Source organism: Listeria sp. MAN/IMW/UF464 (assembly GCF_058683955.1).
The window spans coordinates 979,373-1,094,715 of the sequence record NZ_JBZWZP010000001.1; the positions used below are offsets into that span (position 1 = coordinate 979,373).

The 115,343-nt window shown below is 36.6% G+C and carries 117 protein-coding genes, 1 tRNA gene and 2 riboswitches (2 of these 120 running past the window's edge); of the genes, 44 read left to right on the forward strand and 74 right to left on the reverse strand.

Going from position 1 to position 115,343, the window contains the following annotated elements; translation table 11 throughout:
* From AC4PG0_RS04985 to AC4PG0_RS05010, 6 genes are all read right to left on the reverse strand, one after another.
* Positions 1 to 92, reverse strand: partial view of an SDR family oxidoreductase gene (locus tag AC4PG0_RS04985; protein ID WP_003760912.1) — the start only. Its footprint begins 793 nt before the window's first position; only the first 92 of its 885 coding nucleotides appear in the window; it begins with the start codon at positions 90 to 92; its stop codon lies off the left edge, out of view.
* 259 nt (positions 93 to 351) lie between these two features.
* On the reverse strand, positions 352 to 1,122 hold the full coding sequence (locus AC4PG0_RS04990) for an ABC transporter permease (protein WP_003760909.1): 771 nt from the start codon (positions 1,120 to 1,122) through the stop codon (positions 352 to 354).
* Entirely contained in the window at positions 1,115 to 2,050 is a 936-nt protein-coding gene (locus tag AC4PG0_RS04995) for an ABC transporter ATP-binding protein (RefSeq protein ID WP_010990548.1), read from the reverse strand. Before AC4PG0_RS04995 ends, AC4PG0_RS04990 begins: the two co-directional genes overlap by 8 nt.
* A 113-nt stretch (positions 2,051 to 2,163) precedes the next feature.
* Entirely contained in the window at positions 2,164 to 2,541 is a 378-nt protein-coding gene (locus tag AC4PG0_RS05000) for a DUF423 domain-containing protein (RefSeq protein ID WP_003760904.1), read from the reverse strand.
* A 9-nt stretch (positions 2,542 to 2,550) separates the two neighbouring features.
* Entirely contained in the window at positions 2,551 to 2,814 is a 264-nt protein-coding gene (locus AC4PG0_RS05005) for a DUF5327 family protein (protein ID WP_185543757.1), read from the reverse strand.
* Positions 2,811 to 3,374, reverse strand: a complete 564-nt coding sequence (locus AC4PG0_RS05010; protein ID WP_003760901.1) for a maltose acetyltransferase domain-containing protein — start codon at positions 3,372 to 3,374, stop codon at positions 2,811 to 2,813. Before AC4PG0_RS05010 ends, AC4PG0_RS05005 begins: the two co-directional genes overlap by 4 nt.
* A 173-nt stretch (positions 3,375 to 3,547) precedes the next feature.
* Here AC4PG0_RS05010 and AC4PG0_RS05015 point away from each other — a divergent pair, with 173 nt between their 5' ends.
* The 3 genes from AC4PG0_RS05015 to AC4PG0_RS05025 all read left to right on the forward strand — a co-directional run bounded on the left by AC4PG0_RS05015 (position 3,548) and on the right by AC4PG0_RS05025 (position 5,626).
* Positions 3,548 to 4,414: a Cof-type HAD-IIB family hydrolase gene (locus AC4PG0_RS05015; RefSeq protein ID WP_003770854.1), complete on the forward strand. Its 867-nt coding sequence runs from the start codon at positions 3,548 to 3,550 to the stop codon at positions 4,412 to 4,414.
* Between the two features lie 25 nt (positions 4,415 to 4,439).
* The gene (gene pdxK, locus AC4PG0_RS05020; protein ID WP_003724405.1) at positions 4,440 to 5,255 is read left to right on the forward strand and encodes a pyridoxine/pyridoxal/pyridoxamine kinase; all 816 of its coding nucleotides are present in this window, start codon (positions 4,440 to 4,442) and stop codon (positions 5,253 to 5,255) included.
* A 62-nt stretch (positions 5,256 to 5,317) separates the two neighbouring features.
* Positions 5,318 to 5,626 (forward strand): carboxymuconolactone decarboxylase family protein, encoded by a 309-nt coding sequence (locus tag AC4PG0_RS05025; RefSeq protein WP_492167382.1) that lies wholly within the window; start codon positions 5,318 to 5,320, stop codon positions 5,624 to 5,626.
* Positions 5,627 to 5,678: 52 nt separating this feature from the next.
* Here the strand turns inward: AC4PG0_RS05025 and AC4PG0_RS05030 are convergent, their stop codons facing one another.
* Together AC4PG0_RS05030 and AC4PG0_RS05035 are read right to left on the reverse strand one after the other, a co-directional pair.
* The gene (locus AC4PG0_RS05030; protein WP_492167381.1) at positions 5,679 to 8,168 is read right to left on the reverse strand and encodes a LapB repeat-containing protein; all 2,490 of its coding nucleotides are present in this window, start codon (positions 8,166 to 8,168) and stop codon (positions 5,679 to 5,681) included.
* A gap of 279 nt (positions 8,169 to 8,447) precedes the next feature.
* Positions 8,448 to 8,729 carry a transposase gene (locus tag AC4PG0_RS05035; RefSeq protein ID WP_003770845.1) on the reverse strand — a complete coding sequence of 94 codons (282 nt, stop codon included), beginning with the start codon at positions 8,727 to 8,729 and terminating at the stop codon, positions 8,448 to 8,450.
* Positions 8,730 to 8,963: 234 nt separating this feature from the next.
* Between AC4PG0_RS05035 and AC4PG0_RS05040 the strand changes: the two genes are divergently transcribed.
* Positions 8,964 to 9,860 (forward strand): Rgg/GadR/MutR family transcriptional regulator, encoded by an 897-nt coding sequence (locus AC4PG0_RS05040; protein ID WP_010990543.1) that lies wholly within the window; start codon positions 8,964 to 8,966, stop codon positions 9,858 to 9,860.
* On the opposite strand, the gene AC4PG0_RS05045 is transcribed toward AC4PG0_RS05040, so the two are convergent.
* From AC4PG0_RS05045 to AC4PG0_RS05055, 3 genes are all read right to left on the reverse strand, one after another.
* Positions 9,857 to 10,486, reverse strand: a complete 630-nt coding sequence (locus AC4PG0_RS05045) for an endonuclease III domain-containing protein (RefSeq protein WP_045554510.1) — start codon at positions 10,484 to 10,486, stop codon at positions 9,857 to 9,859. The genes AC4PG0_RS05040 and AC4PG0_RS05045 overlap by 4 nt on opposite strands.
* Before the next feature lie 145 nt (positions 10,487 to 10,631).
* Complete coding sequence (locus AC4PG0_RS05050; RefSeq protein WP_228469819.1) at positions 10,632 to 12,473, reverse strand: leucine-rich repeat domain-containing protein; 1,842 nt, start codon at positions 12,471 to 12,473, stop codon at positions 10,632 to 10,634.
* A gap of 235 nt (positions 12,474 to 12,708) precedes the next feature.
* On the reverse strand, positions 12,709 to 13,125 hold the full coding sequence (locus AC4PG0_RS05055) for a hypothetical protein (RefSeq protein ID WP_003760876.1): 417 nt from the start codon (positions 13,123 to 13,125) through the stop codon (positions 12,709 to 12,711).
* Between the two features lie 120 nt (positions 13,126 to 13,245).
* On the opposite strand from AC4PG0_RS05055, the gene AC4PG0_RS05060 reads away from it, so the two are divergent.
* The gene (locus AC4PG0_RS05060; protein ID WP_003760875.1) at positions 13,246 to 13,809 is read left to right on the forward strand and encodes a DUF420 domain-containing protein; all 564 of its coding nucleotides are present in this window, start codon (positions 13,246 to 13,248) and stop codon (positions 13,807 to 13,809) included.
* Positions 13,810 to 13,938: 129 nt separating this feature from the next.
* Here the strand turns inward: AC4PG0_RS05060 and AC4PG0_RS05065 are convergent, their stop codons facing one another.
* The 3 genes from AC4PG0_RS05065 to AC4PG0_RS05075 all read right to left on the reverse strand — a co-directional run bounded on the left by AC4PG0_RS05065 (position 13,939) and on the right by AC4PG0_RS05075 (position 17,554).
* Positions 13,939 to 16,077 (reverse strand): AAA family ATPase, encoded by a 2,139-nt coding sequence (locus tag AC4PG0_RS05065; RefSeq protein WP_207578404.1) that lies wholly within the window; start codon positions 16,075 to 16,077, stop codon positions 13,939 to 13,941.
* Between the two features lie 486 nt (positions 16,078 to 16,563).
* Entirely contained in the window at positions 16,564 to 17,271 is a 708-nt protein-coding gene (locus AC4PG0_RS05070) for a metallophosphoesterase family protein (protein ID WP_003760874.1), read from the reverse strand.
* A gap of 73 nt (positions 17,272 to 17,344) precedes the next feature.
* Positions 17,345 to 17,554, reverse strand: coding sequence for an Lmo0654 family protein (locus AC4PG0_RS05075; protein WP_003760873.1), 210 nt, complete (start codon positions 17,552 to 17,554; stop codon positions 17,345 to 17,347).
* 190 nt (positions 17,555 to 17,744) lie between these two features.
* On the opposite strand from AC4PG0_RS05075, the gene AC4PG0_RS05080 reads away from it, so the two are divergent.
* The gene (locus tag AC4PG0_RS05080) at positions 17,745 to 18,782 is read left to right on the forward strand and encodes a DUF975 family protein (protein WP_492167509.1); all 1,038 of its coding nucleotides are present in this window, start codon (positions 17,745 to 17,747) and stop codon (positions 18,780 to 18,782) included.
* Positions 18,769 to 19,305: a GNAT family N-acetyltransferase gene (locus AC4PG0_RS05085; RefSeq protein WP_033533302.1), complete on the forward strand. Its 537-nt coding sequence runs from the start codon at positions 18,769 to 18,771 to the stop codon at positions 19,303 to 19,305. The genes AC4PG0_RS05080 and AC4PG0_RS05085 overlap by 14 nt, the downstream gene beginning before the upstream one ends.
* An 8-nt stretch (positions 19,306 to 19,313) precedes the next feature.
* On the opposite strand, the gene AC4PG0_RS05090 is transcribed toward AC4PG0_RS05085, so the two are convergent.
* From AC4PG0_RS05090 to AC4PG0_RS05105, 4 genes are read right to left on the reverse strand one after another with little or no spacing between them, the layout of a single operon-like run.
* Entirely contained in the window at positions 19,314 to 19,961 is a 648-nt protein-coding gene (locus tag AC4PG0_RS05090; protein WP_492167380.1) for a GntR family transcriptional regulator, read from the reverse strand.
* Positions 19,962 to 20,006: 45 nt separating this feature from the next.
* A complete protein-coding gene (locus tag AC4PG0_RS05095) occupies positions 20,007 to 22,697 on the reverse strand; it encodes a YhgE/Pip domain-containing protein (protein ID WP_010990537.1) in 2,691 nt (896 codons plus the stop codon).
* Between the two features lie 41 nt (positions 22,698 to 22,738).
* Complete coding sequence (locus AC4PG0_RS05100) at positions 22,739 to 23,380, reverse strand: GntR family transcriptional regulator (RefSeq protein WP_003765783.1); 642 nt, start codon at positions 23,378 to 23,380, stop codon at positions 22,739 to 22,741.
* 23 nt (positions 23,381 to 23,403) lie between these two features.
* A complete protein-coding gene (locus AC4PG0_RS05105) occupies positions 23,404 to 24,354 on the reverse strand; it encodes a magnesium transporter CorA family protein (protein ID WP_003760863.1) in 951 nt (316 codons plus the stop codon).
* A gap of 96 nt (positions 24,355 to 24,450) precedes the next feature.
* Here AC4PG0_RS05105 and AC4PG0_RS05110 point away from each other — a divergent pair, with 96 nt between their 5' ends.
* Positions 24,451 to 24,735 carry a hypothetical protein gene (locus AC4PG0_RS05110; RefSeq protein ID WP_003765781.1) on the forward strand — a complete coding sequence of 95 codons (285 nt, stop codon included), beginning with the start codon at positions 24,451 to 24,453 and terminating at the stop codon, positions 24,733 to 24,735.
* An 82-nt stretch (positions 24,736 to 24,817) separates the two neighbouring features.
* Here the strand turns inward: AC4PG0_RS05110 and AC4PG0_RS05115 are convergent, their stop codons facing one another.
* Together AC4PG0_RS05115 and bcaP are read right to left on the reverse strand one after the other, a co-directional pair.
* Entirely contained in the window at positions 24,818 to 25,657 is an 840-nt protein-coding gene (locus AC4PG0_RS05115) for a VOC family protein (RefSeq protein WP_045553534.1), read from the reverse strand.
* An 89-nt stretch (positions 25,658 to 25,746) separates the two neighbouring features.
* Positions 25,747 to 27,138: a branched-chain amino acid transporter BcaP gene (gene bcaP, locus AC4PG0_RS05120; RefSeq protein ID WP_003765779.1), complete on the reverse strand. Its 1,392-nt coding sequence runs from the start codon at positions 27,136 to 27,138 to the stop codon at positions 25,747 to 25,749.
* A 233-nt stretch (positions 27,139 to 27,371) separates the two neighbouring features.
* Between bcaP and AC4PG0_RS05125 the strand changes: the two genes are divergently transcribed.
* Positions 27,372 to 29,192 carry an LTA synthase family protein gene (locus tag AC4PG0_RS05125; protein ID WP_492167979.1) on the forward strand — a complete coding sequence of 607 codons (1,821 nt, stop codon included), beginning with the start codon at positions 27,372 to 27,374 and terminating at the stop codon, positions 29,190 to 29,192.
* A 39-nt stretch (positions 29,193 to 29,231) separates the two neighbouring features.
* Here the strand turns inward: AC4PG0_RS05125 and AC4PG0_RS05130 are convergent, their stop codons facing one another.
* From AC4PG0_RS05130 to AC4PG0_RS05150, 5 genes are all read right to left on the reverse strand, one after another.
* Positions 29,232 to 29,882, reverse strand: a complete 651-nt coding sequence (locus AC4PG0_RS05130) for a transaldolase family protein (protein ID WP_492167379.1) — start codon at positions 29,880 to 29,882, stop codon at positions 29,232 to 29,234.
* A gap of 143 nt (positions 29,883 to 30,025) precedes the next feature.
* Positions 30,026 to 30,754, reverse strand: a complete 729-nt coding sequence (locus tag AC4PG0_RS05135; RefSeq protein ID WP_003770816.1) for a DUF2238 domain-containing protein — start codon at positions 30,752 to 30,754, stop codon at positions 30,026 to 30,028.
* A 98-nt stretch (positions 30,755 to 30,852) separates the two neighbouring features.
* Entirely contained in the window at positions 30,853 to 32,730 is a 1,878-nt protein-coding gene (locus tag AC4PG0_RS05140) for a heavy metal translocating P-type ATPase (protein ID WP_492167378.1), read from the reverse strand.
* Positions 32,731 to 32,995: 265 nt separating this feature from the next.
* A complete protein-coding gene (locus AC4PG0_RS05145) occupies positions 32,996 to 33,913 on the reverse strand; it encodes an aldo/keto reductase (RefSeq protein WP_409353673.1) in 918 nt (305 codons plus the stop codon).
* Between the two features lie 64 nt (positions 33,914 to 33,977).
* Positions 33,978 to 34,511 carry a DUF3267 domain-containing protein gene (locus AC4PG0_RS05150; RefSeq protein ID WP_185561098.1) on the reverse strand — a complete coding sequence of 178 codons (534 nt, stop codon included), beginning with the start codon at positions 34,509 to 34,511 and terminating at the stop codon, positions 33,978 to 33,980.
* Between the two features lie 84 nt (positions 34,512 to 34,595).
* Here AC4PG0_RS05150 and AC4PG0_RS05155 point away from each other — a divergent pair.
* Positions 34,596 to 34,685 (forward strand) — tRNA-Ser (locus AC4PG0_RS05155).
* A 714-nt stretch (positions 34,686 to 35,399) separates the two neighbouring features.
* Here the strand turns inward: AC4PG0_RS05155 and AC4PG0_RS05160 are convergent.
* The 4 genes from AC4PG0_RS05160 to AC4PG0_RS05175 form a co-directional block, all read right to left on the reverse strand.
* Entirely contained in the window at positions 35,400 to 36,005 is a 606-nt protein-coding gene (locus AC4PG0_RS05160) for a class I SAM-dependent methyltransferase (RefSeq protein ID WP_492167377.1), read from the reverse strand.
* A 13-nt stretch (positions 36,006 to 36,018) separates the two neighbouring features.
* Entirely contained in the window at positions 36,019 to 36,435 is a 417-nt protein-coding gene (locus tag AC4PG0_RS05165; protein ID WP_185481790.1) for an Rrf2 family transcriptional regulator, read from the reverse strand.
* A 111-nt stretch (positions 36,436 to 36,546) separates the two neighbouring features.
* Positions 36,547 to 37,251 (reverse strand): HAD family hydrolase, encoded by a 705-nt coding sequence (locus AC4PG0_RS05170; RefSeq protein ID WP_492167376.1) that lies wholly within the window; start codon positions 37,249 to 37,251, stop codon positions 36,547 to 36,549.
* A 183-nt stretch (positions 37,252 to 37,434) separates the two neighbouring features.
* A complete protein-coding gene (locus tag AC4PG0_RS05175; RefSeq protein ID WP_160464148.1) occupies positions 37,435 to 37,710 on the reverse strand; it encodes a hypothetical protein in 276 nt (91 codons plus the stop codon).
* Between the two features lie 246 nt (positions 37,711 to 37,956).
* Here AC4PG0_RS05175 and AC4PG0_RS05180 point away from each other — a divergent pair, with 246 nt between their 5' ends.
* From AC4PG0_RS05180 to AC4PG0_RS05190, 3 genes are all read left to right on the forward strand, one after another.
* A complete protein-coding gene (locus AC4PG0_RS05180; protein WP_033533313.1) occupies positions 37,957 to 39,636 on the forward strand; it encodes a DUF6044 family protein in 1,680 nt (559 codons plus the stop codon).
* Between the two features lie 82 nt (positions 39,637 to 39,718).
* Entirely contained in the window at positions 39,719 to 40,420 is a 702-nt protein-coding gene (locus tag AC4PG0_RS05185; protein ID WP_185505279.1) for an SGNH/GDSL hydrolase family protein, read from the forward strand.
* Positions 40,421 to 40,438: 18 nt separating this feature from the next.
* Positions 40,439 to 40,888, forward strand: a complete 450-nt coding sequence (locus AC4PG0_RS05190; RefSeq protein WP_492167508.1) for a GNAT family N-acetyltransferase — start codon at positions 40,439 to 40,441, stop codon at positions 40,886 to 40,888.
* A 31-nt stretch (positions 40,889 to 40,919) separates the two neighbouring features.
* Here the strand turns inward: AC4PG0_RS05190 and AC4PG0_RS05195 are convergent, their stop codons facing one another.
* From AC4PG0_RS05195 to AC4PG0_RS05215, 5 genes are all read right to left on the reverse strand, one after another.
* On the reverse strand, positions 40,920 to 41,186 hold the full coding sequence (locus AC4PG0_RS05195) for a DUF3116 family protein (protein WP_003760828.1): 267 nt from the start codon (positions 41,184 to 41,186) through the stop codon (positions 40,920 to 40,922).
* Between the two features lie 15 nt (positions 41,187 to 41,201).
* Positions 41,202 to 41,480, reverse strand: coding sequence for a hypothetical protein (locus tag AC4PG0_RS05200; protein ID WP_010990525.1), 279 nt, complete (start codon positions 41,478 to 41,480; stop codon positions 41,202 to 41,204).
* Positions 41,481 to 41,563: 83 nt separating this feature from the next.
* Positions 41,564 to 42,304, reverse strand: a complete 741-nt coding sequence (locus AC4PG0_RS05205; protein WP_003770794.1) for a sulfite exporter TauE/SafE family protein — start codon at positions 42,302 to 42,304, stop codon at positions 41,564 to 41,566.
* Between the two features lie 95 nt (positions 42,305 to 42,399).
* Entirely contained in the window at positions 42,400 to 42,792 is a 393-nt protein-coding gene (locus tag AC4PG0_RS05210; protein ID WP_010990524.1) for a DUF1398 domain-containing protein, read from the reverse strand.
* A gap of 55 nt (positions 42,793 to 42,847) precedes the next feature.
* Positions 42,848 to 43,303: a hypothetical protein gene (locus AC4PG0_RS05215; RefSeq protein WP_003765745.1), complete on the reverse strand. Its 456-nt coding sequence runs from the start codon at positions 43,301 to 43,303 to the stop codon at positions 42,848 to 42,850.
* A gap of 104 nt (positions 43,304 to 43,407) precedes the next feature.
* Between AC4PG0_RS05215 and AC4PG0_RS05220 the strand changes: the two genes are divergently transcribed.
* Positions 43,408 to 44,559 (forward strand): serine/threonine-protein kinase, encoded by a 1,152-nt coding sequence (locus AC4PG0_RS05220; protein ID WP_492167375.1) that lies wholly within the window; start codon positions 43,408 to 43,410, stop codon positions 44,557 to 44,559.
* Between the two features lie 79 nt (positions 44,560 to 44,638).
* Positions 44,639 to 45,145, forward strand: coding sequence for a DUF5067 domain-containing protein (locus AC4PG0_RS05225; RefSeq protein ID WP_033533318.1), 507 nt, complete (start codon positions 44,639 to 44,641; stop codon positions 45,143 to 45,145).
* Between the two features lie 40 nt (positions 45,146 to 45,185).
* On the opposite strand, the gene AC4PG0_RS05230 is transcribed toward AC4PG0_RS05225, so the two are convergent.
* Complete coding sequence (locus tag AC4PG0_RS05230) at positions 45,186 to 46,937, reverse strand: glycerophosphoryl diester phosphodiesterase membrane domain-containing protein (RefSeq protein WP_185500827.1); 1,752 nt, start codon at positions 46,935 to 46,937, stop codon at positions 45,186 to 45,188.
* Between the two features lie 107 nt (positions 46,938 to 47,044).
* Here AC4PG0_RS05230 and AC4PG0_RS05235 point away from each other — a divergent pair, with 107 nt between their 5' ends.
* Positions 47,045 to 47,287 (forward strand): hypothetical protein, encoded by a 243-nt coding sequence (locus tag AC4PG0_RS05235; RefSeq protein ID WP_010990520.1) that lies wholly within the window; start codon positions 47,045 to 47,047, stop codon positions 47,285 to 47,287.
* On the opposite strand, the gene AC4PG0_RS05240 is transcribed toward AC4PG0_RS05235, so the two are convergent.
* From AC4PG0_RS05240 to AC4PG0_RS05250, 3 genes are all read right to left on the reverse strand, one after another.
* Positions 47,284 to 47,817: a GNAT family N-acetyltransferase gene (locus AC4PG0_RS05240; RefSeq protein ID WP_203575804.1), complete on the reverse strand. Its 534-nt coding sequence runs from the start codon at positions 47,815 to 47,817 to the stop codon at positions 47,284 to 47,286. The two genes, AC4PG0_RS05235 and AC4PG0_RS05240, sit on opposite strands and share 4 nt — an antisense overlap.
* 94 nt (positions 47,818 to 47,911) lie before the next feature.
* Positions 47,912 to 48,853, reverse strand: a complete 942-nt coding sequence (locus AC4PG0_RS05245) for an NADP-dependent oxidoreductase (protein ID WP_492167374.1) — start codon at positions 48,851 to 48,853, stop codon at positions 47,912 to 47,914.
* Complete coding sequence (locus AC4PG0_RS05250) at positions 48,850 to 49,305, reverse strand: MarR family winged helix-turn-helix transcriptional regulator (RefSeq protein ID WP_185520675.1); 456 nt, start codon at positions 49,303 to 49,305, stop codon at positions 48,850 to 48,852. Before AC4PG0_RS05250 ends, AC4PG0_RS05245 begins: the two co-directional genes overlap by 4 nt.
* Before the next feature lie 168 nt (positions 49,306 to 49,473).
* On the opposite strand from AC4PG0_RS05250, the gene AC4PG0_RS05255 reads away from it, so the two are divergent.
* Positions 49,474 to 50,100, forward strand: coding sequence for an FMN-dependent NADH-azoreductase (locus tag AC4PG0_RS05255; RefSeq protein WP_003760805.1), 627 nt, complete (start codon positions 49,474 to 49,476; stop codon positions 50,098 to 50,100).
* Positions 50,101 to 50,264: 164 nt separating this feature from the next.
* Positions 50,265 to 52,028 carry a LapB repeat-containing protein gene (locus tag AC4PG0_RS05260; RefSeq protein WP_492167373.1) on the forward strand — a complete coding sequence of 588 codons (1,764 nt, stop codon included), beginning with the start codon at positions 50,265 to 50,267 and terminating at the stop codon, positions 52,026 to 52,028.
* A gap of 40 nt (positions 52,029 to 52,068) precedes the next feature.
* On the opposite strand, the gene AC4PG0_RS05265 is transcribed toward AC4PG0_RS05260, so the two are convergent.
* The 4 genes from AC4PG0_RS05265 to AC4PG0_RS05280 all read right to left on the reverse strand — a co-directional run bounded on the left by AC4PG0_RS05265 (position 52,069) and on the right by AC4PG0_RS05280 (position 56,489).
* Positions 52,069 to 52,368 carry a rhodanese-like domain-containing protein gene (locus tag AC4PG0_RS05265; RefSeq protein ID WP_033533322.1) on the reverse strand — a complete coding sequence of 100 codons (300 nt, stop codon included), beginning with the start codon at positions 52,366 to 52,368 and terminating at the stop codon, positions 52,069 to 52,071.
* 113 nt (positions 52,369 to 52,481) lie between these two features.
* Positions 52,482 to 54,299 (reverse strand): ABC transporter ATP-binding protein, encoded by a 1,818-nt coding sequence (locus AC4PG0_RS05270; protein WP_003770773.1) that lies wholly within the window; start codon positions 54,297 to 54,299, stop codon positions 52,482 to 52,484.
* Positions 54,296 to 56,020 carry an ABC transporter ATP-binding protein gene (locus AC4PG0_RS05275; protein ID WP_033533323.1) on the reverse strand — a complete coding sequence of 575 codons (1,725 nt, stop codon included), beginning with the start codon at positions 56,018 to 56,020 and terminating at the stop codon, positions 54,296 to 54,298. The genes AC4PG0_RS05270 and AC4PG0_RS05275 overlap by 4 nt, the downstream gene beginning before the upstream one ends.
* Positions 56,021 to 56,027: 7 nt before the next feature.
* The gene (locus AC4PG0_RS05280; RefSeq protein WP_010990512.1) at positions 56,028 to 56,489 is read right to left on the reverse strand and encodes a MarR family winged helix-turn-helix transcriptional regulator; all 462 of its coding nucleotides are present in this window, start codon (positions 56,487 to 56,489) and stop codon (positions 56,028 to 56,030) included.
* A gap of 166 nt (positions 56,490 to 56,655) precedes the next feature.
* Between AC4PG0_RS05280 and AC4PG0_RS05285 the strand changes: the two genes are divergently transcribed.
* The 3 genes from AC4PG0_RS05285 (at position 56,656) to AC4PG0_RS05295 (ending at position 58,930) form a co-directional block, all read left to right on the forward strand.
* A complete protein-coding gene (locus tag AC4PG0_RS05285; RefSeq protein ID WP_492167372.1) occupies positions 56,656 to 57,996 on the forward strand; it encodes an MATE family efflux transporter in 1,341 nt (446 codons plus the stop codon).
* Positions 57,997 to 58,146: 150 nt separating this feature from the next.
* Positions 58,147 to 58,491, forward strand: a complete 345-nt coding sequence (locus tag AC4PG0_RS05290; protein ID WP_003770768.1) for a magnetosome magnetite crystal formation protein family — start codon at positions 58,147 to 58,149, stop codon at positions 58,489 to 58,491.
* A 52-nt stretch (positions 58,492 to 58,543) separates the two neighbouring features.
* Complete coding sequence (locus tag AC4PG0_RS05295; protein ID WP_003770767.1) at positions 58,544 to 58,930, forward strand: hypothetical protein; 387 nt, start codon at positions 58,544 to 58,546, stop codon at positions 58,928 to 58,930.
* Between the two features lie 46 nt (positions 58,931 to 58,976).
* Here the strand turns inward: AC4PG0_RS05295 and AC4PG0_RS05300 are convergent, their stop codons facing one another.
* From AC4PG0_RS05300 to AC4PG0_RS05315, 4 genes are all read right to left on the reverse strand, one after another.
* The gene (locus AC4PG0_RS05300; protein ID WP_280377355.1) at positions 58,977 to 59,477 is read right to left on the reverse strand and encodes a GNAT family N-acetyltransferase; all 501 of its coding nucleotides are present in this window, start codon (positions 59,475 to 59,477) and stop codon (positions 58,977 to 58,979) included.
* A 105-nt stretch (positions 59,478 to 59,582) separates the two neighbouring features.
* Positions 59,583 to 60,683, reverse strand: a complete 1,101-nt coding sequence (locus tag AC4PG0_RS05305) for a DUF4097 family beta strand repeat-containing protein (RefSeq protein WP_033533325.1) — start codon at positions 60,681 to 60,683, stop codon at positions 59,583 to 59,585.
* A complete protein-coding gene (locus AC4PG0_RS05310; protein WP_003760781.1) occupies positions 60,676 to 61,266 on the reverse strand; it encodes a DUF1700 domain-containing protein in 591 nt (196 codons plus the stop codon). The genes AC4PG0_RS05305 and AC4PG0_RS05310 overlap by 8 nt, the downstream gene beginning before the upstream one ends.
* Entirely contained in the window at positions 61,259 to 61,591 is a 333-nt protein-coding gene (locus tag AC4PG0_RS05315) for a PadR family transcriptional regulator (RefSeq protein ID WP_003732635.1), read from the reverse strand. The genes AC4PG0_RS05310 and AC4PG0_RS05315 overlap by 8 nt, the downstream gene beginning before the upstream one ends.
* Before the next feature lie 193 nt (positions 61,592 to 61,784).
* Between AC4PG0_RS05315 and AC4PG0_RS05320 the strand changes: the two genes are divergently transcribed.
* The 3 genes from AC4PG0_RS05320 to AC4PG0_RS05330 all read left to right on the forward strand — a co-directional run bounded on the left by AC4PG0_RS05320 (position 61,785) and on the right by AC4PG0_RS05330 (position 64,606).
* On the forward strand, positions 61,785 to 62,333 hold the full coding sequence (locus AC4PG0_RS05320; protein ID WP_003727258.1) for a biotin transporter BioY: 549 nt from the start codon (positions 61,785 to 61,787) through the stop codon (positions 62,331 to 62,333).
* A 75-nt stretch (positions 62,334 to 62,408) separates the two neighbouring features.
* The gene (locus AC4PG0_RS05325) at positions 62,409 to 63,101 is read left to right on the forward strand and encodes a Crp/Fnr family transcriptional regulator (RefSeq protein WP_003770761.1); all 693 of its coding nucleotides are present in this window, start codon (positions 62,409 to 62,411) and stop codon (positions 63,099 to 63,101) included.
* 212 nt (positions 63,102 to 63,313) lie between these two features.
* Positions 63,314 to 64,606, forward strand: a complete 1,293-nt coding sequence (locus AC4PG0_RS05330; protein WP_492167371.1) for an LPXTG cell wall anchor domain-containing protein — start codon at positions 63,314 to 63,316, stop codon at positions 64,604 to 64,606.
* A 46-nt stretch (positions 64,607 to 64,652) separates the two neighbouring features.
* Here the strand turns inward: AC4PG0_RS05330 and AC4PG0_RS05335 are convergent, their stop codons facing one another.
* Positions 64,653 to 65,180 carry an HdeD family acid-resistance protein gene (locus AC4PG0_RS05335; protein WP_003770758.1) on the reverse strand — a complete coding sequence of 176 codons (528 nt, stop codon included), beginning with the start codon at positions 65,178 to 65,180 and terminating at the stop codon, positions 64,653 to 64,655.
* A 238-nt stretch (positions 65,181 to 65,418) separates the two neighbouring features.
* Positions 65,419 to 65,519, forward strand: a riboswitch (SAM riboswitch).
* A 108-nt stretch (positions 65,520 to 65,627) separates the two neighbouring features.
* Here AC4PG0_RS05335 and AC4PG0_RS05340 point away from each other — a divergent pair.
* Positions 65,628 to 66,905, forward strand: coding sequence for an O-acetylhomoserine aminocarboxypropyltransferase/cysteine synthase family protein (locus AC4PG0_RS05340; protein ID WP_010990507.1), 1,278 nt, complete (start codon positions 65,628 to 65,630; stop codon positions 66,903 to 66,905).
* Between the two features lie 16 nt (positions 66,906 to 66,921).
* Positions 66,922 to 68,028: a homoserine O-acetyltransferase MetX gene (gene metX / locus AC4PG0_RS05345; protein ID WP_003760766.1), complete on the forward strand. Its 1,107-nt coding sequence runs from the start codon at positions 66,922 to 66,924 to the stop codon at positions 68,026 to 68,028.
* A gap of 39 nt (positions 68,029 to 68,067) precedes the next feature.
* Here the strand turns inward: metX and AC4PG0_RS05350 are convergent, their stop codons facing one another.
* The 11 genes from AC4PG0_RS05350 to secA2 form a co-directional block, all read right to left on the reverse strand.
* Positions 68,068 to 68,868, reverse strand: a complete 801-nt coding sequence (locus tag AC4PG0_RS05350; RefSeq protein ID WP_003760764.1) for a formate/nitrite transporter family protein — start codon at positions 68,866 to 68,868, stop codon at positions 68,068 to 68,070.
* 223 nt (positions 68,869 to 69,091) lie between these two features.
* Positions 69,092 to 69,634, reverse strand: a complete 543-nt coding sequence (locus tag AC4PG0_RS05355; protein WP_003760760.1) for a DUF1269 domain-containing protein — start codon at positions 69,632 to 69,634, stop codon at positions 69,092 to 69,094.
* 125 nt (positions 69,635 to 69,759) lie between these two features.
* The gene (locus AC4PG0_RS05360; RefSeq protein ID WP_492167507.1) at positions 69,760 to 70,530 is read right to left on the reverse strand and encodes a DUF1295 domain-containing protein; all 771 of its coding nucleotides are present in this window, start codon (positions 70,528 to 70,530) and stop codon (positions 69,760 to 69,762) included.
* Positions 70,530 to 72,263 carry a DAK2 domain-containing protein gene (locus AC4PG0_RS05365; RefSeq protein ID WP_492167506.1) on the reverse strand — a complete coding sequence of 578 codons (1,734 nt, stop codon included), beginning with the start codon at positions 72,261 to 72,263 and terminating at the stop codon, positions 70,530 to 70,532. Before AC4PG0_RS05365 ends, AC4PG0_RS05360 begins: the two co-directional genes overlap by 1 nt.
* A gap of 32 nt (positions 72,264 to 72,295) precedes the next feature.
* Entirely contained in the window at positions 72,296 to 72,712 is a 417-nt protein-coding gene (locus AC4PG0_RS05370) for a DUF2177 family protein (protein WP_003760747.1), read from the reverse strand.
* A gap of 137 nt (positions 72,713 to 72,849) precedes the next feature.
* The gene (locus AC4PG0_RS05375) at positions 72,850 to 74,253 is read right to left on the reverse strand and encodes a cryptochrome/photolyase family protein (RefSeq protein ID WP_492167370.1); all 1,404 of its coding nucleotides are present in this window, start codon (positions 74,251 to 74,253) and stop codon (positions 72,850 to 72,852) included.
* A gap of 112 nt (positions 74,254 to 74,365) precedes the next feature.
* Positions 74,366 to 76,831 (reverse strand): hypothetical protein, encoded by a 2,466-nt coding sequence (locus AC4PG0_RS05380; protein ID WP_492167369.1) that lies wholly within the window; start codon positions 76,829 to 76,831, stop codon positions 74,366 to 74,368.
* A gap of 17 nt (positions 76,832 to 76,848) precedes the next feature.
* Positions 76,849 to 77,874, reverse strand: a complete 1,026-nt coding sequence (locus tag AC4PG0_RS05385; protein ID WP_185590207.1) for a WxLIP family cell surface protein — start codon at positions 77,872 to 77,874, stop codon at positions 76,849 to 76,851.
* Positions 77,875 to 77,943: 69 nt separating this feature from the next.
* The gene (locus AC4PG0_RS05390; protein WP_070753547.1) at positions 77,944 to 78,657 is read right to left on the reverse strand and encodes a WxL domain-containing protein; all 714 of its coding nucleotides are present in this window, start codon (positions 78,655 to 78,657) and stop codon (positions 77,944 to 77,946) included.
* Between the two features lie 260 nt (positions 78,658 to 78,917).
* The gene (locus tag AC4PG0_RS05395; RefSeq protein WP_003760732.1) at positions 78,918 to 80,087 is read right to left on the reverse strand and encodes an AI-2E family transporter; all 1,170 of its coding nucleotides are present in this window, start codon (positions 80,085 to 80,087) and stop codon (positions 78,918 to 78,920) included.
* Between the two features lie 115 nt (positions 80,088 to 80,202).
* Positions 80,203 to 82,533, reverse strand: coding sequence for an accessory Sec system translocase SecA2 (gene secA2 / locus AC4PG0_RS05400; RefSeq protein WP_003770737.1), 2,331 nt, complete (start codon positions 82,531 to 82,533; stop codon positions 80,203 to 80,205).
* Between the two features lie 424 nt (positions 82,534 to 82,957).
* On the opposite strand from secA2, the gene AC4PG0_RS05405 reads away from it, so the two are divergent.
* Positions 82,958 to 84,358: an invasion associated endopeptidase gene (locus AC4PG0_RS05405; protein ID WP_492167368.1), complete on the forward strand. Its 1,401-nt coding sequence runs from the start codon at positions 82,958 to 82,960 to the stop codon at positions 84,356 to 84,358.
* A gap of 91 nt (positions 84,359 to 84,449) precedes the next feature.
* Positions 84,450 to 85,634: a class I SAM-dependent rRNA methyltransferase gene (locus AC4PG0_RS05410; RefSeq protein WP_033837921.1), complete on the forward strand. Its 1,185-nt coding sequence runs from the start codon at positions 84,450 to 84,452 to the stop codon at positions 85,632 to 85,634.
* A gap of 36 nt (positions 85,635 to 85,670) precedes the next feature.
* On the opposite strand, the gene AC4PG0_RS05415 is transcribed toward AC4PG0_RS05410, so the two are convergent.
* Both AC4PG0_RS05415 and AC4PG0_RS05420 read right to left on the reverse strand, forming a co-directional pair.
* Complete coding sequence (locus AC4PG0_RS05415; protein WP_010990500.1) at positions 85,671 to 86,330, reverse strand: alpha/beta hydrolase; 660 nt, start codon at positions 86,328 to 86,330, stop codon at positions 85,671 to 85,673.
* Positions 86,331 to 86,351: 21 nt separating this feature from the next.
* Positions 86,352 to 86,561, reverse strand: a complete 210-nt coding sequence (locus AC4PG0_RS05420) for a YdbC family protein (RefSeq protein ID WP_003760724.1) — start codon at positions 86,559 to 86,561, stop codon at positions 86,352 to 86,354.
* Positions 86,562 to 86,725: 164 nt separating this feature from the next.
* Here AC4PG0_RS05420 and AC4PG0_RS05425 point away from each other — a divergent pair, with 164 nt between their 5' ends.
* Together AC4PG0_RS05425 and AC4PG0_RS05430 are read left to right on the forward strand one after the other, a co-directional pair.
* Positions 86,726 to 87,478: a threonine/serine exporter family protein gene (locus AC4PG0_RS05425; protein ID WP_003729317.1), complete on the forward strand. Its 753-nt coding sequence runs from the start codon at positions 86,726 to 86,728 to the stop codon at positions 87,476 to 87,478.
* A gap of 13 nt (positions 87,479 to 87,491) precedes the next feature.
* Complete coding sequence (locus tag AC4PG0_RS05430; protein ID WP_185500818.1) at positions 87,492 to 87,950, forward strand: threonine/serine exporter family protein; 459 nt, start codon at positions 87,492 to 87,494, stop codon at positions 87,948 to 87,950.
* Positions 87,951 to 88,003: 53 nt separating this feature from the next.
* Here the strand turns inward: AC4PG0_RS05430 and AC4PG0_RS05435 are convergent, their stop codons facing one another.
* The 3 genes from AC4PG0_RS05435 to AC4PG0_RS05445 form a co-directional block, all read right to left on the reverse strand.
* The gene (locus AC4PG0_RS05435) at positions 88,004 to 89,467 is read right to left on the reverse strand and encodes a MucBP domain-containing protein (RefSeq protein WP_045554412.1); all 1,464 of its coding nucleotides are present in this window, start codon (positions 89,465 to 89,467) and stop codon (positions 88,004 to 88,006) included.
* A 424-nt stretch (positions 89,468 to 89,891) separates the two neighbouring features.
* Positions 89,892 to 90,620 carry a GntR family transcriptional regulator gene (locus AC4PG0_RS05440; protein ID WP_033533339.1) on the reverse strand — a complete coding sequence of 243 codons (729 nt, stop codon included), beginning with the start codon at positions 90,618 to 90,620 and terminating at the stop codon, positions 89,892 to 89,894.
* 43 nt (positions 90,621 to 90,663) lie between these two features.
* Complete coding sequence (locus AC4PG0_RS05445; protein WP_003770725.1) at positions 90,664 to 92,058, reverse strand: glycoside hydrolase family 1 protein; 1,395 nt, start codon at positions 92,056 to 92,058, stop codon at positions 90,664 to 90,666.
* A 120-nt stretch (positions 92,059 to 92,178) separates the two neighbouring features.
* Positions 92,179 to 92,280, forward strand: a riboswitch (purine riboswitch).
* Between the two features lie 93 nt (positions 92,281 to 92,373).
* Here AC4PG0_RS05445 and AC4PG0_RS05450 point away from each other — a divergent pair.
* Positions 92,374 to 93,669 (forward strand): NCS2 family permease, encoded by a 1,296-nt coding sequence (locus tag AC4PG0_RS05450; protein ID WP_112120102.1) that lies wholly within the window; start codon positions 92,374 to 92,376, stop codon positions 93,667 to 93,669.
* 41 nt (positions 93,670 to 93,710) lie between these two features.
* Here AC4PG0_RS05450 and AC4PG0_RS05455 read toward each other — a convergent pair whose 3' ends face one another.
* Positions 93,711 to 94,742, reverse strand: coding sequence for a nucleoid-associated protein (locus AC4PG0_RS05455; protein ID WP_003760718.1), 1,032 nt, complete (start codon positions 94,740 to 94,742; stop codon positions 93,711 to 93,713).
* A 76-nt stretch (positions 94,743 to 94,818) separates the two neighbouring features.
* Between AC4PG0_RS05455 and AC4PG0_RS05460 the strand changes: the two genes are divergently transcribed.
* On the forward strand, positions 94,819 to 95,115 hold the full coding sequence (locus AC4PG0_RS05460; protein ID WP_003760717.1) for an MGMT family protein: 297 nt from the start codon (positions 94,819 to 94,821) through the stop codon (positions 95,113 to 95,115).
* Here the strand turns inward: AC4PG0_RS05460 and hisJ are convergent.
* Positions 95,100 to 95,927 (reverse strand): histidinol-phosphatase HisJ, encoded by an 828-nt coding sequence (hisJ, locus tag AC4PG0_RS05465; RefSeq protein ID WP_194321379.1) that lies wholly within the window; start codon positions 95,925 to 95,927, stop codon positions 95,100 to 95,102. The genes AC4PG0_RS05460 and hisJ overlap by 16 nt on opposite strands.
* A 151-nt stretch (positions 95,928 to 96,078) precedes the next feature.
* On the opposite strand from hisJ, the gene AC4PG0_RS05470 reads away from it, so the two are divergent.
* The 10 genes from AC4PG0_RS05470 to gdhA all read left to right on the forward strand — a co-directional run bounded on the left by AC4PG0_RS05470 (position 96,079) and on the right by gdhA (position 104,373).
* Positions 96,079 to 97,257, forward strand: coding sequence for an ATP phosphoribosyltransferase regulatory subunit (locus AC4PG0_RS05470; protein WP_492167366.1), 1,179 nt, complete (start codon positions 96,079 to 96,081; stop codon positions 97,255 to 97,257).
* Positions 97,257 to 97,898, forward strand: a complete 642-nt coding sequence (gene hisG, locus AC4PG0_RS05475; protein WP_492167365.1) for an ATP phosphoribosyltransferase — start codon at positions 97,257 to 97,259, stop codon at positions 97,896 to 97,898. Before AC4PG0_RS05470 ends, hisG begins: the two co-directional genes overlap by 1 nt.
* Positions 97,895 to 99,178 carry a histidinol dehydrogenase gene (hisD, locus tag AC4PG0_RS05480; protein ID WP_492167364.1) on the forward strand — a complete coding sequence of 428 codons (1,284 nt, stop codon included), beginning with the start codon at positions 97,895 to 97,897 and terminating at the stop codon, positions 99,176 to 99,178. Before hisG ends, hisD begins: the two co-directional genes overlap by 4 nt.
* Positions 99,179 to 99,763 carry an imidazoleglycerol-phosphate dehydratase HisB gene (hisB, locus tag AC4PG0_RS05485; protein WP_492167363.1) on the forward strand — a complete coding sequence of 195 codons (585 nt, stop codon included), beginning with the start codon at positions 99,179 to 99,181 and terminating at the stop codon, positions 99,761 to 99,763. It abuts the gene before it with no gap.
* On the forward strand, positions 99,764 to 100,390 hold the full coding sequence (hisH, locus tag AC4PG0_RS05490; protein WP_409353687.1) for an imidazole glycerol phosphate synthase subunit HisH: 627 nt from the start codon (positions 99,764 to 99,766) through the stop codon (positions 100,388 to 100,390).
* Complete coding sequence (gene hisA / locus AC4PG0_RS05495) at positions 100,369 to 101,091, forward strand: 1-(5-phosphoribosyl)-5-[(5-phosphoribosylamino)methylideneamino]imidazole-4-carboxamide isomerase (protein ID WP_409353688.1); 723 nt, start codon at positions 100,369 to 100,371, stop codon at positions 101,089 to 101,091. The genes hisH and hisA overlap by 22 nt, the downstream gene beginning before the upstream one ends.
* Positions 101,081 to 101,836: an imidazole glycerol phosphate synthase subunit HisF gene (gene hisF / locus AC4PG0_RS05500; protein ID WP_185484789.1), complete on the forward strand. Its 756-nt coding sequence runs from the start codon at positions 101,081 to 101,083 to the stop codon at positions 101,834 to 101,836. Before hisA ends, hisF begins: the two co-directional genes overlap by 11 nt.
* Positions 101,833 to 102,150 (forward strand): phosphoribosyl-AMP cyclohydrolase, encoded by a 318-nt coding sequence (gene hisI / locus AC4PG0_RS05505; RefSeq protein WP_003760704.1) that lies wholly within the window; start codon positions 101,833 to 101,835, stop codon positions 102,148 to 102,150. Before hisF ends, hisI begins: the two co-directional genes overlap by 4 nt.
* Entirely contained in the window at positions 102,151 to 102,462 is a 312-nt protein-coding gene (hisE, locus tag AC4PG0_RS05510; RefSeq protein ID WP_010990491.1) for a phosphoribosyl-ATP diphosphatase, read from the forward strand.
* Between the two features lie 534 nt (positions 102,463 to 102,996).
* Complete coding sequence (gdhA, locus tag AC4PG0_RS05515; RefSeq protein ID WP_492167362.1) at positions 102,997 to 104,373, forward strand: NADP-specific glutamate dehydrogenase; 1,377 nt, start codon at positions 102,997 to 102,999, stop codon at positions 104,371 to 104,373.
* A gap of 43 nt (positions 104,374 to 104,416) precedes the next feature.
* Here the strand turns inward: gdhA and AC4PG0_RS05520 are convergent, their stop codons facing one another.
* Entirely contained in the window at positions 104,417 to 105,322 is a 906-nt protein-coding gene (locus AC4PG0_RS05520; protein WP_185324965.1) for a magnesium transporter CorA family protein, read from the reverse strand.
* A 395-nt stretch (positions 105,323 to 105,717) separates the two neighbouring features.
* Here AC4PG0_RS05520 and AC4PG0_RS05525 point away from each other — a divergent pair, with 395 nt between their 5' ends.
* Positions 105,718 to 106,758, forward strand: coding sequence for a lactonase family protein (locus AC4PG0_RS05525; RefSeq protein WP_045553569.1), 1,041 nt, complete (start codon positions 105,718 to 105,720; stop codon positions 106,756 to 106,758).
* A gap of 42 nt (positions 106,759 to 106,800) precedes the next feature.
* Here the strand turns inward: AC4PG0_RS05525 and AC4PG0_RS05530 are convergent, their stop codons facing one another.
* From AC4PG0_RS05530 to AC4PG0_RS05545, 4 genes are all read right to left on the reverse strand, one after another.
* The gene (locus tag AC4PG0_RS05530; protein ID WP_045554403.1) at positions 106,801 to 107,496 is read right to left on the reverse strand and encodes a histidine phosphatase family protein; all 696 of its coding nucleotides are present in this window, start codon (positions 107,494 to 107,496) and stop codon (positions 106,801 to 106,803) included.
* Positions 107,497 to 108,204 (reverse strand): histidine phosphatase family protein, encoded by a 708-nt coding sequence (locus tag AC4PG0_RS05535; protein WP_207578381.1) that lies wholly within the window; start codon positions 108,202 to 108,204, stop codon positions 107,497 to 107,499.
* A 129-nt stretch (positions 108,205 to 108,333) separates the two neighbouring features.
* Entirely contained in the window at positions 108,334 to 109,812 is a 1,479-nt protein-coding gene (locus AC4PG0_RS05540; RefSeq protein ID WP_112120108.1) for a peptide MFS transporter, read from the reverse strand.
* Positions 109,813 to 109,847: 35 nt separating this feature from the next.
* Positions 109,848 to 111,029, reverse strand: coding sequence for an iron-containing alcohol dehydrogenase (locus AC4PG0_RS05545; RefSeq protein WP_033837907.1), 1,182 nt, complete (start codon positions 111,027 to 111,029; stop codon positions 109,848 to 109,850).
* A 208-nt stretch (positions 111,030 to 111,237) separates the two neighbouring features.
* On the opposite strand from AC4PG0_RS05545, the gene cbpA reads away from it, so the two are divergent.
* Positions 111,238 to 111,873 (forward strand): cyclic di-AMP binding protein CbpA, encoded by a 636-nt coding sequence (gene cbpA / locus AC4PG0_RS05550; RefSeq protein WP_003760686.1) that lies wholly within the window; start codon positions 111,238 to 111,240, stop codon positions 111,871 to 111,873.
* Positions 111,874 to 111,930: 57 nt separating this feature from the next.
* On the opposite strand, the gene AC4PG0_RS05555 is transcribed toward cbpA, so the two are convergent.
* The 4 genes from AC4PG0_RS05555 to AC4PG0_RS05570 all read right to left on the reverse strand — a co-directional run.
* The gene (locus AC4PG0_RS05555) at positions 111,931 to 112,962 is read right to left on the reverse strand and encodes a WxLIP family cell surface protein (RefSeq protein ID WP_045553572.1); all 1,032 of its coding nucleotides are present in this window, start codon (positions 112,960 to 112,962) and stop codon (positions 111,931 to 111,933) included.
* A 78-nt stretch (positions 112,963 to 113,040) separates the two neighbouring features.
* The gene (locus AC4PG0_RS05560; RefSeq protein ID WP_003770689.1) at positions 113,041 to 113,883 is read right to left on the reverse strand and encodes a WxL domain-containing protein; all 843 of its coding nucleotides are present in this window, start codon (positions 113,881 to 113,883) and stop codon (positions 113,041 to 113,043) included.
* 51 nt (positions 113,884 to 113,934) lie between these two features.
* Entirely contained in the window at positions 113,935 to 114,225 is a 291-nt protein-coding gene (locus tag AC4PG0_RS05565) for an LPXTG cell wall anchor domain-containing protein (protein ID WP_033533352.1), read from the reverse strand.
* A gap of 28 nt (positions 114,226 to 114,253) precedes the next feature.
* A protein-coding gene (locus AC4PG0_RS05570; protein ID WP_492167360.1) for a LapB repeat-containing protein crosses the window boundary here: on the reverse strand, positions 114,254 to 115,343 show its 3' portion. 905 nt of this gene lie beyond the right edge of the window; the window shows 1,090 of its 1,995 coding nt (coding positions 906–1,995); the start codon falls outside the window, past its right edge; its stop codon occupies positions 114,254 to 114,256.

Genomic DNA, 115,343 nt, shown 5'->3' on the forward strand with positions numbered 1-115,343 from the left:
GTCATTTTACTTTGAAGACCTGGATAATCTTGCCGTTGTTTTTCAAATTTTCCCGTATGGTATTTGTTTAATGGATTTTCTTTATTCATCATAAAACCTCCTATATTTTTGCAACGTAACCCATTACTAGATAGGCTACGAAAATTATTAAAATGGCCAATATTAGTATCCACCATATATTAGCGCTAAGTTTTCGCTTCACTTTTTTATTTCCCATTTTCATTCCCCCCATTACTTTATGTTTTCCCTCCTGTTTTACGCTAAAACGTTTAACATCAAATTGAAAAAGAATTGTAGTAAACATGAAAAAAAAAGAGAACGGAAACCTGCTCTCTCTTTAAAAAATTTCTATTAACTTCTGAGTCCTCGTCCTTTATTGATTAAATACCAACAAATCGAGTACAGAACGACACTAAATACAACAAGAATGGATAAAGAAATTACTACTGGTACATCTGTAACGCCTAGGAAACCATAGCGGAATCCGGAAATCATATAGACAATCGGGTTCACTTTAGAAATCGCTTGCCAGATTGGCGGTAACATCGAAATCGCGTAAAATACGCCACCTAGATACGTTAACGGTTGTAATACAAAAGTTGGAACAATGGATACATCGTCAAATGATCTAGCGAAAATCCCATTAATAAGTCCCGCAAGTGAAAATAAAATTGCTGTCATTAAAAAGGTAATAATACCAATCGTCCAAGAATGAATGTGAATCGGCACAAACACCATCGAAATAAGCGTAACAAGTGCTCCAACTAAAACACTTCTACCAATCCCACCAATCAAAAAGCCCCAAATAATAATATGTGTTGGCACTGGCGCAACAAGAATTTCTTCAATATTTTTCTGAAACTTCTGCGAGAAAAAGGAAGACGATACGTTGGCGTAAGAACTCGTAATAACAGACATCATAATCAGCCCAGGAACGATATACTCCATATAGGAGAAACCGTTCATATCACCAATCCGACTACCAATCATTTTCCCAAAAATAATAAAGTAAAGCGAAGTTGTAATGACTGGCGGCACAAGTGTCTGCACCCAAATCCGCATATAGCGGTTGGTTTCTTTCGCCGCTAAACTTTTTAACGCTGTAAAATATAGATTAAACATGTTTCTCCCCCACTTGATGTTTTTCTTCTGTAATTTTCAAAAATAGTTCTTCCAGGCGATTCGATTTATTACGCATCGAAAGCACTTTAATGCCGTGTTCGCTTAATTGTTCAAAGATATGATTGACCCCTTGATTTCGTTCGACCTCAACAGATAACGTTTGTTTATCTTCAAAAACATGATTATAGCCCGTAATTTCGAAAGTTCCCTCATACGGTTCTAAATCAAAAATAAACGTTTCAAACTGTAATTTAGAAAGTAGTGATTTCATGCTGGTATTTTCAATCAACTCCCCAGATTGAATAATACCGATATTACGACAAAGCATCTCCGCTTCTTCTAAATAATGCGTCGTCAAAATAATCGTCGTACCACTTTCATTCAACTCTCTTAAAAACGTCCACATCTCACGTCTAAGCTCAATATCCACTCCAGCAGTTGGTTCATCTAAAATGAGCAACTTCGGTTCATGCATGAGAGCACGTGCAATCATCAAGCGACGTTTCATCCCACCTGAAAGCATCCGCGCACGTTCATTCCGTTTCTCCCACAAATTCGATTGCTTTAAATATTTCTCACTACGTTTAATGGCTTCCTTACGAGAAACACCGTAGTATCCAGCTTGGTTAACAACGATTTGCTGAACCGTTTCGAATGGATTGAAGTTGAATTCTTGCGGCACAAGACCGATTTGCTGTTTTGCCCGAACAATATCTGTATCTAAATCATAGCCAAAAACGCTCACTTCACCTGATGTTTTATTGACAAGTGAGGTGATAATGCCGATAGTCGTGGATTTTCCGGCACCATTAGGACCAAGCAGTGCATAAAAGTCCCCTTCTTCTACCGTTAAATCAACACCGCGTAACGCTTCGACTCCAGTGGAATAAATTTTTCTTAACCCTTTTATTTCAAGTGCATAAGTCATGTAATTGCTGTCTCCTTATAAATTATGATTCCTTTATTTTAGCACTTATTCGCTAATAAGAAAAAACAATCGTCTTCCACGTAAAATAGTGCGAAAAGACGATCATTTTTTAATTAATATCTGCTCATCGTTCTTCTTGATACCCCTAAAATTAGCAAGAACCAACCGACGACAAAGCAAACGCCACCGATAGGCGTAATCGCACCTAAAATGGATACTTTGGAAATACTTAACACATATAAACTACCCGAGAAAAAGACAATTCCGATTGAAAATAAAATTGCTGCCCAAGCGTAAAGCCGGCTAGCTTGTTTTTCCATTAATATCCCAACGATTAAAATGCCAACTGCGTGAAACATTTGATACTGAACGCCGGTTTCCCAAGTACTTGCATAACTTCCAAGTACGTCTTTTAAAGCATGCGCCCCAAAAGCTCCAAGTAAAACTGCTAACCCAGCCAAAATGGCTCCAGTAATAATTGTTTTCTTCATAGTTACCCCCTAAAAATCAAGCAACGAGTCTCCATTCGCGCCGTCTTCTAACTCTATTTTCTTCCCGTCCATACTTGTGATTTGAGCTGGTTCAGAAGTTGGAATTGAGACATTCGTCACTTCTTCGCTTCTTTCGTCGCCCGTTTTTGCAAGTTGAACAAGAAGCATCAAGCCATGCAAATGCTTATCTTGACTTGCTTTTGTTGTTGCTGCTCGTGCTTTCGCTAATTCACTTTCCATTTGTTCAAAAATCTTTGAATCTGCAATAATCATTTTTCCTCAACCTCAATTGTTTTAATAACGCGCGCTGGGTTACCGGCAACGACGACATTATCGGGGAAGCTTTTCGTTACAACTGCGCCTGAAGCAACCACGACATTATTTCCAAGTTTCACGCCCGGATTAATAATTGCCCGACCGCCAATCCAAACATTATCGCCAATTTCAACTGGTTTACCAAGCTCTAGCCCACTATTACGTTCTACTGGATCAAGGGGATGCGTTGCCGTATAAATATGAACACCTGGCGCCATCATACAATTATCACCAATATGTACTTCACAAACGTCTAAAATCACACAATCAAAATTAGCGTAGAAATTTTCGCCAACATAAATATTAGAACCATAATCTACGCGAAAATCTGGTTCGACGTAAACATTTTCTTTTGTTCCGCCGAATAGACGCTTAAGCACGCTTTTACGAGACTCAGAATCCATTGTATCGTTAATCTCTCTGCAGAACTTACGCGCACGACTTCTTCCGTGTACAAGTTCTCTGTCGCTAGGATTATACATTTCTCCTGCAATCATCTTTTCTAGTTCTGTCTTCATCCTGACACATCCAATCCACGTTTTATTCTTATCCATTATAACCAAATGAAAGACAGAAATATAGTAAAGTAATCGCATCTCCCAAAAAACTACGCGCAGCTACCTTTTGTGCATTTTTCTTAAAAAAATGATATTCTAGTGAGGTAGGTAAAATTGGGGAGGAATTTAATATTATGATTAAAGTTATTGCTTCAGACATGGATGGCACATTACTTAACTCTGATATCGAGATTGCACAAGAAAACGTCGAGGCAATCGAAAAAGCCCGCGCCAAAGGAATTCATTTCGTTCTTTGTACTGGGCGTATGTATGACGATGCAATGGGGTTAATTAATAAAGCTAATTTATATGCACCAGCTATTTGTATGAACGGTGCGGAAATTCGCGATGAACACGGCAAAATTATTTTGCAACATCCGATTGATAGAAACTTAGCGCGCAACACTTACAATACCTTGACAGAACTTGGAATGTATACAGAATTCTTCACTGACATGGGTCCGATCACAACAGATAAAGCTCGTGGCAAAGAATTTATGATTGAAATGCACAAACGTATCCACCCAGACGTTCCAGCAGAAACTATTATGGATAAAGTAGAAGAACGCTTTGAATCAAAAGACGTACACGAAATTCCTGATGTAGAACGTATTTTAGGCAATAAAGATTTAACGATTCTTAAATTTATTTCCTTCTCTTCTGATAAAGACATTCTTGCAAAAGCGAAACAAAAATTAGAAAAAGAATCCGAACTATCTGTAACATCTTCTTTTTCCGATAATATTGAAATCACGCACCGCGAAGCACAAAAAGGTATTTCTTTACAATATTATGTAGAAAAATTAGGCGTTACACTTGATGAAACTTTTGCAATTGGAGATAATATGAATGATATTTCGATGTTAAAAATGGCTGGTTATAGTGTAGCCATGGGTAACGGCGAAGAAGAAGTCAAAGAATTAGCAGAACATGTAACACTTTCCAATGATGAACACGGAGTTGCAGCAGCCATTTATAAAATGTTAGAAACAAATGACTAAAGTTTATTTTTAGGAGGAAACACTAATGACAATCAAAAAAACATTAACTATTGCAGGATCTGATTCAAGTGGTGGAGCTGGCTTACAAGCAGACTTAAAAACGTTTGAAGAATACGGCACTTATGGTTTTAGCGCAATCACAACTATTGTTACAATGGATCCAGACAACAACTGGGCGCACGGCGTTACTCCAATTGATGCGCAACTTGTTCGTGAACAACTAAAAACAATCCTTTCTGGCGGCCCTGTTGACGCAATGAAAACAGGAATGCTTGGTTCAATCGACATCATTAAAGCAACTCGTGAAGCCATCGATAAATATGATTTAAAAAATGTCGTAATCGACCCAGTTATGGTTTGTAAAGGCGAAGACGAATTAATCCAACCAGAAAACGCCGAAGCTATCCGCGACCTACTGCTTCCAAAAGCAACAATCACAACACCAAACCTATTCGAAGCAGGCCAATTATCCGGTCTTGGCAAATTAACTACATTAGATGATATGAAAAAAGCAGCGAAAAAAATCATCGAATTAGGTGCTAAATACGTAGTTATCAAAGGCGGAAAAGCCCTAGAAAGCGACAAAGCAATCGACCTACTTTATGATGGCAAAGAATTTACTATCTATGAAGTAGAAAAAATCTCTCCAAGCCACAATCACGGCGCGGGTTGTACTTTCGCAGCCGCTATCACAGCTGGACTTGCAAAAGGTTTAACGGTTGAAGAAGCTGTCGCAAAAGCAAAAGACTTTGTCACAGCAGCTATCAAAGGTGGATTTGCCCTAAACGAATTCATCGGTCCTGTTTGGCATGGTGCTTATAATAAAGCCGAAAATAGATAATACAAAAACCGTCCATTGTTTGGGCGGTTTTTTATTATAATAAAAGTTAGGAGATGAGTTCGATGAAAGTAAGTAAATCATTTGAGGTATTTGCAAAAGAAGCTCCCGAAGTACACTCTGCCTGGATGGAAACCGTACATAAGTTAGATGCCGCAAGCAAGCTCGATAAAAAAACAGAAGAACTAGCTTATATTGCCGTTATGGCCGCCACTCGCCTCGAAAGCGGGCTCCCTTTCCATGTGAAAATGGCAAAAACAAACGGTGCGACGCGTGATGAGATTATTAGCGCCATTCTCGTTGGTTTACCGGCTGTAGGAAATACTGTTATAAGCGCCCTGCCAGTTGCCTTGGAAGCATATGATAAAATTTAATAAATTACTCCAAAAAAACTTAAGTGAATTCACTTAAGTTTTTTTGTTCTTGCTATTTCTTTCTAAATAAGAACCATGCTCCCAAACAAAGAACCCCACCTAAGATAGCTTTCGATTGTGTATCCCCTGTCCTTGGAAGTTTCGTTATTTTCTTGATAACAATTTTCTCTTTGGTTTTTTGCTTACTAGGCTTAGTAGGCGTATCAGCTGGATTTTCTTCTATAACAATTGGCGCTTTTTTCGCTTCTACAATATGCACGATAAACTTTACTGGATCAGCTGGGATGCCATCTTCATTTACCGCATTCAGTGTCACAGTATAGCTTCCCGGCGTTTGCCATTTCACTTTATCTGGAGCATCGGAAGTAATAGCTGAGTTATCATTAGTCTTTGCGCGGACTTCTTTTAATAGCTCTGTCTCATTTTTAATTATCGTGGAATCATAGGTTACTTCTGGATCCACAGTGATAATTGGCGCTGGACTTTTTAAAATACGGACGATAAATGTTTTCGCTTCCGCTGCCACGCCGTCTTCATTTACCGCGTTCAACGTAACTTCATAATCGCCTGGCACACCCCATTTTACTTTATCATTCATATCAGAAACAAGCGGTGAACCATCATTTGTTTGCGCATTTACTGCTTGAAGGAGTTCAGCTTCCGTTTTAGTTACTGTTTTCGGGTACGTTATTTCGGGATCCACAGTGATTATTGGCGCTGGACTTTTTAAAATACGAACGATAAATGTTTTCGCTTCCGCTGCTATGCCGTCTTCATTTACCGCATTCAACGTAACTTCATAATCGCCTGGCACGCCCCATTTTACTTTGTCGTTTATATTAGAAGTAATCGTCGAACCATCATTTGTTCGCGCATTTACTTCATTTAGTAATGTGCTCTCATCTTTCGTCACTGTTTTATCATAGGTTATTTCTGGGTCTACCGTTATAACCGGTGCGGGATTTTTGGAAATCTTAATCGTTACAGGAACTGGGTCTGCTGCTTGATTATCCTCATTTACCGCGGTAATAAGAACTGGATAGTCGCCCGGAACACCCCATTTCACATTCGTTAAATCACATTTTATATCAGCTGGAATATCTGTTTTTGCTTCCACATCTTCCAAAAACTCTTCCATTGTCCGGTTCACTGTTTTACTATATTCGATTTCAGGAAGTGCGCTAATGACAGGTTTTTGGAGTGCTTTTATTTTGTATAGAACATCATTTTGGTAGCCTTGCTTTATTTGAATACTTAAATTATCCGCTGTTTCAGATAGTTTATTAGGAGAAGTTACCTCTAATAATTTATATTTATTAGTATTCAAAAGGGAATCATAGGCATGTTTATCCACGTTTTGCACGGAATTATGTAAAAAAGGTTCCGCTATTTCAAATTTACCATCTTGATTGACTTTTCCCGGTGTTGTTACCGTACTATAATCATTAAAAGTAACCGGATTGCCTAACTCATCCTCAAAACGCGTCGTTACTTTCCCAAAAAAAGCAGCTGTCATTTTCGTATCAGCATTATTCACTGGATAGAATTCTAATGACTTTGTAGCCGATGATACAGAAGAAAGACTAACCAAGTATGGATCTGTTGTTCCAGGTTTCCCGTCCACATTCGTATCAATATCGAAACTAACACGAGTTTTAGTAGAAATACCTTTGAACGGAATAGTACAATTCATTTGGAAAATAGGACCGCCTACAAATGGAGTTCCAACATCGTATGTAATCGTTCCGTAATCCACCCCTGCAACACCAATTCTATAAATCTCCTTCGCTTCGTCCCAAACTTCAATTTTAATATTTTGCACATTTCCAAGCGGAATGCGTTTTTCAAAAAGCGGATACGATACTAAAATTTCTGTTTCGTAATTCACTTTGCTACTAGGCTTTTCATATACTAAAATCGCATGGTATAAATCACCGCTTTTTTTAGTAAAATCTTTTATTCCAACTGGTGGCCAGTCACTTGCCATATTTACGTTCAATTCTACACTGCTCGTCCCAATATTTTTAAAATTTTTCGCAGCTCCACTGTAAGAAAGGTTAATAACGTTTTTATCGCCATGAGCCGGCATCACCTGTATTTTAAAATTCGCATCAAAATTTTTCATAAAAAAGGACTCTGAATCTTCTGTAAAAACAAAGTGCAATGTGGGCGAGCCATTAATTTTTTCTACAGTAACCTTACCAACTACTTGTTCGTTAGTTACCGCTGTTGGGTCAACATCCACTTTCAAATCATAGGCTTTCTCTGTATAGAGTAAAGTATCAGATGATAAAGTAATATTAAAGTAGTCCCCTTTTTGGAAAGAATTCCCTCCAAAAGCTACCTCTAAAAAATAATTGAGCTTTTCATTATAGTTTTCCTTCGCCATTACGTTTTGACCATCTGATTTATAAAAACCGACAGATTTAATGAGATCATCTCTCTTATTATTACCGTCTGCTTTTACGGACCAATCCACTGGCACTAAAATTATCGAACAAATTACACTAAGCGCGATAATAATATGTAAAATTTTCTTCAAATACATCTCCTCCTTTGTAGTATGGTTTATCTGCCTCAATTTCCCCCGTTTTCTTGCGTATCCTTGTATCTAACTAAGAACAATTATACCTATAATGCTGCCCGTTTCAGTCCATTAATATAAGCAATTCCATCTGAAATGTGACTAAAAATCAACAAAAAGTATCCCAAAGACAACATTTTCTATTTAAAAATAAAAAAACAGCTATCCTCTATTTAAAATTAAGAGAATAACTGCTTTTCTTGATTTCGGTATAACCATTTCATCTCAACACAAAATTCAATCGTTACTAGAAGGATTTTCAAAAACCGCAATCGCTTCTGTCAAAATAGATAACTCTTCCTCAAGTAGTACTCGTTGTTTTTTAAGTTCCTGCGCTTGCAAGATATTTAAGATTTCGTTCGATTCAATATTATCATCATTATTAAATTTTTTTACCCATTTTCCAAAAGTTGAATTAGGGACACTAAATTCCTGACAGATACTATGCTTCGTTTTCCCTCTGCGATATAAAGCAACCAAACTTTTTTTAAAATTCTCGTCATATTTTGCTTTAGCCATAAAACTTCCTTCTTTCTCTTGTTAAATATCATAAAAAAAGATGCAAATAGATCTGTTTTTTTCATTTCTAATATATCAAGTTTTACTAACATTTTTTCATAAAGTCCTAAAAATAGGACTTCTTCCGCCAAATTTTCTATGCTACGATTTAAAAGTAAAATGGCTGTTAAACTCCTTGGCACACCTCTTAGATGCAGCCCTCATCTAAATTTTTAAACAGAAGGAGTAACTTGAATGGTCGGGTATGGAAAAACAGTGAGAGATATTCGCACTTCTAAAGGAATACATCAAAAAGATTTATACGATAATATCATTTCCAAATCCTTCGCTATCGAATTTGAAAAAGGAAAACACGACATCACACTAACGTTATTTGAAAAAATTTTAAAACGGATGAATATGGACTTGGATGAGTTCTTTTATATCCACAGAGAATTGTCGGTATCAGCTGAGAATAATTATTTATGCATGAATCAAGAGCGAGGAAATATATACGACCTTGCGAGTTTGGAACTATTATATAGCGAGCTTTCTAAACATAATGGCGAATTAGTTGAGGTATGGAAAGCATTTGTTCGTTCGCAAATTAAATTAGTCAAACATCTTTTTAAATATCATGAATTTACAGTAGATGTTATTACATCTAAAGATAAATGCACTATTCAAAAGTATTTGTTTTCGATTGATACGTGGACACTTGAAGAACTCAAGATTTGCGCTAACTCCATCTATTTTTTTGAAGAAGATTTACAAATTCAATTTTTAAATCAGGTCATTAAGGCGATTCATCCTTATAAAAACTACGACCGGGCCAGACGTGTTTTATGTACACTTTTAATTAATACGATTGAAATGTTTATTTCGCGCGGTCAACTATCCTCTGCTAATAAACTCATTATCCTGCTAGACTCTTTATGCATTTATAACGAAAGCGCCTTTTACCGCAATATCTCCCATTTTTTAAAAGGCTTAATCAAAATGCAAAACAATCATATCCAAGAAGGTTACAATCAAGCAAAAAAAGCCATTCAAATTATGAATGACCTTCGTTTTGAAGAAATTGCTTATTTATATGAAATTTTATTAGATCAGTTTATCAGGTTAAAAGGTATAGATATTGTTAAGAGCTAGCTTTCTAGCAACCACGATTCATTCATACTTTTGTCTTTCCCAAAATGCTTCCCGTGAACATCAATGACTGAGTGCCATTCTTTACATAGTTTATGTGGAATATTTTCGGTTATCGGCATAAATTCTTCACGCATTTGCTCGTACGTTTTATATTCACCAAAGCCCAATCTAGTAAATAGTCGTCTGGCATATAAATCAGCAATAAAAACATTACGTTCAAAAATATATAGCAACATTGCATCGGCCGTTTCTTCCCCGACGCCTTTAATACCTAGTAGTTCTTTGCGCAAATCTTCTGTTGAATAAGACTTAAATTTATCCAAACTAGCACCGTGACCAACAAACCACTCGATAAGTGCTTTAATATAAAGACTTTTTTGCTTATAAAAACCTGCTGGATAGATTAACTCTTCAAGTTGCCCCGTATCCATCTTGGTTAGACTATCTAAATCTAAATAAGGTGCGAGATTGGCTAAAGCTTGGTTGGCATTTTTCTCTGTCGTACGCTGAATTAATATCATCGAAAGCCAGTCAGCAAGACGATTGTCATCTTCCCACCAATCTTGATAACCATAAAGCTCAACTAAATTATTTAAAACCTGCACTTTTTGCTTATTTATATTCAACCGTTATCACCTCTCACTAAAACTAGCCTATTAATTCTTTCACTGTAGCATAATATTTTGCTAATATCTATTATCGCTAACCATTCAAAGTGAACAAAAAAAGAGAAAGCAATAAAGCTTTCTCTTTAAATAATTGTTCCTTGTTTTAGCGGAGTTTTTTACTAATAACAACCCCTGTTCCGAACAATAATAAACCTAATCCAACAAATAACATGTTGTTACTGTCTCCTGTTTTCGGAAGCGTTACGATATTTTTTGTCGGTTCAGTAACTGGTGGTACGTCATCATTACTTTCTTGCACTGGTCCGCTTTCTTCAACAATAAGATCCACGTCTTCATCAACTGGGATAACTTCATTTTCGCTAAACTGCGCATATAAAGTCATATCATTTCTCGGCATTTCAGCTGTTTCAAAATCCCATTTGTTTCCGCCTGTTTTCGCGTCATACCATCCAGTAAATGTGTATCCTGCTTTTTTCGGTGCGGCTGGTTGTGTAATCAACGCTTCTTCCTTTACTTCTAAACTTGTTTTTAAAACATCGTCTACTATAAAGTTCACAGTATGCGATGGTAAGCTTAAAGGTTGTCTGACCGTCACATCGTAATCCGTCTTAGAATTACCAATCTGCACATGTTGTGTATATTTATAACTAATTTCATTTACATATCTAGGCAACTCCCAAGTAACAATCGGGTTATCGTAGGTCCCATTATGACTAATATCCGTTATCTCAACTAATCCGCCGTCTAAATCTTTTATATTGTTAGTTAAGGTAAAATTGGTTTTAAACAACTCAGGATTTTTCTGTATTCGCTGATCAGACAAACTTAAATTTTTTAAACCCTTTAAATCTTTCAATGGACTAATATCGATTATATTGTTTCCATTTAACCAAAGATTGGATAGATTCGTTAAATTAGCTAAAGGTATAACCTCACTTATTTGGTTATTAGTTAAATCCAAAAGGTTTAAATTAGTCAAATTCGCAAGTGGCGTTAGATCTGATATTTCATTTCCACCTAAATGTAGATTGGTTAAATTAGTTAGATTAGTTAATCCGGTAATATCATCTATCTGATTATCTCGTATGTTTATAAACTTTAATTGCGTCAAATTAGCCAATGGACTTGTATCAACAATATTATTCTTATGGATAGCTAAAGAATTTAGGTTGTTTAAATTAGCTAATGGGCTAATATCCACAATTTGATTGTCACTAATAGATAAATTCTGCAAACTCGTTAATTCAGCAATTGTTGTGATGTCATTTATCTGATTTCCACTTATAACTAAATTATTGAGGTTTTTCATATTTTTAAGCGGAGTTAAATCAGTAATTTGGTTATTTTCAATAATTAAATAGTCTAATTTAGTTAAATTAGCTAATGGGCTTATGTTAGTTATGCGATTGTTACTAAGATAAAGGCTTTTCAACTCGGTTAAATTTGTGATAAAACTAATGTCGCTTATCTCACAATTCATTAAATTAAGAGTGTGCAATTTTGTTAGGTTTGCAATCGGACTAAAATCTTTTATTGGATTCCCTGACAGGTCCAGATTCTCTAACTTTGTAGAATTTGATAAAAAGCTAATATCCTGTATTTTTTCTCCGTTAAAGTTAAAAGTCGTCACATTTGGCAGATATTGTATTCCCTCAAGCGACTCAATCCCAGTTGAAGTTGCACCTACAATAGTTATGTTATTCAGTTCTTCTTGCGTAACAGTATCAGTGACATTCGTCTTGCTAAGATAGTTTCTCATTACTTCTGCTAATTTAGCATCGGGAAAAATTTCGTTTATTGGTGTAGGTTCGGTAATGCTCTGTTCTTCAGCATTTACATCATTATTTGACCCAAGCCATATAAAAACACTCCCTATTAAAAGAACCCCAATAAAAGCCTGAATTACTTTATAAAAATGTTGTTTGTTTATCATATATCCGTTCCTTTCTTCTTTAGATGTCAGTTTTTTTAGTTGCAGAATCATAAAATAAACCATCTAAATTACATTATACATGGCGATTTTTCTCAGAAGTCCATTAGTATCACTTGTTTTCCGACGATTGTGTCTAAACAGTGAACAATCACCTCGTTATTATGTCTAAAATGTGACTATTATTTAATTTTGAAAGAAAATAAAAAATAAACGATAAAAAAAGAGAAAACACGTGAATGTTTTCTCTCTAATAATCTATTTCTATTTTAATAACGTACTTTTCCCATCATCCAATAACTCGGAATCCGTCCTTATTCCCTGTCATATCAGGCATTAATTCAAATAACTTTTTACTATTATCCGGTTTATTTCGAACAATTACTTGCATAAAATAATCATGCGCCATTAATGTATAACCATGTTCTTTTGATGTAATTGCATATCCTTCTACATCATTTTCAGAAATAAACAGCCATCTCCACTGATACTTTTCACGGACAGCCTCTCCATACAGAGACCCTAAAATATAACCAAGTTCCTCCGCCAAATCGAAGTCCGGTGAGGTATCTTTTAAATATTTGGCAATTTTTTCGATTCGCTCTTCTGGAGTTCCGTCAGTTTCGAGCATCACTTCGCCCTCTTCTTTTAAACGGATAATTTCTGCTTCTTCCGCTTTTGTTAGTTCTCGCGCAATAATCGACATTAGAAACACCCTTTCCTAACCCATTATAACTCAAAAGTTCAATCTTTCGCATCCGATATGTTCGTCATGTATAATGAAAGAAGTACAGCAATTTTTTATATTTAGGGGGCTATTTTTTTCATGGAACACAATAAAGAAAAACTTACAAAACCGACATCAGACAAAAACTATTTTTGGCCGATAATGATTATTTCATTTGTTGCGGTTGTAGTGATTTTACTACTCTTCTTCTCACCGATTGGGTATCAAGGAGCAGTACATTTCGACATTACTATCTTCCCGCGAATGAACGCCATCTTTAATAGTTTTACCTTTGTATTTTTAGTTATTGCACTTTGGGCGATTATAAAAAAGAAAAACATTAAAATGCATCGTGGCTTCATTTTAGCAGCATTTACATCAACTTTATTCTTCTTAGTAACTTACTTAACGTTCCATTATCTCTCAGCAGAAACTTCTACGTTTGGCGGAACTGGGATTATCCGACCAATCTACTTTTTCATTTTAATTACACATAGTTTCTTAGCAGCAATCGTTGTTCCACTAGCGCTATTTGCACTTGTGTGGGGCTGGACAATGCAAATTGAGAAACACAAAAAAATCGTTCGTTGGACTATGCCAATTTGGCTATATGTCAGCTTAACTGGCGTACTCGTTTACTTATTTATGGCGCCGTATTATTAAACAAAAAAGCATCAAATGAGCTCTTATTTTTTATGTTTTAAGAATCTCTCTCAGAAAACATCGAAAAAGCCATGTAAATTAACATGGCTTTTTTGATGTTAAAATCTTTTACCACTTAACAATTCTATTTTATTTCCAATAATTTTTAAAATGATCCTCAAATCCATTTTCTTCAAATAGATTTGAAAAAATTAATTTTAATTCTGCAGGTGTTTCTGTAAATTGTTCATGGGTCAAGTCATCAATAGAATGAGAGCCCACATCAAAGAGCTTTTTATATATCGCATTCTCTCGATAAAAATCATCTGTATTTAAGTTGTTGAATTTCACAAAAGTTTCAATTATTCTTCGCATTGAGTTTAGGATTGCATACCTAAGATTACGTTCACATAGCTCGCTTAATTCTATCCACAGTCCTGCATAATTCGTTTTAATGTCTTCCTTCTCATTTTTTATTAATCTGAATTTTTTATTTTCAATTCTAAAAAAATTACTTTTATCATACTTTGTTCTACCTTTACTGTCTTTATGATTTCCATGGGGCTGTATATTTAGATAGAAGTGTACATTGTGAGTTAGGCAAAGGAAATAATCTTTTTCATGATTAAACTTATTTCTATCAGTTCCTGAATAAAGCTTTTGTAACTCTGTTATTATTAAATATTGCATAGTATCATCATTTGAATTCATAGGGTCATCGAAAATAATGATTTTAGGTTTATTCTTCTGATTTTCAACATCTTCAAGAGAGTAGATAAAGTATAAAAATGCAATTATGTTTTTCTCACCAGTTGAAATTTTATTTATACTACGAACTTCATTCTCCCCATCTTTAATTTCGTATCTTTCAAATCCACCGTCCTCTATTTTTCTTAGTTGTAAATCTTCTTTCCCTGATTTTTTTAATCTTTTATTTATCAATTGTGCAATTTTCGATGTATCCTTTTGTTGATTTTTCAATTCTTGGATTTCTTTATTTTTCTCTTCAATTTTTTTATTGATTTTTGCTAAATCAGGGATTTGCCTTTCTAAATTGTTTAATTCATTTTTTTCAATTTTATAGTTGAATTTTTCACATTCAATACTAATTAAATGACACTTGATCCCCTCTTTAGCAACACTAATATTCTCATATAAATTTTCCCCAAAAGTATTGTTTTCTCGTATCAATCCATTGATTTTTATTTGTAACTCTGTTATTTGAGGTATTCCTATTTCTAAAACATTAAAAATTTTAGTAATATCTTTTTTCTTTTCATTTATTGCATTAAACAGTTTTTCAATAAATTCATTTATTTCTTTTTCTTTTTCTAAAATCATAGTGTTTATTTCTTCTGTATTAAACTTTGTATAAAAATCTTGCTGTTCTATTTTTTTTAGTGTGACTTTTTTAAATTTAAGTCTTAATACTTCCTCTTCTAATTTTTGGTACTCTTCATTAAAATGATGGTTTAATTCATCTAATCTTCCTTTCGTTAACTTATTCCCACAAAATAAACAATCGTCATTTTCTTCATGAAGGTTTAAGCCTCTTCTCGCGAATCCTTCTTTTTCAGGAGTATTTAACTCATTACACTTTTGAGAAATTTCAACTGTCTTAACTAAGATATCATTCACTTCATCAAGCATCTCTTTTAAATTAGGAGTAGTAAAAATGTAATCAGCTACTGGATTTTTAGTTGTTTCCTTAATTATACAATTTAATTCCTCCAGATTTTCAATTCTCTCACTCTTATGTAAATCGTTTTTAAACTTTGTTTTATTATAATTAGGGTCAATTTGATATTGAGTATTGTGTTTGATTGACTTTGCCGCATCCGAATACCATTTATTTATTTTACTGTCCTGCATACTATGTTTTTCCATAGCGCTAATATATATATCATTCTCAATTTTTTTCTCTTGATTTAACTTTTCTAATTCTCTGTTCAATATTTCTAAGTTATCTTCAATATCTTTATTACCCGCACTCAAAGCAATCGCATTTAAGCTATTATTTTCACCAATTACACTTTCGAAACCCTGAAAAATTCGCACATCAAATTTTTCTTCGTGATTGTTAGATAAGACATACTTTCCGTTTTCTTTAACTTCCACTAAATTATGGTTTGAATCCATTTCAGTCTTATAAAAATGTTTTTGCATTTTTATTAAATCACAAAGTGTTGATTTTCCAGAACCGTTTCTTCCAAATATAAAATTTTTGCTTTTTAATTCTAGATTACCTTCTTGAAAAGTATTTTCCCTATTTCTGAGTTCAATCTTCATCTGCTTATCTCCATTCATTAAATCTTTTTTTATTTGCTTTACTATTCAATTTTGAATCTCTTACATGGTTCCTTGTTCCAAATAAATCACTTGAATTTTTTATAATTTGATATAAAGGCTCCGCACCAATATAATCCTATACTCAAACCAATGTTGAAAATGTAAATACTATTATTCTTCTATAAAACCTTTCTATTACTTAACACTGTTACTCAACTTTGTTTTATTTAGTTAGTACTTTACCCAGAAAAACTATTTTGTATACAAAAAAACCACTAAAAAGAAACAAAAATGTAAACGTTACCACTTTATGTATATAATATCACAATATTACGAATTAGTAATAAACAAATTTTATTCAAGTTATAAATATTTGTGATTTCTAAAAAATCAATAGTTATAACTTTTACTAAATAGAAAAGTGAGCTCTTATTAGATGCTCACTAAGACTTAAAATAATAGATAAAATTCATAATCATTCGATGCTTATTTTTTTACGGAAAAACTTTTTGTAATTACATTTTCTTCAACGACGACTCCGTGAAGTTCGCCGCCAAAAACGGCGCCACCATCAATATCAAGCCGGGTTCTATCTTCAGAGACCCATATTCTTGCACTTCCATCGCTATGTAAATTTTGCACCGGAGTATGTCCAAAAATAAAGACTTTCCCGGTTTTATTTTTCCCGAATAAAAATGGTTCGCGAATCCAGAAAAAATCACGTTCTTCCGTATCATGCCAGTTTGGTTTAGAAAAATCTACTCCCGCATGGACAAATACATATTTACCTTCTTCATAATAAAGTGGCAAATGGCGAATGAAATCAATGAGTTCAGAAGCTTCTTCCTGTACACGTTTAGCCAATCCTTCTGGCGTCATTTTTTTATCTAATGAGTCAGCGATTAGAGATTGGATTGTTTCCATCCCACCTTGACTCAAATAATAATGCATTTTTTCAGAAGGGTTATCTAAAAAATCGAGCAGCATTTGCTCATGATTGCCTTTTAAGACGATCACTTCGGTTTCGTCAGCTAGCTCTTTCACACGCCTAAGTACCGCCGCTGGATTTTCACCGCGATCAATTAAATCACCTACAAACAAAAGCCGTTCTTGCTCTTTATTCCAGTTTTCTAACAACTCATCTAAAAGCGTAATTTCCCCGTGCACATCTCCTACAGCAAAAATTGGCTTCATTGTTATACCTCCAAACCTACGTAAAAGAAACGCCCTTTCGCTAACATGACATTAGCAAAAGGACGTCTTTTCCTTATTTGGTATTGCCTTCTACTTTTTTAATTTTCTTCTCTACTTCAGCGATTTCGTGACGTAATGCACTTAATCTTACTTCAGCAGCATTAATTGGTCCATTTTGAAGTTGCGGGTCTTCAAACTCCCGTGTTTCGCTTAACGCTTCTTGATATTGTTGTCGCAATTCAATTAATCGATCTTCTAATTCTCTTAAACTCTCATGGGCCATATGCGCCACCTCCAAATTATTCATATCATATAACGTTACTTTTCCCCTATTGCTAGAAAATTAATCCTATTTTAAACATTTTTTTATCCCGCTCCATATTGCTGTATTAGTGCCTAAAAGTATGCTATTTTAAAAGTAGGTATTTTTGCTATTATACTTAAAAATAAATTAAAAAGGAGTTTTCATTATGATGACTATTTCACAAGTAAAACAAACAGCTAAAGAGTCGCTACGTGGCAACTGGGGTATTGCCATTGGGATATTTGTTCTTGCATGGTTAATTGAAACCGTTGGCGGAGGGGTACTTGGTTGGATTCCTGTTGTTGGCTGGATTGCCCTATTTCTATTAACTGGACCACTTTATACGGGGGTTGCTTGGGTATACTTAGCAATTAGCCGCCGTGAACAACCAGATGTTGCTTATATGTTTAGTGGTTTTAAACAATTTGGACGTACGTTTTTAGCTTACTTGCTCATTTCTATTTTCACATTCTTATGGAGCTTATTACTAATCGTACCAGGAATTATTAAAACATATTCCTATTCACAAACATTCTTTATTTTACGCGATAATCCTAATATTTCAGCACTTGATGCTATTACAGAAAGCCGCCATATGATGAACGGGCATAAAGGTAGACTATTTGGTCTTTCCCTTACATTCTTACTTTGGTATTTAATTCCTTTAGCCGTAGCAATTGCAGGTACTGTAATCGTTGCTGGTGGTATGGCTACTACTTCTTATACTGCTGATCCTGCTGAAGTAATTACAGCACTTGCTGCTGGAGCTACATTTGGTGGACTGGTATTAATACTAGCTTCTTGGTTACTTACACTTGGTATTTCACTTTATGTTTATCCGTATCTAATCACTTCTATCGCTGTATTCTATGATGATTTATATGCAGCAAGCGAAGGTACTTACACCGAAGAAACAGTTATTGTAGAAGAAGAAATTGATCCATTTGGTACAAGAGAAACTGATCCTTTTGTAGAAGATACTCATCCAGAGGGATTTGGACCTGAAACAAAGGTAGAACCTGAAACACCAGAAGTTCCGAAAGCACCTGAAACAAAAGTAGAACCAGAAGCTCCAGTAACTCCTGAAACAACGGTAGAACCCGAAACACCAGAAGTTCCAGAAGCTCCTGAAACGAAAGAAGTACCAGAAACTCCTGAGACTCCAGAAGCTCCTGAGGCTCCAAAAGACAATAATGAACCAAAATAAAATAACAGCTGGCGGACTGGAATTTCTAGTCCGCTTTGCTTTGCCAAATGATCGTTCAACAATAAATGAATTAATGGTAAATACTGCGCGCTGGTTAAAAGAATCGGGTTCGACCCAGTGGAGCGATATTTTACATGGATTTGATGTTCATAATATTGAACAACGGATTGAGCTTAGCGAGGTTGCACTTTTTGAGGCGGCTGATGGAAAACTAGCTGGAGTAATGATTATCAGGAAAACGCCGAGTGACTGGGATACGGATTTATGGGGTGATAGGCATGAACAATCAGCTTATTACTTACACCGAATAATGGTATCAAGGGATTTTAGTGGCATTTCTTTAAGTAAACAAATGATTAGTTTTGCTGAACAATTGGCACTTAACATGTCTGTTCCGTTTGTTCGGTTAGACTGCATCAAAACAAACGAAGCCCTTAATCAAATGTATCTGCGTTATGGATTTATGTTTTCTGGTGAGAAGAATGGGTTTAATTTATATCAAAAAGAGCTGTCACTTTTGTGACAGCTCTTTTAACGATACGCTTGAATTGTAAGTTCAGCAAACATTGATTTAATTGTCTTCCTAGCCATTTCGGTTTTATCTTGTGCGAGTAGCTCATATATTTGGCTGCTTTTTTTATTGGTCCATTCTCTAATTTCGACTGATTTAAAAATATTAATACCATCCGAAAAATGAACCATTTGAAAGAAAATATCTTTTGCAATCTTCACTTGATATGGATTTTCAGCAAAACTAATTAAGCAAAGAATGAAACGATGATGTGCATCAAAATAACTTTCAACATCCGTTAAATAAGAAAATCGTTCCATCTCTTGTAAACGTTCGTGTAATTTTTCTATATCCATTACTAAACCGAAGTGCCCTACTTTTGCTATTGCTGCATCAACTAAAATATCGATGGTATCCATTAATTGCACGTAACGGTCTGATCCAATGAGCACATCGTTTAAAACTGCTCCACTATTTTCGTGATAGCTAACAATACCTTGAGCTGTAAGAGTAGCAATCGCTTTTCGAAGTGGGGACCGGCTAACTCCGAATTCAGCGGCAAGTTTTTCTTCAACGAGATGCTCATTACGGACTAAATCGCCTTTTTTAATCTTTTCAAGAAGTAAATTATAGACCATTTTATCCAACGTTTTATATTTATTTACCATCAAGTCTGCCCCCTATTCGCTAGTAATTATATCATAGAAATATTTTTAGTGAATAAGCTTGCTTCGTTTTGCTTTTTCGGATAGTTTTGGTACTACTTTGTCGAGCGGTTTTTTGAGTAACAAACCTAATGCAATGAATAAAATGGCAAATCCAGCAAGAACACTCATGTCAATCCACACAGTTGGCATATAAAGTCCCCCCACACTTTCTCGGATTAAACTAACGGCATAAGTAAACGGCAAGAATGGATAAATCGCTTGGAAAAATGGTGGTGAGACTTGAATTGGGAAGTTCCCGCCCGCTCCTGAAATTTGTAGTACTAACAAGATGATCGCAATCCCTTTTCCGACGTTATTAAATAAAGAAACGAGTGTGTAGACAATCGTCATAAAGACCACGCTGATAAACATGCTAAAGAGCACGTGGAGTAAAGGTTCAGCGATGGAAACACCGAGCAAGAAGATGTTCCCGAGCGTAACAATAAGTGCTTGCATTAACCCGATGGATAAGAACGTTAATAATCGACCAAAATAACGATGGTAATGGCTGAAAATCCCCGCTGGCACCTCTACATCAACACGTAGTAATGAAATAAGTAAGAGTGCCCCAACCCATAAACAAAGTGCTGTATAAAATGGCGAGCTTGCCGAGCCGTAGTTTGGAATAGGGTAGTAACTTGTTTCTTTTAAATTAACCGGGTTCGCAATAAAGGAACTATCTTTATCGGCATCATTTCTTAGCATTTTAATAATACTTTGCAAATCGTAATTTTTATCGAAATCGGTAATTTTATTGGCAGCATTATTAATTGCTTTTTCAAATTCTGGCAGTTCTTCTCTGGAAAGATTTGCTGCGATTTTAACGGCTTTTTCGAACTCTGGCATTTTTTCTTGAATCAGATTGGATGCTTGATTTATTTCTTTTTCGAGTCCTGGTAAATCATCGCGAATGAAGTTGGCTGCTTTTTTGATATTAGCTTTTACGTTTGGATAATCATTTTGATAAAAATCAGCTGCTTCGTTAATACCTGCGATAATTGTATCTAGTTTCGTATTGATAACCTTAGTTGCTTCATCCAAAGTTTTCTGGATTTCTGGCAGTCGCTCTTGAAATTCTTTTAAATACGTTTGCCCAGTTTGCAGTGTTTCTCTGGAATCTTTCAATACTTGAGTGATTTCTGGGATTTTTGCTTGCAAGTTTTGTAGTAATTTTTGGCTGTCTTTTAAGTCTCCTTGAATTTGATTTAAGCCGGTTTTGATTGCTGGAACAATTTCCGAATCATAGTTTGCTAAAATTTGGTCTAATTTTGCGCTAACATTTTTGGCTTGTTCATTCAATTGATTTAAAAGTTCCTCAGCTGGTTGTTCACCATTTTCTAGTGCTGTGCGTACTTTTGTGATTGTTTGCTTTTGTGCGCCTAGTTGGCTATTAATCGTTTTTAAGTTTGCAATTAAATCGGTAAACGGCTTATTCGGTAAAGTTTCATTTAAGCTTTCCAAAGTTGCAGTTTGTTTTGTAATCATTTGTTGTAAGGAATCAATATCGTTTTCCATTTTCTTCAGTTCGGAAATCGCCTGTTCAGAGTTGATAGAACCATTTTTGATTGCTTCAGTTACTTGGTAAATATTATCTGCCATTTGCTTCATTAGCGTTAAGTTTTGTTTAATAGCAGGTGCTAACGTATCAAATGACTTATTAATTTCGTCTGCAAAATCGGATACTTTATCGACATATCCACTACCATTTTGGGCGATTTTTTCAACTGTTGGAATCGCCGCCGTCGCTGTATCAATGACATCAAGTGCCTTACCAGATTCGTTTACCGCGTCATTGACTGTTTTTTTGATCGTTCCGAAGTTTTCATCTACTTCTTTTACTGACTGCGCGATTTGTTTGATTTCTGGGATTTTCTTTTGGAGCACAAGAATATCTTGACCAAGTTGATCGATTTTCGGTAGCTGTTCTTCTACTAATAAAACGTTTTCTGTCGCTTTATTCAGTTCTGGGATTTTTTCATTTAGTTCGACAACCTGATTTGCTTTCGTTTTTAGTTCAGGTAATTTGGCTTCAATTTTGACGGCCTCAGCACCCATTTTTTTAAGTTCTGGTAAAGCATCTTGTACTTGGAATACTTTGGTTTTTAAACGTCTAATTGTCGGTAACTCGTTTTCAAGATCAATTCCTGCTTTATTAAACTCTTCTAAAACAGCCTTACTCACCGTGCCCACAAACTCGGAACTAATTTGATTTACAATAGTTGTTGCTCCGCTTTCTGTCATTTTTGGCGCGATAGCATTGATTTTTTCATTAACCGAGTAATCAATTGTTGGTTTTTTGACGTTATCACTTACAACCGAAACCATATCCTCTGAGAAATTTTTCGGAATATGAATCGAAGCATAATATTTTCCGCTTTTTACGCCTTTTTTCGCTTCTTCTTCACTAACAAAAGTCCAACCAAGTTTTTTATTTTTCTCAAGGGTTTTCTTAAGCTGATCCCCAACGTTCACTTGTTGAGGCTTTTTTCCCGGTACGTCTACTTCTGCGCCTTCATCATCAATTGAAACAGCTACTTTGATTCCTGATGTATTGGAATAAGGATCCCAAAGTGCTTCAATATTAAACCATGCATATAATGATGGCAAAATAATTAATGCAATAACTAATAATAAAGCTAAAGGCGCTTTAAAGAGACGGCGCCAGTCTAAAACAAATATTTCGTATACTTTCCGCATCAAAAGCACCTCCTGTATTTAAGCAAATCATTTTAGAAATACTATCTAAATGTACGGATAATATACAAATTCACTAATTTTTGCATTACCTCTTTTGCTAAGTCATATTTCTTTTCTACCATATAAAAAGTTAGTTGTTCTAATGTATCCATCGTTTCTTCTTCCAAAAGCACTGGTATTATTTTAATATCTTTTTGTGCTTTATTAAAGAAATCACGCTTCATTTTCCTTACAATATCTTCTGCATAACTGTTAGCTAGTTGCGCGACAAATTGTAACAGCCATTTACTCAGCAAAGATAGATAAGCATCGACATTTTCTTCTTTTTGAATGATTCTCATCTCTTTTAGTAATTCATTGCCTTGTTCTGGTTTATAAGTTAAATTTTTACTTTTACATTTTTCAATTGTTTGCACGACGAGAATTTCTGCCATTTCAAGGAGTTCGATAAAACGTCCAGCGCTCATGCTACTTTCGATAACAATTGCCCCCCGGTTCAGTTCGTATTCGATTAATTCTTCGGATACTAAAACCGCAATTGCTTTTCTGACAGGAGTTCGACTAATAGATAATTCTTTTGCAATACCCGCTTCTGAAATATGTTGACCAACATGAAGCTTTCCGCTGAGAATTTTTTCTTTGATTGTATAGTATGCTAATTTTTCGTATGTTTGTTTTTCCATGCTCATCCCTCGTTTTCTATATATTAAAAGTATTTTCTACGCCAAAAAATCACTGTTACCCCCGTTGTAATTAATAGCGTAAATAAAAGAATTAATGCAAACGCGTGCTCATTGTGCATAAATGGCAACTTAATATTCATCCCGTAAACACTCGCCACAATAGTTGGTAAAGATAAAATAATGGTAAAAGATGTTAAAAACTTCATCACGATATTCAAATTATTCGAAATGACAGAAGAAAACACATCTGACATGCCACTAATAATTTGCGTGTATGTATCTGTCATTGCTATTGCTTGTTTATTTTCAATAATAACATCTCTAAGCAAGTCATGGTTATCTTCCTGTTGCATAAAATGTTCCACATCTTCCATTTTATCGAGTATTGCTTTGTTCGATTGAAGTGCAGTTGCAAAAAATACTAAACTTTTCTGAACCGCCATAAACGCATACAGTTGTTCATTTTTCATCGACTGTTTAATCTGTATTTCTAAATTATTTGTTTGTTTGATGATTTGATTTAAGTATTTGAGGTAATAATAAGATACAGCATACAATAATTTTAACAAAAATTGTTTATGATTCGTCGTATCGTATGTTTCTAGTTTCATCGTACGAACATCTTCTAATATTAGTAAGTCGCGTAAAGAGATAGTGACTAGATACTTTCTTGTTAATACGATACCAATTGGCAGTGTTTCGTACATTGTGTAACCAAGTTCATCCTCCGATTCATACGGATAGTCGACAATCACTAAGGAGTGTCTTACATCTTGTTCTGCTCGTTTTAATTCTATTCTCGAGCGCTCCTCTGAATCGAGTGCATCTAAGATATAAGGTTTTGGCACATCCATTTCTTTACTTAATTGCTCAATTTCATCTTCTGTCGGAGCGGTTACTTTCACCCAGCAACCATCTTCTAACTCGGATAATTGCTCCATTTTTTCATTTGTTGTTTTAAAAAATTCAATCATCTGTGTATCTCCTTTCTTCTAACTTCTTTACAAAATATTTCATTTATGTTACATTATTATTAATAATAATTCATTTATGACAAAGGAGCGATGAAAATGGAATTTATGTCAATGATACTTACAGGAATTGTTTTAGCAGCAATAATCTCAGGACTTTCTTTTGTAGTTGGTAAACTTAGTGGTTTATCTTGGTTTTGGATTGCGTTTTGTGCAAACAGCGGTTTCTTTATTATTTTCATCACTGTGCAAAATTCATTTCCAGATAACGCAGCTGTAGCCCTTTCGTATTTAAATCTTGGAATTGGCGTTGTTTTAATTGCTTTAACGCTTTTCCAATCAAGCAACTGGCTTTTCAAGAAAACAATGCAACGTAAACATTAAAATAATTAATCTAATCTACCTTTCCCTTATTATCGCATCAAAAAACTGTTTAAGCTCATTTTTCGCTTAAACAGTTCTTTTTTTATTTAAAGTGTATCATAATTCCATTTGAATCGGTAACTGAAATCGTTTCGTCAAATCGTTTTACTTCATAACCTTGCTGCTCTAGATTCGTTGTTATCGCTTCTTTGTCTGGTGTGATAATTGTAAACCAAGCTAACCCGACTTCATTCTCACGACGATTTTCCAAATTGCGTCCAGCCCACATATTTGATCCAATATGATGGTGATAATCGCCTGCTGCAAAAAATCTTGCTGATGGTATTGCTGTCGTTAAATTCATACCAAGCGCTTCTTTATAAAATTGCTCTGCCTTGTCTGCATCAGCTACCTGTAAATGTACATGCCCGATAATTGTCCCACTTGGCATTCCAGTGAAAGGTTCTCCAGTTGCGATTTTTAATAAATCATCCACATCGACTTGCTCTGTCACCATTGGTAAGTTTCCAGCGCTATCACGCATCCAACTATTTTTCGGCCGATCTGCGTAGATTTCAATGCCGTTCCCTTCAATATCATGTAAGTAAAGCGCCTCACTATAAGCATGGTCCCCCGCTCCGTCAATCGGATAACCCGACTGAGCTAAATGCACGAGTACATCTGCTAAACTTTCTCGACTTGGTAATAAAAATGCTGTATGAAACAATCCAATCCGCGGCACTTCTGGAACAACTGCATGGTCTATTTTTTTAAGAACAAGCAACGCCTCACTCGAATCTGGCACTCCAAGCCTTACAATCCGATCATTTTCTTCTAATAAAGTTAAACCAATTACTTCTTGATAAAAACCTGCCATCTCTTTTAAATGACCTACATTTAAGACAACTTCGCCTAATCGTAATTTTTCACTAATTTCCACCATGTAAAAAACGCTCCTTTTATTGTAATACATTCATTACAACACAAGGAGCGTCCAAATACCAATAAAACGACTTACAAAAAGTAAGTTAATTATTTTTTAAGTAACTCACTATGTTTCCTACCATATGCAAAGTACACAATTAATCCGATTACAAACCAAATCCCGCAAAGAATCCAGGTGTGAACAGATAAGCGACTTATGAGAAATGCGCATAATAAAAACGAAATTATCGGCAACACAGGATAAAATGGCACTTTGAAGCCTGATTGTTGAATAGATTTATTTTTACGTAAGAAGATAATCCCAATGGACACCATCATAAATGCTAGGAGTGTTCCAATATTGACTAATTCAGCCAATCTATCAAGGGGTACAAGTCCACTAATAATCGCCACAATAAATGCAAAAATCCAGGTGTTTTTGACTGGTGTTTGATATTTTTGATTAATTTCTGCCAGTACTTTTGGTAATAAACCATCACGCCCCATGGCAAAAATCAATCTTGTAGCCCCGTAGCTCATTACTAAAATAACAGTAATCATACCAACTACAGCTCCGAGTGATACGATACCAGCCACCCAATCTTGATTAATCACTTGCAAAGCATAAGCCACTGGATCAGTAACATTTAAATCCGTGTATGGTACCATTCCTGTTAAGACAGCAGAAACCGCTACATATAAAATAGTACAAATAAGTAACGACCCTATTATTCCAATCGGCATAGTTCGTTGCGGGTTTTTCACTTCTTCTGCGGCCGAGGAAACTGCATCAAAGCCTAAATAAGCAAAGAATACAAGCGCAGCACCGTTCATTACGCCACTAATCCCAAACGGCATAAATGGTTGCCAATTATCAGGTTTCACATAAAACACGCCAACTACTAAGAAAAGTAAAATAACGCCTACTTTGATAGCTACCATAATCGTATTCACACGCGTTGACTCTTTTATTCCAAGTGTTAATAAGAAAGCAATCACGAGAACGATAATAATTGCAGGTAAATTAATAAATGTACCTACTTCTGGATTAAAAGGCCCAGATACTGCTTCAGGAATGGAAATATGAAAACCTGAAAGCAACGCATTTAAATAAGAAGACCAGCCACTTGCGACAGATGCCACAGCAAGCCCGTATTCTAAAATAAGTGCCCAGCCTAGCAACCAACCGATTAACTCGCCAAAGACGACATAGCCGTATGTATAGGCGCTCCCTGCTACCGGAACACTAGATGCAAACTCTGAATAACACATCGCAGCAATCGCACAAACAATCGCGGCAATGACGAAAGAAAATATAATCGCCGGTCCAGCATTTTTCGCAGCTACAGTCCCAGGTAAAATAAAAATCCCAGTTCCAACAATCGCTCCAACTCCTAGTAAGGTTAAATCAAGCGGTCCAAGCGTTTGTTTTAAATGTGTACTTCCGCTTTTATTATGCATTAAATCTTCTATCGGTTTTCTTCTAAATAATGAATTCATTTTGTCGCCTACCTTTTTACGATCTTCTAAAATAGTATACTTTTGCGCTTTAAAGGTCAATAAAATTGTGAAAAAAAATACAAAACTAATTATAACTTCCTAAAATAGCACCTATTACCCAAATATATCTGAATCATCTTTCATGATTTGCACTGTAAGCATGATTAGGCTAAAATTAGAGAGAATGGATTTGTGCGTATTCGGCACAAAGCATGCTAGAAAGAGGAATTCAATTGATTTTATTTTATTTTTTATTAATTATTAGTAAGTTCACTTTTGCCTATTTCCAGATTTTTAAAGATCCCAATTTCTTGGCGCTAGGAATGGACCTGCTGTTTATCGTATTATTACTTGGGCTAATTCATTTATTTGCTCCGGTTCGTTCTCACGTTTATTGGTATGCTAGAATGTCTTTATTTATCGGCATTCTTATGTTAGTTTGCGTACTTTATGCCCGCTTCTATAATGAAGTTCCTACGTATCATAGTTTCTCACTTATCGGAGAAGTCGGTGTCGTAAAAACAAGCGCTACTAGTTTACTTAGTGGAACTGATTGGCTTTACATCATGGATATTATTTTACTTCCATTTATCCTCTACTTCAGCATAAAAAAAGGCCATGTTTTTCCGTCATTCCGCCTAACTAAACGTATTTATGGCGTATCGTTTTTAAGTACTTTACTTGTGCTTAGCGGATTTACTTATTTTATGATGCAACAAAATATCATTAGCGATTCGAAACGAGCAAAGCGGATGGGAATTTTTACATTTAATATTAGTACTGCTCTTGCTGGAACTGATCATGTTAAAGCCGCAGACATTACCGCCAAAAACGTTCGTGATATTAAAGGCGTGGATTTAAAAGAAAAACCGGATTACTTTGGAGCTGCGAAAGGGAAAAACCTGATTATCGTGCAATTAGAATCGTTTCAGCGGAACTTAACAAATATTAAAATTGATGGACAGTCAATCACTCCAACGCTAGATAGTTTACAAAACGAAACAATGTATTCCAATAAGTTTTTCCAAACAGTTTCTAAATCAAATACAGCCGACGCAGAATGGTCTGTTTATACATCCACTTTCCCGAGCGGATACTATACAAATACCCAAACTTACGGCGACCGGGTCATTCCATCTATGCCTCGACTACTTGGTAAAAATGATTATACAACGTCCACTTTCCATACAAATGACGCTAGTTTTTATAATCGAGATGAGTTTTATCCGGCAGTTGGTTTTGATAAATTTTATGATCGTAAATTCTTTGGCGATGAAGACGTAATTGGCTTCTCTCCAAGTGATGAAGTATTATACAACAAAGCGTTCCCTATCTTAGAAAAACAATATAAAAACAATCAAAAATTTTATGCGCAATTAATTAGTGTAAGTAGTCATATGCCATTTAACATCCCTGAAGAAAAGCAAGAAATCAACTTACCGAGTGATTTAAAAGATACAGAACTTGGTAATTATTTTGAAGCGGTTCATTACGCGGATAAACAACTCGGCGCTTTCATTCAAAAATTAAAAGATAGTGGCATTTGGGAGGATTCAGTAGTCGTTTTCTACGGAGACCACCATATTATCAAAACAGATCAACTTCCAGAAGAACAGAAAAAATACGTCAATCGTTCTACCGAGCTTAAAGCAGATCCAGCAGACGATTACCGTATCCCGTTCTTCCTACATTATCCAGGAATGAAAAACCCTGGTGAAATCAAAAATGTTGGCGGTGAGATTGATATTATGCCAACTGTGATGAATTTATTAGGTATTAATACAGGCAATCAAATAATGTTTGGTACTGATATTCTCAATTCAACAAACAATTATGTTCCTGAACGATATACTATGCCTGAAGGAAGCTATTTCACTGATTCTTATATGTATCAGCCAGACGAAAGCTTTGAAACCGGAGCAGCAACGAATTATAACGGAACAAATAAAGAACTGTCAGATGAAGTGAAGAAGCGATTCGAAACAAGTCGCAAACTCTTGCAGTATTCTGATAGCTACGTAAATAATCTACCGTTACGCGACGAAGACAAATAAAAAAAGGAAGTATCCAATATCATGGATACTTCCTTTTTTTCATTTAGGTAAAGCTGCATTATGTTCGTTAAATTTTTCAATGCTTTCGAGTGCGAGTGGTTTATTCATCATTTGTAAGAATAAATCATAACCAATCGTTACCGTGTCCGCCCCACTCGCTAATGCTTGCATAATTTGGCGGCTGTTTTTAAAACTCGCCCCCATGATTTTCACTTCTTCAAGACCTTGTAAATCTAGAACATAGCGCAATTCTTCTATCGTTTTCGCTGCATCTAAACCACTTACTTCCATGCGATTGTAATACGGCGCTAAATAGTCTGCCCCAGAAAGAGCCGCAATATAACCTTGCTCGGATGAAAAAATTGCCGTTGCTAAAATAATCGCATCTGGAAACTTAGCGCGAACTGTAGCAATAACTTTTATCCCGGCTTCATGGGCAGGGATTTTCAAGCCAATAACAGTCCCTTCAGCTGGCTTAATTTCTTGAATTCTCAGCACGTCTTCCCAAATTTCTTCTTCTGTTAATCCCGCTGCTTGGACAAATACTAATTTTGCTGGAATGTGAGCAATATGGGTTTTTCTGGGCTGATTTTCTTTCAGTAAAATGGTTGGATTCGTAGTTACACCTTCAAAAAACGGAAATTGAAGCGCTTTCTTCATTTCCTCTAAATTCCCCGTATCTAAAAACATTTTCTCACTCCTTTAAAAATTTTCTTCTCAATTTCAGTGTAGAAAAGTTCTAAGATGCAGTCAATCATTTCATGGACCCAAAGTTGTCGGCGTTTTTGTGCAACTAAAAAAGCATCTGAGTCAGCTCAAATGCTTTTTGGATTTTACTTAGTCTTTGGTTCTTTTTTCCAGTTTTTTCGTTTGAATTCAAAGCGTTCCATCCAAGGTCGACCTTTTTTCAGTGCGAAATAGCCTACAATGACGATGAATAAAGCGCCAATAATATCAACAATTATATCCGTCATTGTATCTTCTAGAGCTGCTCGCCCAGTTAGAGGTGTACCATTTGATAGGTTGTAGCGTTGCATATTTAAGTTCATAATCCCGTCAAAAGTATATTCATACACTTCCCAGAATGCGCCCATCGTTACAGCAAAACAAAATGCAAAGACTGCGATAAAACCAGGCTTCAGTTTCATCACTACTTTATCATTTGCGTTTAACAAGCTAACGAACGAAAAGCCAATAGCTCCAAGCATCGCCCCACTAAAAGTATGTAAGATTTTATCCCAGTGCGGCACAGTTGAATAGAATTTTTGAACGGTTCCAAGATAAATCGAGCCGTACAAAAAAACAATAAATAAAATATAAACCAGTCCAGGTATTTCAAATTTGAAGCGTCGTGCAATAATGGAAGGCAATAACAAAATAAAAATTCCTAGTAAAATTTCAAATAATAAAAAGATATAATCCCCTCGTAATGTCACATGCGGTCCAGTTGCTGGTTGCTTTATTGGTGCGTTAAAAATTTCATAGATAGTAAAAACGACTGAAATTCCCATTGATGCAAAAACAAACAGCGCTATCCATTGTGTCCAGTTAATCTTTCTCATGCACTCATCTCCAATCTATCATGCAATACCCCTTTTTTTCTAAAAAGAAACTGTTCATCTATCTTAGACTAGAGATAGACGAGCAGTCAAATGAATCACTATTTCCGGTTGGACTTAAGTAGTCTAAGTCCATTTAAAATAACTAAAATCGTGCTTCCTTCATGTCCCACAACGCCGAACGGTAAATTGATTACTTGAAAAACGTTCGCTGTTATTAAGAGCAGAATCACGGCAATTGCAAAACAAATATTTTGCCAACTAATCCAGTTAAGTCGTTCGGATAGCGTGTAGGCATACGGGATTTTCTCTAAGTCATTTTTCATTAAAACAACATCTGCTGTTTCCATTGCAATATCCGTTCCCTCGCCCATCGCAATGCCAACAGCCGCATGGGCAAGCGCTGGAGCATCATTGATCCCGTCACCAACCATTGCCACGCTTCCATAAGTCACCGATAGTTCTTTTAAAACATCTACTTTTTTCTCAGGCAAACATCCAGAAACAACCCTATCCATACCAAGTTCAGCTTGGATTGCAGCGCCAGTTTGTGCATTATCTCCTGTTACCATAATTGTTTTAATACCTTTTGCTTTTAGAGCTTGAATGGTCCGAATCGCCTCAGGTCGGCAAGTGTCTTTGAGCGCAAACATCGCAACGATTTCGCCTTCTTTAGCGACATATACAATCGTTTTCCCTTCGCTAGCAAGCCTTTCAAACGCGCCATTTGAAAACTTGACAGCATTTTCCGCCCCAACGTAACCGGCTTTACCGACTTGCCAAGTTTCGCCTTTGTAGCTAGTTTGCACTCCCCAACCTGGCACATCCGTTACTTCTATTTCTGTTAATTTATCCGTTACTTCGATATCTAATGCTTTGGTGATTGCTGCGGCTAATGGGTGCAAAGACTGCCGCTCCATTGCTGCCGCCACATTTATTACTTGCTGTTTATCGATGTGTTCTTTAAATATTTGGTCTGTTAGTTCAGGTGTTCCGTTTGTCAAAGTTCCCGTTTTATCAAATGCAATTGCTTTTACACCGCGCAAATTTTCCAAGTGTACGCCGCCTTTGAATAAAATCCCGTGACGTGCTCCATTAGAAATAGCTGCTAAAGTCGCTGGAGTCACCGAAGCAACTAGCGCACAAGGAGAAGCTACAGTAAGTAAAACCATCGCGCGATAAAAAGTTTCATTCCAAGACCAACCGAGTGCAAAATGCGGTAAAAACATCATCACTAAAACAAACAATAATACTGCTTTAACATACGCATCCTCAAATCGCTCAATAAAACGAGCGGTTTTTGAAGGTTCACTCTGGGCGGTTTCTACTAAGCGAATAATCTTGCTAAAAATCGTATTATCAAAAGTTTGTGTTACTTTAATAGTGATAGCACTGCTGACATTAACTGTCCCACCAAATACTTCAGCATCAACAGTTTTCTCAACTGGAACCGATTCACCATTGATTGCTGCTTCATTCAAAGTTGTTGAACCACGAACAATCACACCATCAATTGGGACACTTTCCCCAGGTCGAACGAGTACTTTATCATCTAATTGCAAATCTTTTGCAGCTACTTCTTCAACATCACCATTTGGAAGAAAACGAAAAGCTCGTTCCGGTTGAAAAGCCATTAATTTCGTGATTTCGCGCTTACTTTTATTCGTCGTATACGTTTCTAATGCCCCACTAACTGAGAAAATAAAAATAAGTATGGCGCCTTCAAACCAATAACCAATAATTGAAGCCCCTGTAGCCGCTAATATCATTAAAAGCTCTACATTAAGTTTTTTCGTTTTAATCGTCGCCGCTATCCCTTCCTTAGCTTGTTCAAATCCGCCAATAACAAAGGCACTCAAGAAAATCACCGCTGTCCAAAAATCACCGACATCATTCCCGATTAAACAACCGACAACAATTAAAACCCCACTAATACCAGTCGTTACAAACTGCCAATTCCGCTCCATCCAGTCTTTCATAATGCTCATCCTCTCCAAATGATAATGATTCCCATTACCCTAAAAAACACAAAAATCTGCTTTCGCAACTGCGAAAAACAGACTAAACAATAATTATTATAATTAAATTTTAAAGGAAACATCCTTAACTCACTTGTTATTATAGCACTTTTTAAAAATCATATCAAACTAATTGATAAAATTTATTTCTAATTGAGAATGAATTTCACTATCATTATTACACATAAAAAAACACTTGAGCAAAAAGCCCAAGTGTCTGTTTACATTAAGGTAATTGGTTTCCAGCCGCACGGTAAATTTCATACCATTCTTCGCGACTAAGTGTTACGTCAGAAGCTTTTGCAATATCAGCGATTCTTCCTGGGTTCATTGTACCAACTACTGTTTGGAAGCTTGCTGGATGGCGCTGAACCCATGCAACCGCAATTGCCGAATTAGTTACACCTTTATCAGCAGCGATTTTATCAATTGCTTTGTTTAATTCAGGGAATTTATCGTTATCTAAGAAAACTCCTTCAAAGAAACCATATTGGAACGGAGACCAAGCTTGGATAGTCATATTATGTAAGCGACTATATTCCAAAATCCCGCCATCGCGATCAAGAGAAGGATCAATCGTCATATTTACGTTAAAACCAGTATCAATCATACCAGTATGCATAATACTAAATTGCAGTTGATTGGCAATTAATTCTTGGTCTACGTATTTTTTTAGTAATTCGATTTGACCTGGGTTTTGATTACTTACGCCAAAATGACGAACTTTTCCACTTTTTTCCAGTTCTGTGAAAGCCGCTGCTACCTCTTCTGGTTCAAAAAGTGTATCCGGACGATGAAGTAATAGTGTATCTAAATAATCTGTTTTCAGGCGTTTCAAGCTACCTTCCACAGAAGAAATAATGTGCTCTTTTGAAAAATCAAAGAATCCTTGACGAATTCCGCATTTTGATTGAAGAATCATTTTTTCACGAACAGTTGCATTCATATCAATTGCATCAGCAAAGACTTCCTCTGATTTACCGCCGCCATAAATATCCGCGTGATCAAAAAAATCAATACCGTTTTCAAGTGCTGTATTAATTACTTTGTTCGCCTCTTCTTTACTAAGATCCGCCATTCTCATACATCCTAGCGAAATTTCTGAAGCGGTTAAATCGCTATTACCAATTGTTATTCGTTTCAAAATCAAGCACCTCTTTCTAAAAGTATATCCTTATTTTAACACTTTGTTGAAATCGTTACCAAGCTTAACCTTCTGAATAAAAACTAATTCCCTTATCCGTATCCTCCACAACGATCCCAGCTGGCTGATTAATCAAAAGAATGCAGTAATAAAAATCACCGACACAACCTGATGTATGTAAGGCAAAAATTAAATATAGAACTGCTTCATTCACACCGAGAAAACGCAGAAAAATGAACAATCCCGTAAGAACGATAAATGGCGCAATCGAAATAATAAAGAATTGCGCTCTCGAATAAAATGCTCCGGGGCTTCCAGCATAAGCCATCCCATTTTTAAAACCAAATTTCACTTTTGATTCTGGGCGAAAAGCTTTGAAGAAAATCCCGTGTACGGCTTCGTGAATAACAATTGCTACTAAATAACCTACTCCAAGCCACATAACCCCCGCCAAACCATTTGTAATCTGGAAACCGCCTGAAAAAACAATTCCTAAAACAGTTAACACAAGCACAATAACAATCGCAGCAATATTCAAATTCATAACCAATTTTTTATTTTCTAGTAAATTAATTTCTTGAACCAATTTTCTTTCCATTTAGCACGCTCCTTTTATAAAAAACACTGGTATTTTTGTTAATATTATTATACAATACTTCTTGTCGGCATTCTATGTCACAGTGGAGAAATACCCAAGTCCGGCTGAAGGGGACAGACTCGAAATCTGTTAGGCGGTGTATGCCGCGCCGGGGTTCGAATCCCCGTTTCTCCGTAGAAATAAAAAGGTTGACTACTGCTCAAGAAACTATTTGAACAGTAGTCAACCTTTTTTATTTGTGTTCTCCTAATTAAGTATTCAAAAAATAGTTGATTATATCCTATCACCTATTCTTAAAAACATCTTTTAAATTTGAAAATTATTATAAACTAACGACTATGCTAACTAAGAAAAATAACACAAGGCTCCCCGTTAAACCACTTAGTATAAACTTCTTACATTTATAAAAATATAAACATGAAGCTAAAAAGCAAAATACTGCAATTATTTGAAACCAAACAGAAAAGAATGACCCTTCTTGATATTTAATTACATTAAATAAAACATTACAGTACACTACTGCATATATTATTAATAAAAACCATATAACTAACTTTTTCATTATTCTCCCCTTTTATTACTTAATATGGCGAAGAGTTAAAGAACCATTTGCCTGCACTTTTTAGCTGTTTATTCATATCTTTCTTTTTAACTGAACCAACACTTCTTATATCTTGATATCTGAACGCGTATAATTTTTTACTTCCATAGTCAGTTGGCACAAGCCCACTAGTCCTATATTGCTTAAATGTCACAGCATGGTTATTCCCTTTTTCATACTCAAATTTATGCTCTTCATCCTCTGTTGAACTAGTTAACACAGCTGTATAACATATTATATTTATTCAATTTACTCTTCAAATTTTATCTATTTATACTTCTCGAAATTCAGGCTTTTTTCTCCGCAATACTCACATACATTCCCTCATCAAGCTCCCAGTTCTGCAATACTTCAAACCCAAATCCTGCAAGCTCTTCCTTCAATTTCTCAGCTGAAATTTGAATTTCCATTGGTGGACCTTTCAAATCCGTTCCTTGTGTATCAAACTCTATGGTAGCAAAGTAGCCACCTGGTTTCACGACTCTACTTACTTCACGCAAAACATCCAGAAGTAAACCCGCTTCATGTAACACGAGCGATGCCAGCACAACATCCACCGAACTAGCTTCAAGCGGAATAGCATCCATGCTTGCTTCTAATGTTTTTACATTGGCTAATTTAGCTGTTTTCGCTTTCGTCTCAATTAATTCCAACATTTTCGTATCTAAATCTAATGCAAAAACAGTATTTTCAACCTTTTTCGCTGCCGGAATCGTTAAAAATCCTGTTCCTGCTCCTAAATCTAAAATGCTCGCTGTTTTTTCCATTGGGACCCTCTGTAAAAATTCCTCTGGTGATAAAACTTCGCTCCGTTCAGGTCGATCCAAATAATCTACTTTCCTCTTAAAACCAGCTTCCCCGTGGTGATTGTGGTGATGATGGTGATGATTCATTTTCAGCACTCCTTTAATGTTGATGTTTTTCAATTTCTACGACAATACTACCTACAGTCTGCTTGCTTAAATAGTCTTCCATTTGTTGCTCTGCCTTATTCATTACTTCGCCGATTAAGCAGTGCGGCTGACTTTCGCTATGATTTTTTGGGTCACAGTGAAAGAAAGCAGCTTTTCCTTCGATAGCTTGAATAACATCTAAAAAACTAATACTATTTGCGGGTTCAGCTAATTTATAACCGCCATTTACACCTGTTACTGACTCAACGAAACCAGCTTTTACTAGCATTGTTAACACTTTAGAAAGATATGTCGGCGAAACATTTTGCTTGGTTGCAAGTTCTTTCACTCCTACAGATTTTTCCGGAGACAAATTTGCTAAATAAACCATCGTATGTAGCGCATAATTGGTTGCTTTTGAAAATTTCATACTTTCACCTTCTTAATTAAAGACTTAATGACTCTATAATATCCTTATTAAATAAATTTGTCAATTTACAACAAAAAAACCTTCTCCTAATAAAGGAAAAGATTTTAGTATTTATAATAAATCTCGCAACAAAGCAGCTAGTTCTTGTTCATTTTTAATACAATAATCTGGCTGGTAAGCGGCATTGTTAGGTTGTATGTGTTGTCGTCTGTTTAGCCAAATTGATTTCCAGCCGGCACTTTTGGAACCAATCACATCATTTTCGAAAGAGTCGCCAATATAATAGGCTTCCGCGCTCTTAATACCGACTTGTTCCTCTACTAGCTCAAATATTTTTTTGTCTGGTTTTTCGATGCCTACTCCACCAGAAATAAAAGTATGCTCAGCTGGAATCCATTCGTTTATTTGTAAATCATTTATTTTATGTTGTTGATGGTCTTTTGGCCCGTTTGTAATAATTCCCATCGTTATATTTTTCTTTTTAGCCCAAGTGAGAATTTCTTTAATTCCGGGTGAAAGTTCGATTTTGCGTTGGTTTTGTTCATAAGCGTGTTGAAATGCTTCTGCTTCTTTTTTTGTAATTTGGTAATCAAAATCGTTCAATGCCTGCGTAATCCGATAAACGTGCATTTCTGCTTTTGGCATTTCTCCTCGAACAACCTTATGATACACTTCATCACTATAAAATCGGCTTTTAATATATAAATTTTCGATTTTCAGGCGGTCTGATTTCCCAAAAATGGTTTTAAAGGCCTCTTCAAATGGTTTTAGTTGGTCATAAACTGTGTCATCAATATCAAAAATTAAATTAATCATGGTTTCCTCCTGCAAAATTCGCTTCTTTTACTCTACCATTAAATCGAAAAAGTAGGAAGAGCCTAGGCATGATGCCAAGGCTCTCTCATTTATTTTGCTATTTTATTTAAATCTAATTGTGGTGGATATGTTTGATGATATATTTTGACCGTCAAAGCTATTCATAACTTTTCCTAATTTCTATCATCCTGCTGTTGGCGCCACATATGCTTTCCAGCCGCCAATCATTTCGTCTTTTTCTGATTTGCTTAGTAGTTGCATACCGATTACTTGGTTGATATTCACTGCCAACCCTCGACTAAAGCGATTCACTCGGGAAGCTGATATGCAATTAATATATACATCTGCCAAACGAATCAATTCTCCTTTAGTTTCTACAATCCCAACAATGTATCCAATAGCTGTCACAAGTAAAACTGGCTCTCCGACTTCGATTGCTTGTAATAGTTCTTCTTTCATCATGAAGCCCCCCTATTTCATTTCTATCTGTATACCCGATTTTGATTAGTTCAAAAGAAAAGCCGACCCAAGATTACTTGGATTAACTTCCCTCTTTATTGAACGTTTTTTTACTAAGGCATATGTTTTTAAACTGTATTTCCAATCACCTACCCCTTTTTAATGAACAAATGTAGTTTCCTTTGGTATAATTGAAAATAGTTTTCTCGGGTACATATATATTAGAGATAATGAAGGAGGAGAACTATGTGGAAAAAGCATAAGTGGCTAATTATTGCAGTACTCTTATTGGTAATTTATGTCGCTCCATTGTTTATTCTTGGCGGGAATAGTCACGTGAGGATACATGATAATTTAGATTCCAATGTGACGTGGTACAAAATGGTTTTGGATAGCGGGGATTATACAGCAAAAGTTGGAACAGCAAATATTGATCAAATAATGGATGATAGTGTCCCAAGAGATTCATTTGATTCAGAATTTGTTGGAATTGATTGGCTTTATATGATTTTCAGTACACCTATTGCATTTGCAGTGAGTCAATTAATCACACGTGTATTTGCATTTTTAGGATTGTTTTTATGGGCAAGGGATTATCTCATTAAAGATAAAAAATATCTCGTACCGCTTTATTTTGTTTCTTTAGCTTTTGCACTGACGCCTTTTTGGCCATCAGGTATGCTCAGTACGCTAGGGATGCCACTTGCTTTGTGGGCGTTTTTAAACATTAGAAATAACAAGCGGCGAATCTGGAATGTAGTTATACTGACACTGCTCCCATTTTATTCTAGTTTAATATTAGGATTTTGTTTCTTTTTAGTAATGGTTGGCTGTATCTGGTTATATGATGTTATTAAGAAAAAACAAGTCAATATTCGCTTTTTACTCAGTATGGTTTACATGGGGTTGTTATACGCGCTAGTAAATTATCGTTTTATTTATGCGATGTTCATAAACCCAACACCAGATTCAAGAAGCGAATTTAGTTTGCCAGATTTATCACTTTTAAGTTCCATTCGACTTAGTATTAAAAATTTCATTGTAGGACACACACACGATCAGGCTCTAGCTGGATTTGTTATTTTGCCGATATTGCTTCTCGTTCTTGTATTAATCATTATTAAACGAGAATGGGTCAAAGAAAAACTGTTTTTATGGCTATTTGGGTTTAATTTATTTTTATCATTTTGGTACGGTTTTTGGTGGTATCGTGGCTGGAACTGGATCAAAGAAAATGTAGAAATTATGCGGACTTTTAATTTTTCACGTTTTCACTTTTTACAACCGTTTTTATTTTATGGTTTATTCGCAATCGCAATCGTTTATTTAATCAAAAAAGGAAATTGGTGGCGAAAATTAGCTTATTTAGCAATTGTGTTGCAGCTTGTCGTCGTTTTCGCGAATAATTCTGAGATTTACTACCGGACTGGAAATGGCTCACCTAGCATCAATCAATTTTATGCGACGGAGCAATTTACAGAAATAAAAAATTACATTGGTAAACCGCAATCAAGTTACCGCGTTGGTAGCATTGGTCTGCACCCGTCTGTTTCCCAAGAAAATGGCTTTTACACTGTGGATGGCTACGTTAATTCTTATCCACTTGCTTATAAAAGAGCCTTTCGAAAAATCATCGCTGGCGAACTAGACAAAAGCCCCGTTCTAGAAGATTATTATGATAACTGGGGAAATCGTTGTTATTTATTTTCTGCCGAGTTAGGGAAAAACTACGATTTCGGCAAAGATTCGAAAAAACATATTAAAAAACTAGACTTTAATATAGATGCATTTAAAGCTGTTGGCGGCGAATATATCTTGTCTGCCGTTCCAATCGACAACGCTTCTGAGATTGGACTAACCTTCGAAAAAGCATTTAATAACAAAGCATCTTACTGGAAAATCTATTTATACAAAGCTACAAATTAAAAAGTAAAAGACGCGTTTTTTAGAGATACAAAGCGCGTCTTTTGCTTTTTTTATGGTATGATAAATGAAAGGAGTGATGATTATGAAGAAAACCATTCAGTCAGTTGGTGTTTGGGGCGATAGTATTATGAAAGGCGTTCTTTTCAATCCAGAAAAAAACCGCTATACTTTGCTTAAAAACAACTGCATTAAACGAGCATCTGAAAAACTTGGCCTGACTTTTCAAAATCATTCCACAATGGGTCGGACGATAACAAAAGGCCACGAAATTCTAACAAAAGACTTGGAAAAAGACGCAACAAATGACATTGCCATCATCGAATTTGGCGGAAATGACTGTGATTTCAATTGGGCAGAAGTGTCTGAAAATCCAGATAAAGAACACATTCCAAGCACGCCTTTAGACATTTTTGAAACGCAACTACTTGAAATGATTGAACGCCTTAAAAAATTAGATATTAAACCGATTTTAATGACACTGCCTCCCCTTCACGCCAAACGTTATTTTGATTTCATTACGCGTAGTGGCCTAAGCAAAGAAAATATTCTCCACTTTTTGGGTGGCGATGTCGAGATGATTTATCGCTGGCAGGAAAGGTACAGCAATGCTATTTCGCGGATTGCAGCAGAAACAGGTAGCCATCTTATCGATATTCGTGATAGTTTTCTTGCCGAGTTCCACTATGAGAATTTACTTTGCGCTGATGGCATTCATCCAAACGAAGCGGGCCATATTAAAATGTCACGTAAATTCATCCAATATGCAAGTTTTCACCGAGCATAAATAAAAGGAGGAAACCCTATCTTACATTTACAAAAAATGACTACTTCTGATTTAGAAGATTTTTTAACTACCGCAATTCCAGACTATGCCGCAGAAAAAATAGCAGCCGGCACATGGTCCAAAGACGAAGCCTTAAGCAATTCAAAAGCTTCTTTCAACAAATTACTTTATGACGGAATTACTACACCAAATGAGCACCTCTATAGCATTTTCACTGACCAAAAAATCGGTTATTTATGGTTCCATGTTGATGAAAAACAGGCTTTCATCTATGATTTTGTGATTTTCGAAGCATTTCGAGGCCAAGGTTTTGGTACGAAAACACTTGAAGCGCTAGATGTTCTTTCAAAAGAAATGGGCATCACTAAAATCGAACTCCACGTTTTCGCCCATAACCAAACCGCCATTAAATTGTACAATAAAGTTGGTTTCGAAAATACCGACATCACTATGGCAAAATATATATAAAGAAAGGCTTGAATACCTATTTTTTAGGAATTCAAGCCTTTCTTTTTTTAAGTTCTAATTCTGCTAATTTTTCGTGGCCTTTTGTTGTTCGAAAATATCTTGTCGTATGATCTTCTGTGCTCCGAAAAATATAATTAAATGTTTCTAACCAGTAGACGCCAAGAAGTAATTCATTTTTCGTAAATGCGGCAGCTCCCGGAAATTGCATCATTTCAAAAACTAAGTGATCCATCGTCGCGTTTTTTTCTTCTGTTTTAGATAAAATTTGATAGATTACCGCTTCCGTTGGCTCATCCATCCTATCAACCCCCGCTTACAATATCCCTATTTCCCCAATATGGTATACAAAATAAATTAAAATGAGTAATAAAATATTAAAACCAAGCAAAATCCATTTCACCAATTTTTCTTTCACGAAAAAAACACTGATTGTCGAAATAACTCCTAAAAAAAGTGGAATTAATTGATAAAAGATGCCTTTTTCTCCTCCCGGTACAATATCTGAAATATGTAATCCCCAAGTTAAAATTATCCAAGTTACAGTTAGGATTGTTAGTAAAAATGCAACAAAGTCTTGCCAGTTCCTTTTCATCATAACCCCTCCTACTCCTTCTAAGCTTAACATAAAATAGCGTCACAACAAAAAACAAGCTAATTTTCATAGCTTGTAATTCGTTAAATTCTAATTAAATTTAAAACAAAAAGGGCTATTAGCAAAATATTAAACAGAATAGCAATCCATTTTTCATCCAAAAGTTTATTTAACCTTGTTCCAATAAGCGCGCCTAAAATTGCCCCAGGTATCATATAAATACCAATCGAAAAGTCACTTCCACCAACAATCGCGTAGGAGCCGATACTTGCAAGAGAAGTAAGTAGCGTCACATAACTTGAAGTCGCAGAGGCAGTCTTTTGATTTAGCATAAAAATAAGTAATAAAATTGGTATAACGATTGGCCCGCCACCGATTCCAAATAAACCAGCTAAAAACCCAATAATTACCCCAAATAAATAAGGCATTATCCGATATTTGCTTAAAAAATGAGGTTTTTCATTGTTGCGTTTCTTTTTCCAAACCATCAGAAGTAATAAAATCACGATTAAGGCACCATACATAAAACGATAAACCGCTTCTGGCAGCATTTGGTTCACGATTGCACCAAGAAAAGTAGTTGGAATACTCGTTATAGCAATTTTTAGTGCTAATCCTACGTTTCCTTGCTTCCGTTTATAATAAATACTACAAGTAAAAATCGCCATCGTGAAAACCGTCAGCGCAGAACTAAAAGCCGCAGTTCCTTGAGAAACGCCCATTAGTAGTAAAATTGGCAAAAGTATTACTCCGCCACCAATACCTAAAAAGCTCCCCACAACACTCGTACTAAGCGCTATTAGAAAGTATGTTATCATATCCATTTTCCGTACCTCTCTTCTTTCACCTTTTTCAGCTTAACATATTTCCCAATTTTTAAAAGTACTAAAAAAAGACAATAAATTATTGTCTTTTGAATTCAAATGCCAGGAATGGGTTCAATCACCAAATTCTCACTAGCCTTATCTATATACCTCACTTTCATTGCAGTTAAATCGGCTTCCCACAGTTCGATTCCTGCCAAACCTGCTAATTCAATAAATTTCTCAAAATCTATCCGTCCCGCTTGTGCTTGTTTTATTGCCTCGCGTAATTTTTCTGCTGAACTTTCCTTAGAAACAGGCATAGCAACGCCATTTAACTGGGCTTCTACCATATTATCCTGTTCATCCCAAAATACATAAACGCCTTTTTGAACTAAAAACTGATATTTTATAATACCTAATTCCTTAAAACCTTGTATAACTTTCGGGAAATCACCAGCGTTTTTTTCACTAGTTGCTGCTTGTAAAATCAATTGTTTATTTATCATAACTAGTCTCCAATCAAGTAAGTCTTTCTTTATTATACCTGATTTCTAGATTAATCTAAATAAGCGGTTTTTCCTCTTTGAAAGTTTCAATAAGCGCCTCTTCCAAATCGTATAAAGAATCGTTGGTTTGATCTAAAGTATAACCGTGATCCAGTGCAAAAATAATAATAGCATCTCGGCGGTTTTTCGCATATAAAGGTGGATATTCCGTATATTTTAGTAATCGACTCGCTTCATGACCTGAAAGCTTAAAACCAAAAGAAAGCGCGATAGTCCGGTCGCGAGAAGGTCTTCTAACTCCACTAAAAATCTGATAGCCATATGTTTCATGGAGTCTTGCCGCACGAATGACGCTAGCTTTTGTTAATTTTTTCTCTACTAATAACTCTTTTAAATATGTAACCATTTCACTTGATTTAAATTCCGCCTCGTTTTCATCTAAAACCTGGCGTAGATTTGTCGCTTTTTTTAATTCATGAAGTAATTTACTTGTCTCTTTTTCCCCATCCATAAGGCACACCCCCGATTGTTTTTTTATTATATCACGAAATAAGTACCCGACTACTATGCTTCATGCTATAATTTCACTATAAAGTGTAGAAGGGATTTTAGAAAATGGGAGAAATGACGCTTGCTTTTATAGAAGAACAATATAAAGAATTAGATAATCTAAATAACAAAGAAAATCCTGCCGTACTAACGCGTAATACCGCAACAGGCGAATTATTAGTTCGTAAAATAATCCCTATTAGTTTCGCTCCAGTACTAGAGGAACTTAAAAAATTATCAAGTAACTATTTACCCAAAATTGAAGTGATGATTCCAAATGGCAGCGAACTGATTGTATATGAAGAATATATCAACGGGAAAAACTTAGCTGACTTAATGAAAGTAAATGCGCCCTTTGATGCTGATGAAGTGACACGACTGATGTTGATGCTTTCTGACGCACTGACGGAACTTCATACAAACGCAATTATCCATCGTGATATAAAACCGTCCAATATTATGATTTCCAGTGATGGCGTTTTAAAATTAATTGATTTTGATGCATCTCGTGTTTTTGAAGTAGGAAAAAATCAAGATACAGTCAATCTCGGGACGATCGGATACGCTGCGCCTGAGCAATATGGCTACTCGCAAACCGACGCTCGTTCAGATATTTATAGCATCGGCGTCCTTATGCTTGAACTTTTACGTGGAAAAAATAATTTACCTGACAAAGAAACAGCTACTTCTCTAGAAAAAATCGCCATGCAAGCAGCATCCTTCGACCCAGAGCAACGTTTCCAAACCATCCAAGAATTCCGAACCGCTATTAAAAATGATTCGCTTGGACCTACCTTTGTTTCCGAATTAACAAACTTAAGAGACTTCGCTACCATAGAAGACAGCGCGGACGAAATAAACTGGGCAACTTCAACAGATGAATACGAAAAAGATTTTATTCCCTGGTATAAACATATTCCCGGCTTTAGAACTGGTCATACTTGGAAAATGGTAGTTGCAGTATTAGGCTATATTTTCATGGCATTTGGATTATTTACCCCACCAACAGAAGGCGTTAAAATGAATAACATCGAAAACTTTTTCGCTAATTTTTTCTTGATATTCCCTGCTTTCATTATATTTACTAATTTATGCGGCATCTGGTCCAAATTACCTTTACTTAAGTCCTCTTCTAAAGGAACAAGAAAAGTTGGTATTGTCGTATATATTTTTGTTTGTATTATGATTTATGGAATTTATACAGAAATCTTTTCTTAGTCCTATGCCCGGTGCATAGGACTTTTCTTATCTCCGCATGGTGTAATAGATACAGATAAATTAAGAAGGAGAGAAGAAAATGAAAAATTTAAAACGCGTTTTACTATTAATGGGGATTATAACTTTTGCCCTAGCCCTAACTGCATGCGGTGGGACAGAAGATAAAGCAAGCACAGAGAAAACAAAAACAGAAACAGCAAAAGCGGAGACGAAAGAAAAAAAGAAAACAGATCCAAATACACTTGGCGATTATAAAGTGGAAATCCTTAGTTCTGAAGTAGTAAAAGACTATGCTGGAAGTGATGCAATTGCAGTCAAAACAAAATTCACAAATAACAGTAAAGAAAATACTTCCTTTATGGTAGCCATCGATCAACAAGTTTTCCAAAATGGGACACAATTAGAAACAACTGTATCCGCTGATGGTGGCATGGGCGGTGTAGACAAAGATGTTCAACCTGGAGCTACTTTAGAAATAACCGATTACTATAAGCTACAAGATACACAAAATAAAGTTGATGTAGAAGCCAAAGAATTAATTAGTTTCAGCAAAAACACAGTCAAAAAATCATTTGAATTAAAATAAAAAATCGGCCGCAAACAGTGATTGTTTGCGGCATTTTAATTTAAAATCCTAACCTATTCTCGATACGACTTCGCAAAGAATCATTTTCATTAAAAGATTCTCTAAGTTCGATTGCTTTTTTAGGATAGTTTGTAATAATCCCATCTACATTTTTCCGCAAATACATTTGCATTAATTTTTCTTTATTAACAGTCCAGACAAACACCATTTTATCATTTTGTTTGGCTTGCGTTAGTAATCGCTTATTAATAGAGAAATCCTCTAAGACAATAAAATCTGCTGATGTCTTTGGCAAATTCCCGATATTGAGTGCTAGAATGATTCCAGTTTTTAGTGACGGATCTGCTTTTTCGATTTCCTCTATAACAGGCTGGTTGAGCGACTGAACTAAATACTTGTCAGTTACTTTTTCTTTTTTTAACAATGTGACAAGTCGTTCTACCATATCGCTCGATTCCCCACCGTGCAACTTCACTTCCACGAGTAAATCTATCTTATTCTTTTTCGCTGTCTTGATAATTTCATCAAAAGAAGCTATATGAGATGAATAGTCGCCACTCTTCACTTTAGTTTGCTGCAACTCTTTTAAAGTCATATCTGCTACTCGTTTAGAACTGCCAGCCAGTCTTCTCAGTGTCATATCATGGAAAACAACAAATTGATGATCTTTGGTTTCTTGAATATCAATTTCACTATAATCCGCCCCGGACTTTGCAGCTGATTCAATGGCTTCCACCGTATTTTCAACAGCATTCATTGTATCACCACGATGGGCTATTATTTTCGTATTAGGTTCATATAAAGTCGCATTTACTGTATAAATATTAAAACCACTAAAAATAATGAAAACGATTATCGCAACAATAATAAACCGCTTTTTATGCGGAAACTGGCTGTGCGTCATTGGAGCTGGTTTTCCTTCGATAGCAAAGGCATTCTTCACTAATAATTGGGCAATAATTCCTTGAAAAATCCCGGCAGCAAAGAAACCTATCACTTGTAGTATGGTTAAAGTAATACCAGCTATAACCACCGCAATTCCTGGAGTTATTTTTTCTACTAAGAGAAGCGGTAACATAATAATCGTCGCGATAATCGATACTAAAAAGCCAATCACAACAATTATTAAAACCCATTTTAGTAACATAAAAAATAAATGCTTTTGTGGGTATTTCCAACTTTTCCGGATAGCTCCACTTATTTTGAGTGATTTATCTTCAATAAAATATGGTAATGCGAATACGAGTCTCGCGCTAATATAGAAAATAATCGCAATTGCAATAACATATAGCCACGTGCCTGTCGTCGTTTTCATTAATTCATCTGTAATAAAATGCGGCAAATAGAGGTTTTCTGTTATCGTAATTGGTAAAGATAATCCTGCAATTGGCAAAAGCAAAAAGAAATAAAGCAGAAAATAAATCGCTTGATAACTAAGAAAGTATTTCGCTTTTACATTGAGCCTTTGTATGATTTTGAATACGGTATAGCTTTCTCCCCGCAATTGATAAATGGCCATCATTATAAAGAAACCCAGTTCATAATATACAAATAGTAAAATGAGTAAAGCTAAAATCAGCAGCATAATAACGGCAACAGGACTTGAAAAAACTTCTCCGAGATTGGCGTCTGTAATCCCTGGCACTCCGATAACTCGAAGAATAAAGAAAAAGAAATAATAAATAAAAGGCCCAATCACAAATGCCTGCAAGATCGTCAACAACAATGTTACTTTTAGGTAATCTGTCTTAAATTGATATAAAATTTTCAAACTGTCTTTTAAATCTTTCATTTGCTTCTCCCTTTTTTGTTCAATTTTCAAGGCTTTATAGTTTATCAACGAAGCAAATTTAGTTATAATTAATTCATAAAGTTAACTATTCGAAAAGAGGTGATATGATGCATCCGATTGAACAATTGTTAGCAAATAAACATATTACTACCAATGATATTGAATCAAATACTCGCTTAAAAGAAGGTACTTTGCAAAAACTTATTGATAAAGATATTCGCACTTCTGATATTAGCCTTCGAGTCCTTAGTCAAATGGCTATTTTTCTTAATACTGGAGCGGATATTGTTGCTAAACAACTTAGCGATATAGAAGTAGCTAATGACCTCGCCTTTCTTGTAGAGGATTAAAGAACTAAGTACATCATTGTTACGTCCATATACCGTCCTTCCACTTGCATTAATGCTGGAATCTCACCAGCTTCAATAAATCCGAACTTTTTGTACAAATTAATTGCTCGCTTGTTTTCAGAAACAGCTTCTAAGTAAACGAGTTTTAAGCGCTCGGTTTTTTTAGCATGTTTTATTAATTCTTCCATAATAAGTGTCCCTATCCCTAAACCCCAAAATTTCTTTCGGGTAGAAATAGTCAGCTCACAAGTATGTAATTCTCGCTTTTTTGTATGGCCGATAAGTTGAGAAACGCTTGCAAGTTCATCTTCAATAAAACTTAATAACATAATAGAGCCCGGGTTTTTAGCCCCTTCTTCTATGTATTCCGCTTCTTCTTCTACGCTAAATGAAAAATCGCCTTGCCCAAAGGATAAATAATCAGTCTCACCTGCTACTTCATTCAGATAAGTAACAATATTGCTCGCATCCTCTTTTGTAGCCTCTCTAATCGTCATTATTTGTCCGTTCTTAAGCTCTCTAGTTTCCATTTAGACACCACCTTTTTTGCTATTATAGCCTATCCATTCTACGCACGCAAACAGCAAAAAAAGCTAGATGACAGCATCTAGCTTTCCGAAAATCTTATTTATTAAAAGAAATTACTATTTTTCCAACTGCATGGTGAGTTTCACTTAATGCATGTGCATCGAAAACACCTTTTTCAGAGAATGGGAAAGTTGCGCCAACGATTGGTTTCACTGTTTTATTTGCAAGTAGTTCACCTAATTTTTTCAGTTGTTCGCCGTTTGGTTGAAGCCAAATTCCATTCGCAGTTACGTTTTTTTCTTTCGCACGGTCTTCATTTGAAATACCAACGATACTTACTAAACGACCTGTTCCTTCTTTTAATACATCATAGCTATCAGTTTCGATTTGACCACCCATTGTATCAAAAACAACATCGATGTCTGAAAGTACGTCTTTAAAATTCACTTCTTTATAATCAATGACTTGATCTGCTCCTAGTGATTTAAGTAGTTCATGATTTTTCGCACTAGCTGTTGTGATAACTTCTGCTCCAGCATATTTTGCAAGTTGAATCGCAAGTGTTCCAACGCCGCCAGCACCAGCATGAATCAAGACTTTTTCACCTTTTTGAAGTTTTGCGTGATCAAATAAAGCTTGCCATGCTGTTAAACCTGCAAGTGGAATAGATGCAGCTTCTTCAAAACTAATACCTTCTGGAAAAGGTGCAAGTAAGTGATCATCTACTGCTGTATATTCAGCATACGTACCAAAACGCGTTGTTTCAGGACGAGCAAATACTTCATCGCCGACTTTCCAATCAGTCACGCCTTCACCAACTTCAGAAATAACACCTGCCACATCCCAACCTAAAATAATTGGAAATTCCCAGTCCATCATTTGTTTTAAGTATCCTTCACGAAGCTTCCAATCAATCGGATTAATGGATGTTGCTGCTTCTTTTACAATGACTTGGTTTTTACCCGCTTTTGGCATTGCTACTTCTTTTTCTTTTAACTCTTCTTTACCACCATAATTTTCAATTACAACTGCTTTCATTTTAACTTCTCCTCCAATTTCTCTACATTATTCATCATTTTTGTGACTGATTTAAGTAAGGCACTGACTTCATCCTCAGAAAATTTTTCTAAAGCCCCAGTTTGGAATTTTTCTTTTTCCGTAAGTAAGGAAGCTAATTCCGCCTCGCCAGCTGGTGTTAAAAATAAATACGTATAGCGTTTATTCTCATCTTGCTTTTTACGAACGATAAGCCCTTGCTCTTCCATGCGCTTCAAATGACGGGTAATACTTGCTGAATCAATATACAGCTTTTCTTTTAATCTGTTCTGACTTTGACCAGGCGTTTGTTTAATATGAAATAAAATCTCTACTTTCGTAAAACTCATATTCGTCTGTTGTTCAAATACATGACTTATTTCTTTAGATAACAAATGCATCCGGTAAAGCAGTTCTGAACGTTTCGTACATGGTTCCAGCATTTCCACCTCCATAGTTGACATGTCAAATGATATATCAACTATTATACGCTTCCTTTTTTAAATCACAAAATATCTGCTCAAATATTAGTGGCTAATTTTTTGTAAGCAATATACTTGCCGTTAATAGCTAAAATAAGCTACACTTAATAGATAATTCAAAAAAAATGGAGGCAAGATGTAATGACAAACGTACTTTTCATAAAAGCAAATGGTTTACCTGCCGAACGCTCAGTCAGCGTGGCACTATACGAAATTTTCCTAGCTGAATACAAAAAGTCCCATCCGGACGATAATGTAACAGAACTAGATTTATTCGAAGCGGATCTACCTTATTATGATGTAACAATGATGAGTGGATTACATAAAGAAGTAGCTGGTGAGACTTTAACCCCGGAAGAAAAACGATTAGCTGATATTGCAAATGGGTATTTAGAACAATTTTTAGCTGCTGATAAAATCGTTATGGCGTTCCCACTTTGGAACTTCAGTATCCCAGCACAATTTTTAACTTACTTATTCTATTTAAATCAAGCTGGAAAAACTTTCAAATATACAGCAAACGGTCCAATTGGATTAGTAACAGATAAAAAAATCGCCTTACTTAATGCTCGCGGCGGTATTTATTCCGATGGCCCACTGCAAAGCTTTGAAATGTCCTTAAACTATGTTAAAAACGTTTTAGCTCACTTCGGCATCTCTGAACCAGAAATGGTCATTGTAGAAGGTCACAACGCAAAACCCGATCAAGCAAAAGACATTATTTCTGCTGGTGCAAAAGAAGCAGCTGAATTAGCAAAAATCTTTTAATTTTAAATAACCGTAATGGAGGAAACCTCTGTTACGGTTATTTTTTAGTCTCATTTTTCACAATATCGACATATTCAGGGTTTAAAACACTCATATTAGTGGAATTGTTTTAAGAATCCGTATGGTATTATAAAACAAATATTGCTTAGAGGAGGAATAAATTAATGCGAAAAATGGGAATCAAAATTGGCTTATGCGCTCTTTTAGTATCTCCATTTATTATACCGTTTTCAGCTAATGTTTCAGCAGAAGAAAACATTGGTATCAAGGCTGCGCAAGATATTGTCAACATTCCCGACCCAGTGTTAAAAAGCTATTTAAATGGGCTGTTAGGTCAACCAAGTACAAGTGACATTACCGAAGCGCAAATGGACACAATCACAAACGTCACTATTAGTAATAATAGCCTAACTGATTTAACTGGACTTGATTACGCGCATAATTTAACGCTTTTACATTTATCAAATACGGGGGTAACAGACTACGCTTTAGTTGCAAAAATACCTAGTCTAACTAATCTTAGTATTGATGGGAATAACTTAACAACTGATTCATTACCAGATTTAAATGGTTTAACGAACATCACCAACTTAAATCTAAGCCCTGGTAAGCTCGACAATAGCGCATTAACTAAATTTAATAAAATGCCGAACTTAACTTATTTAAATTTAGATAGTAATCCTTCAATTACTGACATCATGCCACTAAAATCTATACCCAAGTTAGCTACCTTATTTGTCCAATTTTGTGGAATTAATGATTTTCGCGGGATTGACTCATTCCCTAAATTACTTAACTTATCTGCTTACGGACAGAATGTTGGTAGAACCGTTTTAATCAATAGCACAATTAAAAGCTCCTCATTAAACTTTGATGAAGCTAACCAAACGCTTTTTGTACCATTTACTTTAATGACACAGCGGAGCGTAAATTTCGATGGCTATATGTTCCCATTTACAACTAACGCTGGATCTGCTGGCACTTATTTTACTTTAAATAATACTAAAATTGATGGTAGCCGTTTAAGCATTAACGACAAAGGAATTACAGTGAGCGGCATTACAAAAGATTACTTTGATTCTATTACAAAAATGGAATATAATGCGCTTTACAATAATCCCGCCGGATCTTATCAAACACCACCAGGCTTCAATAGTTATTCAGTATCAGGTGGGTCGTATGATCACTACTTTGACATCGATCACACATTAAATATCACTAGCGATTCTACAATAAGTTACACGGAGCAAACAACTGTTACAGAAGAACAATTTTTAACAGATATTCACGCTGAAACAGATGATGGCACACCTGTTACTAGTGATTTTGATAGCGTTGTAGATCTCAATAAACCAGGCGTTTACACAGTAACATTAAATGCCGAAAACGCTGGTTTAAAAGCAGCTCCAAAACAAGTTACTGTTACTATTCTTGAAAAACCAGTAATTACAGCAAAAAATAGCATCACTTACACGAAAGATACTACTAAAACTGCCCAACAATTCCTAAAAGATATTTCAGCTAAAACAAGTGATGGCAGTGCAGTCACAAGTAACTTTGATAGTGAAGTAGATTTAACCCAAGTCGGAACTTATGAAGTAACATTAAATGCAGTAAGTTCAGATGGCGTTGAAGCGGATCCTGTTACTGTCCTAGTAAATGTTGTTTTAGGAAACGAACCACCAACACCGCCGGGACCAGGACCAGATCCTAATCCTGACCCGAATACTCCAGCTATAAATGATGATAATAATGATGATCTTGTTCTATCCGAAGATTCTAATGATACGCCAAACAACCAGAATAAATCTTCTGAAAAACCAGCCCTTCCAAAAACCGGTGACTCAAGTCAAACAACGATTGTCTTAATCGGTATTATTTTAACAGGCATCGGAGTAATCTTTTTCCGCAAAAGAAAACATAGTTAAATAAAAAAGCGAGACTTCAAAATGGAAGTCTCGCTTTTTTTTATTTAGTTACAGCGCCGTGAAAAGCTCCCATGCCGCCCATTACATTCGTTACGTCAAATCCTTCTGCCGCTAAAAATTGACTTGCGCGCTCAGAACGACCTCCTGCGTAACAAATAATTGTGTAAGGCTTCTCTTTATCAAGGGACGTTAGTTTTTCAGGTAGTTCATTAATTGGAATATTTATCGCATCCGGAATGTGTCCTTCAACAAAAGCATCAGTATCTCTCACATCGAGTATATTAAGCTGTGTGTTTTTTAATTCTTGTTCTAAATCATTTGCCGTAATCGATTGATACATCTATTTTCACCTCTTCAATTTCTTCTTTATTAACCATACCTCCTTATCCAAAATCAAACAAATTTTTTGCTCAAAAAAAGACAATGCAGCAAGAAGCCACATTGCCTTTATTATTAAACTGCTTGAGCTCCGGTAAACTGGCTGTTGTAAAGGTCTGCATAGAATCCTTTTGCATCAAGTAATTCTTGGTGTGTACCTTGCTCGATTACACTACCGTGATTCATAACGAGAATTAAGTCGGCGTCACGAATAGTTGAAAGCCTATGCGCAATAACGAAACTTGTGCGACCTTCCATCAAATTCCCCATTGCAAGCTGAATATTTAATTCCGTACGCGTATCTACACTAGAAGTCGCTTCATCTAAAATTAATATAGATGGATCCGATAAAATCGCACGAGCAATCGTTAGAAGTTGTTTTTGACCTTGAGAAATATTTGAACCTTCTTCGTTCAAGATAGTATCATAACCATTTGGAAGTCTCCGGATAAAATCATCTGCATAAGCGGCTTTTGCTGCTCCAATAACTTCATCTTTCGTTGCGCCTTCACGACCATATGCGATATTATCTGCAATAGTTCCGTTAAATAACCAAGTATCTTGCAGTACCATTCCGAATTTCTCGCGAACAGCATCTTTGGTCATATCACGTGTATCGATACCTCTCATACGAATCTCCCCGCCATCCACGTCATAAAAACGCATTAGCAAGTTGATTATCGTCGTTTTACCAGCACCAGTTGGACCAACGATCGCCACCATTTGACCTTCTTCAACATGAATATTTAAATCTGTCATAAGTGGTTTATCTGGAGTGTAACCGAATTTCACGTGATCGAATACAATACTATGTTCTTCACCAGCAACTTGATTAACATTAGCTGGAATTTCATCTTTTTCTTCTTCTTCATCCATCATTTCAAAAACACGTTCTGCTGAAGCAATAGTGGATTGAATGATATTAGCAATATTTGCCACACTTGAAATTGGCTGAGTAAACAATTGAACATATTGCGTAAATGATTGAATATCCCCAACTTGCAGTGTTCCGTTAGTAACAAAAATCCCGCCGGCCACACAGACACCGACATAACCTAAGTTACCAACAAATTGCATTACTGGCATCATAATCCCAGAAATAAATTGCGCTTTTTTCGCTGCTTTGAAATAATCTTCATTTACTTCATCAAATTTTACTAGTGTTTTCTTCTCTTGACCAAAAGCTTTAATAATTGTTTGACCACCGTAAGTTTCTTCTACTGTATCATTTAAAATACCTAAGTTGCGTTGTTGTGCACCGAAGTAACGTTGTGATCTACCGGCAATAATTGCGACTAGAATAATACTGATTGGAACAGTTACTAGTACGATTAAAGTCATTTGCCAGCTAATTGTTAGCATCATGATTAAAACACCAATCATTTGGACAATCGCTGTAATTGCTTGGGTTAGTGACTGTTGCAAGGTGTTCGCAATGTTATCCATGTCATTAACTGAACGACTTAGAATATCACCATTTGAGCGTGTATCATAATATTTTAGCGGAAGTCGGGCCATTTTTGCCTTTAAATCCTTCCGCATGTCATACACAGTTCGTTGCGCCACACTAGACATCACATATTGTTGAATAAAACTAAATAATGAACTACCAAGATATAACACTAAAACAATCATTAATATATTGAAAATCTTATCGTTATTAATTCCCTCAGGACTCATAACACCTTTAAAAATTTCTGTTGTCGCTTTCCCGAGTTCTTTCGGGCTAAAAATATTAAAGATCGTGGATAGAATCGCAAAGATAAAGACGACAATAATTGCGACAGAGCGAGGTTTCATATAGCCAAGAAGTCGGAATAGTGTTTGTTTAAAGTTCTTTGGTTTTGCGGCTGTTTGCATTCTCATGCCACCACCTGGACCTGGACCACTCATGCGATTTCCTCCTCTGACAGCTGTGACTTCATAATTTCTTGATAAATTTTGTTTGATTCTTTCAATTCTTCATGTGTTCCAATTCCAGCAATTTTACCTTCATTAAGAACAATAATTTGATCAGAATTTACGACTGAAGTAATCCGCTGTGCCACTATAAGTGTTACGGCTTCTGTTGTTTCAGCTTTCAAAGCCTCGCGTAGTTTAGCATCGGTTTTAAAATCGAGCGCTGAGAAACTATCATCAAATATATAAATTTCTGGTTTTCTAATTAGTGAACGCGCAATTGAAAGTCGTTGTTTTTGACCACCTGAGAAGTTATTACCACCTTGTTCAACGCGGCTGCCTAAACCATTTGCAAGTTTAGATACAAAATTCTCAGCTTGAGCAGTTCGAAGCGCCGCCCAAATTTCTTCATCGGTCGCATCTTCTTTTCCGTAGCGCATATTGGAAGCAATTGTTCCCGTGAATAACACAGCTTTTTGCGGAACAAGTCCAATTTTTTGGCGTAATTTAGATTGATCCATTTCACGCACATCTATTCCATTGATTTTCACAACGCCACTTTCGACATCATAAAACCGCGGAATCATATTAATTAAAGTCGACTTCCCAGCTCCGGTACTACCAATGATAGCAATCGTTTCGCCAGCTTTTGCTTCAAATGTAATATCTTCAATCACTGGTTTTTCAGCACCTTCATAACGGAAAGTAACATGTTCAAAAGATAGTTTTGCTGGTGGTGTACTTGTTTTTGGATTTTCAGGGTTAAGTATTTCTGCTTTCATATCTAAAACTTCATTAATACGCTCAGCTGAAGCTCCAGCACGTGGAATCATAATAAATACAGCAGAAAGCATCATAAAGGACATCATGATTTGCATCGCGTATTGAATAAACGCCATCAAGTCCCCTACTTCCATATCACCATTACCAATAAAAATCGAACCAATCCAGACAATAGCAATCGATGTTAAGTTCATTAGTAACATCATCAATGGACTCATTAGTGATAACAAGCGATTGACTTTAATTGCAGTTGTTGCATAGTCAGCATTTGCTTCTTCAAATTTTTCCAGTTCATCTTCATTTCGGTTGAAAGAACGAACAACCCGAATCCCGGTTAAACCTTCACGAATAACACGGTTTAATTTATCCATTTTCTTTTGAAGTGATTTAAACATTGGCATTGCTTTGCCACCTAGAATAACTACAAGTAGAAGTAGTAGCGGTAAAACAACGACAAAAATAAGCGATAATTTCGCGTCCCTGCCAACTGCCATAATAATACCGCCGAGTAGCATAATTGGCGCCATCACCATTAATCGCATCATCATATAAAGTACATTTTGGATTTGAACAACGTCATTCGTCGTTCTAGTAATCAGTGAAGAAGTCCCTACTTTATCAAACTCTTGTAAGGAAAAGTCCTCTACCTTTGTAAAAATTTTATCGCGCAAATCTTTCCCGAATCCCATCGAAATTCTCGATGCGAGATAAACGACAATGACCGACAAAATAACTGAAGCGAACGATATAAGTAACATTTGCATTCCAGTGCTCCAAATGTAATCTGTATCGCCTTTTACAACGCCTTTGTCAATAATATTAGACATCAATGTCGGTAAAAAAAGCTGCCCAATAACTTGCCCGAAAGTAAGGACTAATACGGCCGTAATGCTCAGCCAATAAGGTTTTAATCTTTTCATCAATTTCATCATTTGCGGTTTATACCTCCTTATTTTCGGATTTTGTGTTTAAGTAATCTGTAAGTTTCTCTAGGAGTGTAATCAATTTTTTCATATCGTCTTCACCTAAAAATTCCTGCATATCTTCAAAACTAGCTTGAAACTCATCGAACATTTTTTTCGATACACCTGCTCCGACTTCTGTTAGTTCCACATACATCGAGCGCTTATCTTCTGGGTTCTGAACTCGCTTAATTAGCCCTTTCCCTTCCAAAGATTGTATCATTTGCGTGACGCTTGGTTTTGAAATTCTAAGCATGTGACCAAGATCGGAAACACGAATTTTTGGCCCTCTGCTTTTAAGCCCACGAGATAAAATAAAAATAAATCTTGTTTCAGATTTACTGTAACCTGGAATTTGGAAACTCTTTATTTCAGCATGCTTAAAATTCATGAAAGCCTTGATTACTGAGTGCCCCAAGTCTTGATTTTTTGAAGACATTTCTCCACTTCTTTCTATCATTTGATTAGTTTACCTAACTAATTATATGAGTTATTCATTTTTTGTCAAGCAATATCTTAGTGTTATTTTGAAATTAATCTATACTTTTAACTTTAATTACCTTATAATGGCTTTAATTGTATTTAAAACGAAGGGAGGGAAACAATTGAATTCAGTGAATAAAGTTGCTAGTCTCAGTCTTTTTACACTTGCTTGGCCGATATTTCTAGAGCAATTTTTACGACTGATGATTAGTTATATTGATGTCTTTATGTTGGGGCATTATTCAGATGATGCTGTAGCTGCGACAGGGGTTGCCAATCAGATTCTTGTCATTTCGATTATTATTTATGGTTTTATTAGTGTCGGTGTCCAGATTATCGTCGCACAAATGATAGGAGCGAAAAAACATAAAGAAATCGAGAATGTGATTACAAATGGCTTAGTGGTCGCTTTCTTAATTGGGATTGCGATGAGTATTATTTTCATTTTTATGTCGAAAAACTTCCTAACTTGGATGGGAATTGATCCTCATTTAGTCCAAGTTGGCGCGCCATTTTTACAAATTATTGGTGGGAGTTCAGTTGTTATCGCGATTCATGCATCCATTTTACCTATTCTCCGGGCGCATGGTTATGTAAGACAATCCATTCTCGTCCCTGTGACAATCAGTATTATCAATGTTGTCGGTAATTACTTATTTCTTTACGGACCACTTGCTTACTTAGATTACGGAGTGGCAGGTGTTGGGATTTCTACTGCTGTCGCGAATTTTGTCGGAATGGTTCTAGCTATCTGGATGTTAAAAAAATACATCGGTTACACTTTTCATTTCAAAAAATTGGAGCAAGTGTCCAAAAAACTACTTTATTCGATTTTACGTCTAGGTCTTCCCTCTGCCGGTGAAAACTTATCCTATGCTGGCTCACAACTTGTCGTTACCGCAATCATTGCTATTTTAGGTACAGAAGCACTTACGACCAAAGTTTACGCTTCAACAGTTAGTCAATTTGTTGCCCTCTTTGCTATCGCGCTCGGACAAGCCTCGCAAATAATTATCGGCCGTGCGGTTGGCGCAAAAGAAATTGATAAAGCTTATAAACAAGGTCTCCGCAGTTGGAAAATAGGATTAGTCGTTGCCATTGTAGTTAGTGTTTCGATTTATCTATTTGCAGAACCGATTATGAGTCTATTTACAACAAATACCGAAATCATTGCAATGACGAAAGAATTATTCTTACTTTCGATTTTCCTTGAGCTTGGACGTGCCACCAATATTATTATCATTAGTAGTCTTAACTCAACTGGTGATGTCCGCTTTCCGTTCATATGTGGGCTTATCGTTATGTGGATTGTTAGTTTGCCATTCTCCTATGTACTTGGAATTTCCGCTGGGCTTGGTCTTGTCGGTGTTTGGCTTGCCTATATTATCGATGAAGGTGTTCGCGCCGTTCTAATGTACCGAAGATGGCGCAGTAAAGTTTGGTCCTTAAAATCAGTCATATAAAGAAACGTCTCTTTAATTTTTTCGAAGGGGCGTTTTTTTATACATGACAAAACTGTCATTTTCATTTTAATATCGTCACCTAATTCGATGGTTTCATTTCTCTTTCCCCGCTATACTAGACTTATAAACAAATGAGAGGATAGATGAGAAATGTTAGATAAAAAAATTATTAGCGCACTTAGTTATTTTAGCCTTTTCTTTGCCCCGGTTATCGCACCTATTATTATCTGGTGTACAAATAAAGATAAAGAAACACGTCATCACGTGAAATGGGCTTTACTGACACAGACAACTTTTGTCGCTGGGATGGTTGTAATGATTTTGCTTTATAATAACGTTCCTTTTAGTACAAATAGTGCTGATACTATTAACTTTTTGGCTCTAGCTACAGTTTTTTTCATCGTATTTCTTAATGTATCGATACTCATTTTCAACTTGATTCGAGGTATTACACGTGTCGTAAAGCATAGTGATGATAACTGGGCTAGATGTTAAGCTAACTTCCTAATTTATGCTATAATATAGTGTACTTTAGGAGGTTTTTTTGATGCGTTTTATTATTGCTTATTTATCGATTTTTGTTTTAGGTATTTTTTCTGCACTTTTAGTCGAAACAATCCTCTATGAAAATGTCACACCGCAGCTCGTTTTTTCAGCAATTCTCTTTGCTGCTCCCGTCATCTTAGTCGCTTCCACGTTGGGCGAAATATTTTATGGCTTTAGCAAAAAAGCGAGCTATTCAACATTTGCGATATGGGGATTTGCATACGGAGTTGTTGTAACAGTCATCATCCTTAGCATTATTCAAGTCTCTGGCATGATCATTTCTGTTGGTGTTTCTGTTTTAGCAGGAATAATTATGGCAATCCTAGCTGTTATTTTCTTCTATTTACGAGGCGGAAAATCGACAAGTGGAAAAGCTGCGACAAAATAAAAAAATGTCTATCCTAATTGATTATTCAACTAGAATAGACATTTTTTTATTCCTCTTCAAATGCATGATGATTCAAATTAAACCGAATTGTTTCCAGTGGATAGCCGTAAAAATCTTCGGTAAATTCCTCCACTTGAACAAACCCTTTCGCTTTATAAAAATGAATTGCTGTTTCGTTACCTTTTTCTACGTTAACAAACATTGGTAGTGGCACATGAAATAACGTCATTCCAACTTCTAATAATTCCGTACCAAGTCCGCGCTGGGTCACTTCTGGTAGTAAATAAAAAGCCGCAAGTTCACTTTTCCCCTTCTCAAGCTCAATAAAATTCGCAAAGCCGATTACTTTATCCGCTTGTTCTAAAACAGCAAAAGGAGTCGCTGAAATCCGATTATGAAGCGTTTCAACATTATAAAATCTTTTCAAAAAATCGTCTTGTACATCACTTGGAATTAAATCTTGATAAGTATGGTGCCATGAAGTAGTCGCCACATGCTGAATAGCTTCAGCATCTGAATTAGTCGCTTTTCTAATTTGAAAATCCATGATCCATTCTCCTTCCAATTGCGCAAATTGTTAAAACAGTTTATCTGACTTTACCCCATTTTAACAAAAAGAATGCGCTAATTAAGTAATTAGCGCATTGATTTTTTATTTTTCGATTGTAATATCTCCGGAACTAGTTTTCACAGTTACGCGGTTAGCGGTATTAGAATCACTTGTTGGTGCTTTAATGCTACCAGAATTACTTTTTGTTTCATAAATAGCTTTAAAATCACCTGGTAGTTTCAGCTCTACTTCGCCAGAATCTGTATTGACTTCGATATTTTCTACTTGTTTGTTAAAGGCAACATCAATATCACCTGAGCTTGTTTTCGCGGTTACATTATTTGTCACGCCGGCAAGTTCAATCGCTCCTGAGTCAGATTCGGCTTGTACTTTACCTTTTGTATTTGCATCAATATCTCCGGAACTAGTTGTTAAAACGGCTAGGTCTGTAACGGTACCATTTGTCAGCTCGATGTCGCCAGAATCAATAGCGATTTTAAGTTTTTTCGCTTTAACGCCAGTAGCATTAACGTCCCCTGAACCACCATTTACTTCTAAATCGCCCGTCAAACTAGTAAGTTCAGTTTTTCCTGAACCTGTTTCAATTGATGTATTTGCTTTAATATTCGATAAATCTAAATCTCCAGAAGAAGTAGCCATTTGAGCGCTATTTGCTTCTAAATTATTCACTTTTAACTCACCAGAATTTGTAGAACTAACAAATTTCTTTACTTTAAAATCAGAAACATTAATATCTCCTGAATGAGATTTTACTTTTAAATCAGCTAATTTCGTATCTTTTGTTAAAAAGACAGTTACTTTTTGTTGCCCGTAAGCGTAGATTTTGCCAAAGTTGTTATACCAATCATCCTCTTCAGGAACTGTTATATTAAATGAGGTTCCGTCTTCAGAGACTGGTTCTAATTTTTGAATGGCTTTTTTGTCATTTGCAGAGTAATTTCCTTTGAGTTCAATATAATTCTTGCCTGTTGTGCTTTCTTTCCATTCAATTAGTACATCTCGCTCGGAAGAAAAGGCAATTGTATTAATATTTTCAGCCGATAAGTCCCACTGTTTTGTTAGTGGTTCGCCTTTTTCAATCATAGTGCCTGATTTCATTGTGACTGCCACGCCGATAGCTCCGATAATAAATAGCACCAAACCGGCGAAAAATAATTTCTTACTTAAATGATGTTTACGCATTTTTTCCGCCTCCTTTGACCGCATATTTGTGCCACTGGATAATAGCCATAGTAGCTTTACTTGTAAACTTAGTAAGTGCATTTGCTACAAACAGCAGCATAAGACCCAGTCCTACAAGCCCAATGGAAATAAACATTTGATAAAATTCAAAATCAGCGCCAAATAATAGTTCTACGCCAAGTATTACCGGTGAAAGCAAGAACCCACCAACTGTTGCCCAAAGTGAAATAACGAGTGACCATAGCGAAACCATAATCGGAATAATAAGACAGATGTCTAGGAAAAATAACCCTATTCCAATTAAAACTTGTTTACTCACAGATCTATTTTCATTTTGATTTTTTCGAGGTACATAATAATAATCTGCTTCTACCTGTTCTTCGCGAATATCTCTTTCACTTAAAATATCTGCCGCAATTTCTTCCGGTTTTCCAAGATCAAAGACGATTTGTTCTTCGCTTTTCCCAGCTTCCACACCATTTCTAAAATGCTCTTGATAGTCTGATAATAGTTCTCTCCGCTCTTTTGGATCCAGCAATTCTAGGCGCTGGTTTAATTCGTTTAGAAAATCTTGTTTATTCATTTACTGCTTCCCCCTCTGTTAAAAGCTTAGCAACACTATCTGTAAAATTGTTCCATTCAGAGATAAGCTCATTCAAGTAAATTTCTCCTTTTACCGTCAGCTGATAATATTTTCTTGATGGACCTTCATTTGATTCTACTAAATAAGTGGAGCAATACTCTTCTTTAACTAATCTTCTAAGTACCGGATAAATAGCTCCCTCTGCAACCTCAATATATTTAGAAACTTGATTTGCTAATTCATAACCATAACAATCTTTCTTTTGAATTAAAAACAAACAGCATAGTTCTAACACACCTTTTTTGAATTGCGGGTTAACCTCCATGCTAACTCCTCCATTCTGCTAAATTACCACTAGTAATAAGTAACCACTACTATATATTGTTCACTACCACTATAGTTTATCATACACTAGTGTTCATTGCAAGGTACTGATTAGAAAAAAATAGTATTGTTTTTTTATTTAATAAATGTTAACCTAATTTAGTATTAAGTTTACATTAAGGAGAGATACGTTTATGCGTGATCAGAAATTGAAATTTTTAGTCGTAGATGCTTTATTCGCAGTCATCATTGCTTTACTCGCACAAGTTGCTATTCCACTTGGCCCTATTCCACTTACTGGGCAAACATTTGCAATTGGTTTAGCAGCAACAATTCTTGGAGCTCGTCACGGTACCATATCTGTTTTAGTTTATATCGTGCTTGGAGCAGTTGGTATTCCGGTTTTTCAAGGGATGACAGCAGGAATTGGGATTCTTTTTGGGCCAACTGGCGGATTTATTGTCGGATTTATTTTTAATGCACTACTTACAGGTTGGTTGCTCGAAAAAACAAAATTCACTGTTCCTTATGCAATCGTTGCTAATATTTTAGGAGCCATCGTTACGTTAATTTTCGGTGTTTTATGGCTTAAAGTTAGCACAGGTCTTGACTGGCCGACTGCATTTTTGACTGGGATGGTACCATTTATTATTCCTGGTATTATTAAAGCGGTGTTCGCTGCATTATTAGGTATTCTCATTCGTGATCGTCTAATTAAAGCAAAATTACTTAGAGCATCATAAGTCCCATTAATACACATTTCGACTCATCTCCTATATAATGATAATGATTAACACTGAGAAAAGGGGACTCGGTATATGTCATTACTGAATGAGGAAAATAATTTTTACAACGTAGATTTACTCGACTTGTTAAAAGATTCAAATGAAGCGGTTCTTCCATATAAGAGAATTCGTTTTAGACGCAACCAAAAAATCTTAACAGAAGGCGCGGAAACAACTTACTTTTATATTATTGAAGACGGGGTCGTTTCGATGAGTAAAAATACGTGTAAAGAAGATAGTATTATTAGCTTCTTAGGTAAACAAGATTCTATCGGTCCGCTTACATTACTTGGAGGAGCCAAATCACCTGCAAACTATACGTCTATTAGTGAAGTTAGTGTTTATCAATTTGAACGTAAATATGTTTTGAATAAACTCTTAAGCTCACCAGATGTATTTTGGCAAATGAACTCACTTATGCAAAGTATGGTTTCCCCCATGTTAGAGCGAGAAGCTTATGTGAATTTGCCTTCTAGTGAGAAAGTTTTGGCTGGATTAATTGCTTGTGGAGAAAGATTTGGAAGAATTGAATCAGACGGTTCATGCTTAATTCCATACTATTTTACTCAAAAAATCTTAGGCAATTACTTAAATCTAGCTCGAGCTTACGTTGCTACTAACTTGCGTAAACTTGAAGAAGATGGTGTTATTTCTTTATCGCCGAAACCTTGGCGTATAACTGATTTCGAGAATCGCAAACAAAACTTAAGCAATACATATAAATAGTTTTAAAGCCGCATATTTTATATTATGCGGCTTTTTTATGTTAAATAAAGGATAAATATTCGCTGATTAATTTTATCATCGTATTTTTTGACACATTCGTAATCTTTCGGTAATTTTTTTGTAAAATAAATTTAATATTTTCTTTCACAAAGTTAAATAATATTGTATAATTAATTTGCAACATAAAATAAACAGGGAATTGGGGATATAGAATGAAAAACATCAGAAAAAAGTTAATTGTAATTTTAGCATTTGGACTAGTTTTATCGATTAGCACTCCCGTTTTTGCTACAGAATCCGGAGAACAAAATGAATCAACAACAGAAACAACTACAAAAAACAATTCGCTTGAAGAACAAAATTCTAAAAAAGAACTTTTAAAAGCCAGCGCAAATGCAGTAGTTGGAAAAACGAACCTTTCTTTTAAAATTGGGGATACACCCACTGCGCAAGATTTTGTAACAGTCAATGATGCATCAAATAATCCAACATTTACTTTTAAAAATGGACAACCTGTAACGAATGCTCCAGGAAACTACTCAACAGAGATTCAAGTGACTTTCGATGATAATACTTCTACGGATATAACAGTTAATTACATAGTAAAAGAAGCCGCACCACTTGCAACGCTAAAAACAACAACACCTGTGATTGAATTAGGCTCCAAACCAACACCGAATCAATTCGCAACACCTGCCGCAGGAGCAAAATTAAGCTTTAAATCCGGAGCGCCTTCTACCAAGAAAACTGGTACTTTTACAACAACAATAGTAGCTACGAAAGATGGAAAAACTAGTGAATTAATAGTTACTTACAAAGTTCTAGATCAAGAGCCGCCAAAGATTAGTGTTAATCCAGACGACTATCCGTTTGTTGTCAAAGGAGAAACTATAACGCCCTCTACATTTGTAACAGCTACTGATAACTCGGGTAAAGTTACTTTAACTTTTAAACCTGGATATGAACCAACATATACTCGACTTGGTATGCATACCTTTGTTGTTATCGCAACAGATCCATCAGGAAATACAACAGAATTTTCTTCTTACTACGTTATCGTTAGTGATAAACCTACACTTAAAGCACCTACTCTTGATTTGAAAAGAAGTACACCTTCCATTCTATACGGAGTTACTCTGCCTAACTTAGGTGTAATTGCAGAAGATGAGGACGAAAATTTGATTGGATGGTCTATAGAAGATGAAAAAGGAAACTTCACCATTACATTCGAAACACCACTACAACCAGGTGATATATTTGCTTTATACAGCAGTACTGAAGTAGAATACAGTGAAAAAACCTATTACATTTATGACCCAGAAACGTTGAAAATTAGAGAACTATATGAATCGCCTTCTGAAGTAAAAACAATAAATACTAAGAATAGTAATACTAACAGCACTAAAAAAATTATCCCGAAAACCGGTGATGCTAATTCAATCCCGTTAACATTGATTGGACTTATCTTAGCTGGCAGTTCAGTAATCTTTTTACGAAAAAAATAACACAAAAAAAGTGAAACCAATTTATACAATTGGTTTCACTTTTTTATTAATAACTTTTTCCCATAAAGAAAAATGTTGCGATTGCGCCGATACCTTGAACGATGAAGAAAATTGCTACGACAAGAACGATACCAATTGCGGAGACAACTGGATTGAATAGAGCGATAAAACCAACAATGATACCAATAATACCAATTGTTAAAATCCAGCCCCAGCCTTGTACGTTATTTTGTTTAGCAGTGAATGCGCCGATTGTACGCATAATACCAGCAAACAATACCCACATACCAAACAGCAATACAAGTGTTAATGTTCCATCAAATTCATTAAATAATAGCAAGAAACCTAGTAAGATGGATAAAATTCCGTCAGCTAGTACCCACCCAGAAACATTTTGTGATTTTCTATCTGAGAAATAAGAAATTGTGTGGAAAATACCTGAAATCAGTAGTAAGAAACCGATCATCAATGTTGAGGTTAATAATGAAATACCTGGATGGAATAAGAACCAAATTCCAAGTACAATCATCGCAATCCCTGCTAATAAAACAAGAATACGTGTAAATGTCTTCATTTTTATTTCAACTCCCCTTTATTTGTGCTAATCTAACCCCACTTTTAATGAAATATAATTAGTCTTAACTATAATAGCCTAAAAAATGGATTTTAAAACCTTTTTAAAGTGAAATATTAGTCTAAAAAACAGCTTTGTCACAAAAATTCCACACACAAGTGCTATTTTTGGACTTTTTAAATACTTAGTTGACAATTTGTTTCATCCAGCGTAATATATAACTTAATTTAATAGTATTTTCTTATCACGAAAGGTGGAGGGACTGGCCCTTTGAAGCCTTAGCAACCGGAATTTATTTTCACGGTGCTAATTCCAGCAGTATATTCTGAAAGATAAGTCGGAAATCCAAGTTTAGGAAACTCTATCCTCTCTGGCGGCTTATATACTGCTAGGGAGGTTTTTTGATGGAAATTACTGATAAATACATATTAAAGAGGAGTGGATTTTATGAGTAATGAGTATAAATTCGAAACAATTCAAGTACACGGCGGACATACACCGGACGGAGATACGCATTCTAGAGCCGTACCAATTTATCAAACAACATCGTATACATTTGATAGCCCGGAACATGCCGCAGCCTTATTTGGTTTACAAGAAACTGGAAATATTTATACACGAATTATGAATCCGACTACAGCTGTTTTAGAAGAACGATTAACTTTACTTGAAGGTGGCATTGGTGCGGTTGCAACGGCTTCAGGCATGGCTGCTATTACTTACTCGATTTTAAATATTGCTGGTTCCGGCGATCATATCGTCGCAGCCGCAACACTTTATGGTGGAACACACACTCTTTTTTCACATACATTTAAAACGTTTGGCATTGATGTTACTTTTGTCGACCCTAACGAACCTGAAAATTTTGAAAAAGCAATGAAAGAAAATACGAAAGCCGTATTCATTGAAACGATTGGTAATCCTGATATTAATATTATTGATATTGAAAAAGTAGCTGAGATAGCGCACGCATCTGATGTCCCGCTAATTGTTGATAATACTTTTGCGACCGCTTATTTAAATCGCCCATTTGATTTTGGTGCAGATATTGTCGTTTACTCGGCAACCAAATTTATCGGTGGTCACGGGGTTGCAATTGGTGGCGCTGTTATTGACTCTGGTAAATTTAACTGGGCAAATGGGAAGTTTCCAAAACTCGTTGTACCTGATGATAGTTATAATGGGCTATCTTATACGAATGATGTTGGTGCGGCGGCCTATATTACCAAGCTCCGTGTCTCGCTCCTTCGTGACACTGGTGCCGCACTTTCCCCGTTCAACGCCTTCTTACTCATTTTAGGGCTAGAAACATTATCTTTACGACTTGAACAACACGTGAAAAATGCGAAACAAGTAGCGAATTTCCTAAATGATCATCCAAAAGTTGCTTGGGTTAATTATCCTGGCTTAAAAGACAACAAATACCACGATTTAGCCCAAAAATATTTACCAAAAGGACCTGGTTCCATTTTCACTTTTGGCGTTAAAGGTGGTTACGCGGCTGGGAAAAAGGTTATCGAATCTGTGGAGTTATTCTCGCATCTAGCCAACGTTGGCGACGCAAAATCGCTTATAATCCACCCAGCATCAACGACTCATCAACAACTAAGCGAAGAACAACAATTAACAGCTGGCGTTAAACCAGAATCCATCCGTCTTTCTATCGGAATCGAAAATGCGGATGATATTATTCAAGATTTAACGAAAGCACTAGAGCAAATTTAGGAGGAAGTGAAGAGAAGTGACCTTACAACAAAAAGAACTATTTCAAAAAAGTCCTCTTCTACTTGAAAACGGGGAAACATTAAGTCCAGTTTTAGTTGGCTATGAAACGTATGGGACACTTTCTGCCTCACGCGATAATTGTATTTTGTTAGAACATGCGCTCACTGGGACAGCTCATGCGGCGAAACATTTTGAAGATGACGCCCCTGGTTGGTGGGATGATTATATTGGTCCGGGGAAAACGATTGATACAGACAAATATTTTCTTGTTTGTACGAATGTATTTGGTGGTTGTAGTGGAACGACTGGCCCCTCCTCTATTAATCCAAAAACAGGCGAGCCTTTCCGGTTACAATTTCCCGGATTTTCAATTAAAGATATTATTAAAGTGCAGCGTGAACTTTTGGAACAACTTGGGGTTACAAGGATTGTTTCGGTGATTGGGGGATCGATGGGTGGAATGCAAGCCACAGAATGGGCGATTGATTATGCCGATATAACAGATAGCATTATCAACATCGCCTCCCCACTTGCTGCCGGACCTGATGCGATTGGTTATAACTTAATTATGCGGATGGCGATTTTGAATGATCCCGACTTTAATGGCGGCAACTATATTGGTCAACCTGAGGGCGGGCTTGCTACTGCGAGAATGGTTGGAATGATGACTTACCGGACGAGCGAACTTTTCTCCAAGCGGTTTGAACGTTTCACTGTCGCCGAGTCTTCGCCTGCCGCTTTCTCAAAAGAGCATTTTCAAATTGAATCGTATTTACAATATCAAGGGGATACTTTTGTCGAGCGGTTTGACGCGAATAGTTATCTATATTTAACAAAGGCGATTGATTTATTTGACGTTACGGCTCCCGCAAAAGATGATTTACCCGCTTTTTCAAAAATTAAAATTCCGTATTTGCTGATTGGCATTACGACCGATCAACTTTTCCGAATTCACGATTTGCGCCGCGGTTATGAACTTTTAAAAGAATGGGATGTGCCGGTTACTTATCATGAAGTGGCCTCTGAATACGGTCATGATGCTTTTCTAGTTGAAAAGGAAGTACCGAAGTTCGAGCCGCTCATTCGGTCATTTTTAAATAATTTACCTGTTAAAAGCATATAAAAAAAGTTACCTCGGAAAATTTCTGAGGTAACTTTTTTATTAGTCTTTATAAATTGATTTCGTTCGGTTAAGCCACGCATAGCCTAGTCCGATAACAAGGCCACCACCTACAAAATTCCCAAGTAAAGCAAGGACTAAATTGACGGTCACATTGCCCGCTGTCATTGCAGCAAGTGTTCCACCAGAAGCGAAAAATGCTAATGAGAATGATGAGAAGTTGGCGATAACGTGCTCGAATCCTAAGAATGCAAAGATGAAAATAATGAAAATCATCGCAATGACTTTACCAGCATCATCTTTCATTCGAAGTGTACAAAGCACGGCCGTATTTACAACAATATTGGCGAAAATACCTTCTACAAAAATTTGTAATGGCGCTTTTTCAAGTTTACCGCTAACGGCAGTAAATAAGAAGTGGTCAGCAGGTAAATTATGGAAAACAGATGTCAGAGAAACTAAGTACCCTGCAAGAATTCCACCCAATAAATTACAAACAATACATAAAATCAAAATTTGTAATGCTTTTCCAGGTTTAACAATTTTTTGATAAACACCTGTTGTCATATACATCATGTTAGAAGTACCCAGCTCAGCATTCATATAAATAATCATAACGAGCGACCAACTAAACATAAATGCATAGGTGATTTTACCAAGTCCAGGTGCAAAATGATCGACTTTATCACCAATCATTACAGCGACCGCAGTCCCTAGTGTTAAGAATAAACATGCTAACATCGCGCGCACGATATAACGAAGAATACTATTATTTACTAAATCAATTTTTTTGCGCGTACTATAATCAATTTTCTGCATTAATGGACTACTTTCAACATCCAAATTATTTCATCTCCAAACAAAAAATTTTCTTGTGAAATTCACAACTTGTTTATTGTAGCATGTTTTTAATTTGATGCAAATAGTTTTCAGAAAATAAAAATGAGTTAAGCGTTACCATCTTGAAAAAAGTTTCTATCTGACTGTTTTATGTTGTTTATTTCCCCATTTTATCCTTATTAAAACAAAAAAAGAGAACAGATTTCTCTGTCCTCGGTTAGCTGATTTATTTTCCAAACCAATGTTTTTTAGCAGAATCTTTTGCTTTTCCTTCTGTTTCTTGAGCGCTTTTAATTTCTTCGGCCACAATTGCTTCATCCATGCGTTGTACACGACCATGTAACTCATCCATTACTACATCGTTTACATTAGCTAATTCTTGCTCTGTCGCAATTAAGATAACACCTGTCGAACCTTCTGGAATTGTTTTTAACGTTCTTTCAAATACGGATAGAGCATTTTTCACTTCGCCAGCATCTTGCATGGAACCAACGATAGCTCCGACCATCCAACCTATCAAAATACCAAATGGTCCACCTAAAATACCAATTAGCATACCAATAAGGCTATCTTTCATGTTTTTATCGGCACCAGTAAAATCAAGAAAATCTTGTGCAACAAGTTTATTTCCTGGCTCATGTTTTACAACTGCCATTTGATAACCAATGATTTTGCGCTCTTGGTGCAATCTTTTCATTTCAGAGAAAGCTTGATAAGAAATACTTTCTTCATCGAAATTCATAATTAACACTGTTTTTTCTTTTTTCATCTGTTGTACCCCTCTCGCCTCATAAGTATTGTATTTAGGCATGTTATTTCATACCCAACTCTTATTCTACTCGCACTAGTCGGCAAATAGCAATTAATAGCACCTTCCTACTTAAATCAGTACTTTTACAGACCTTTTTTACCAATAAAAGGGAAGAATTTAGAGGTTTTTTTGGCATAAGCTTGAAAGTCTTCGCGGTCTTGGTATTTTTTTTCAAGTAGTGGGACGCCGGACACAAATAGTAATAATAAGGTGATAACAATAGGACTAGTAATCAGCCAAAGATCTGTTATTTGTGTAAAAGCGACTAAAAATACACCCCACCAACTAAGAGCTTCGCCGAAATAATTAGGATGCCTTGTAACAGACCAAAAACCTGTCGTTAGTAGTTTTCCTTTATTAGCTGGGTTCTTTTTAAAGTTTTCTAACTGGAGGTCGCCACCAACTTCAAACACAAAACCGATAATCCATATTACAATTCCTGCGATTTGCCACCAAGTAAATTCCGCTGATTCATTAGCAAAAGTATGCGTGATTGGTAAAGCAATAATAAATAAGAGAACACCTTGCAAAACGAAAACATTTAAAAAGGCTTTTAAATTAACCAATGTCGTTCCCCAGCGTTTGCGCATATTAACGTAGCGATAATCTTCTGGCTTATTCCAATTTCTACGTGCTAAATGCCAAAATAAACGTACGCCCCATAAAGTAACTAAAATAAGAATCGTCAAACTTTGCATCGTTACACTAAAAGTAGTTAAAAATCCGGTCCAAGCAACAACAACAAATCCCCCGCCCCAAGCAATATCTACCAGCGAATATTTACCTTTTATTTTTGAAATGATAAACCAAAGTACAAAATAGATAAGTAAAGCGAGTGCTACTATCCAATACATCATATTGTTTCCTCCTTTTTAATCCCTGCGACCGCGACACTAGAAAGTCCGGCACTGATGGCAATTGCAGCTGAACTATCCACTAAATAGCTACTTCCTCCTATTTTCGCCTCAAGTTCTTTCTGCCAAAGTTTCGCGTCATGTTCTGAAGAAACATGCGTAATAGCAAGTTCTTTCAGTTGTAATTTTGCAACTTTTTTAATGATTTTTTTCATACTTTGTTTTTGACTAAATGACACGCCTATCAATTTCCCTTCGCCATTTCTGTCCAGACTGACAATCGGATATAATGAAAGTTTCTGTGCCAACTTACCTAAAATCCGCGGTATCCGACCAGACTCAACCATTGGTGCCAAATCAGCCACTGCAACATAAATGAATGTCTGAGCGATTAACTGTTCTATTTTCTGAGTAACTTCATCAAAAGGCTTTCCAATTTCCACTAACTCCACTGCTTGTTTCACTAAAAGCCCTTGAGCAACGGAATTCAATTTGGAATCAATAACGCGAATCCATTCCGGCGACAAATCGCGCGCTTTAATTCGTTGCTTGATTAGTTGATACGTCCCGCTTAATTTAGCTGAAACTGCAATAACCAGTACATGTTGATACTTATTTTCTAAGAACGATAATAATGCGTCGACTGTTCGAATGGTAGGTTGCGCCGTGCTCATTTTATGTTGCTGCGTTAGTTTTTGTTGTATCAAAGTTGGTCCAACTGTTAATTTATCGAGAAAATTTTCCTCCCCGGCTAAAATATTCATCGGTAAAACGTGCACTTGATGTTCTAATAAGAAATCTTCGGGTAAATCAGCAATCGAATCAGTTACAATCGCGATGTTTGCTCGTGGATTTTTCGTTACCTCATATTGAAACCGCATATCGTCTACTTTTTGATAAGTCATTTTTCCAAATTCTGATAGTAAACTTAATATTTCTTGTGGTTCATTTGTATGAATGTGTATTTTAATTTGTTTTTCATTCCCTGCAATCACTAAGGAATCTCCTTTTGGCGCAAGGACTTCTCGCAATGTTTGATGGGAGATGGTCGCTTCTTTAATAATAAATTCAGAACAATATCGATAAATCGGTTCACTTGTCTCAAAATGAGTGTGTTCTTGCCGAGTTTCCTGCTCCACATAACTATTTGGCGTAGAAACTGTTCCCCCGCAATAAGCTTTGGTCAGCCCGGCAATGAAGTAATAAAAACCTTTCGCCCCCGAATCGACTAACCGATTCTTTCGTAAAATAGTCATTTGAAATTCTGTATTAATTAACGCTTGTTCCGCAACTCTTTGCGCATTTAAGAGCGATTGTTGAAAAGAACGTTCTTGCTCATATGTCCCAGCAAGCGCCTCAGACCAAGCCTTCATCACCGATAAAATAGTACCTTCTTTTGGATCTAATAACGCTTCATAGGCTTTATGAACTGCTTTTTGAAACGCCTCGACTAGTCCATCAAAGGTAGATTCCAAATGATGATAGCTTTCCGCAACCGCATTTAAATATTGGGCAAAAATCATTCCAGAATTGCCACGTGCTCCTATCAGTGCTGCGCTGGCCACTTCTTCAAGTAGTTCTTTCGTGGAATATTCTCGTGGCGAAACATTATCAATAATCGCTTGCATTAAAGATGCTAAATTACTTCCTGTATCACCATCTGCTACGGGAAAAATGTTAATTCGATTTAGCTCATCTTTTTTACTAATTACTTCAGCTGCCCCGTTCAACATGCTTTGTAATAGAAGCCTGCTCTCCGACTCCTTCAAAGCGAACCTCCTCCTGAGAAGAAATGCAGATTAATAAAGTAGACAATTACGGAAGTCACAGTCGTCACAGCCGTTCCCCAAACGAGATCAATAATGGTCATCGTAATCGGCCAATCTTTTAATGTTGCTAAGTTCGTCAAATCATACGTAGCGTAACAAACTAAACCAAATAATGCTCCGGCTAAAATCGTATAACCTAAGCTACCTTTCTCCGTTCCAGGCACTAATACGAAAAAAGTAACCCCAACTACATAAATAAAGTAAAAAATTACTGCTGGAGCAAGCCTTACATCCCCCATTAAATCCCCGATAAACTGCTGATACATTTTCTTAGAAGCTACGAGCAACCAAAAAAGATCAAAAACTAAGAAAACTACAGCACTTGTTACAAATAGCTTTAAAAATTGCGCCATTTCGACTCCCCCTTATCACTTGATAAGTGAATTTTAACATACCTAGGTTCTTACTCCTAAAAGATTGCTCAAGACTCACTCTTCTTACTTTCTGCCATAAAAAAATCAATCATTTAACGCAATGATTGATTCATTATCTATATATTTCCCCTAGAATGCTCCTTGCTAAACTCATATCGCGCAATCGCTAATTTTCGTCGCTCTTTATGGTCGATTATCGGAAGCGGATAATCTTTTCCTAAAATCAAACCATGCTCTTTTTGCTCTGTTTCAGACATTTTTTCTGGTTGATGAATGAATTTATCCGGCAAGTCCCGTAATTCCTTTACATATTTCCGAATAAATGTACCATCTGGATCAAATTTTTCCGATTGGGTTGTTGGATTAAAAATTCTAAAATACGGTACTGCATCTGTTCCAGTCGAAGCCGCCCACTGCCAACCGCCAATATTACTCGCTGGGTCGTAATCAATTAGCATTTGTTGAAAATATTTTTCGCCAAAACGCCAATCAATTAGTAAATCCTTCGTTAAAAAGGAAGCCGTAATCATTCTTAGGCGATTATGCATCCAGCCCGTCTCTTTTAATTGGCGCATCGCAGCATCGACAAGCGGAAAACCAGTTTGCCCGTCTTGCCACTTCTTGAAAAATTCGCGATTATTTTCCCATTCAATAAAACGATAATTTTCTTGAATAGGCTCGTTTTTTTGCTTTGGAAAAGAAACATAAATCATATTATAAAAGTCGCGCCAACAAAGTTCTTTTTCGAATGTTGCACGTCCTTCTGTAGCTTCTTCTTTTTGAAGCGCCTGCCAAACCGTACGAATCGAAATCTCTCCTGTTCGCAAATAGCGTGATAAATGACTTGTTTTATCAAGCGCTGGGACGTCTCTTGCTTTGTCATAGTCTGCTAAATCTTCTTTTACAAAGTTTGCAAGTCTCGTATTCGCTGCTTTTTCACCGGAATCAAAGGCTGGTAAATCTTGAATCAGTTCTCTAAACTGTTCCTCATAATTTGGAAATAAGCTTTCTTTCCTAATTTTTTCTAGTTTTAAAGTGACTTTTAAAGGCATTTCTTTTATTTCTTCGCGCCATTTTTTGTAGTAAGGAGTGAAGATTTTGTAGTATTCTGTGGCGGATTTTTTCACTTCTTCAGCTGAATGAAGGTAACTATCGTGATAGCTGTGAACTGTGATTTCCTTATCAGCAAAGAATGCTCGGGCAGCCTCGTCTCGACTCGCTCCGTAGCCTGTTTCATCGCGGTTGAAGAAAACTTTATCCCAAGTTGGTATTTTTTCTTTTAATTGTTTTAGGAGCTCGATTGGCTCGCCAAACATGATTTGCAAATGGGTGTTTTTATTTAGTTCTTGTTGAAAATGGGCTACACTCGCGAAAAATGCTTGGTGACTAGGGCTTCCTTTGATAAATTGTTCTGGATTTACTTGAAATAACAAAATTAAATCTTCTTCTTTACAGGCATGATAAAGAGCTTTATTATCATTTACTCGAAGATCTCTACGAAACCACATTACTGAAGTCATTTGCTCCCACCTTTCGCATATTACTTATCGTCATTATACGAGAAACGACTAGATATAGAAAAACAAAGGACTTATAACGCAAAAAACCTATTAACTTTAATTAACAGGTTTTCTACGGAGCATCCGTCAATGTCCATTCAATTGTTGTCTCGTAGTCCTCATCCGTATAAGCGTGCGCCGCGTCTGCTTCTACAAGGATGCCTTGATTTTCTGCCCACGTAATGGGAACAATCATGTCATCCGTCGCATTGGACTGGTAAATAGTAATCGGTTCTTCTGAAAGCGGCTTTTTCTCACCATTGTTATCAACGAAAATAAGCCCATTTGGTAACGTGTGTGCTGGATTCGTTGTTGAAGTTAGCGGTGATTTCACTGATGCTGTCACGCTGAACTTGCTACCTGCTCCTCGTGAATCAAGTACAGATAAATCAAAATCCGTGTTTCGTTTCGCGATACTTTTTTGATTATTAAGTTCGATTGATTCAAAAGACATAGTTGCTGGCACATGGTTGAATTTCAGCTCACCAGTTACTTGAATGGTAATTTCTTTAGTCAAAGTTCCAATTTGGATGGTGGCTGTGTAGGTTCCGGTTTCTTTTTTTAGATTTGTGCTTGTTACTTTCACATCTGGCGTTAAATCTTTACCGGTTACGATATTGAATGCTTTTGCTTCCGATTTATCTAAAATGAATTGTTTCACTTCTTCATCATTAAGATTAATAAGGTCTTTTACATTTACGGAAAAATCTTTTGCTCGTAATGCTTGCTCATCTTGAATTTCTGTCAAATCATCTTTAATAAAAACTGGCACATGAATATCAGCGTAATTATTCGCCTTGTCTTCTAATCTAACAATGGCTTCTGTTGGTCCAAAAACATTCGTATCTGGTTCATTTAGTATGGTAATAGTAACACCTTCACCTGTCGTACCATCTGAGTGATCAGTAATGTTCGTAACTAAATGGCGTGCATCTGGGAGCGAATCCCCTATGTTTAATACTTGCGGAACAGCATCTCCGCTTGGAGGAGTCACATCTTTTACAGTTACTGGATCTAATGTAATTCGCTTTTGGTCTTGTGTAATTGTTGTTACTAGATCAGTGTAAGGTTTAATAAAGCCATTCGGGATAGCAATTCGATAATTGCCCGTGTCATCTGCTTGTCCTGATAATAGCTTGTTTTCACCATTTTCTGTATACGCAATATTAACAAATGCATTTGGTGTCGCTGTTCCGGTGACTTCACTTTCTCCATCCGTCACTGGATTTATCGTTCCTTCAAGGCGCCCCATCGCAATCATACGCGCCGTATTTTGATTGAAATTAGTTGGCGTCATTCCAGCATTAGTAGACAGAATTTTTGTTGTTGTTCCTGAATAAGTTAGACTCCCAGTAACATTTTCCCCACTCGGTAAATTAAAAATTTGTGCTGGTTGGTCTGTCCGATCAATTGCTCCAGCTGTATTCCAGTAATTTACCAATTGTGCGTCTAAATTAAATGTATTTGCATAAGGCCAGTAAAACATCGGCGTATTACTATTCGTCGCAACCAAAAAGCTTAGAGGATCCTGAATATCTAATTTCGCGGTTGCATTATAAAATTGGATAATATAGCCAGTTCCGCCTGTTTTATTTAAGATTAAGCGAGCATTTGGACTGACGGTAATATTATCCGCTGACCAAAGAAGTGGATTAGAGCCAGCCGTTTTTGTCATTGTCACATCGGCGCCCTCAGCAATATTAAGTGCCCCACCTGGTGTATCTCGAAAAATATTATTGTTAGAGGTAATATTTAATTTCGCATTCTTTTTTACATCAATATCAATTGGTTTTGTGCCTGAGCGATAAAACATCCCTGTCCCGTTAGAAAGCACGGTTACATCTGCATTTTCTTCAACTGTAAAAGTATTGACATCAGCTGTTCCACCACCAAACCAAAACGCACTATTCGCATTTCCGCTTGCGTGATTAATATTTAGTTTTCCAGAAACGTTTACTCCTTTAATTTCCGCAACTTCATTTACTGCTGCTGATCCGCTTACAACGGAGGCAATCGTTATATCATTTGTCCCTTTGAAATTAGCTATTCCATTTAGATTATAAATCATTTGCGGACCTTGATAATGAACATTTTCATAGTTTTGAACGACGTCTTTTGCAGCCCCGTAAACCGAAATAGTTCCATAGTAGTTTTTCCCAATCACATTGATATCTTTTAACGTGGTTTCTTTTGTGCCTGTATTTGTGTTAACTGTGATGACACTGCTCTGCGCCCCAGATGATGCCATCGTTTCTGTTAACGTGTGAATTTCACCAGTTGCTGGATTTTTTCCTGATAAAGTAAAAGTTTTTTTCGAAGCTGGGATGATAATACCTCCAGATAATTCAACATCTGCTCCTAAATAAACAGTATCAATCCCGTTATCTTCTGAAATGGCAGCTTTCAGTTCCGCGAAATTAGTGACTACCGCTTCATTTGCTGCTAAATTGTCACTACCCGTTTCAGCATCTACTATTAGGTTACAACTTAGAAAAAGAGCCGCTATGGTCAATACAATCATTAATTTTTTGAAAGCCAATGTGCCAGCTCCTTTCTTTATTTTTCTTGGTTATTTTTTCGTTTTCTAATTACTAAAATAATAATTAATACTATAAGTAAAACACCGGCAGCAAGCGCAACATACAACCACTGGCTCGTTTGTTTCAAATTCACTGCTTCTTTATTTAAATCTTGATCTTTTTTACCAATCGTAAATGTTTCATCCCAATTCCAAGTTTCTACGCCATTTGTAGCAGTCATTTTTAATCTGTATTTACCTTCTTTTAACGGTTTATTCTCCCAATCAATCCCGAAGTCAAAATTGGAATTTGGTGCCATCGTCATATCTGCCTTTTTAGTTTGATATAGCATTTTATTCGAGCCATCTTGATACACTTTTGCATCAATGCTTAGGTTTTTGATAATAACTGGTTGGTCGTTTTGTAATTTGGCAACTATCGCTGTGTGATAATTGATAAGAGTTGGTTTAATACTTAATAAATTCATATGTGGTTTGACTTGTTTGTCGGTTTCAGATAACTGCATACCAACAATATAGGAATATTCATTTTTAAGTGAGACACCTTTTGTTTTTTTGGTCTCCGTTTGATTTTTCTTTTTGAACTGTACTGCGCCCAAAACAACTCCATCGATTGATTCGTCTGGCATTTCAATCGTAACTTGAACGGTTTTTTTGCCATTTACAGGTATCGTTAGAAGTTTTTGGTCGTCTGGTATTGTAGCTAATGCGGGTAATGGGTACTTCAGGCTTTTGTCTTTTTTAGAAAGGTCGTTTTTCGTGTAATCAATCACACCAGTTTGGTTGGTTGACGCGTAATTGATGGATGCTTCTACTTGAATTTCTTCATTTGAACTATTCATTACATCTATTTCTACTGTTTGCTTTTGGTTTGGTTTCATTTTCAAGTCAAAGTAGGTTTGTTTTTTGTCTATTTGATTGGCGGGAATATTAGCTTGAACGGAATAGCCGACATCTCCCTCCGCTGCTTTTGCTTCTGTAAAATTGCCGAACGTCACTAATAATGGAACAAGGAATAATATGCTAAGAAAACTTTTTTTCAATTAAACCTTCCTTTCATCGTCTTTAATAAAAATTTTGCGTCTAGAAATGAAATTCTAAACGCAAATTTTTTAAACACCTGGTGCGTCAGATAGTGTCCATGTAATTGTTGCTTCATGGTCTCCTAGAGTTGCACTTCCTGCTGGTATCGTTAACTTAACATTGTCATTTAAGCTAGCTGCATCATTAGGTGTCGCGCCAAACCAACGATTAACCCAAGTCCCCATACCTTCAGATTCTTTTGCCGAAACAACATTTACAATTGAAGTTCCGTCGGCCGGTAGTTCTACTGTTTGAACAGCAGTTGGCGTTGTTGCCGTTGTACTTGAAGAAACTGTTTCTCCGTTTTTAAATGATAGTTTAGCTCCTGATAGTGAAGCTGCTCCATCCTCGTCTTTAAAGGCAGTTGCTGTTGCAGTAACCTTCCAACCAGCACCTGTTCCGCGGCGGTCAGATACTTGAATAAACGGTTTTCTTGAAGTGGAAGAATAGCTTTGTTCCGTAGTGGATACTTCATGTTCCCCGAAATTCACAGAAGATACATAATCCATTGTTAGCGAACCAGTATTTCCAGTTCCCGGATCAGTCGGATTACTTGGGTCTAATGGATCTATCGGTTTCGTTGGATCTTCTGGGTCAACCGGATTAACTACCCCAGTTCCTGCTTTAAATTTAATTGATGCTTTTGAATCCCCTTCTGAAGATACTGCAAAAGCAGACGGTGCAAAAAGTGTGACTGAAGTTATGCCAATTAATCCTACAATTAATGTTTTTTTGAAAATCATTTTGTTTCTCCTTTCGTCATGCGTTATCTTTATATTATGACGAAAAGAGCTTCAAAAATATGTACAACTTATGAAAAATAATAAATTTTATCACATTCTTTTTAGTAAACGTTAAAAACTTTACATAAAAACCGCTCTATTACCGGACTCATCTTGTAAAGAAAAAAATTATGTCTTTTCTGTGAACACTTTTAATCATCAAAAAAAGAGCCCTATTAAGCTAGAAAATACCTTTCTAACTAATAGAACTCTTGTTAGTTTTATTCTTTTTCTTCAGGAGGCGTTACAACATACTCACTCTCAGGTTGTTCTCCGTAAAGCCCTGAAACTCGTTTGAACCAAATAAATACATGTGTTACAACTACTTTAAGCACAGCATAACCTGGTACTGCAAAGATAACTCCGAGTATACCGAAAAGATTTCCGGCTACTAAAATAACGAATAAAATTGTAATAGGGTGTACTTTTAATGTTTTACCCATTACTTGAGGCGAAATAAATTTACCTTCTAATAATTGAACAACACACCATACAATAATTAATTTAATTAATAACCAAGGAGAAGTTACAATTGCGATAATAATAGCTGGTGTAATTGCGATTGCTGGTCCTAAATATGGAACAATGCTAGTACATGCGGCAATGATCGCAAGCGTTAATGCATATGGTAAGCCAATAATTAAATAACCGATAAATAACAGAATACCAATACATAAACTAACAATAATTTGTCCACGAATATAAGAACTAATTTGGTGGTTTGCTTCACCAAGTACTTGGCGAGTATGCGCACGACCATTTACAGGCAACATTTTTAATAGGAAATCTGGTAATTTTTTCCCATCTTTTAATAAGTAAAATAATACAAGCGGTGTAGTTACAATTGCTAATACTACTTCGGTAACCGTTCCAACAATACTTCCAATACTTGTAATCGCGCTATTAATAACGGAAGTTCCTTTAGTCGAAAGAGTTTTCATAATATCGCTCATATTAGTGCTTAATTTATCTTTTATTTGATCAAACAAGCTCGAACGACTAAATTCGTCAAATTTTTGGGTGATTTGATCCCAATAACCTGGGAAAGATTTAAATAAGCTAACAATTTGATCTTTCACTGCTGGAATAACAAAACTAAATAATAGAATGATTAAACCGATAATTACTAAGTATAACAAGGCAATTGCCCAGCCTCGCTTCCACTTTTTTTTCTCAAGCCAGTCAATTATTGGGTTAAATAAGTAATAGGAAATTCCCGCTAAAATAATTGGCGCAGCAACGGTTTTAAGAATTACCATTAGTGGATCAAAAATAAAGGCAATCTTTGTTAATACATAAATATCAAGCGCTACTAGCAAGAAAATTAATAGTCCTAGTACAAACTTGTTCTCAATAAAAAACTGTTTGAATTTTGTTAATGTCCCCTTCACTTTTCCACCTTCTTTTGTCTAAATTTATTTTTGTTTGTTACTATTATATAGGTTAATACCCTCGTTCTCACTAAATTACCCATAAATTTGAAAAAAATCAGGCGTAAGTTGTAATTTATCCTTGAATCAATCCATCTGGATCTAATTCAAGTAAAGCATGTGCAAAATAGAAATGATAGTCAGCTTGGAATTTCTCAAATAATTGAGCACCTTCTTTTTGATACATAACGAGCGGATCTTGCTGTCCATATGCGCGTAAATGAATTCCTTCCCGTAATTGAACCATAGCGTCAAGATGCATTACCCACATTTGGTCCATCAAGTTTAAATACACTTCTTTTTCAATTGCAGTAATTGTTTCAACTGGGAATTTATTACGTTCTTTCTTATGCCAAGCAACTATTTCTTCCACAACCTCAACTGGGTCCATTAATGTCACTTGATCGAAGGAAATTGGGAATTTAGTGCCACCAAGTAATTCTTTTTGACGACTATAGTATTTCTCCAGCTCTTCTTCCTCAAGTTCAAGTGGATGAATAAATGAATATTCCGCGACTTCTCGAAGAATTTTTTCAGAAGAAACACCTAGTTTATTTCGTTCTAACAGTTGATCGCGCTCTTTATAAACCATTTTCCGTTGTAAATCGATTACTTCATCGTAAGAAAGCAAATCTTTCCGAATATCGTAATTTGCACCTTCTAAACGTTTTTGAGCATCTACAATGACAGAGTGAATTTTACGCGAGTTAACAGGTTTTCCATCACGAGGTGCTTTACGCTTAAGTTTCGTAGACAGTTTTTCCCAACTCTTACTTTCAAACTGCTCTAATAAATCATCTTCTAATGAAATCATAAACTTACTAAAACCGGGGTCACCACGTCTACCTGAACGCCCCATTAACTGTAAATCAATACGACGACTCTCGTGGCGTTCTGTCCCGATTACTGCTAATCCACCGAGTTTATGAACATCCGGATCTAACTTTATATCCGTTCCTCGTCCAGCCATATTCGTTGCTAAAGTTACCATGCCACGTTTCCCGGCTTTGGCAATAATTTCCGCTTCTTGGGCGTGGTTTTTAGCATTTAAAACTTGGTGAGGAATTCCTGCAGCATCAAGCAGACTACTAATCCACTCGTTACTTTTAATAGAAGAAGTTCCGATTAGTGTTGGCTGACCTTTTTCATAACGCCAAGAAACTTCATAAACAATCGCTCTTCCTTTTTCCTTTTTCGTATAAAAAATGTCATCGGGCATATCTTCACGATTGACGCGTAAATTTGTTGGTATAACGACAACATCCATATTGTAAATTTGCCGAAATTCTTCTTCTTCGGTTTTCGCCGTACCTGTCATACCAGAGAGTCTCTTATACATCCGGAAATAGTTTTGAATTGTAATTGTCGCAAGCGTGCGCGATTCTTCTTTTACTTCCACGCCTTCTTTTGCTTCAATAGCTTGGTGAAGTCCATCATTAAAGCGACGACCTGGAAGCGCGCGACCAGTATGCGGGTCGATAATTAAAACTTCCCCATCAAGAACGACATAGTCTTTGTCTTTATGCATCAAAAAATGAGCACGCATTAGAAGCATTGTAATTCGAAGTTCCACCTGTGCTTCCGCGGAATAAAGTGATTCAACACCCCAAAACTTTTGAGCTCTTTCAATTCCCGCATCATTCAACCAGACAAAACGCTTATGTTCTTCTATTTCATAATCATCTTTCATCATCGTTTGCACGAGTTCATTTGCCGTTTGATAAAGCGATAAATCTTCTTCTTTACGATCAGAAATAAGTAAAGGAGTCCTTGCTTCATCTATTAAAATGGAATCTGCCTCATCGATTAAAACAAAATCAAGTCCACTTTGTACCTTATCTTCTTTTTGACGGACCATATTATCACGTAAATAATCAAAACCAAATTCAGAAGCTGTTCCATAAATGACATCTGCTGTATAAATCGCTTTTTTCTGATCTTTATCCAAACCAGATTCGTTTAAAGCAACTGAAATACCTAGATATTCTAACACTTGTCCGATTTCTTCCCGGTCCCGTCTTGCTAAATATTCATTCGCAGTAACAAGGTGAACACGGTTGCCACGCATCACTTCGATAAACATCACAAATAAAGACATCAATGTTTTACCTTCACCGGTTTTCATTTCTGCCACTTTGCCATCACCAAGAACAAGCGCACCAATTAATTGAACGACCACGGCATCCAAACCAATAATTCTACTTGCCGCTTCTCTTGCTAATGCAAAAATATTAATCTTATCTCGTTCAGTCATTGGTTTTGTCTTGAATTTTTCGCGCCAAAAATTCGTTTGTTCGCGAAGTTCATCTTGGTCCATATTTTTATATAAGCCCTCTTTTCTAACGATTTGACGGGCTATTTCTCGATACTGTTTCACAATTTTGCGATCATCATAATTCTGTCTCATTATATAATATCCTCCATACCTTCTATTATAGAATAACACAAAGTCATCTGGCAATTTATTTCAGGTTTAGAAAAAAGGAAAAACTGATGAGAATAATATTACAAATGTATTAAATTTTTCTATTAACAACAAGCAATAGGTTTCCCATAGCGAAAGTTATTGCTTTTTGTTCACATCTTACTTACACCTTAAAGGACTCCCCAGCAGTACATCTCAAGCCCTAAGAATGCACGTTCGCTTTTTAATTGTTACAGTTTCATTACAAATAGTTGGTATAGTCCGTTATCTCTTCTTATAACAGCTTTTATCCATTTGTTTTTTGCGTAAAAACTGGGTAAACTAAGTATTAATCACTATAAAATTAATTCTCAATTACTAATTGCGTACTGAGATTTTCTGAAAAAAAGAGAGGAGTTTTATGAATATGAAAAAAGCAACTATCGCGGCTACAGCTGGGATTGCGGTTACAGCATTTGCTGCACCAACTATCGCATCCGCAAGCACAGTAGTAGTTGAAGCTGGAGATACACTTTGGGGTATCGCTCAGAGCAAAGGGACTACTGTTGACGCCATTAAAAAAGCAAACAATTTAACCACTGATAAAATCGTACCAGGTCAAAAACTACAAGTAAACGAGGTTGCTACTGAAGAAAAAGCAGAGAAATCTGTTAGCGCAACTTGGCTTAATGTACGTTCTGGCGCTGGAGTTGACCACAGCATTCTTACTTCCATTAAAGGTGGAACTAAAGTAACTGTTGAAACAACAGAATCAAATGGTTGGCACAAAATTACTTACAATGATGGAAAAACTGGTTACGTTAACGGTAAATACTTAACAGACAAAGCAACTAGCACTCCAGTTGTTAAACAAGAAGTGAAAAAAGAAACGACACAACAAGTTAAACCTGCTACAGAAGCAAAAACAGAAGTAAAACAACCAACTACACAACAAACTGCTCCTGCACCAAAAGCAGCAGAAACTAAAGAAGCTCCAGTAGTAGACCAAAACGCTACTACACATAACGTTAAAAGCGGCGACACAATTTGGGCATTATCCGTGAAGTACGGTGTTTCTGTTCAAGATATTATGTCATGGAATAATTTATCTTCTTCTTCTATTTATGTAGGTCAAAAATTAGCTATTAAACAACCAACTAAAACAGTAGCTCCAAAAGCAGAAACAAAAACTCAAGCTCCTGCAGCTGAAAAACAAACAGCTCCAGCAGTAAAAGAAAATTCAAATGCGAATACTGCTACTACTGAGAAAAAAGAAACTGCAACGGAACAACAAACAACTACTAAAGCACCAACTCAAGCTGCGAAACCAGCTCCTGCTCCGTCTACTAACACAAATAAAACAAACAACAATACAAATGCAAGCACACCATCAAAAAACACAAACACAAATACTAACACGAACACTAATACAAACACGAATACCAACACAAACCAAGGTTCCACTAACAATGCGAGCGCAAGTGCTTTAATCGCTGAAGCTCAAAAACATCTTGGAAAAGCTTACTCTTGGGGTGGTAACGGACCAACTACATTCGATTGCTCCGGTTTCACTAAATATGTATTCGCTAAATCTGGAATTTCTCTTCCACGTACTTCTGGCGCACAATACGCTAGCACTACAAGAATTTCCGAATCACAAGCAAAACCTGGTGATTTAGTATTCTTTGACTATGGTAGCGGAATTTCTCACGTTGGTATTTACGTTGGTAATGGTCAAATGATTAACGCGCAAGACAATGGCGTTAAGTATGATAATATCCACGGCGCTGGCTGGGGTAAATTCCTAGTTGGATTCGGTCGCGTATAATTAATTAATAATTTAAAGTAACCTGTGGAGCAGGAAGTTCGCTTCACAGGTTTTTTGTTGGAAATTTTATCTTAATGAAAGACGGTGCATGATGAAAAACTCGATAAAACTAAAACTATTTCCTAAGTTTACAAAAGGCTATAAAGAAGGCTATCCTTTAATTCTAAAAGAACGTTTCGAAAAATGGCCAAAAGATTTACAAGAAGGCGATCTAGTAGAATTAATAGATACGAATGGTCAATTTATAGCTCGTGGGTATCACGGAAAACAAAATAAAGGCGATGGCTGGCTTTTCACCTGGGATAAACAACAGCAACTTGATGAGGACTTTTTAACAACTGTAATTACAGCAGCTATCGAAAAGCGTCAATTTTTATTTGCAGATGATTCAACTACAGCTTTTCGGATTTTCAACGGTGAAGGTGATGGCTTTGGCGGCTTCACTGCTGACTTTTATGACGGCTACCTTGTGATTCAGTGGTATAGCCTCGGCGTATACTCTTTCCAAAAAATGATTTTAGAGATTTTCTTATCTTTTCCAGAAGTTAAAGGTATTTACGAAAAAAGACGTTTTCAAGAAGATACAAAAGATGATTTTGTCGCTGGTCAAAAAGCTACTTTCCCGCTGATTATTAAAGAAAATGGCATTAACTTCGCTACTTATTTAGATGATGGTTGGATGACTGGAATTTTTCTTGATCAGCGAGACGTACGGAGAAGAATAAGTGAAGATTATGCTGTTTCCAAAAACGTCCTAAACACTTTTTCTTATACTGGAGCGTTTTCCGTAGCAGCTCTATTTGGTGGTGCTAGTAAAACCACCAGTGTGGATGTTGCTGGACGGTCACTTAGTAAAACAAAAGAACAGTTAGAAGTAAATGGACTAGATCCAAATTCTCAGGATATTATCGTAGAAGATGTTTTTCACTATTTTAAATATGCTTTACGGAAAAAACTAACTTTTGATTTAGTCGTTGTTGACCCACCGAGCTTTGCGCGCACTAAAAAAGTAACCTTCCGCGCTGCAAAAGATTACCCAGCTATGCTCCGTGAAATCATTGATATTACTGCTCCAAATGGCACCATTATTGCTTCTACAAACTACGCCGGATTTGGGATGAAAGCATTTAAAAAACTAATTGCCGAAGCTTTTCAAACAAGCGATCGCACTTATAAAATTGTCGAAACGCACTCACTTCCAGCAGACTTCACAGTAAATAAAAACTTTCCTGAAGGGAATTATTTAAAAGTTCTTTTCCTCACTTTGGATAAATAAAAAACAGCGGCCAATTGCTTGGTCGCTGTTTTGTTATTATTTTTTTACTGGCTGATTTTGGTTTGGCAAGAAACTTTCAAACCAGCTGTATAAGTCGTCTTCTTCAGCTTCGTTAACATTATGGCCTACAAAATAACTATGTTTTTCTACATTACAACCCATTTTCTGGAAAAACTGAGCAATTTCTTCTGCTTCGGCTATTTGAATAACTGCATCCTCAATGCCATGACCGATAAAAATACGTTTATCTTTTAACATTAAATTAGCGGGTCTTTCTTCCAAATAATGTGGCAAACGACCACTAAGTAGCGCAGCAGCTTTATATTGCCCTCCATAACTTTGCATTATAGAGATTGTTAAAACGGCTCCTTGATCAAATCCAACAAGGAAGATTTGATTTTTATCAATGGAGACATAATCATTACAAACCTCATCGATAAATTCTGCTACCCGTAAGCTTGTATAATCAACCTCACGCGCATTTGGATCGCCCTCTGTTACCATATGATAAAATCCATAAGTTGGTCCATATTCCACATCACCACGCATAGAAACTACTACAAAGCGGTCCATTAATAATTCTAATCGGCCCGCCATATCAAGTTCGTCTCCACCAAAACCGTGAAGTGCGAATATCACTGGAAAAATCTCCCCATCTTTTCTCCCAATTGGCTCATAAATATCATACGCATACATTTTCATTCTTTACACCAGCCCTTAATCTAACAGTTTTTTTAGTGCTTCTGCCTCTTCATCAGTTAGTGTAATCCCTTTTCCCATTTTTTCATGATCCTCTGACCAGTCGCGGATGTCATATTTAGGCGGACGACCGTTCCAGCTGACTTTGTTTAATTCCTTCCGCCAACCACGTGCATTTTCGGATAATACGCCTATTTCTTCTATGATTTCATATTCAATATTTGCCAAAATAATCCTTATCCTTTCCGAATCTATATCTACCATACTATCAAATATTTACCCCAAATTACATTGAAACAATCGTGAATTCAAAAAAAGCGCCCTTCCTACTAGAATTTTTGGATTGATTGCGTTACGATTGAGAAGTACTAAAGGGTTGGAGGTGCTTAGTTATGTCGAATGAAACAACAGATTATTTACTGGAAACATGTTTGATGGCCGGTAAAATAATGATGGAAAGTGGTGCAGAAATGTATCGTGTGGAAGATACTATGAACCGCATCGCCACCATCGCTAGTAATAAAAAAGGGATTAGTTTCGTGACGCCAACTGGGCTTTTTATGTCACTTGAAGGTGAGCGTAATGTACAATTACAGCAAATCCCAACAAGAACAATTAATTTAGAAAAAGTATCTATGGTCAATGAATTTTCCAGGGATTTCGCTGAAAAGAGAATTTCCTTAAAAGAATTACATACAAAACTCGTTAATTTAGATAAAGATGTTCGCTACTTTCCTATTTGGTTGCAAATTATTGCGGCCTCGCTTGTTAGTGGATCGTTGATGGTTATTTTTGGCGGTGGTTGGTTTGATTTTATTCCAACTTGTATCATTGGTGCGATTGGTTTTATCATTTTTTACTACACGCAGATTTTTATGAAGGTAAAGTTTCTCGCGGAATTTTTAGCTTCATTGAGTGTTGGGCTTTTAGCTGTTTTGACGATTTCGATTGGTTGGGGAATTAATTTAGATACGATGATTATTGGTGGCGTGATGCCGCTTGTTCCCGGGGTACCGATTACGAATGCGGTTCGAGATTTGATTGCTGGGCATTTACTTAGTGGAATGGCACGCGGAACGGAAGCGCTACTTACTTCTTGTGCAATAGGAATTGGAATCGCGGTTGTTTTCCGCTTTTTCTTATAAAGGAGGCGCTATAATGGATTTAGTTTGGACTATTATTATTCAATTAGTGCTGAGTTATGTTGCGACTGTGACGTTTGCGATTATTACAAACGTGCCAAAAAGAGCGCTGAATACTTGCGGTATTACAGGAACATTTGGCTGGATGGCTTATTGGACTTTGATGCAAATGGATTCTGGGACAGGGGCGTCTTCCCTCGCCGGCGCTTTCGTCGTCGCTGTGCTGAGTCACTTTTTTGCAAAATATAAAAAAATGCCGATTACAATATTCAATGTTCCAGGAATTGTGCCACTCGTTCCCGGGGGCCTCGCTTACCAAGCCGTGCGTAATTTTGTGTTAGGTGATTATACGGAAGCGATTGGCTTTTCTGTACAAGTAACAGTGGTTGCTGGCGCTATAGCAGCGGGGTTAATGCTCTCGGAAGTATTCAATCATAGTATTAGGGCATTTCGTGGACGTAAAGAACGTATTTAAAAAAGCAATCTCTAGACGAGATTGCTTTTTTATTATCGAATAATTTGATTTACTTATGGCTCAGGAATCATAACCCCATAAACAAGTATCTGATACGTAACCACCACATCTTCGCTAGTCAGTGTTCCTTCGCGATTGGTTGGTATACTTTGGTAGTTTTCCCACCTCTCAATCCCGGTACTACTGAGATCGGCATTTTGCGAAATAACGTAGGGGATTTGTTTCCCTTGATCATCCAGTATATTAAAGGTCATTCTTTCCGGTAACGAATATGTTTCCCCTTCTTTAGCTGGAATAACAATATCAGGCACCGCTTCACCTTGATTATAAATTTCTTGATTGTAATTTAATCTCATATGATATTGGTCTAAATTAGGATAAATAGGTACTAAATCGCCGTTTTTATAAGTTGTTAAATCCGTTAAAACAAATGGATCCCCATTGCTATCAACAAATTTAATTGTTATTTTAACATCTTGCGCTTCTTTCGTATAGATATACGTTACTTCTATAGCTTGATTAGTGAAAGTACCATTTGCATTGTTTGGCAGTTTCGTTGTATCTAATGTGTATCCCTCAATTCGTAATTTGTATTTATCTGTTGAAGCATCATATGGTTCGCCAATATTACCGCTAATTGTTTGTGGATCATGGATTTTGTTTCCATCTTGATCGAGGTATTTAACAGTTACGGTAGCTACAGGCACTTTTTGATAAACATAAGTAACAACTTGCGCTTTTTCTGTAAAAGTTCCTGTTGTATTCCCGTTCACTTCTTTTAATTGGTATCCCTCAATATTTTTCGTTGCAGTCTGATATGGTTGGTCAATGTCGCCTTCGAGTGTTTCACTAGTCGCCAGTGAATTTCCTTGTTCATCCTGATAGTTTACAGTTACAGTCCCTTTTTCAACTACGGGCGGTGTATTATTTTTACTTGTGTGTATATATCCTACATACGTATACCCTTCCATTGATTCGGGTTGTTTCGTTTCTTTCGTTCCTTTTGCAACTGTTTGAGATTCTTGAGTTTTTAAGTTACTATTTTCTGTTGCTTGGACAATCGACCCAACTAACAAACTACTACCGCCAAGGACAACAAGAAATACTAGCAGCTGTCTGGCGTGTCTTTTTTTCAATGTAAGAAGTCCAATACCACTTCCGAATAAAATAAACCCTAGGATGATTAAATAACTATTTGGGCCAACATCTCCCGCTTTTAATAGTGTCCCATTTTGATTTTTATTATTGTCAGAAGTATTATCTGTATTTGTAGTTGGTTCTGATGTGTTTTTTTGATACACAAAGGAATAATTTTCATAATCATTTGTAAGTGTCTCGTTTGGATTTCCTTTGATAATACTATTTTTTTGCGTTTCTGTTAATGTGCTGATATCAATGTAATTATACGTCACATTGCTTGTATCAGTTTCAGCAGCATTCACCGGTGAATTTCCAAAAAGAAAACCTGTGAAAAATAATATTACTGCGAATACGCAAAGAAAGTATTTTTTCTTCATAGTACTATCCCTCCTCATATAACTAATTTCTCATTTTAACTGCTCACACTCCTATCAAAAGGAGTACTAATCTTGCACTTAATTGAGCTCAACAATTATATATTAGGCAAAAAACATTATCAACGAGGTGAAATGTGTCAATTTTGTGAACAAAAATGATTTCTTTAAACTATTTAAATAATCTTATACTAGGAGTAATATTATTTCTTTCCACAGTTCCATATAGCCTAAACGGTAGAACTATATTTAAAATTTGTGCGTAATTGGGTTAAATATTATACAAGAATCCTAAATTATTATCAATCGTGTAAATATGTCTATTTTGTGAACAAACCCATTCTTTTGTATAGAATTGAACTTAAACTGCTTAGATATTCAAAAAAGACGCTAGACAAAATGATTGCTCACTTTGTTTAGCGTCTTTTCAACGTCTAGCAATATTAACGGTAGTAAACACGAATTTATCATAACGGTGGCGCGATCTGGAAAACTCAAACGCGAGACCGTTGTTTAAATAAACGGTTTGTTCTACTTCGACAACGGGGTCATCAGAAGCGCAGTCGAGGTATTGCTGATCAAGCAGTGTCGCTTTATCCGCGCGAATTTGTTTGTAGGAACTAGCAATTTTTAGGTTCAGTTCATCTTGAATATAAGAGTAAATCGAACCTTCTAAAATTTGCTGATTGATACCTGGGATAACCCCAACCGGCATATACGTATGTTCTAGCACATACGGCTCATCTTTCACTAGCCGAACACGAAGAATATCATAGATTGGTGTTTCCATTTCGATATGAAGACGTTCCGCAATTTCTTCTGTTGGAAAAATGACTTTAAACTCAATTACTTTGCTAATGACTTTCTTGCCGTTCAAAAGTTTAGTGAAACCATTTACTTCTTGGTTATGAATCTGCAAACGGTCCGCGTCCAGCGCCGATTTGATAATGAAAGTACCATGCCCGCGTTTACGATATAGTAAGCCTTCAAGTACAAGTACTTCAAGCGCCTTTTTCATTGTCATTCGACTACAATCAAACTCTTTCGCCAAAGTTATCTCATCAGGAATAGGTTGATTAAGCGGATAGGCGTGATTCATAATTCTTTTGCGGATTTCTTCAGCAATAAAGCTATATTTTGTCTGGTTCTGAGCCACGGAAGTTCACCTCTTTACACATAATACTTTTATTTTATCACATTTAGTCTTCAAAACCATTGTTTTCTGAAAGTTCTTTGTACCAATGACCAGAAGCTTTTACAGTACGTTTGAAATCATTGTCCAAATCTACTTCTACTAAGCCATAACGATTTTTGTAAGCATTCGCCCAGCTCCAGCAATCCATGAATGTCCAAAGATGATAACCATGACAGTTAGAACCTTCTTCAATTGCTTTATGCAGCCATTTCAAGTGACTCTTAATGAAATCGATTCGGTACGTGTCTTCAATCATTCCATCTGCATTACGGTAGCGACTTTCGCCTTCTACACCCATACCATTTTCAGAAATGAAGAATGGAATATTATCGTAGTTATCGCGCAGATTAATCGCAATATCATAAATCGCTCTTTCGAAAATTTCCCAACCACGATATGGATTCATTTTGCGGTAAGGCATTTCATAATTATCAAAGAGATGTTCTGGCATAAATGGCGCATCCGGGTGGGCTGCGTATTCTTTCGCTTTCACACGACGCGGTTGATAGTAGTTTACACCAAGAATATCAATAATGTTGTTTTTAATTATCGCCAAATCTTCTTCCGTATATTCTGGAAGCGCGTCATGTTCGCGAATAATTTCTACAAGGTCAGCCGGGAATTCCCCTTTTGTTACTGGGTCAAGGAAACTACGGTTGAAAATTAGATCCGCAATATGAGCCGCTTTTAAATCAGCTGGATTTTGGCTTCTTGGATATGACGGTGTTAAGTTTAAAATAATACCGATTTGGCCTTCTGGAATTTCAAGTGCGTGGAATTCCTTCACAGCAAGCGCATGAGCTAAAGTAGTATGGTACCCCACTTGTGTCGCGCGTTTAAAATCAACGACATTCGGATAGTGCATATCGTATAAATAACCTGCTTCAACAGGAACAATTGGTTCATTAAAAGTAAACCAATGTTTCACACGGTCTCCAAATAATTCAAAACAAGTTTTTGCAAAAGTAGCATATGCATCAACTACTTCACGGCTTTCGAAACCGCCTTTTTCTTGCATCGACATTGGCATATCAAAATGATATAAATTCATAAATGGTTCAACATTATTTGCAAGCATTTCATCAATAACACGATTGTAAAAATCAACCGCTTTTGGATTCACTTCGCCAATACCATCTGGAATAAGGCGTGACCACTGAATCGATGTACGGAAAGAATTATGCCCTGTTTGTTTCATTAAAGCAATATCTTCTTTATATTGATAGTAAAAATTAGATGTATTCGTAGGCCCTACATCGTTAAAGAAACGACCTGGTTCGATTTTGTACCAGTGATCCCAAATACTCGGTTTTCTGCCATCTACATTTGCTGCGCCTTCTGTTTGTGGGCCTGATGCTGCACTTCCCCACCAAAAATTATCCGGAAATTTATAAGTCATTTTTTTACCTCCAACTATTATTTGATTTTATTATACCTTATTTTTTTAAAAGTATAAACTTATTTATGTAAAAGTTTGTTTTTTATTTTTATTTCATTCATGTATTGCCAAAAATCGGCTAATCCGCTACAATAATAAAGTCGTATAAGTTCGGTAATATGGACCGTTCGTTTCTACCAGGCAACCGTAAAATGCCAGGCTACGAGCTATTGTAAAATTTAATAGGGATTTTTTTGCTATTTTTATTTATTATTCCCTTTTTTACCTAGGCTCTTTCCGTTATGTGCGACAACATAAATAGGGAGGCTTTTTTTAATGGATAAATTTTTCAAACTACGCGAGAACAAGACGACTGTTCGGACAGAAATACTCGCGGGGCTAACGACTTTCTTATCGATGGCTTATGTACTTTTCGTCAACCCATCTATGCTTGCAACAACTGGAATGGAATTAAAAGCTGTTTTTGTGGCAACGATTCTTGCGTCAGTCGTTGGTTCACTTGCAATGGGGCTCATCGCTAATTACCCAATCGGGCTCGCTCCTGGTATGGGATTAAATGCGTTTTTTGCTTATACGGTTTGTGCGCAGTGGGGTATCCCGTGGCAAACTGCACTAGCTGGCGTACTTGTTTCTGGTCTAGTATTTATTTGTTTAACACTTTCAGGACTACGCGAAAAAATTGTTAATGCAATTCCAACTGAACTAAAATTTGCCGTTGGAGCTGGAATTGGCTTTTTCATCGCCTTTTTAGGACTAAAAAATGCTGGAATTATCGTACCAAATGATTCGACGATTGTAGCGCTTGGTGACTTACATTCTGGTCCCGTGTTACTTGCTGTTTTTGGGATTATTATAACTGTAGCTTATATGACAATTGGTTGGAAAGGTGCGATTTTCTTTGGGATGGCAACAACCGCCATTGCTGGAATGTTATTTGGATTAATTGACGTACCAACTCAAGTTGTTTCTTCTGTACCAAGTATGGAGTCAACGTTTGGTCAAGCAATTATTCACTTGCCAGATATTTTCACACCACAAATGCTCATTGTTATTTTGACATTTTTCTTTATTGATTTCTTTGATACTGCGGGGACACTTGTTGCGGTTGCGACTCAAGCTGGATTTGTAAAAGATAATAAAATCCCGCGTGCAGGTCGTTCGCTGTTTTCCGATTCGCTGGCAACGGTTTTTGGAGCGATTTTTGGAACATCAACAACTACTTCTTATGTAGAATCAACTGCCGGTGTTGCGGTTGGTGGTCGAACAGGTTTAACAGCTGTCGTTATTGCTATCTGTTTCTCACTGTCACTATTCTTCTCGCCGCTTCTTGGTGTCATTACAAGTGCGGTTACGACTCCAGCGCTTGTGATCGTAGGGATTTTAATGATTGGCAATGTCGCTCATATTGATTGGACTAAATTTGAAGTAGCTGTTCCATCGTTTTTCGTTATCTTAATGATGGTACTTACTTTCTCTATTGCAACTGGTATCGCGATTGGTTTCATTTTCTACCCAATTACAATGGTACTTAAAGGTCGTTATAAAGAAGTGCATCCAATTATGTATGTGATGATGGTTCTATTTATACTGTACTTTATGTTTGTCGTTTAGACAGCAAAAAAACCGGGGATGCGGAATCCCCGGTTTTTCTTTTAATCGTAATAAACAATCATGTAGTTTTTTCCTTTTTCCTCGTCATAGCCTTGGACAAAATCAGTTTCTTCCAATTGTTCTAAGTCTTTCACGACAACTGAAATATTTTTTCCAAGTTTAATTGTTTTGCGAATTTTTTTCGATAGTTTTTCACGTTTTTCTTCATCTAATTGGAATGTTTCCGGAAAACGGACATTGTTTTCTCGTTCGAAAGTATCTACCATTGTATTGAATTCGGTAATTTCTTCCGGTTTTTCAATTGTCGTACGAGCAAATTCAGCGATATTTAACGTTTCTTCCCCTGCCAAATATTCGCTCGTCGCTTTCACAAAATTCGATTTATCAAGCAGCGACTCTTCCCGTTGTTTAATATAGTCCGTGCAAACTTCCACAAATCCTTCTGTATAAAATTTTTCATCTGTTATTTTATCAATACTTAAAAACTTATCTTTCCAATAAACAGAATCCCCGCGGTTAAGCCGATCTAATATCAAAACTTTATTCCCTGAATCATGGTCGACATTAAAAATCAAACAACCTTTATCGAGGTCCGTCCCTGTAATACCTTTATCATAACCAATCTGGAACTCGCTACCATTAAAATCATTTTTCAGAAAAACTTCTTTATTTTCAACTTTGAAGATGCCAATACCATTCGTAAAATCTCCATCAACTACGCAACCCTCAATAAAGAAAATCCATACATCACCACTTTTAATATTCGGGTGGGTTGTTTCACTATATAAATGCTCTAAAATTTTCTTAGATTCATCTAAAAACTCTTCTTCCGCCCCAAACATATTTGCCGCAAAAGTCCGGACCTCATTAAAATCCAAATCTGTTTCATGAGAAAATTGATAATAATCGTCTTTCGTAAATGGCTCTAAGAAAATAGAAGCCAAGGTTTGGTTCATTTCTGAGCCAATATCTTGAAGTACATTCGCTGATACTTCTGTTCCTTCTTCTCTCGCTTTATTTCCAGCAAAATGGACCACGAGTTTCGTAATTTTTGCGTAAGAAAAATCTGGCATTTACTAATCATCCTAACTTTTATAAAATAACTATTTCCTGTATACTAAATTTATTATGAACAAACGGAGGTATGTAATGGTTCCAGCAGATTTTGAAGAACGTGTTTATACGGTCGTACGCCAAATTCCACGCGGCAAAGTGACTACATATGGTCAAATCGCCTATATGATTGGCTTTCCAAAAAACGCCAGACTAGTTGGTGCTACACTGAAGCATTCAAAGCGTGACCAAATCACACCATGCCATCGGGTCGTAAATGCAGCTGGCCGACTTGTCCCGAACTGGGAAGAACAGCGTGAACTACTACTGTCAGAAGGGGTTACATTTAAAGAAAACGGACATGTCAAAATGAAAGATCATTTTTGGCAATAAGCGTCGTAGCCACGACCAATATCAGCAACACCGTGTGAATCGGATCCGTAAACAAATGGAATCTCTAACGCTCGAGCTAAAGTCACAATTTCTTTCGGTGGATAGGTTTCTTTGCAAAGTGGCTTAAATAATCCCGCCGTATTAAAATCAAGCTCATAACCCCGTTTTTTCACTAAAGCAAGAATCGCCTCAAATTCTGCGATAACTTCCGCTGTAAAATCACGCCCGTCTGCTCCAAAAAACTGTTGAAACTTCTGACACAGCGAAATATGTCCGATTCTCCGCGGTTTAAAAGCTCCTAAATCCGCTTCAATTGACTGTTTGACACCTGCTAAATAAGCAAGTTGCGCTTGTTCAAATCCACCATAAAATTGCACAATTCCTTCATTATAATCTTCCGCTGTAAAATCAATCGAACGAAAGCCACCTTGGCCTTCTAAAAAATGCAGCGATAACACACCATCGTCCGTTTGCGGTCCATACTCATTCAAAAAATCTCGCGTGAAATCCTCATAACCAATTAAATAATCCACTTCAAACCCAATATGTATTAATAAGTCACTCGCATATTTTTTCTTCATCTGGTTCATTTTCTTAAAATAATAAGGCAAATCACTCATCGACATACTTGCCGTTGTGACAGCTTCTTGGTTTCCCGCAGTATTTTTCATAAATTCACTCGAAAGCGGCGCGTGCTCAACTATAGAATACTCATCAAAATCCAGTTCAATCGCTTTTAAAATCATTTCTTCCACATCATCATGCGTGCCATGTGGACAAAATTCGGTATGCGTATGCCCGTCTCTTTTCATATTCAACCCTCTTTCAAAATTCTTTTCCCTAAGTACTCTAAATGGTACACTAATTATACCATATGAAACAATTTTTCTATTCATCATTTACAAAAACGCTTTAACGTGCTAATATGCTAATAAACTAAAATATTGTAAAGGAGCTAACCAGATGAACTTAAACAAGAACTTGCCAACTGGAACTCGTGATAAGCTCTTTCGCGAAGCACGGGCCTCATACCAGATTGAGCAACAAGTGAATCATTATTTTGCGAAACGTGGATTTAAGCGTATTGAAACACCTGTTATCGAATTTGAAGATGTTTTTTCCTCTGAACATCAAGCTGATGCCAAACTATATCGCTTCTTTGATGAAAAAGGTCGCTTGACGGTACTTAGGCCAGATATGACCCTTCCAATTGGTCGAGTCGTTAGTACAACTGGTGTTACACTCCCTCTAAAACTTTCTTATAGCGGAAAAATCTTTCGTGCAAATGAAGACTTTGGCGGCGAACAAAACGAACAAACACAAGCCGGAATTGAAATCATTGGCTATCCTTCCATCAAAGCAGAAATTGAATGTATTTTAAGTGGGATTGGCGTTTTAAATGCTCTAGAAATTCCGAATTTTCAAATTGAACTTGGTCATGCGGCGATTTATAGACGTGTAATCCATCTTTTAAACCTACCTGAAACTGCTGAAATGGATTTTCGTCTCCTGATTCAAAATAAAAGTCTCACTGGCATTCAACAATTTGTTACCGAGAATCCAAGTACGCTCGATGATTTTATTCTCGCCTTACCACGCTTATTTGGCCCAGCAACGACTATTTTAAAACAAGCTAAAAATTTAACGACCGATAAAGGAATTTTGACGGCACTAACTGAAATGGAAACTATCGTGGACGCTGTTTCTTACGCAGCAGATATTAGTGTCGATTTAGGACTCGTGCAAGATTTTCATTATTATACTGGTATTATTTTTAGAGGATATGCCGACCTTGCTGCTGATAATTTTTTAAGTGGCGGTCGTTACGATCACTTACTAGAACAATTCACCAGCTCTTCCTCTCCAGCAGTTGGTTTAGCTCTTAATCTCGACTCCCTCACAACCCTACAAAACCGCGCTGGCATCATCAAAAAACAAACGCCAACAACGCTTTTAATCCACTACGACCTAGATGCAATCCAACAAGCTGAAAAACTCATGCAAGAAACACCGAACAGCGAATTAAGTTTTTTTGAAACTCCAACAAATGCCATCTCTTTTGCGGAAAAATGGCAAATTCCGACTGTCGTTCACGTTGCGCGCGATAGTATCCAAACTATTTTTCATAAGGAGGCGGAATAATGAAAGCTTTAAAAATCGCCTTAACAAAAGGTCGACTCGAGAAAGACGCGGTCGCACTTTTAGAAAAAGCGGGTATTGATTGTTCTTCTATGAATGATAAAAAGCGAAAACTGATTTTCCATAGTAGCACCCAACCAATTTCTTTTATTTTAGTAAAAGCTGTTGACGTTATGACCTATGTAAAACACGGCGTTGCGGATATTGGCATTGTTGGTAAAGACGTTCTAATGGAAGCCTCCAAATCGCATTACGAAATGCTCGATCTTGAAATCTGTCAATGTCAGTTTTGCCTAGCTTCTACTCCTGATTTTGATCCAAGTAGCTACCGCCGGAAAATTATCGCAACCAAATACCCAGCTGTTTCTTCTAAATTTTTCCGTGAAAAAGGCGAAGATGTCGAAATCATCAAAATCGAAGGCTCGGTCGAAATTGCTCCAGTACTTGGACTCGCTGACGCTATCATTGATATTGTCGAAACCGGCTCCACTTTAAAAGAAAACGGCTTAGTTATTTATGAAAAAATGTATCCTATCTCCGCCCGACTGATTGTTAATAAAGCTTCCTTAAAACAAAATAAAACACAAATTTTCCAATTAATTGATCAATTAGAACAAGCGATAAAGGAGGAGAGGCCACGATGAAATTTTTAACAGGAACAACAGAGGCAATACTAAACGAACTGATAGCAGAAAATTCAAGTAATACCTCTGACCAAATCGCAAGCGAAGTAAAAGCAATTATTGAACAAGTAAAAAGCACTGGGGATCAAGCCTTGTTCGACTATACGGCAAAGTTCGATGGCGTTGAACTAAATGAATTGCGCGTCCCAAACAGCGACATCCAAATAGCCACCAACAAAGTCGATCCCGCCTTCCTTGAAGCACTTAAAGAAGCAAAAGCAAACATAGAAAGCTTCCATAATAAGCAAAAACAATCAGCTTTCTTGGATAGTGAAAAAGATGGTGTCATTCGCGGACAAATAATTCGCCCACTAGAAACAGTTGGCGTGTATGTTCCAGGCGGTACAGCAGCCTATCCGTCCTCTGTTTTAATGAACGTCCTCCCTGCCAAAATTGCCGGTGTAAAACGAATTGTAATGATTACACCACCTAGCGAAAACGGTATTAACCCACATGTTTTAGCAGCCGCAAATTTGGCAGGCGTCGATGAAATTTATCAAGTTGGCGGTGCGCACGGAATCGCTGCCCTAGCTTACGGTACAGCATCCATTCCTAAAGTAGACAAAATCGTCGGACCTGGGAATGTTTATGTGGCTACTGCTAAGCGTGAAGTGTTTGGCTTAGTCGATATTGACATGATTGCTGGTCCATCTGAAATCGTCGTGCTCGCTGATGAAACAGCTAAACCCGCCTTTATCGCAGCCGACTTACTTTCTCAAGCAGAGCACGATACATTAGCCCGTGCTATTTTAATTACAACCAGTGAAAAAATTGCCCAACAAACAAAAATCGAGCTAAATAAACAACTTGAAAATCTACCTCGAAAAGCGATTGCTAAAGAAGCTACCGAGTCCCACGGAAAAATTATTATCACAAAGAGCACTGCGGAAATGTTCCATATAATGAACGAAATCGCTCCAGAACATCTAGAAGTACAACTTGAAAACCCAATGAACTACCTTTACCAAATTAAAAACGCCGGCTCCATTTTCTTAGGAAACTATGCATCTGAACCACTTGGCGATTATTTTGCTGGACCGAATCACGTCTTACCAACAAGCGGAACCGCCAAATTCTTCTCTCCACTTGGCGTAGAAGATTTTACGAAACGTTCAGCTTTTATTTCTTATACAAAAGAAGCTCTTGCAAAAGAAAAAGATGCTATCGTGCTCCTTGCAAGTAAAGAAGGTCTAGATGCCCACGCCAAAGCCATCCAAATTCGTTTTAAGGAGGAAAATTAAATGAGATCAGCAAGTAAAACAAGAATTACCGGAGAAACTTCTATTGAACTGTCACTTAACCTAGATTCACAAGCGGCTTCTACTATATCAACTGGTGTCGGCTTTTTAGACCATATGCTAACGTTATTTGCCAAACATAGCCGAATTACTTTAAATGTAAAAGCAGACGGCGATACATATGTTGATGCACATCATACAGTTGAAGACGTCGGCATTACACTGGGTCTTTGTTTAAAAGAAGCGCTTTCTGATAAAGCCAGTATTAACCGTTACGGCTCTTCCTATGTGCCAATGGACGAATCACTTGGCTTTTGCGCACTTGATTTAAGCGGTCGCTCCTATCTTGTGTTTGACGCCGAATTAACAAATCCTAAGCTTGGCGATTTTGACACTGAGTTAGTAGAAGAATTTTTCCAAGCAGTTGCCTTTAACACAGAAATGAACCTTCATCTTCGCGTCCTTTATGGTAAAAATACACATCATAAAATTGAAGCACTTTTTAAAGCATTTGGTCGTGCTCTTCGCGAAGCACTCACAATAAACCCTGAAATAAAAGGTGTAAATTCTACTAAAGGAGTCCTGTAAATGATTGTTATTATTGATTATGATACAGGAAACACGAAGAGCATCAGCAAAGCACTTGATTTTATTGGTCTTCAAAATAAAATTTCTAGCAACCACGCGGAAATTTTGCAAGCGGATGGCGTTATTTTACCAGGAGTCGGAGCTTTTCCAGAAGCGATGCAAGAACTAGGTCGGCGTGGTCTGGATGTGACGTTAAAAGAAATGGCAGAATCTGGCAAACCGATGCTTGGCGTTTGTCTTGGTATGCAACTGCTACTTGAATCAAGTGACGAACATCTCTTTACTAAAGGACTCGGTCTCATTCCAGGACATATCGAAAAACTACCAGACGAACCTGGATTTGCCGTTCCGCACATGGGCTGGAATCAACTTGAAATAAAACGCAGCACCCCACTCACTAAAAAACTCGGCGGTGAATATGTCTATTACGTCCATTCCTACTATGCAAATTGTCCAAACGAATACATTATTGCAACTAGCGGTTATTCTGTTGAAGTTCCAAGTATGATAAATAAAGGCAATATTTACGGCGCCCAGTTTCACCCAGAAAAAAGCGGTCAAATCGGGCTTGAAATTTTAAAAGGGTTTAAGGAGGTCACTAAATCATGCAAATCTTCCCAGCAATAGATTTAAAAAATGGACAATGCGTCCGGCTTTTCCAAGGTGATTTTTCCAAAAAAATAATTGTAAATGAAGACCCGATTGCCCAAGCTAAATCATTTGCTAAAAGCGGCGCCACCTATTTGCACATTGTTGATTTAGACGGAGCTTTAGAAGGTCGTCCCGTTAATCTAGAAATTATCCAACAAATGAAAAAAGCTGCAAAGGTGCCGGTCCAAGTTGGTGGCGGTATTCGTAGTATGGCGCAAGTTGATTATTACCTTGAGTCCGGTATTGACCGAGTTATTATCGGTTCAGCCGCACTAACAGACCCAGACTTTTTACAAGCAGCAGTGAAAAAATACGGCTCTAAAATCGCAGCTGGCATCGATGCAAAAAACGGCTTTGTTGCGACGAGTGGTTGGTTAAATATCAGTCAAGTAAGCTTTTTAGATTTAGCCAAACAAATGGAAGCGATGGATGTTGAAACCATTATTTATACAGATATTAGCCGCGATGGCACGCTAACTGGTCCGAATTTAGAACAGATGGCCGCACTTCAAAAACACGTTACAATCAATTTAATTGCCTCTGGTGGCGTTAGCAGTCGCGCTGATTTAGAAGCCCTTAGTGAACTCGGATTATACGGAGCAATTGCTGGAAAAGCCCTTTACAACGGAAATATTTCGATGTCAGACATAGTGGAGGTGGAACAAAGTGCTTACTAAACGAATCATCCCATGCCTTGATGTTACAGCTGGACGCGTAGTTAAAGGAGTTAATTTTGTTTCATTAACGGATGTAGGTGATCCAGTCGAAATTGCCAAAGCTTATAATGAAGCTGGAGCCGATGAACTTGTTTTCCTCGATATTACTGCAACTGTTGAACTACGCCAAACGATGATAGATGTTGTGGAACGAACGGCAGAACAAGTTTTTATTCCACTGACAGTTGGCGGAGGTATAAATAGCGTGAATGATATGAAAGAATTACTTCAAGCAGGAGCAGACAAAATATCGCTTAATTCCGCCGCAATAAAAAGACCCGAACTTATCCAAGAAGGTGCTAACAAATTTGGAAACCAATGCATTGTAGTCGCAATTGACGCTAAATGGAACGGCTCCAATTGGCATGTTTTCACTCGAGGTGGACGAGATGACACTGGCTTAGATGCTATTGAATGGGCCAAAAAAGCGACTCAACTTGGCGCCGGTGAGATTCTGTTAACAAGCATGGACGGTGATGGTACGAAAAACGGATATGACATTCCACTCACAAAAGCAATTTCCGAAGCTGTCTCCGTCCCAGTTATCGCTTCAGGAGGATGCGGTAATGCGAGCCATATGGTAGAAGTTTTTGAACAAACAAACGCAACCGCCGCACTCGCTGCCAGTATTTTCCATTACGGTGAACTTAGTATCAAAAACGTCAAAGCTACTTTACTTGAAAAAGGAGTGAACATTCGCCCATGAATACCGTTGATTTTTCTAAAGGATTAGTCCCAACGATTATTTTAGATGACCAAAATGGCGAAGTTTTAATGCTCGCCTACATGAATCAAGAAAGCTACCAAAAAACACTTGAAACTGGCTATACTTGGTTTTTTTCACGCTCGAGAAATGAACTTTGGAATAAAGGCGAAACCAGTGGGCACACCCAAAAAGTAAAACAAATTTGGACCGACTGTGATAATGACACTTTGCTTATTCGCGTGATTCAAACTGGCCCAGCATGTCATACCGGCAAAAAAAGCTGTTTTTTCAACCTTATAAAGGAGGACTTTTAAATGCTTAGTGACTTATATGAAGAAATCAAACTTCGCAAAACTCAACCAAAAGAAGGCTCCTACACCAACTACTTGTTCGAAAAAGGATTAGACAAAATTCTAAAAAAAGTCGGCGAAGAAACTACTGAGGTCGTCATCGCGGCCAAAAACAATAATGAAGAGCTCATTTCAGAAATAACCGACCTAACATACCACTTACTCGTCCTTCTAGCCGAAAAAGACATTCCATTAGAAGATATTAAACAAGAACTTCAAAGCCGAGAAGGAAAGCTAAGCAAAACAAGTGATCGTAAAGAAATTAACGATTTATAAAAACATGACATTTTCGTAACCTTAAAGAATACTATTGTAAGAAAAAGCACATGATTTTAAAGAGCATATTTTATATACTTGTTTACGTGGAGGGCTTTTATTTTTTCCCAAAAGAAAGCAAGTAATGTTAGAGCAATAATTCTAGTATCCGAATTAGTCTTATCCCTTGGCTCGCTCTAACGTTATTACTCCCTAATACTCCCTTTAACCGCATCCCCCTGGTGCGGTTATTTTTTATGACATCGCTTGGCAGTTAAGAAATCGCATTAAAAACTTCCCTTCCCCCGAAAATTTTTTCATTAATTGCTTAAGCAAACGTTCTCATTAACTTGATTTTAAAAAATTTCTGAAAAATTGGTTTTTATGCTTGAAAATATTCTCAACAATGTGTAAACTAACAACATAGGTAAGAAAAGTTGACCTAATTGATGCAACTAAGCCGATGTTTTTCTCTTTTATAACATCGCTTGTATTTGTATCAGGTTTTCTACTTTTCCTTATAGTCAAAATATTTAAACAAGGAGCGATTATAGTATGGCACAAACATCTACTATCCAAAACGACACTAAGGCAGCCGAAGAATACGCAGCCCGTGTGTTTGAGACAATTAAACAACGGAATCCTGGCGAAACGGAATTCCACCAAGCAGTTGAAGAATTCTTAAACTCTGTTATCCCGGCCCTTGCAAAAGAACCTAAATACGAAGCACACGGTATTTTAGAACAGCTAACAGAACCCGAACGCCTAATTAGTTTCCGAGTTCCATGGGTAGATGATGCTGGCACAGTACAAGTAAATCGTGGTTACCGCGTTCAATTTAACAGCGCAATTGGCCCTTATAAAGGCGGCCTTCGCTTCCATCCATCCGTTACCGGGAGTATTGTAAAATTCCTTGGTTTCGAGCAAATCTTCAAAAATTCTTTAACCGGTTTACCAATTGGCGGCGGTAAAGGTGGCTCTGATTTCAATCCAAAAGGTAAATCAGATGCTGAAGTAATGCGTTTTTGTCAAAGCTTTATGACAGAATTACAAAAACATATCGGTCCAGATACTGATGTTCCAGCTGGTGATATTGGTGTTGGCGGCCGTGAAATTGGTTACTTATTTGGTCAATACAAACGTCTTCGTGGCGCTTATGATGCTGGTACTTTAACTGGTAAAGGTCTATCATACGGTGGTAGTTTAGCTCGTACAGAGGCAACTGGTTATGGTCTTGTTTATTTCACGGTTGAAATGTTAGAAGCAGCTGGTGAATCTATTCGCGGTAAGAAGATTGTTGTTTCAGGCTCTGGTAATGTAGCTATTTATGCAATTGAAAAAGCACATGAACTTGGCGCTAAAGTAGTTGCATGTAGTGATTCTGCTGGATTTGTTTATGACAAAGAAGGCATCCAAGTAGAAACAGTGAAACAATTAAAAGAAGTAGAGCGTAAACGTATCAGTGAATATGTAACATTGCATCCATCTGCTGAATATTATGCAGGCGGCGACGTGTGGTCTGTTCCATGTGATATTGCCCTACCATGCGCTACTCAAAATGAAATAAATGCCGACCAAGCTCGTGCACTTGTAAAAAACGGTGTAATCGCAGTTGCAGAAGGTGCAAATATGCCATCTACGCTTGAAGCGGTTGACATTTATCACGAAAACAAAGTATTATTTGGCCCAGCAAAAGCAGCTAATGCCGGTGGAGTTGCAGTATCAGCACTCGAAATGGCTCAAAACAGCACACGTATGAGCTGGACTTTCCAAACAGTAGATGAACACTTACAAAACATTATGAAAGACATTTATAAAAACTCAAGCAATGCTGCAAGCGAATACGGAGCAACTGGTAATTTAGTTGTCGGTTCCAATATCGCAGGTTTCCTAAAAGTTGCAGATACAATGATTGCTCACGGAATTATTTAAATAGAAAAACCCTGCTTTCAGTGTGAAAGCAGGGTTTTTTATGTTATCTCATCAATTTTCGCAATATAAAAGAAAGTCCAAACCACAGTAAAATACTAATAAAAATTGCAACAATCCATCCAAATGCATTATGTTCTAATGGAAGTGGCATATTCATTCCAAAAAACCCAGTGATAATCGTTGGCACTGTAAGCAAAATAGACAACGCAGTAAGTATTTTCATCGTATCATTCAAATTATTATTTAAGATGTTATTATATGTACCCGATAGTTGCTGTAATATTTGCGAGCTTAGTTCCGTCATTTCAACCAATTGTCTAGCTTCAATTAGCGCATCCTCAAACTGCTCTTTTTCCACTTCATTTAACTTTCGAAAGATTACATGTGTTTTCATTTGCTCTAATAACGCGGCGTTTTGCTTAGAAGCTGACAAAAAGTACACGATCCCTGTTTCTAAATCAGATAAAGAAAGTAAATTTTTCTTCGTCGTTTTGATTTTCAGCTTATCATTAATTGTTTTACGATCAATATCCATCTCTTCCACATACGGAAAAAACGAATCCATAACAAGATATAAACTACTAAATAAAAATTGTAAAATAGTCACATCTTCATTCTCTTTTAAGTATTTATTCATTTTTTTTACAATATATTGGTTGTTTTTATTTGTAATCGTTAGTAACTGTTTATCTTTAATAATGTAAACCATTGGAATTGTTTCATAGTGATTATCGATTTTTCGTTGATCGGGTACATTAAATACCACCACGAAAGTATCCGATTTTTGGTCATACTCAAAATGAGCTCGTTCATTTCTGTCTAAGGAATAAGCAATGACCTCCTCATCAATATCATATGTAGCATAAATATCTTCTAAGTTGTCCGCTTTATCAGTATTAATGTTAATCCAGTTATATAATTCATTTCCAAAAATTGTTTGAATAGACATTTCTTCCCCTCTTTCCTAGATGGCATAAAAAAAGAGCGCCTCTTCTCTGGCATCTCTACTAAAATATAATTATAGCACAGAACCTGGGAAATTCTGTGCTACAACTATCTTAAAAGGAGTGTTTATTTGCAATAAGCTATTAAGAACATTTCTATGGGGGAAGTGATTTATTCTTAACTAGCTTATTTCAAATGACAATCTCTATGGGATAAGTATATCTTACATTACTTTTGTTTCTAAGTCAATACTTTTATTACAAAAACATTTCATAAAAGTCTAAAATATGGTTAACTTTATGAAAAGTAATAAAAATGCAATAAACGTGATGTTTTTCTATCTTTTCTTTACTATGCTATAATTGACTAGGAAATATCTTATATATAGGAGGAATAGGCATGTCAAATAATGAAGCAACTGCGTATATTGGTACATACACCAAAGTCGAAAGCCAAGGGATCTATCGCTTAGTAATCGACAAAACTACTGGTGAAATTAAAGAAAATAAATTAGCCGGAAAAATGGATAACCCAACATATCTTAAAATTTCAGATGACGAAAAATTCGTTTACTCTGTAGCAAAAGATGGCGATAAAGGTGGAGTTGCAGCTTTTTCAATTGAAGAAGATGGCTCTCTTGCTTTCATTAACCAAGATGTTCAAACAGGTAACCCGCCGTGTTATGTAGATGCTTCAGAAGATGGTTCTATCGTTGTTTCTGCTAACTATCACCTAGGCACAATCGTAAGTTACCCAACAGAAAACGGCGCTTTAAAACCATCTGTTGCAACGATTCAACATACTGGTAAAAGTGTTCACGAACGTCAAGAAAAACCTCATGCTCACTTTGCTGGATTCACTCCAGACCAAAAATATGTTATCACATGTGACCTTGGAACGGACAAAGTAACTACTTACTCCGCTAATTCTGGTAAACTTGAAAAAGTAACTGAATTAGAAGTAAAACCTGGAAGCGGTCCTCGTAACCTTGTTTTCCACCCAAATGCTAAATATGTGTATATCATGACAGAATTGACTTCCGAAGTTATTTTTGCTGAATATGATAACGCAACTGGTAAATTAAACGTTATCCAAACAATCGCTTCTCTTCCAGAAGGATTTGATAAAGAAAATAAAGGTAGCGCCATTCATATTTCTCCAGATGGTCGTTTCCTCTATGTTTCTAACCGCGGTCAAGATGCTATCGTTAGCTATGCTGTTGCAGAAAACGGTACTTTAACACTTGCAGCAACAACACCAGTAGAAGGCGTTGGTCCTCGTGACTTTGACCTTAACTATACTGGCGACATTTTAGTAGCAACAAACGAAAACAGCAATAACGTTACTGTTTTTGGTGTTAATAAAGAAACTGGCGCTCTTACTTTACTTCAAAAAGATGTAAAAGTTCCAGAGCCAGTTTGTATTAAATTCGTAAAATAATTTGAAAATCCAGAGTAGCGTATTTCGCCACTCTGGATTTTTTTATGCTAAGACTAACTTTCCTGCTTCAATATAGCTTAAATCATTAACTGCTTCAATCGTCCATTCACCATTTTCAAATGCAAGTCTTGTAACACTTGCATTTGCTAATTCTGGATTAATTTGCGTTATATCAAAGAAAGAAATAATGGTATTAATCGCCATTCCATGAGAAACAACTAATACATTTGCATTTTCAGATTGATTTTCTTTAGCAACTGTTTCCAAAGCATTTTTCAAACGAGTTACCATGGAGTCCCATTTTTCGGACATTCCAGTTTCATCAATTTTTTCAACTGTTTCGGAAATGATTTGATAGCCATCATAGCCGAATTTTTCAAAAGCTTCTTCCACTGACTGAAAACCAAGATGCTCGATTACTTTTCCGAACATAATGTCTTCATACTCCCCTTCAAATTTACCAAAACCGAATTCACGGAAATCGCTCAACTCATTTAATTCCAAATGGGTTTGTTTGCTTTCTCGTAAAACTATTCCAGCCGTTTCAATCGTCCGACCGCGGTCACTTGTATAAACAGCATCAAAAGGAATTTCTCTTAACCCGCGTCCTAAAAATTCTGCCACTTCTATGCCTTCATTTGTGAGCGGTGTATCTGACCAACCTTGCACGCGACGAGATGTATTAAACATCGTCTTACCGTGCCTAACTAAGTACACATTTAGTTTTCCTGTTGTCACTTAAACTCCCCCTTGCGCTTTTTTTCCGGCTTCTACATAAAACATATTTCCAGGTTCTTCAATGGAATAAACGCCGTCTTCAAAAATCACTTTTGTTACACTAGCATTTTCGATAGTTCTTAAATTTTTACTTGGATCAATCATTTCAATAATGCGGTGAATAACCATACCATGCGCAACAACAAGGACCTCTCCACCACCACGAGTTTGCGCATCCTGAAGAATCGCATCCAGTCCGGCAGTCAATCGTTTTTCAAAAATGGCCGAGTTTTCTGTCATGCCTGTTTCATCCATTTTATGCACCGTGTCAATCACGATATTAGAATTGTTTTCAGAAGTTTTATCATAATAATTTTCGATTGACTCAAAGCCGTGAGCCTTCGCAACCATTTTTAACACAGTTTGGTTATATTCTCCTTCAAATTTACCGAAACCAAACTCGCGCATTTCAGCTAATTTTTCGAGTTTTAAATGATGGTTGTCGCTTTCTTTCATTACAATTCGAGCTGTTTCAATGGCACGTCCGCGGTCACTTGCGTAAGCGGCTACAAAATTAGTCCCTTTTAAACCACGACCTAAATCATGCGCAACAAGTGCTCCTTCTTCGGTAAGCGGCGAGTCAGCCCAGCCTTGCACCCGATCAAGTGTGTTTAAAATCGTCTTTCCATGTCGCGTTAAATAGATAACTACCCTGCTTGATGATTCCATGTATACACTCCTTTAAATTATCACTTCTCCCTTTAATAGTAGCAATCTTAAGAGTTAATGGCAAACTAATTTATTTTCCACACACAAAAAACACTTCCTCTAAACAAAGAGAAAGTGTCTTTAAATCCTTTAATGAACGCCCTTCATGTATTTTTTCAAGAATGGCGCGAAAATGAATAATGCTATCGCAAAGCCTATTGCGACAAAACCAGTAATTCCAAAGTAAGCAATTTCAGTGTCAGCATTAAAGAATTGCGTTACTTGTGCGTTAAAAGCTTGTCCCATCGCATCTGACAAGAACCATAAGCTCATTGTTTGAGACGCAAAAGCTTTTGGTGCTAGTTTGGTTGTCGCGGATAGTCCTACTGGAGAGATAAACATTTCCCCGAAAATACAGATGAAGAAACTTAATACTAGCCAAAGCGGGCTTACAAGTGTAGTCGTATTTCCATGTAAAATACCAGGAAGCATCATTACAACAAATGATAAACCAGCAAAGAATAGTCCTAAAGCAAATTTTCGTGGTGTAGATGGTTGTCTATCACCCAGTTTCGTCCAAATCCATGCAAAGATAGGCGATAAGGTAATTACAAATACGGGATTAAGTGATTGGAAATTCGCTGGGTTTAAATTGAAGCCCCAAATAGATAAATCCGTTCTTTCTGCTGCAAATAGCGCTAAAGTGGTTGATCCTTGTTCTTCAATCATCCAAAATAATACTGCGATTAAAAATAATGGTATGTATGCAGTTAAGCGTGATCTTTCGTCCGCCTCTGTTTTCTTGCTTGTCATCATCATAATAAAGTAAGCTAGCGGCACTCCAACTCCCATTACTGTTACAGCAAGGATAATTGTATTAATTGTTAAACTACCTGTAATAAGTGTTAACACAGCAATTAATAATCCGATTGCTAAAATAATACCGATAATTTTCATCGTAAGGATTTTAGCTTCTGATTTTTGAAGTGGATTTGGTGCTTTTTTGCCTGCTTCTTTTAAGTATCGTTTTCCTGTCAAAACGTAAACAACGAGTGCTATTGCCATCCCAACAGCTGCTACACCAAAACCAGCGTGGAAGCTTCCGGCATGATCCGAAACATTCGAAACAATCGGTGGTGCGATAAATGCGCCTAAGTTAATCCCCATATAGAAAATACTAAAGCCAGCATCACGACGATTGTCTCCGGCTGGGTATAAGTCCCCAACAACACTAGATACGTTTGGTTTAAGTAATCCAGTTCCTAAAATAATAAATGCCATAGAAACAAATAGCGCTGCTGCTCCCCCATTAGGAATCGCTAGTACTAAATGCCCTACCATAATTAATACGCCACCATAAAAAATGGTTTGTCTCGGTCCTAACACTCTATCAGCAAACCAGCCACCAATAACACCCGACATAAACACGAGTGAGCCATAAATAGACATAATGGCAGTGGCTGTAGATTGACTAAAACCAAGTCCACCTTTAGATACAGAATAATACATATAATATATTAATATTGCGCGCATTCCATAGTATGAGAATCGCTCCCAAAATTCTGTATTAAATAACGTAGCGAGTCCGCGCGGATGTCCAAAAAATGTCTTTTCCTTCTCGGTACTCAAGAAAATTCGCCTTCTTTCATATTTAAAAATTATTACTATAAAGCATTGGTATAGATTTTACGAGATATTTCTAAAGTTTGGTCACCGCGTTCAGAAATACTTGTTAAACCATGACGCTCTAATTGATCCACTAGTAAGTCTACTACTTCATCACCAAGACCATAATCGCTAAATCTAGTCCCTGCGCCTAAACTTTCAAAGAACTCACGTGTTTTAACAATTGCTGCATCTATTTTTTCATCATCAGTACCATTTGTAATTCCCCAAACACGTTCAGCATATTGTACTAATTTCTCATGTTTTTCCTCACGACGAACATTTAAAAGAGATGGTAATACAATCGCTAAAGTACGCGCATGATCTATTCCATATAATGCAGTAATTTCATGACCCAAACTGTGGCTTGCCCAATCTTGTGGGACGCCGCGAGATAGTGTTCCATTGAGCGCATTCGTAGCCGACCACATGAAAGTTGCCCGCGTATTGTAATCATGATTATCTTCCTCAATAACAGCTGGACCAATTTCAATTAACGTTTGTAATAAACTTTCAGCATAGCGATCTTGAAGTAACGCTCCTACTGGATAAGTCATATATTGTTCCATCACATGCACATACGCATCCATAATGCCATTTGCTAGTTGACGTTTTGGCAAAGTATAGGTAAGCTCTGGGTCAAGTAAGGAGAAAACTGGGTATGTAAACGCACTTCCAAAGCCAAGTTTTGCTTTCTTTTCAACAAAAGTAATAACCCCGCCACTATTCATTTCAGAACCTGTTGCCGGAAGAGTTAGTACTGTTCCAAAAGGTAGCGCTTCTGTAATCGGACGTTTTTCGCCAATTCCGCTGCCAAAAATATCGATTGGATTTCCATCAAATAAAGCGCCAGCAGCAACAAATTTCGTACCGTCAATAACAGAACCGCCACCAACAGCTAGTAAAAAGTCATAGCCTTCTTCTTTCACAAGTTGAATTGCTTTGATTAACGTTTCGTAGGTAGGGTTGGCTTCGATACCACCAAATTCACCAACTTCTCTAGATTTAAGGGCTGCTTTTACTTTATCAAGCGTTCCAAATCTTTTTACACTACCGCCGCCGTATAAAATCAATACTTTTTTATCTTGAGGAATAACTTCATTTAATTCTGCAAAACGGTCTTTACCAAAAATAATATGAGTAGGATTATAATAATCAAAATTCAAGATTTCTTTTTGCATTTTCATGTCCTTCTTTCTGTTTACAATTTTACATAGCATAGTTAATAATACACTTTTTCAAGAAAAATTAAACCTTTATATAAAAGTTTCCTTATATATATGATAAAAATTACACATTTTCATTCTCGTAATTGAGTTAACAGTGATTTTCTATACAAAAGACCTACTTTAAGTTAAAATGAAAGAGAAGAAGAATGGAGTGAATAACATGTTGATAAAAAACCTTTGTATCCCTAAAATAAATTTAACAACCGTTCCTGGAGATGCTACTTTACAAGAGGCTATCAATTTACTAGAAGAATCTGGTTATCGCTGTGTTCCTGTACTAGACGAAAAAGGCGAAAAATTCTTAGGTAATATTTATAAAATGCATATTTACAAACATGCAGCAAATGGTGGAAGCCTGAGCGATCCTGTAATGAGCTTAATCAAAAATGCAACGAAACACATTTGTGTGAATGCATCTTTCTTTGAAGTATTCTTTACAATTAAAGAACTACCATATATCGCAGTTTTAAACGAACAAGGTAATTTCTATGGTATTTTGACGCATGGTAAATTACTTGGTCTTTTACAAGACGGCTGGAACGTAAAAACTACTAGTTATGTACTTACGATTGCAACCGGTGAAGTACAAGGCGCCTTAACTAAAATCACTAAAATCATCGACCGTTATTCGAGCATCGCGAGTTTGATTACACTCGATAACCAAACGGAAGATTTCATTCGTCGTGTGCTGGTTTCCTTACCAGTTGGAGTAACCGAAGATAAGAAAAATGAAATCATCTCTCACTTAGAACGCAAAGGACTTCGTGTAGTAGAAACAGAGAAAATCGAAAAATAAAAATAAAGCTTGAAAACAAGAATCGAATCTCGTTTTCAAGCTTTTTTATTTTGCTTTTTACTGTGATTCCTCGTCTTTTTTCCTAGCTCGTTTTCCAATAAAATAAGCTGTTGCTATCACAAGGAATACGAGTAAAATACCACCCGTCACATACATCCAAGTGTAGTCTTTCTCAAGCCCTAGAGCCACCTTATTAGCCTTTTTAGCATCTTCCTCTGAAATGGTAAATTCTTTTACCCATTCCCACTTATCATCGGCTGTTTTAGCTACCAACTCCACTTTGTATTTACCGGGTTTTAATTCTTGATTTTCCCAGTCCACACTGTAATTAAAGTTGGAGTTTGGTGCCATAGAAAGGTCGGTTCGTTTTGATTCACGCAATACTTTCTTGCTACCGTCTTTATATATTTTTGCATCCACGGCCATCCCGCCAACTAAGGTCGCTTTTGTATTTTGCAAGTTTATTTCGACTACATTTCGGTAGTTTCGCGATGCCGGTTTAATTTCATTTAATTCCAAGTTCGGCTTTACGACCGTCGTTTTTTCTGTAAGCTTCACTCCGATTACATAGGCGTACTCATTTTTAATTTGGACTTCTTTTTTAGAGGTATCTTTTTCCTTTTCTTCATCTTTCTTTTCTTGGAAATGTAGCCCACCTAAAATAATGCCATCATAACTCTCTACTGGCATATTAATATCGAGAGACCATATTTTTGTTTCATTCGGTTTAAGCGTCACTTCTGATTCACTCGCTTTTACTATATCTGAAAATGGATACTTTAATGTTTTATCCGTTTTTGCTTTTGGAATCGAATAATCTACGTACCCCATTTCGTTAGTAACAGCTGTATTGGCCACACATTTAATCGTGATTTGTTCTTTTCCTTGGTTCATTAGTTCTACTTTTATAGTTTGTTTATCTTCTGGAGCCATTTGTAAATCAAAATAAGTAACACCAGACGCTTGGTTCTCAGGCAGGATTGCTTTGACAGAGAATTTCCCTTCCGCTTTCGCTGCTGCCACTGTTTGACCGTGAAAAAAAATAAAAGTAAAAAAACATACAAAGACAATAGCGAATATTTTTTTCAAGTCTAAATTTCCTCCTAATTCCTCAATTTAAAAAGAGAAAACAACATAAAAAGATGAAGTTTTCTCTTTTAAAAAATGTTAAATTGCTGGCGTGTCGCTTAACGTCCAAGTTAACTTACTTTGATAAGTTCCATCTTCAATAACGGTATTTTGTGGAATGGATAATTTAGGTTTTGTTGTTTGTGTTGCATTTTTTGCTGCTGAACCAAAGCTATCTGTCCAAGTTCCCATACCTTCGTCATCACTAAAGTTAGTCGGTGTCGCTGTTTGTTTATCTTTGGCTGCCATTACAGGAACCGTGCTGAGACCCGTCATCGGAATAGTTATATTATCATAACCAGTTGGCGCTTTCGCTGTCGAATTGACTGTTGCGACAGTAGATTTCGGAATCGTTAACTGAGCACCTTGAATTTTTTTAGCTGGCGTGGAACTATCTTTAAACTCACTAGCTGTAACAGAAAGCGTCCAACCAGTATTAGTACCACGTAAATCACTTATTTGTGCATATGGAGTCACTTTTTTTGATACGGATGCTTCTCCTGGTAAGTCTTGCTGCCCATTGCCATTTGTATCTGTATACGTAGAAAGCGTGTCATCTTCGGCATGAATGTTCAAAGCTCCAGAAGATAAAGCAGATACACTTTGAGTTCCGAAATCCCAGTTGGATATAGCAAGTATCCATAATCCGTCCGAACTCACGGGTGGATTGTCTGGACTTGGTACTACTGGGTCTGTTTCAGTTGGATCTGGAGTTATTGGTTCGGGAGTTGGTGTTGTGCTTTTATCAAATTTGATGGTTCCTTTTGTATCTTTATTGACTTTAGTTGCTGCAGACGCAAAATCTTCAGAAAGTACCGGTGTCACGATTAATCCTAGTGCTAATAAACTTGTTGAAATTACCTTTGTTGTTTTTCTTATCATTATTATTCTCCTTTTTCTGTTATGTTATTGTTTATTTAAGATTAGCTTTTTTTACTTCACCCCCTTAAATAAGTTCTTTTTGGCAATTAAAAGGAGGCTTACACCTAGTAAAATAAAGTAAGAATCACTATTATCTCCGGTTTTAGGAAGCCGCTTAATTGGACCTTTGGAAGGAAAAGTGCCGCTCCTGTCATCTGTTCCAAAAACCTGTGCAGGGCGGTTTTTATCTCTCACAAAAGTTACACCTGCCTTACTTATTGCTGTATCTGTATACGCGCTACTTTCTAATGGAAAAAGAAATAAAACAGTACAACCTATAACAATTAGAATATATTTTTTCACGCTTCGAAGTCTCCTTCTATTTATTTTTTTATCTAGGTACATCCTCTAAAGTCCATGTGACCGTAGCTTCATAAATTCCCGTTACTAATGCATCATTTGGTAGAACTTCTAGAGTTAAGTTATTTTGCAAATTAAAAGTAGTTGTAATTTCTCCAGATTGGTCAGTTGGTTGTTTCGTTTCAATTGGTTGATTAGTCGCATTCAAAAATATCGGACTACTTTCTGATGACTCTTTTTGATACTTAAGAGAAGTTTCTAATATGTCTCCTTTCTCGTTTTTAAAAGGGCTCATCATTCCAGTTATAGTCCATCCTTGTTTCGCCCTTCTTCTATCAAGTACTTCTATTTCAGCGTCTCCCTCCTGAGCAAAACATTTTAGAGTTTGCTTATTATTCGAAATAGGAATGGGGTCAGTATTTTCATCCACGTCCATCCGAAAATCATCTGAAATTTTCATCTCTAAGCCTTCCCTGACACGTACTAAAATTGTCACTGGTTTAGCAGCATCGGTTAACGGTGGCCAATCAGGAGTGGAAAGCTCGACGAAATAATCGCCTGCTTTATTTAAATCCACCTTCGAAGCAAAGTCATCTTTCAAATCATTAGGAACGCTCCCTGGGCCAGTTAAAGTCGCATTGATGTCTTGTCGAAATTGATTCGAGTCAACGTTTTCACCTACTAAATAAGTATATTCACTTTTTGCAGTGATGACTGGTTGCTTATTCTTAATAACAACCTTTATATCTTTAGAAACTTCGCCTTCTATATTAGACGCTGTGGCCGTTACAAAGTAGACACCAGCAACTGAAGTATTTTTTATTATCGAATTAAAGTTAGTAGTAATAGTTGTTTCCTGATCTGTAACAATCTTGGCATCTTCTAAAAATTTACTTTCCGTTAGCGGCGTATTTACTTCATATAGAACGTCTTTCGATGAAATTATTTTTGGAGGACCGAGGTACTCAAGTAGTTGTTTTACATATCCAGAGAAGTCCATTCTAATTCTTCCAAGTGAGACTGAATTATCTCGCCAGTAGTAGTGCACGCCAGGTACAGTTGTAACCTTTGGCGGATATACACGCTCCGTAAATGTTATATTTGGTTTTTTCATCATTACT

Coding starts and splice junctions, on each gene's coding strand:
- AC4PG0_RS04990 (WP_003760909.1), bottom strand. CDS start 1,122: ATGTTTAATCTATATTTTACAGCGTTAAAAAGTTTAGCGGCGAAAGAA.
- AC4PG0_RS04995 (WP_010990548.1), bottom strand. CDS start 2,050: ATGACTTATGCACTTGAAATAAAAGGGTTAAGAAAAATTTATTCCACT.
- AC4PG0_RS05000 (WP_003760904.1), bottom strand. CDS start 2,541: ATGAAGAAAACAATTATTACTGGAGCCATTTTGGCTGGGTTAGCAGTT.
- AC4PG0_RS05005 (WP_185543757.1), bottom strand. CDS start 2,814: ATGATTATTGCAGATTCAAAGATTTTTGAACAAATGGAAAGTGAATTA.
- AC4PG0_RS05010 (WP_003760901.1), bottom strand. CDS start 3,374: ATGAAGACAGAACTAGAAAAGATGATTGCAGGAGAAATGTATAATCCT.
- AC4PG0_RS05015 (WP_003770854.1), top strand. CDS start 3,548: ATGATTAAAGTTATTGCTTCAGACATGGATGGCACATTACTTAACTCT.
- pdxK (WP_003724405.1), top strand. CDS start 4,440: ATGACAATCAAAAAAACATTAACTATTGCAGGATCTGATTCAAGTGGT.
- AC4PG0_RS05025 (WP_492167382.1), top strand. CDS start 5,318: ATGAAAGTAAGTAAATCATTTGAGGTATTTGCAAAAGAAGCTCCCGAA.
- AC4PG0_RS05035 (WP_003770845.1), bottom strand. CDS start 8,729: ATGGCTAAAGCAAAATATGACGAGAATTTTAAAAAAAGTTTGGTTGCT.
- AC4PG0_RS05040 (WP_010990543.1), top strand. CDS start 8,964: ATGGTCGGGTATGGAAAAACAGTGAGAGATATTCGCACTTCTAAAGGA.
- AC4PG0_RS05050 (WP_228469819.1), bottom strand. CDS start 12,473: ATGATTCTGCAACTAAAAAAACTGACATCTAAAGAAGAAAGGAACGGA.
- AC4PG0_RS05055 (WP_003760876.1), bottom strand. CDS start 13,125: ATGTCGATTATTGCGCGAGAACTAACAAAAGCGGAAGAAGCAGAAATT.
- AC4PG0_RS05060 (WP_003760875.1), top strand. CDS start 13,246: ATGGAACACAATAAAGAAAAACTTACAAAACCGACATCAGACAAAAAC.
- AC4PG0_RS05065 (WP_207578404.1), bottom strand. CDS start 16,077: ATGAAGATTGAACTCAGAAATAGGGAAAATACTTTTCAAGAAGGTAAT.
- AC4PG0_RS05070 (WP_003760874.1), bottom strand. CDS start 17,271: ATGAAGCCAATTTTTGCTGTAGGAGATGTGCACGGGGAAATTACGCTT.
- AC4PG0_RS05075 (WP_003760873.1), bottom strand. CDS start 17,554: ATGGCCCATGAGAGTTTAAGAGAATTAGAAGATCGATTAATTGAATTG.
- AC4PG0_RS05080 (WP_492167509.1), top strand. CDS start 17,745: ATGACTATTTCACAAGTAAAACAAACAGCTAAAGAGTCGCTACGTGGC.
- AC4PG0_RS05085 (WP_033533302.1), top strand. CDS start 18,769: ATGAACCAAAATAAAATAACAGCTGGCGGACTGGAATTTCTAGTCCGC.
- AC4PG0_RS05090 (WP_492167380.1), bottom strand. CDS start 19,961: ATGGTAAATAAATATAAAACGTTGGATAAAATGGTCTATAATTTACTT.
- AC4PG0_RS05095 (WP_010990537.1), bottom strand. CDS start 22,697: ATGCGGAAAGTATACGAAATATTTGTTTTAGACTGGCGCCGTCTCTTT.
- AC4PG0_RS05100 (WP_003765783.1), bottom strand. CDS start 23,380: ATGGAAAAACAAACATACGAAAAATTAGCATACTATACAATCAAAGAA.
- AC4PG0_RS05105 (WP_003760863.1), bottom strand. CDS start 24,354: ATGATTGAATTTTTTAAAACAACAAATGAAAAAATGGAGCAATTATCC.
- AC4PG0_RS05110 (WP_003765781.1), top strand. CDS start 24,451: ATGGAATTTATGTCAATGATACTTACAGGAATTGTTTTAGCAGCAATA.
- AC4PG0_RS05115 (WP_045553534.1), bottom strand. CDS start 25,657: ATGGTGGAAATTAGTGAAAAATTACGATTAGGCGAAGTTGTCTTAAAT.
- bcaP (WP_003765779.1), bottom strand. CDS start 27,138: ATGAATTCATTATTTAGAAGAAAACCGATAGAAGATTTAATGCATAAT.
- AC4PG0_RS05130 (WP_492167379.1), bottom strand. CDS start 29,882: ATGTTTTTAGATACGGGGAATTTAGAGGAAATGAAGAAAGCGCTTCAA.
- AC4PG0_RS05135 (WP_003770816.1), bottom strand. CDS start 30,754: ATGAGAAAGATTAACTGGACACAATGGATAGCGCTGTTTGTTTTTGCA.
- AC4PG0_RS05140 (WP_492167378.1), bottom strand. CDS start 32,730: ATGAAAGACTGGATGGAGCGGAATTGGCAGTTTGTAACGACTGGTATT.
- AC4PG0_RS05150 (WP_185561098.1), bottom strand. CDS start 34,511: ATGGAAAGAAAATTGGTTCAAGAAATTAATTTACTAGAAAATAAAAAA.
- AC4PG0_RS05160 (WP_492167377.1), bottom strand. CDS start 36,005: ATGAATCATCACCATCATCACCACAATCACCACGGGGAAGCTGGTTTT.
- AC4PG0_RS05165 (WP_185481790.1), bottom strand. CDS start 36,435: ATGAAATTTTCAAAAGCAACCAATTATGCGCTACATACGATGGTTTAT.
- AC4PG0_RS05170 (WP_492167376.1), bottom strand. CDS start 37,251: ATGATTAATTTAATTTTTGATATTGATGACACAGTTTATGACCAACTA.
- AC4PG0_RS05175 (WP_160464148.1), bottom strand. CDS start 37,710: ATGAAAGAAGAACTATTACAAGCAATCGAAGTCGGAGAGCCAGTTTTA.
- AC4PG0_RS05180 (WP_033533313.1), top strand. CDS start 37,957: ATGTGGAAAAAGCATAAGTGGCTAATTATTGCAGTACTCTTATTGGTA.
- AC4PG0_RS05185 (WP_185505279.1), top strand. CDS start 39,719: ATGAAGAAAACCATTCAGTCAGTTGGTGTTTGGGGCGATAGTATTATG.
- AC4PG0_RS05195 (WP_003760828.1), bottom strand. CDS start 41,186: ATGGATGAGCCAACGGAAGCGGTAATCTATCAAATTTTATCTAAAACA.
- AC4PG0_RS05200 (WP_010990525.1), bottom strand. CDS start 41,480: ATGAAAAGGAACTGGCAAGACTTTGTTGCATTTTTACTAACAATCCTA.
- AC4PG0_RS05205 (WP_003770794.1), bottom strand. CDS start 42,304: ATGGATATGATAACATACTTTCTAATAGCGCTTAGTACGAGTGTTGTG.
- AC4PG0_RS05210 (WP_010990524.1), bottom strand. CDS start 42,792: ATGATAAATAAACAATTGATTTTACAAGCAGCAACTAGTGAAAAAAAC.
- AC4PG0_RS05215 (WP_003765745.1), bottom strand. CDS start 43,303: ATGGATGGGGAAAAAGAGACAAGTAAATTACTTCATGAATTAAAAAAA.
- AC4PG0_RS05220 (WP_492167375.1), top strand. CDS start 43,408: ATGGGAGAAATGACGCTTGCTTTTATAGAAGAACAATATAAAGAATTA.
- AC4PG0_RS05225 (WP_033533318.1), top strand. CDS start 44,639: ATGAAAAATTTAAAACGCGTTTTACTATTAATGGGGATTATAACTTTT.
- AC4PG0_RS05230 (WP_185500827.1), bottom strand. CDS start 46,937: ATGAAAGATTTAAAAGACAGTTTGAAAATTTTATATCAATTTAAGACA.
- AC4PG0_RS05235 (WP_010990520.1), top strand. CDS start 47,045: ATGCATCCGATTGAACAATTGTTAGCAAATAAACATATTACTACCAAT.
- AC4PG0_RS05240 (WP_203575804.1), bottom strand. CDS start 47,817: ATGGAAACTAGAGAGCTTAAGAACGGACAAATAATGACGATTAGAGAG.
- AC4PG0_RS05245 (WP_492167374.1), bottom strand. CDS start 48,853: ATGAAAGCAGTTGTAATTGAAAATTATGGTGGTAAAGAAGAGTTAAAA.
- AC4PG0_RS05250 (WP_185520675.1), bottom strand. CDS start 49,305: ATGGAGGTGGAAATGCTGGAACCATGTACGAAACGTTCAGAACTGCTT.
- AC4PG0_RS05255 (WP_003760805.1), top strand. CDS start 49,474: ATGACAAACGTACTTTTCATAAAAGCAAATGGTTTACCTGCCGAACGC.
- AC4PG0_RS05260 (WP_492167373.1), top strand. CDS start 50,265: ATGCGAAAAATGGGAATCAAAATTGGCTTATGCGCTCTTTTAGTATCT.
- AC4PG0_RS05265 (WP_033533322.1), bottom strand. CDS start 52,368: ATGTATCAATCGATTACGGCAAATGATTTAGAACAAGAATTAAAAAAC.
- AC4PG0_RS05270 (WP_003770773.1), bottom strand. CDS start 54,299: ATGAGTGGTCCAGGTCCAGGTGGTGGCATGAGAATGCAAACAGCCGCA.
- AC4PG0_RS05275 (WP_033533323.1), bottom strand. CDS start 56,020: ATGATGAAATTGATGAAAAGATTAAAACCTTATTGGCTGAGCATTACG.
- AC4PG0_RS05280 (WP_010990512.1), bottom strand. CDS start 56,489: ATGTCTTCAAAAAATCAAGACTTGGGGCACTCAGTAATCAAGGCTTTC.
- AC4PG0_RS05290 (WP_003770768.1), top strand. CDS start 58,147: ATGTTAGATAAAAAAATTATTAGCGCACTTAGTTATTTTAGCCTTTTC.
- AC4PG0_RS05295 (WP_003770767.1), top strand. CDS start 58,544: ATGCGTTTTATTATTGCTTATTTATCGATTTTTGTTTTAGGTATTTTT.
- AC4PG0_RS05300 (WP_280377355.1), bottom strand. CDS start 59,477: ATGGATTTTCAAATTAGAAAAGCGACTAATTCAGATGCTGAAGCTATT.
- AC4PG0_RS05305 (WP_033533325.1), bottom strand. CDS start 60,683: ATGCGTAAACATCATTTAAGTAAGAAATTATTTTTCGCCGGTTTGGTG.
- AC4PG0_RS05310 (WP_003760781.1), bottom strand. CDS start 61,266: ATGAATAAACAAGATTTTCTAAACGAATTAAACCAGCGCCTAGAATTG.
- AC4PG0_RS05315 (WP_003732635.1), bottom strand. CDS start 61,591: ATGGAGGTTAACCCGCAATTCAAAAAAGGTGTGTTAGAACTATGCTGT.
- AC4PG0_RS05320 (WP_003727258.1), top strand. CDS start 61,785: ATGCGTGATCAGAAATTGAAATTTTTAGTCGTAGATGCTTTATTCGCA.
- AC4PG0_RS05325 (WP_003770761.1), top strand. CDS start 62,409: ATGTCATTACTGAATGAGGAAAATAATTTTTACAACGTAGATTTACTC.
- AC4PG0_RS05330 (WP_492167371.1), top strand. CDS start 63,314: ATGAAAAACATCAGAAAAAAGTTAATTGTAATTTTAGCATTTGGACTA.
- AC4PG0_RS05335 (WP_003770758.1), bottom strand. CDS start 65,180: ATGAAGACATTTACACGTATTCTTGTTTTATTAGCAGGGATTGCGATG.
- AC4PG0_RS05340 (WP_010990507.1), top strand. CDS start 65,628: ATGAGTAATGAGTATAAATTCGAAACAATTCAAGTACACGGCGGACAT.
- AC4PG0_RS05355 (WP_003760760.1), bottom strand. CDS start 69,634: ATGAAAAAAGAAAAAACAGTGTTAATTATGAATTTCGATGAAGAAAGT.
- AC4PG0_RS05360 (WP_492167507.1), bottom strand. CDS start 70,530: ATGTATTGGATAGTAGCACTCGCTTTACTTATCTATTTTGTACTTTGG.
- AC4PG0_RS05365 (WP_492167506.1), bottom strand. CDS start 72,263: ATGTTGAACGGGGCAGCTGAAGTAATTAGTAAAAAAGATGAGCTAAAT.
- AC4PG0_RS05370 (WP_003760747.1), bottom strand. CDS start 72,712: ATGGCGCAATTTTTAAAGCTATTTGTAACAAGTGCTGTAGTTTTCTTA.
- AC4PG0_RS05375 (WP_492167370.1), bottom strand. CDS start 74,253: ATGACTTCAGTAATGTGGTTTCGTAGAGATCTTCGAGTAAATGATAAT.
- AC4PG0_RS05390 (WP_070753547.1), bottom strand. CDS start 78,657: ATGATTTTCAAAAAAACATTAATTGTAGGATTAATTGGCATAACTTCA.
- secA2 (WP_003770737.1), bottom strand. CDS start 82,533: ATGAGACAGAATTATGATGATCGCAAAATTGTGAAACAGTATCGAGAA.
- AC4PG0_RS05405 (WP_492167368.1), top strand. CDS start 82,958: ATGAAAAAAGCAACTATCGCGGCTACAGCTGGGATTGCGGTTACAGCA.
- AC4PG0_RS05410 (WP_033837921.1), top strand. CDS start 84,450: ATGAAAAACTCGATAAAACTAAAACTATTTCCTAAGTTTACAAAAGGC.
- AC4PG0_RS05415 (WP_010990500.1), bottom strand. CDS start 86,330: ATGTATGCGTATGATATTTATGAGCCAATTGGGAGAAAAGATGGGGAG.
- AC4PG0_RS05425 (WP_003729317.1), top strand. CDS start 86,726: ATGTCGAATGAAACAACAGATTATTTACTGGAAACATGTTTGATGGCC.
- AC4PG0_RS05430 (WP_185500818.1), top strand. CDS start 87,492: ATGGATTTAGTTTGGACTATTATTATTCAATTAGTGCTGAGTTATGTT.
- AC4PG0_RS05435 (WP_045554412.1), bottom strand. CDS start 89,467: ATGAAGAAAAAATACTTTCTTTGCGTATTCGCAGTAATATTATTTTTC.
- AC4PG0_RS05445 (WP_003770725.1), bottom strand. CDS start 92,058: ATGACTTATAAATTTCCGGATAATTTTTGGTGGGGAAGTGCAGCATCA.
- AC4PG0_RS05450 (WP_112120102.1), top strand. CDS start 92,374: ATGGATAAATTTTTCAAACTACGCGAGAACAAGACGACTGTTCGGACA.
- AC4PG0_RS05455 (WP_003760718.1), bottom strand. CDS start 94,742: ATGCCAGATTTTTCTTACGCAAAAATTACGAAACTCGTGGTCCATTTT.
- AC4PG0_RS05460 (WP_003760717.1), top strand. CDS start 94,819: ATGGTTCCAGCAGATTTTGAAGAACGTGTTTATACGGTCGTACGCCAA.
- hisJ (WP_194321379.1), bottom strand. CDS start 95,927: ATGAAAAGAGACGGGCATACGCATACCGAATTTTGTCCACATGGCACG.
- AC4PG0_RS05470 (WP_492167366.1), top strand. CDS start 96,079: ATGAACTTAAACAAGAACTTGCCAACTGGAACTCGTGATAAGCTCTTT.
- hisG (WP_492167365.1), top strand. CDS start 97,257: ATGAAAGCTTTAAAAATCGCCTTAACAAAAGGTCGACTCGAGAAAGAC.
- hisD (WP_492167364.1), top strand. CDS start 97,895: ATGAAATTTTTAACAGGAACAACAGAGGCAATACTAAACGAACTGATA.
- hisB (WP_492167363.1), top strand. CDS start 99,179: ATGAGATCAGCAAGTAAAACAAGAATTACCGGAGAAACTTCTATTGAA.
- hisH (WP_409353687.1), top strand. CDS start 99,764: ATGATTGTTATTATTGATTATGATACAGGAAACACGAAGAGCATCAGC.
- hisA (WP_409353688.1), top strand. CDS start 100,369: ATGCAAATCTTCCCAGCAATAGATTTAAAAAATGGACAATGCGTCCGG.
- hisI (WP_003760704.1), top strand. CDS start 101,833: ATGAATACCGTTGATTTTTCTAAAGGATTAGTCCCAACGATTATTTTA.
- hisE (WP_010990491.1), top strand. CDS start 102,151: ATGCTTAGTGACTTATATGAAGAAATCAAACTTCGCAAAACTCAACCA.
- gdhA (WP_492167362.1), top strand. CDS start 102,997: ATGGCACAAACATCTACTATCCAAAACGACACTAAGGCAGCCGAAGAA.
- AC4PG0_RS05520 (WP_185324965.1), bottom strand. CDS start 105,322: ATGTCTATTCAAACAATTTTTGGAAATGAATTATATAACTGGATTAAC.
- AC4PG0_RS05525 (WP_045553569.1), top strand. CDS start 105,718: ATGTCAAATAATGAAGCAACTGCGTATATTGGTACATACACCAAAGTC.
- AC4PG0_RS05535 (WP_207578381.1), bottom strand. CDS start 108,204: ATGGAATCATCAAGCAGGGTAGTTATCTATTTAACGCGACATGGAAAG.
- AC4PG0_RS05545 (WP_033837907.1), bottom strand. CDS start 111,029: ATGCAAAAAGAAATCTTGAATTTTGATTATTATAATCCTACTCATATT.
- cbpA (WP_003760686.1), top strand. CDS start 111,238: ATGTTGATAAAAAACCTTTGTATCCCTAAAATAAATTTAACAACCGTT.
- AC4PG0_RS05560 (WP_003770689.1), bottom strand. CDS start 113,883: ATGATAAGAAAAACAACAAAGGTAATTTCAACAAGTTTATTAGCACTA.